We start from the raw sequence: 109580 nt of genomic DNA, 5'->3' as shown, positions 1-109580 counted from the left end.
GCGTCGGCGCGAGCGAGCCCAGCCACGCCAGCGACGGCTTCGGCAGCCGGGCGAAGGTGGCGCGGTCCACGGCGACCAGGCCGAACGTCGGCCCCCAGTGCCCCCACTCCCAGTTGTCCAGCAGGCTCCAGTGGAAGTAGCCGCGGACGTCGGCGCCATCGTCCATCGCGGCGCGCAGCGACTCCAGCGCGCCCGTCGTGTACACGATCCTGCGGGTGTCGTCGGCGGTCGCGACCCCGTTCTCCGTGACGACGATCGGCACGTCGGGCAGCACGCGGGCCACCCGGCGCACCGCACCGCCCAGCGCGGCCGGGGTGAACTCCCAGCCGGTCTGCGTGCGCTCGGTCGCCCTGTTCCCGGCCACCGAGCCGTCCGCGAGCACCCGTGCGCCGGTGTACGTCTGCACGCCGACGAAGTCGTCCCCGGCGCTCGCGCGCAGGAACATCTGGTCGCGCGGCTCGGCGTACGCCTCCAGCGCCGCCTCGGCGCCCGGCTCGGCCTGGTAGTCCTGGACGGAGACGCCCCAGCCGACCCGCAGGCCGGGATGGTTCGCGCGCAGCCGGGCGACCGTGGCCCGGTGGACCGCGATCATGGCCTCGGCGGTGGCCTCGTCCGGTACGGGCAGGCCGCGGGCCAGCCCGCCGGAGGCGGCCAGCTTCGGGAAGACGGCGACGATGTTGGGCTCGTTGATCGTCTCCACGTACGCGACGCCGGCGTCGAGGACGGGGGCGAGCGCGTCGACGTACCGCAGGAACCGGTCGGAGGCGTCGGGGCGCAGCCAGCCGCCGCCGGCGGCGAACCACAACGGCAGCGTGAAGTGGTGCAGCGTCGCCATCGGCCGCAGCCCGCGCGCCACCGCGCCCTCCACCACGCGCCGATAGTGCGCGACGGCCGCCGGCGACACGTGGCCGTCGGCGGGCTCGATCCGGGACCACTCGACGCCGAACCGGTAGTCGGTGAACCCGGCCCCGGCGGCGAGGTCGAGGTCCTCCGGCCAGCGGTGGTAACTGTCCACGGCGTCGCCGCAGCGCTCGGCGACGTCCGTGCCGGGCCGGTTCTCGCGGTGCCACCAGTCGCTGGCGACGTTGCCGCCCTCGGTCTGGTGCGCGCCGGTCGCGACACCCCACAGGAAGCCGGACGGGAAACGGGTCATCGAACACTCCTGATTCCGAGGACGACGGCGGACGCTGCCACCGCCAGGACGAGGGCGGCCACGAAGACCGCCAGATAGCCGACCGCCCCGGCGAGCGCGCCGCCCACGACGGGCGCGACGACGCCGGGCAGGGTCGAGCCGATGCTCAGCACCCCGAGGTCGCGGGCGGCGGTCTCGCGATCGGGCAGCACCGCGACCATCAGCGCCTGATCGACCGACAGGTACGCTCCCAGCGTCACCCCCACGATCGCGAAGAGGACCAGGCCGGTGGCCAGGCTGGGCGCGGCGAGAAGCGGGACGAGACCGGCCGCCAGCAGCACCGGCGCGCCCCCGACCACGGGCTTCAGCCGCCCCAGCCGGTCGCTCAGCACGCCCGCGACGACCACCGAGACGGCCGACAGCGCGCCCACGAGCAACGTCGCGAGGCCGACGACCCTGCCCGCCTCCTCGATGGGCAGCCGCAGGTAGTCGGTGAGCAGGTAGAGCTGGAACACAGTGATCATCAGGATCGCCAGGATGAACAGGAACCGCCCGGCGAAGGCGAGCCAGAAGTCGCGGGACGCGGGCGGCAGCAGGTCACGCACGATCCGGCCGCCCGGGGGCCGCGGCTCGTCCCGGTTGTCCCGGCCGGGCACGGCGAGCGCGACCACGACCGCGGCCACCACCATGATCCACGGTACGACGATCAGCCCGCGTACGGGCGAGGTCACCAGCGCGCCGGCCACGATCCCGCCCGCGGTCTGCCCGAGCAGGAAGCCGAACCCGGCGAACGACGACGCCCGGCCCACCGCCCCGGCCGGCACGTGGTCGGGGATCAGCGCCGACAGCGCGGCCGTCCAGGCGCCGACGCCGAGCTGGAACACCGCGTTGCAGACCCCGATCAGCACGAGGTCGGTGGTGAGCCCGGCCGCGGCCAGGGCCGCCGCCGAGAGCAGGGCGGACCCGAGCAGCCAGGGCGAGCGCCGGCCCAGGCGGCTGCGCGTGCGGTCGGACAGCAACCCGCCGAGCACGGTGCCGATCGCGCTGGTCACCGCCCCCGCCACCGAGTACGCGGTGAAGACCGCCACCTTGTGCTCCGGCGCGGCGGTGGCCAGCAACGCGGCGAGCAGGGTGCCGCTCGCCGCGCCCGGCAGCGCCCAGGCGAACTGGCCGAGCAGCAGGAACGGCCCGAGTCTGCCGAGCGGCACCTCGGCACGGGCAACGGTACGGGTCTCGGCCATCGGCGATCTCCTAGCGCGGGGGGCGTGCCGACACGCTAGCACCAAAACCCAGTGATACTGTGTTTTTGATGGCTAGTACTGTCGGGTCCATGGCCCAGACCACTCGCCGCGGCCCGTACGCCAAGGGGATCGCCAAGCGGCAGCAGATCCTGAAGGAGGCGCTCGCCGCCTACGCCGACAGCGACAGCGCCGGGCCTTCCCTGCGGGCGATCGCGCAACGTGCCGGGCTGAGCGAGCGTGGCCTGCTGCACTACTTCCCGGCCCGCGACGAGCTGTTCGTGGCGATCCTCGCCGAGCGCGACGCCGCCGACCGGGCCACCTTCGACCCCGACGGGCCCGTCGACGACCTCGCCGCGGTGACCGCCCACACCGCCAAGACGCCGGGCCTGGTCCGGCTGTTCCTGGAGATGACCGCGGCCGCCCCCGACCCCGGCCACGCGGCCCACCGGTTCTTCACCCGCCGTTACCGCGAGCTGCGCGACCTCCTCACCCGCAAGTTCCGGCGCTCGGCCGAGACGCGGCCCGGCGCGCCCGCGCCGCGGGTCGATCCCGCGTTCGCGGCGCGCATCCTGATCGCCGCCTCCGACGGCCTCCAGGCCCAGTGGCTGCTCGACCCCGACGTCGACCTGGAGGGTGACCTCGACCGCCTGGCCCAGCTCCTCCAGGCGGCGACGGCCGCCGCCGCCCGGTAGGTCCCGCCATGCGACGTGGAGCACCGCGTCGCAGCGCCGCGGCAGGTCGCCGTCGAGCGGGAAGTACCCCTGCTCGGGGATCGTGTCGGTGCGGGTCCGCGGCCATGATCGCGCCGACGCTGAGGAACTCGACGTCCATGTCGCCATGCCCATCGAGACGGGACGCCGCTGGAGGGTGCAGGTTGTGCGCGAACACCAGGGTCGGGCCGCGGTGCCGCCCGACGCCGCGGATCGCCGGCAGGTTCTCGGCCATCAGCGTGTCGCGCACGCCGCCCAGCAGTGACCAGCGCGCGGCGGGCGTACGCCGCTCGGCGGCCTGCGCGTGGTAACGCAGCAGGCCGATCGAGGCCCTGCCGTGCGTCTCGGCGTGCCGCCAGGCGACCGGCGAGGAGGCCGCCGCCAGGCCCGGCGCCTGGGCGTGCAGGACCGTCACCAGGTCGTCGGCGATCGTCCGCAACGTGCTCGCCTTCAGCGAGCCGCCGACGGGCTTCCCCGGGCCCATGACCGCGGCCATGGCACTCCAGCGCTCGTACGCGGTGATCTTCCGCGACGCCCTGGACATCGCCGAGATCGTGCGCCAGCTCCAGGAGGAGGGCCACGTCGTCGGCCCCGAGGACCTGGCCCACATCTCGCCCTACCTGACCGAGCACATCCGGCGCTTCGGCGAGTACTCCACCCGCAAACTCGGCCTTGAGCCCGAGGCGTACAACCCGCACCTGGACGTCGACTTCAGCCCGCTGCGCGGCGACGGCCCCGGCGTCATGCACACGCACGCGCACGTGGATCGGCGAGTGTGAGGCCGGTGCCGGCGGCCGCCGCGGGTATCGGCGGGCAGATTCGCGACCAGCTCCGCCAGCGCGTCCGCCGTGAGATGGGCCGATTCCTCGGTGCGAGGCCGACGGCCCCGGGAAGGGTGGCCACGGGTCGCCGTCCGGCGCTGAATCGCCGGCCCTGGCTGCGCCGTCGTATCCGTTCTGGATGTGGGCCCGCCGGGGGCGGTGCCCTGTGTGCGGATCAGCGGGCGATCGAGATCGCGAAGGGCGCGAATCCGCTGGACCGAATCACGTGTGGTACGAACAGTATCGCGGCCTCCGTGGCGCGGGCGGTCTGGATCCCGCCGAGATCAGTGATCCACTCCTTGCGCCAGCCGAGGTCGATGAGCAGTTCACGGACGGTCTGCTTGGCCTGCGGGTCCTCGCCGGAGATGAAGGCGTCGGGCGCCTGGGTGAGCGTGGCTGGCGCGGTCATCACCGGGAAGAGCATGGTGTTGAGTGTCTTGACGACGCGCGTTTCGGGGAGCGCTTCCTGGAGTTGCTCGGCGAGGCTTGAGCCGGGGTAGATCAGGTCGGCGGGCAGTCCGTCCGGTCCGTCGACGGTGGCGTTGGAGACGTCGACGAGGATCTTGTCGTGCAGTTCCTCGCGCAGGGCGACGAGCCGGTCCAGCGAGCCGGCGCCCGGGGTGGCGTTGATGACGATCTGGGCTGTCCGGGCAGCGTCGGCGGCGGCGCCCGGCGCGCGGTCCGCCACGGTCACCTCATGCCCTGCCCGGGTGAGGGCTGTGGCCAGGATGCCGCCGACGCGGCCGTTTCCGAGAACTGCGATCGTGGTCATGATGATCTGGTCCTTCCGTGCGTGCAGATTGTGGTGCGCGGTCAGCGTGAGAGCGTGGCGACGGCCTCGGCGTGGACGCCGGGCGCGGCCACCAGGAAGCTCTCGCTCTGCGGGGTCCAGGGGCGGCCCTCGGCGTCGGAGATCTGTCCGCCGGCCTCGGTGACGAGCAGCGCGCCGGGCAGCAGGTCCGCGCGGGCGCCGGCGAACTGCCAGAAGGCGTCGATCCGGCCGGCGGCCACGTTCAGCAGGTGCAGGGTCGCGGGCACGGCGGTGCGGACGACGAGCGCGTCGAAGAGCATCGCGGTGATCGAGGAGCCGACGCGCCGCACGACCTTCTCGTCCTCGTCCGGCCGGGCCTGGCTGGTGGCCACGATGCTCAGGCCGAGGTCCGCGGTCTGGGAGACGCGCAGCGGCCGGCCGTCGAGGTAGGCGCCCGCGCCGGTGAGCGCGGTGTAGGTCTCGCCGGTCAACGGCAGGTGGACCGCGGTGAGCACCGGCTGGTTCTCACGCACGAGGGTGGCGGTCACCGCCCACTCCGGCAGGGCGTGCAGGTGGTTGACGTTGCCTTCGGCCGGATCCACGACCCACCATTCGCCGGGCGGCAGCGCCCCGCCGTCCAGCTCGTCCTCCACCCAGCCGGCGTCAGGGCGCAGGCTCGTGAGGCGGGGGCGCAGGATCTCGAGGGCCGTGTCGTCGTTGGCGGCGAGCGCGCGCATCAGCTCTTCGCGGGTCTGGTAGCGGACTACCTCGCCGAAGCGCTCGCGCAGCGCCGAACCGGCCGCGCGCACGGCGATCGCGGTCTGGCCGAGCAGGTCGGCGTCGGAGGCGGCGATGTCAGTGGTCTGAAGCGTTTCGGACATGGTGGTACTCCCGTGTGAGGAGGGGTGATGAGGCTGTTCGGGCCAAGCTGTGCGTTCCGTCTTGCGCTCTCGTCTCGAAGGTATAGAGCCCCTTAATTAACTTCAAATGCATGTCAAGCACGACTAGGATTACTCACATGCAATTGGATTTGAATCTGCTCGCCGCGCTCGACGCGCTGCTGGAGGAGGGAAGTGTGGCCGGGGCGGCCGCGCGCCTGCACGTCACCGCCCCCGCGATGAGCCGGAGCCTGGGCCGAATCCGGCGCACGACCGGGGATCAGATCCTGGTGCGCACCGGCCGCACGATGACCCCGACGCCGTATGCGATCGCCGTCCGGGAACAGGTGCACGAGCTGTTGCACCAGGTCCAGGGGGTGCTGGCACCGAGCCGCGAACTCGATCTGGCAACGTTGGAGCGCACTTTCACACTCCGCTGGCACGATTCCCTGGTCGCCTTGAGCGGCCCCGCACTGCTCGCGGCCGTGCGCGGACAGGCGCCGGGCGTGCGATTGCGCTTCGTCGCGGAATCGAGCATCGACACCCCCGAGTTGCGGCGCGGCGAGGTCGACCTGGAGGCGAACGCCAACCGCCCGAGCGCACCGGACATCCGTGCCGAGAACGTGGGCGAGACCCGCCTCGTCATCGTCGTGAGGCAGGGGCACCCCCTCACCCGCGTCAGGACCGTCACCGCAGAGCAGTACGCCGCCGCTGAGCACGTCACCGTCTCGCGACGTGGAAACCTCAGCAATGCCCTCGACGACGCCCTCGCGCGGCTCGGCCTCACCCGCCGCGTGGTGGCGACCGCGCCCACGGAAACGGCCGCGCTGGAGTTCGCGCGCGGCTCCGATCTCCTGATCAGCGTTCCCGAAGCCACCACGCGGTCAGCGGTCGCCGACCTCGGCCTGGTCGTGCTCCCCCTCCCGCTCGAACTACCGTCGGCACCGATATACCTGTCGTGGCATCAGCGCTACGACACCGACCACGCCCACGCCTGGCTGCGCGGGCTGGCGCGAACCGCGCTGGCCATGTGTGGAGCGTCGTAGTCGGCGCCGTCCGGCCGCTACACCCATTCGCCCACGCGACCACCTTGATGCCGCACGGCCGGCCGCTGTGCGGACCCTGTCCGGTGCCAGAACTGGCAACGAGGTTCTGACCTGGACTTCCAGGCTCGACTCTCGTGCTGTTTCGACTTCTGTATCTGCTGGTGGTCAGGATGTTCGGCTGGCCGGTGCTGCTCGCTCGGGGCTCCGCTTTCAAAGAAGTGGAGATCTTGGTGTTGCGGCATGAGGTCGCGGTGCTCGTCGCCAGGTCGCCCGGCCCAGGCCGGACTGGGCCGATCGGGCGCTCCTGACCGCGCTGGCCAGGCTGCTACCCGCTCGCCTCCGGCTGCATCGCATCGTGACGCCCGGCACACTGCTCGCCTGGCACCGCCGGCTGGTCAAGAAGAAGTGGACCTACCCCGCCAAGCAGGGCCGGCCGTCAACCGCCGAGGAGATCCGCGATCTGATCGTGCGCTATGGCCCAACTCTCGGGTCATGCCAGGTCGCGGACTGATCGTCGTGCAATCAGACAGGGCGACGAGTCAATCATGGGCACCCAGGACCGGTCTTCCGCGCAGTTCAGCGCCCCCGCCGTGATCGGTGCAGTTCCCAAGCTGACGGCGCAATGAACCACGAGGGAAGTTGTCGGCCCTCCCTGCCATGATCACTGCGATATGGACCGTACGGAAGGCACATGGATGAGCAGCGCGACGGCGGCGACCTACGCATGGCTCTACCGGGAGTTCACCGACGATGCCGATGACACGTGGCTCTACGCCAGCTTCATACGGGACCTGTCCCCTGAAGACGCCCTGCAACGGATCGACATCGCGCCGGGTCCTCTGGGCGAGTCCGGATTCGGCGTCTCAGCCATCGGAGCCGACGGCGGAACCGTGCTGATCGAATGCGGCTGGGCAGGCATCGTTTACGACAAGGCCAACCTGCTGTCCGTGGGCACAGTCGCGGCTTCGGTGTTCGCGACCACGACGGATGATGGTTTCACCTACTGCGTCGACGGCCAAGTGGTGACCACGTTCGACCTGTACTCCTATCTCTACCGGAGGGGTTCCGACCCCGACCGGCTTGAGTCGGGGGTCAAGGCCCTCGGCATGGACGTCGACGGCGAGCTGCCCGAGTTCCCCGACGATGCCGTCTCCCGGGCTCTCGCCCTTGCCGAACGGGCCACGGGTGTCCACCTGTCCCCCGCCCGCTACGCCGGCCCCGCCCTGCTCGGCCCCACCGAACACCTTGATCCTTACCGGTGACGACCCGCGCTCTTTTGGCGCCCCAAGCTGTACCCATGCGGGGAGGCGCGGCGCAATGCCGGAGATCATTCCAGCGAGCGGCACCCACTGGTAGCGCGTCAGCGAACTCGGGAAGTCGCTTCAGGTACTCGACCGGACTGATGACACCGTCGATAGCATCTCCACCGGGCAGGGTCATCGACGCGTTGAGATCGACGTACTTCATGCGTCGGTCGCATCCAGAGGCGTACGAGTGCGACCCCTGCGGAACACATGCGGAATGATCTTCACCGCGTCACCATGCCATAGCTCATAGCCGCAGGCCGCCGCATTACGAAGCCATCAACGACCGATCCATAATCCGTGAGTCGTGGGTTCAAGTCCCACCCGCCCTGCTCTTCCACGCCGTGCTTGACCTGTGGTTTCACGATTCTCCAGACTCTCTACGCGAGTTGTTGATCATGTTTGGTCGCTCGCTGGTTGCTCGCGTGTGCGGATCGTGTACGTCGGTAGATCGTTAGACAGGCACTGTCAACTACTCGGACCCCCGCGACGATCATCCGAAGGCCACGCCAGAGCGCTGCTCAAGGCCACGACATCAGTGGCACCCATGCGATCACTCAAGCGTTCTCCAAGCTGCACGGGAGCGCCGTAGACATGGGCGGTCTCGAACGGTACCCGGTCGCGCAGCTGGTTCAGCGGCAGCTCCTTGCGCGGCCGCCGGGTGCAGATCATCGCCAGGGCCCTGGCGACGTCGGTGGCCGCGGCTGGGCGGGGCGGCGTCTTGGGCGCCTTGACGGTGTCGATTCGGCCCATCGGGTCAGCCTGCGGGCGAGCGTGGCCGACGACGTGTCCTCAAGACGACGCTGGGGTCCGCCCCCGGCTTGGCCACCAGGGTTGTAGCGACGCCGGCCCGGCAGGCCGCTGATCACTCCGGTTGAAGGTCGGCCAGGTCGACGAACTCTCTGGCCGCGAGCACCGTCTCGTGCATCTTCCTCGCGTAGGTACGGAGGTCAGTGGGTGAGCGGTAGGTCCCGATCATGGTGGAGACCGTCACCTTTTCGCCGGGGCGCCACTGTGGGCCGAGCACATCGGTCTGAACTTCCGCGCTCCACTGATGTTCTACTCCGTCACACTTGATGGCAGGGGCAGGTTGTGCCGTCTGGGACGTGATCCTGTCTATCCCCACCGTGCCTTGAAAGACCTGCACCTTCAGCTCCATCGTGGCGGGCCCGAAGGTGCAGGTGACGGTGCCGCGAACAACGACTTCATCGGCGGCCCTTCCGACTTGCGCGCTGGTGACAGTGATCGTGGCGGGCGGCGCTGTAGCGGCCGAGGCCGTCCCGGGTACCGCGGTCAGGCCCGTGACGGCGGTCAGGACCAGCAGGGGACGAGTGAGCATGGGTTACTCCTGGTGTGAAGGGAGAAGGCGGCGGACGCGTTTACGCCCACCGTTCTGCCCCCGACACCAAGGACCCAAATCACTAAATGTAAGACTTACTTTACCTTGCGTAACTATTGATCGGCGGCTTCTCGATCAATCGTTCATCCACCTGTCTGTTCTGCTGTCGAGGAGGAAGGGCGCGAGAGTTCGATGCGCCGCCGCATCGCATCGACGTGCACGATCTGCACGGTCACCGAATCGCCCACTGCCACCCGGCCGACGGCCCGCTCGGTATTGAGGGGCAGCTCCTCGAACCGTGGTCGGTGCCTTCGACTCCCACGACGCTTTGTTGCAGCTCGAGCAGTGGGTCGGCGGCCGTCGACCAACTCGGTGTACGGGTGGCGAGCCGGCGATCGGGCCGCCCCCAGCGCCCGGGGGCCGGGGGGCGGGTCAGGTCAACAGGCGCAGGGGCCGGCCGGTGTGCACCGGGATGCCGTGGGCGGGTGCAACGGCGGCTACGAGGCGGCTTCCAGCGGTAGGTCGTTGCCGCGCCAGGTGGCTGCCAACTCCTGCACCGGCAGGTTGAGTGCCTCGCAGAGGCAGACGATCGTGCCGAATCCGGGGGACGGCAGTCGTCCGGTCTCAATCTTGCGCAGGGTTTCCGGTGAGATGCCGGCCGCGTGTGCGACTTCCGCGAGGTCGCGTCCCGCTCGCGCGTGGCGCAGCAGGGCGCCGAGACGCTTGCCGGCTTCGATCTGCTCAGGTGTGAGCGGTTGGCGGACCATGCCCCCAGGATAGGGCTGGTATTACTATACCGGCAAGTGTTAGGGTCCCGGTATAACTATACCAACCCTGTGACGCGAGGTATTCATGATTGAACTGAAGACGCCTGCGGAGATCCAACGCATGCACGTGGCCGGGCGTTTCGTCGCCGAGGTGCTCTCCGAGGTCGGCCGACTCGCCGACGTGGGCGTCAACCTCCTGAACCTGGAGCGCCACGTGCGCGGCATGATCAAACGGCGCGGGGCAGAGTCGTGCTACTGGGACTACGCGCCGTCCTTCGGACGTGGCCCGTTCCGCAACGTCATCTGCCTGTCGGTCAACGACGCCGTCCTGCACGGCCTACCGCACGACTACACGCTGCGTGACGGCGACGTACTCAGCGCGGACCTCGCGGTCAGCGTCGACGGCTGGGTGGCCGACTCGGCACGCACGGTCGTCGTCGGCACTGCTGCCGAGGAGGACCTGCGGATCATCCGCGCCACCGAGGAAGCGTTGGAGGCGGCGATCGAGGTGGCACGTCCTGGCAACCGCCTGGGTGACATCTCGGCGGCCATCTGGGCGGTAGCCCACGACTACGGTTACCCGGTCAACACCGAGTTCGGCGGCCACGGCATTGGCCGTACCATGCACGAGGGCCCCCACGTTTCGAACAAGGGCCGGGCGGGGCGCGGCCTTACGCTCCGGCCGGGCCTGACCCTCGCGCTCGAACCCTGGTTCGCCCGCACGACCGACCGGATCGTCTACGACGCCGACGGCTGGACCATCCGGTCGGCGGACGGCTCGCGCACAGCCCACTCCGAACACACGGTAGCCATCACCGAGGACGCCCCCTTGGTGCTCACCCGGCGTGAACCGGAGAACCCGGCAACGCGGGCTGATTCCGCCAGTCGGCCATCCACAAAGGACGCCTAGATCGCCCTGTTCAACCGATGCCGGCCCGATCGAACGGTGCTCGCAGTCAGCGCCGAGATGCCGGTGTCTTCGGGTGTGCGTCGGCGGTCCAGGCCGGACCGCCGACGCAGCGGCCGTGACGTGGCGCTTTACGCTCCTGCCAGCCTGTACCGCCAACCGCTGTTCCTGGGTTCCTCGGTGGGATCTCGCGGTCATGGCGAGGCCGGCGCTGCCGCGCCGGACTTCAGAGCCGCCTGCACGATGCGGAGTGCTTCGGCCGCGTCGATGCCGACGCTGGCGATCACGGCGGCGTAGTCGGCGGCGGCCTGGCGGGCCCGCTCCCGGCCCTCCTCGCCGGCGGCCGACACGAACGAGCCCGCCCGCCCGCGCGTCTCGATCAGCCCCGCCTCCTCCAGCTCCCGGTAGGCCCGGCCGACCGTGTTGACGGCCAGGCCGAGGTCGGCCGCGAGGTGGCGGATGGTCGGCAGCCGGGCGCCCACGGCCAGCGTGCGGTCCTGGATCTGCCGGGCGAGCTGGGCCCGCAGCTGCTCGAACGGCGGCACCGGCGAGGCCGCGTCGATGACGATCATCGGGCGCTCATGGCCCGCCGAGCCACCGTCGCGCACGACGGCGTCTTGGCATGGAGTGCGACGCACGCGGCCAGGCTCAGGATCAGGTAGGCGACCGCGGCGGCATTCCACCAGCCGGGCGCGGTGCCGAACAGCACCACCGGCAGCGACCACTGCACGTTCGGCGTGGTGAGCTCGCGGGCGTCTTCGACGCGCATGATGACGTCGGCGGTCAGCGACTCCGCGTCCTCCGCCACGACCGGGAAGCTGAGCAGGTGGCGCAGCTGCATGGCGGTGATGGCCGTCGCGCCGAGCAGGCCGATCAGCACGACGACGGCCAACTGCCGCACGGTGGGCTCGGGAACGGCCAGGGCGCTTGCGGCCAGCACCATCGCGCTGGCGAACGTGGCGACGGCGAAAATGGCGTACGGCCGGCCGAGCACGGTCCGCCAGCCGGGCTGGATCGGATGGGCGGCCCGGCGCGACAGCGTCGCGCCCGCCCGCTGGTCGACGCGTCGCACCCACCGGTCGAGCAGGGACTGTGCCAGCAGTAGCCCGGCCACCGACGCGGCCAGGGCCAGCAGCGGCAGCGGGCGATGCGGCTGGAGGCCGCCGAAAGCGGAAGTGGCGGCGAGGGCGCTCACGATGATCAGCGCGGCCAGGATGACGTAAGTGGCCAGGCGGGCGCGTCTCCGGACCGCCAGTCGGCTGGCCAGCAGCGGGGTCGAGCGGGCACCGGCCAGGTCGTGCAGAGCCAGCCACTCGTCCGCCAGTCGCAGATCGGCCTCACGCGCCGGCGGGCCGGCTAACGGTTCACGGGTCATAGCCCCTCCTTTGTCGCAAGCTTTGTAGCAACATGGTGCGTCATACCTTGCGACAAAGTCAACGCCCCGTGGGCTCTCGCCGTCCCGGTGACGCGGGCCTCGGCTCAGCGGCGGCCGTCGCCGTGGACCATCAAGTGGACGGCGGCCGGCGCCGGCCCCTTCCTGGGGTGCGCGCCCGGACGGCCGAGGCCGAGCTCCGCGAGGGAACACTGACCCTGACCTTGGGGAAGGGCCTCGAACCCTCATAGGATTCACAGCCATGACCGCCGGGACCCCTCTCCCGGAGGCTGATCCTGGCTGATGTCCACGCCCATCCTGGGTCTGCCGGATCATCACGATCAGACACACCCGCCTTCGCTCCCTTTCTCGCTCGTCGGCCGCTGTCCAGGCCCGGCGGGTGTCCGGTCGTTGTCCGCATGCGCTGTCCACGGGTGGTGGACACGGCACCGGCCTTCCGAAAGTGATCTCACGCCATCACGGCGCACCACCTCGACCCGACAGGAGTCATGCAGTGAGATCTCTTCAGCGCATCGCCGCCCTGACCATCGCGGCAGCGGCCCTCGCCCTGCCCGCCCGGGCCGCGCTCGCCGACACCGCCCAGGAGGCGCCCGAGCCCGTCAAGCTCACCTGCATCGCCTGGGGCGGCGGGCTGCAGAACGAGAACTGGGACATCCTCGTCCAGCTCAACCCCGACGGGACCGCCAAGTCGGCCGAGCAGCAGGGCGATGCCTACATGACCGGTATCGGCATCTTCAAGGTGGAGCGCACCGACCCGGCGAAGATCACCATCTCCCCCGACGGGCGGGAACTGAAGTTCTACGGCACCAGCCTGGTCAGCGCCGGCTTCTCGAACTTCGCCTACACCAACGCGGGGACGTGCCGGGCCACCTTCACCTTCCCCAACCCCGCCAAGGCGGTCGTCAACCTCACTCCCGCCTCCTAGCGGCCGCCCTGACGACCGGCTGCGGCGATCGCCACAGCACGACCGCCCTTCCCGCACGAACCCTCGCCGAAAGGAAGTGAAACACCGCTACAAGCTCCTCGCCGGCCTCCGGCGGCCCGTTTGCGTTCGTCACGACTGACGGAGATCAGGGATATGACGCGGGTTCGGAGGCAGTTGAAATCCGATCACGTGGCCGGCAAGTCGTCGGCGAGGAGCATCCGATCACGAGGGCGCCTCCACCTGAGCGCCTCACAGCAGGTCGCGAACGACCTGGGTGCCGGCGAGACGGTCGCGCAGAGTGCGAGCGGCCGGGTCGACCACCGCCCACAGCCCGTCCACCAAGAGCACGACCAGCCCGAACTGTGACACGCAGACGAGGACCGGGAAGACGAGCGCGCGGACCGCGGCCCTGCGCCAGCCCGGCCAGTGGCCGGTGTCGGCGGAGACGACGCGGAGGCGCATGAGCCGCTTGCCGAACGTCCGTCCCGTCAGGACGTAAAGGAACGCGGCCGCGGCGGCAAGCAGCGATGCCGCTTCGTTGACCCTGAACCAGTTCAGGAGACCGTAGTCCCATCTGCTGAGCCGCCCCTCGAACAGGCCCAGGAAGGCGACGAAAATCACGTAGTCGATGGCCAACGCCGCTCCCCGGCGGCCGGGGAACCCACTGGGCCAGGTTTCCCTCGCCGTCCTGGTGGCCAGCAGCACCAGCGACGCGGAGACCAGGAGGGCCGAGTGCGCAGGCCCATAGGCTCTCAGCACGGTCGCGAACCACTCGCCGCTGAGAACGGGGATCGTCGAGCACCCGTCCTCATGCATATAGGAAGGGCTGGCCGGTCCGACGATCGCAAGGAGGGCGAGCAGGCCGGCCACGCGGCGGCCGACGATGGCCCCGTTCCCGGTGGCAGCCGACATGAGGTACCCCGTGAGGACGAGGACCGAGGGCACGCCGCACAGGACGGCCGCATTCGCGATGTCGTAGGCGTCCCCCAGAGGGGCCGACGCAAGTCTGGCGAGGCCGAAGCCGCCTCCGTCAAAGAACCCCACGCAGCCGAGGACGGCATAGGAGGACCCGTACTCGATCTGCCAGGCGTCCCAGGTCGGGTACGCGGCGGCGGCCAGGGCGGCCGCCCAAGCGAGCTGGGCTGATCGCGACAAGATGATCTCCGTTTTTCGCGACACCCTAGCGGCATGGGACGCCTGCCCTGTTGCCTGTCTCTAACGGTGGCGGGTCCCACTGCAGGACGATGGCCTCGGTCTCGTCGACGGGTGAGACGCAGGCGCAGCCCCGTCAGGTGCGACGGTTGCCCGCGTGCCAGCCGGGGAGGCGACCCGCATCCACGTCAGGATCAGCGTGACGGCAACCGGCATGGAGACGGCATCTCATCCTGATCCTGCGGAGGCTGTACAGGCCGACACGACAGCGGGGAGAACCCCGGCCACAGCTATCCACAATGACACTGGGCGGCACCGATCCAGCCGACTCATAATCCCTGGGTCGTGGGTTCAAGTCCTCTAAGACGCGCCCTCATTCCCTCCTTTTCGGGGGTACCGAGATCCATGAAGATCTTCAGAGCCTGCTGCCATACTTCGGTGGCGGCGGCGATGTGCTCGGTGATGTACAGGGCGTCGCCGATGGCGCGATGAGCGCAGGCCTGGCCGTATGGATGGCTGATCGAGATGGCCAGCGTCAAGGCTTGATGGTGATGTTCGAGGGCTTCAGCCGGGTCGTCCATGGAGCATGCCGCTTGCTCCAGGCCGTTCAACGCGGTGATCTTCGTGACGGGGTCGCCGGCCTCGGCGACCAGGGCCAGGGCCTGGTGGTGGCAGTCGCGGGCTTGGCGGTGGCGGTTCAACCGCACATGGAGGTTGCCGAGTTCGACCAGCGTGCCCGCCTGGTTCGCAAGGCTGCCCGCCTCGCGGCCGAGGGCCAGGGACCGGTCGTGATGGTCGAGGGCCTTCTGGTGGCGTCCCTGCATCCCGTGGGCGACGCCGAGATTGTTCAGCGCGATGATCTCCATCGTCCGGTAACCGAACCGGCGGGCGATGGTGAGGGCCGACCGGCAGTGACTCGCGCCCAGCTCGTAGCGTCCCAGCCGGCAGTAGGTGAAGCCGAGGTTGTTCAGGGCGCGGCCCTCGTCCATCGGATCACCGACCTCGCGCGCGCAGGAGAGGGCTTGTATCAGGTGGTGGACGGCACGTGGGTAGTGCCCCAGCCGCTCGTGGTTGATGCTCGCCGCAGATATCGCCGCCGCCCATTTCGGCAGGACCCTGAGCTGAGCCTGCCCTGACGAGGGCGGGGCGACCGCCATACGCGAGTCGCGTTTTCTATGGAGATGATTGATGGCCGAGCGGGCCAAGGTAATGCCGGGTAATGAAGTGCTCTCCCGAGAGTCTCTTGCTCAATACTTGACGCAGTGGTCCAGGGATGCTGGAGTCAACGTAGAGATATGGGCGCTTCCAGATGAAATCGTACCGGCCCACGTGATGGCGGCGGTCTCCGTCTGCATCACCGAGGCCTTATCCAATATCGAAAAATGCGGCCAGGTTCGCACTGTCTCTGTCGTCATCACGGTCAGCACATCCGGCTTGAGGCTGACGATCAGTGACGACGGACAAAGGTTCGAGACGCTTCGTCCTGGTTTTGGGATCGCTGTGATGCGGGCTGCGATTGGCGGTTCCTTCAGCATCAATGGCACGCCGGGCGGCGATATCACGATCAGCGGCGCAGTGCCACGTACGCGCTGGTAGATATATTAGATGTACTACGTGTACGAGCGCTTTTAGGCTCGTCTTGTTCACGACCAAGGCGTTGGCTTTAGATGTGTTCCTCTTCGAGATGCTGACCTCGATGTGCGCGCCGGCAATTCGCCGCGCGTGGGCCTCTGGCAACCCCGCTGACGAAAGGTCCATTCGTGAACCCCCTCTTCCCGGACAACTACTCCGAGCCCGTTATCGGACTCGTCATGTTCCTCGTCACTCTGTTCGTCATCGGCAAACTGCTCGTACCGCGCATACAGAAGACGCTGGCCGAGCGGGCCGACGCGATTGACGGCGGAATGATGAGGGCAGAGGAGGCCCGCGCCGAGGCCCGGAATCTGGAGCGGCAATACCGCGAGCGGCTGGAAGCGGCCCGGCGCGACGCGGCGCTGCTGCGGGAGGAGGCCCGCGAGCAGGGCGCGCAGATCGGGGCTGAGCTCCGCGCGCAGGCGCAGGCGCAGGCTCGCCACCTCATCGGGACGGCGCACGCCCAGATCGAGGCTGACAGGCAGGCGGCGTTCGCCCAACTCCGCCCGGAGATCGGCCGTCTGTCGACCGACCTGGCGGGCCGCGTCATTGGGGAGTCATTGGAGGTGGACGTGCGGGATACCGGCATCGTGGAGCGATTCCTGGACGAGCTGGACAACCGAACGGTCTCGTGAGGTAACGCGGCCACCGATACCCCTGGGCCGCGCTTCATCGATGCGAGCCCGAGCCCAGGCATACCAGCGCGGGCACGTGGCGCCCTGCCCGGCGCGGTAGCGGTTCCGGTGCCGGTCGGCCACCCCGCGCCGCGGCCTCGGCCGGCCATGTGTGCTCGGGCAGGTGGAGCCGTCGATCCAGCAGCGTCCGCCCCGCTGGGGTGGTGTAGGCCAGGATCACCCCGATCTGGCGGTTCTCGATCCGGCCCGCCGTGCCGCTGCCTGTACGTGAAGTGCCGGCCGTGGCGCGGGTGGGCGAGCGGCTGTTCTGGGGTGACGGGCGGGCGGTCGGCGGCGTCACCGTGCTCAGCGCCTGCCTGGGCGCAGGCATGCCACTGCTGATTGCCGCCTCACTCAGGAGCCGCGACCCCAAGCCGATGGACGGTTTCTCAGGAGTTCCGGCTCACGATCGCCCGCGAGTGGTGGCAAGGCGCGGTCGACGATCCGGTTTCTCGTTCCTCACCATCGGCTCACCGGGTATCGGAGCGGAGGCCGCAGCTGCTTCATCCTGTCGCCTCCCTCAGCGCGAGATCCGGAACACGCATGGAACACCGTCTCCGGGTGAGAGAAGAGCGCGGGGATGCCCGGTCGGCGTGCGGCTAAGAGAATGATGGGCGGGACAACCCTGATCGAGAGGCGTCGATGACTGAAGAGAGCGCGGAGGTGTTCGTCTCGGTCGCGGAGCGGGTGAGACGGAGCCTCGCGGACGCGTCACCGGGAGAGCGGCAGGTCGCCCGGGTCCTTCTGGCCAACTATCCGGCGGCCGGGCTGGAGACGGCCGCGCGGCTGGCCAAGCGCGCGGGGGTGAGCGCGCCGACGGTCGTGCGGTTCGTGGCCGGACTGGGCTTCGCCGGCTACCGGGCGTTCCAGCAGGCGCTGCGGGAGGAGATCGAGGCCCGGCGGGCGTCGCCGCTCACGCTCGGTCAGCAGGTGGGGGAGGGGGTTCTGAGGCTGTCAGCGGCGGCGGCCTTCCGTCAGCGGCTGGAGGAGTCGTTCGCCGCGCTGTCCGACGCCGAACTCGACGAGGTCCTCGCGCTGCTGGCGGACACGACGCGGCGGATCACACTGATCGGCGGCCGCTACTCGCACATCCTCGCCGAGTATCTGGACATGCACCTGAGGCTGCTCCGCCCGGCGACAAGGGTGCTCGACGCGCGGCCGGAGAACATGGCGGCGTTCTGTGCGGACGCGGGACGCCGGGACGTGGTCGTGGTGTTCGACTATCGCCGCTACCAGCGAGACATCGTGGAGTTCGCGCGGCGCGTGCACGATCGGGGCGCCAAGATCGTGCTCTTCACCGATCCCTGGCTGTCACCCGCTTCGGACGTCGCCGACCTCGTCATCCCGGCCCGCGTCGAGGCGCCGAGCCCGTTCGACAGCCTCGTCCCTGCGATGGCACAGGTCGAGACGGTGGTCGCGGGCGTGACCCAGCGGCTGGGCGAGGCCGGCGAGACCCGCCTGCGGCAGGTCGAGGAGATCGCGGGGCACGTCACGATGGACTAGTGAAACAAAAATTTCAAACCTGACTCTTGACGGGCGTCATGAATGTTCTATTTCATGCTGGGAAGTGGGCCGCGCGACCGCCGGCCCGTCTCCGCCCCCTCTCGGGAGGTGCCATGCCGGAACAACTGCGCCCGCCTCGCAAACTACGACTGTGGGAAGCGCTCGCTCTGTCCGTCGGGCTCATGGGTCCCACACTCGCCATGGCGCTCAACGGCGCGGGTGTGGCGGGCACGGTGGGCAAGGCGGTGCCGCTCGTCTTCGTCCTGGGCCTGATCGGCGTGGCGTTGGTCGCCTATGGATTCGTCCGGCTGACGCGCCATTTCAACCACGCGGGCTCGGTCTACGCGCTGGCCGGAGTGACCCTCGGCCCCCGTGCCGGATTCTTCGGCGGATTCGCCCTGCTCGGCACCTACCTGTTCTTCGCCGTGTGCACGCTGGCCGCCACGGCGGTGTTCACCGAAGCCTTCGTGTCCGCTCTCGGCCTGTCCTGGAGCGTGCCCTGGTTCGCCGTGGCGGTCGTGACGGCCGCGGGTGTCTGGGTGGTCAACTCCCGCGAATCCCGCGTGACGGCTCGCACGCTGCTGCTCGTCGAAGGTGTCGGTATCCTCGGCATGCTCGTGCTCAGCGCGATCATCGTGGCCCGCGCGGGGGCGGGCACCGCGCCCGGCGGTCAGACGCTCGACCTGTCGGTCTTCGGTATGGAGGGCACCACCGTGGGCGCGGTGATGACCGCCACCGTGTTCGCGTTCCTGTCCTGGGCCGGATTCGAGGCGTGCGCGTCGCTCGGCGAGGAGACCGCCGACCCGCGCCGCAACATCCCGCGTGCCCTGGCCGGCAGCGTGCTGCTGACCGGTGTGCTGTACGTCTTCGTGATGTTCGCCCAAACCATCGGCTTCGGCACCGGCGAGAGCGGGGTGTCCGCCTTCGCCGGGGCGGAGTCGTCGCTGTCCGCCCTCGCCGAGGCCTACGTCGGCACCTGGTTCTCCCTCGTGATCGCCTTCACCGCGATGGCGTCGGCGTTCGCGGCCTCCATCAGCTCGTCGGCGGCGGCGAGCCGGCTGCTGTTCGCGCTCTCCCGTGACGGCTTCGGCCCACGCGTCCTGGCCCGCACCGATCCCCGAACGGGGGTGCCCTCCGTCTCGCTGGTCGTCGCTCTCGCCGTGGCCGCGCTCGCCGACGTGTTCCTCGACCTGGGCGGAGTGAGCGCCTTCGACGCCTACTACTGGTTCGCCACCCTCGGCGTGCTCTGCCTGCTGGTGGCCTATGCCGTCGCGGGGGCGGGTGTCGTCGCGTTCATCGTGAACGGGCGCGGCGGGATCCCGAAGCGCGAGATCGCGATCCCGGTGCTGGCCATCGCCTACCTGTGCTTCGTCTTCTACAACCAGTCGGCGGGGCAGGACAGCCCACTCAGCTACTTCCCGTGGATCGCCGCGGCCTGGTGCCTGGTCGGCCTGGCCGTCGTACTGGCCGCTCCCGGCCTGGCCGGTCGGATCGGGGAGGGCCTCAGCGCCGAGCTGGCCCGTCCCGAGGAGCAGGCGGTCGCCGGGGCGGGAAGGACGGCATGAACGTCTTCATCGCGACCTGCGACCTGGCCGGGCACACGCGCGGCCGTGCCGTACCCGCCTCCAGAGAGGCCGCGGTGCTACGCGGCGGCACCGGCTGGGTGCCCGCCGACCTGGCTCTGACCTGCTTCGGGACCATCGCCGAGAATCCGTTCGGCTCGACGGGCGACCTGCGGCTGCTGCCCGCCCCTGCCACGCGCGCCGACATCCCGGCCGACGGCGACGTGCCGGGGACGCGGCTGTACCTGGCCGGGCAGACGCTGCCGGACGGCACGCCGTGGGAGTGCTGCCCCCGCGCCTTCCTCGCCGACGCCGTCGAGGAACTGCGGGCGGAGCTGGGACTCGTCCCGGTGGCCTCGTTCGAGCACGAATTCACTCTGACCGGGCCGCGATCGCCGGACTCCACAGGGCCGTTCTCCTTCGAGAGATACAGGGCCGCGGAGCCGTTCGGCTCCGATCTGGTGGCGCTCCTCGAACGGAACGGGTTCGCGCCCGAGACCTGGCTGCCCGAGTACGGCGAGGCACAGCACGAGATCACGCTCGCCCCCACCGACGCCCTCGCCGCCGCCGACCGGGCCGTGCTGCTGCGAGAGCTCGTCCGCGACCTCGCCAGGCGGCGCGGGCTGCGCGCCTGCTTCGCGCCCATCCTGCACCCAGAGGGCAGCGGCAACGGCGTGCACATCCACCTGTCGTTCAAGGGCGGGGCCATGCACGACCCCGGCAGGCCGGGAGGCCTGTCGGAGCCGGCCGCCAGGTTCTGTGCGGGAATCCTGCGGCACGCCGCCGCGCTCACCGCGGTGACCGCGGCGAGCCCGGTGTCGTTCCTGCGCCTCACCCCACACCGGTGGAGCGCGGGCGGGGTGTTCCTCGCCGAGCGGAACAGGGAGGCGATGCTGCGCATCTGCCCTGGTTCGGGAGACGAGTTCAACGTCGAGTTCCGCGCGGCCGACGCGACCGCCAACCCATGGCTCGCGCTCGGCGTCCTGCTCAGGGCCGGCCTGGAGGGGATCCGCCGCGGCTACCCTGAGCCGGTCGTCTGGCCGGAGTCGGTGACCGAGGCGGAGCTCGCGGCCGTGCCGCCGCTGCCGAAGTCGCAGGACGAGGCGCTCGACGCCCTCGAGGCCGACCAGGTCGTGCGCGGCCTGTTCGCGCCCGACCTCATCGACACGTACCTGTCGGTCAAGCGGACGGAATCGCGAGCGCTCGACGGCCTGGACGACGTGGAAAGCTGCCGGAGGATCGCTGATGTCTTCTGAGTCTCTCGATCAGTCGATCGAGGCCATCGCGCTGGTGGACCACCATGTCCACGGCGCCTCGGGCAACGACCTGTCCAGGGCGGAGTTCGAGGAGCTCATCACCGAGTCGGACCGGCCGGTACCCGGCTGGATGAGTCAGTTCGACTCCCAGATCGGCTTCGCGATCCTGCGGCACTGCGCGCCCGTGCTGGGTCTCGACCCGCACGCGCCGCCCGACGCGTATATGGCGCGACGTGCCGAGCTCGGAGCCGCGGAGGTGAACAGGCGGCTGCTCACCGCGAGCGGGATCGGCCACTTCCTTGTGGAGACCGGCTATCGCGGCGACGAGATCCTCGGCACCGCCGGCATGGCCGAGGTCACCGGGCGGCCCGCCGAGGAGGTCGTGCGCTTGGAGGCGGTGGCCGAGCAGGTGGTGTCCGAGGGTGTCAGCGCGGCCGGGTTCGCCGCGCGCTTCGCCGAACTGCTGTGGAAGCGCAGCCGTACGGCCCGCGGTCTCAAGACGATCGTCGCCTACCGCCACGGGCTCGATCTCGACCCGAGCCCGCCCACCCCCGCCGAGGTCACGGCGGCGGCGGGGCGATGGCTGCGGGCGATCGAGGAGACCGCGACGGTCCGGGTCGACGATCCGGTGCTGCTGCGTCACCTGATCTGGACCGGGATCGAGCGCGGGCTTCCGCTGCAGTTCCACATCGGCTACGGAGATCCTGACGTCGACCTGCACCGCTCAGACCCACTGCTGTTGCGGGGGCTCATCGAGCGGGCCGAGCCCAGCGGCGTACCTCTGCTCCTGCTGCACTGCTATCCGTTCCACCGCAACGCGGGCTACCTCGCCCAGGTCTACCCCAACGTCTACTTCGACGTGGGCCTCGGAGTGAACTACACCGGAGCGCGCAGCGTGGCCGTCGTGGCGGAGAGCCTGGAGCTGGCGCCGTTCGCCAAGATTCTCTTCTCCTCCGACGCCTGGGGCCCGGCCGAGCTGCACCACCTGGGAGCGTTGCTGTGGCGCCGGGCGATGACCCGTGTCCTTGGCGGTTTCGTGGCCGGCGGGGAGTGGTCGCCGGCCCAGGCGGTCCGGGTGGCCACCATGATCGGCGAGGACAACGCGCGTCGCGTCTACCGCCTGGGAGACGACGCGTGACGGATCGGATCGAGCGCACCCCGAGCGAGACGCGCGAACGCCTGCTCGCCGCGCTGCGCGCCGAGCTCCCCGCGGCCTGCGAGCTGCGGCGCAGGCTGCACGCCGAGCCGTGCGTGTCCGGGCAGGAAGGGCCGACCCTCAAGCAGGTGCTCGACGCCCTGCCCGCCGCGGCGGCACCGGATCCGGTGGCCGGCACCGGCGCCCTGGTCCGCATCGGCGGCGACGGCCCCGCGGTCGGCGTGCGCGGCGAGCTCGACGCCCTGCCGATCACGGAACAGACGGGGGTGCCCTGGGCGGCCACCAACGGTGCCATGCACGCCTGCGGTCACGACGTCCACCTCGCCGCGTTGGTCGCGCTGGCCAGGGCGGTCGACAGGACCGGCGGTCCCGCGCCGCTGATCGCGGTGCTGCAGCCGCGCGAGGAGACCTACCCGTCGGGCGCGCTCGACATCGTCGAGTCGGGCGCGCTCGCCGCGCACCAGGTGCGGGCCATGGTCGCCGCGCACGTCCAGCCCGTGCTCGGCGGCGGAACGGTGGCCTGCACCCCCGGCCCGGTCAACGCCTGCGCCGACGAGTTCACACTCATCGTCAGGGGCAGCGGCGGGCACGCCGCCTACCCGCATCTAACCAGGGACCCGATACCGGCGCTTGCCCAGATCATCGTGGCCGCGCAGCAGCTCGTCAGCCGCGACGCCGACCCGATGGTGGGCACCGTGGTCACCTTCGGGACGCTTGAGGCGGGCACCGCGCCCAACGCCATCCCGGGTGAGGCCGTTACCCGGGGCACGCTCAGGACGATGTCGGAGTCCTGGCGGGCCCAGCTTCACGAACGTTTTCGCGCGGTCGCGGAGGGTGTCGCCAAGGCGCACGGGTGCGAGGCCGAGGTGCGGATCCTCCGTGGCGAGCCGGTGCTCGTGAACGACGCCCGCCTCGCCGCCGAGGCCGCCGCGCTGCTCGGCGGCTTCGGCCACACGGTGTCGGCGCCGCTCCGGTCGTGCGGCGCCGACGACTTCGCCTACTTCGCCGCCGAGGTGCCGTCGCTGATGCTCTTCGTCGGCACCGACACGACGGCGGGGCTGCATGCTCCCACGTTTCTGCCCGCGGACGAGAGCGTGGCGGCGGTCGCGGAAAGCCTGCTGGCCGCCTATCTCGCCGCGGCGCGGATCCTCGTCGAGCCTGGGGGTGCCGAGAACGGTGCCACCTCCCTGGCCTGCGGCGCATCCCTCGGACAGCAGTGGTAGACGCTTCGCCACGTGACCGTCACACGGGTGCCGGGACCCGTCGGCCGTACCGGATGGCCAGGCAGATCGCCCAGGCGCTCCAGGCGAGGTAGCCGACGAAGTTGGCCAGGTCGGCGCCGCGCAGCCCGAGCGGGACCAGGACACCGGCCGCGACCGCCAGGGCCGAGGCGGCGCCCAGCGCGGCGAACCAGCGCGGCGGCCGAGGGAGGGCGGCCAGGACCAGGAGCGTCCAGGCCGCGGTGAGCAGGTAGCCCAGGGTCTCGCCGATTCCGGTGCCCAGATATCCGTGGAGCGCGGCGAAGACGGTCTGCGCGCTGCGCGGGTCCGCCGCGTCGACCAGAGCGGGCACCGCGAACGGCCAGCGCAGCAGCCCCAGCGCCTGGACGAGGCCGGCCAGCACACCCGCGTGCACCGACAAGGTGGCGGCGGGGCCGGGCGGGAGGCGCCGCCCGAGCAGGACCGCGGACGGGACGAGGGCCGCGGCGCCCAGGGCGAGCAGCAGGAACCAGGCGCTGATCGCGGCCTGGTCGGCGGCGAACGCGGCCAGGATGCGGGCGGGAGGCTCGGCGAGCACGCCGGGGTAGCCGAAGACCGCGCCCAGCCCGACGAAGGCGAGGTTGGCGGCGAGCACGCCGGCGATCAAGGTCCATCTCATGGAAGCTCCTAACTCTGAACGGTGTTTAACATTAAACACCGTATAGGGTTTCCTTGTGAAGAGAGGACCGCAGCGCTCGGTGAACACCGAGACCGTGCTGGACGCCGCCCTGGAGCTCCTTGACGCGGGCGCGCTCACCATGAGGGCCCTGGCCGCCCGGCTGGGCCTGACGCCCGGGGCGCTCTACACCTACTTCCCTGACCGGGCCGCGATCGTGACCGCGCTGGCCGACCGGCTGCTCGGCCAGGCCAACCTCGACCTGCTGGAGCACGGCGGGGGCAGCCCCGCGGAACGGATCGTCGCGTTCGCACTGAACCTGCGCGAGGTGCTGATGCGTCATCCGGCGGCCGTGCCCGCCATCCTGGGTGCGGCGTTCAACGGGCCGGTCGCGCTGCGCGTCGGCGAGAGCCTGCTGGGCGCCCTGCCCGACCCGCGCGCCGCCTACACCGTCATGGTCTACGTCCTGGGCTCGATCGCGCTGGAGGCGGCGGAAACCGGGAGCCCGGTCGCGCCGGAAGCCGAGCGGATCGCCGCCCGCAGGGCCGCCTTCGCCGTCGACCCCGCGGCCTTCCCGCGCACGCACGCCGCGGCCGACGCCATCGCCGCCTACGTCTCCACCGAGCAGTTCCGCTGGGGCCTGGAACGCGTGCTCTCCGCGCTGTAGTACCCCAGCCGTTGATCGGTGGCCGTGATCCGCCTGCGACACGCAGGTGCCTCAGCCGTCGAGCGGCTCAGTCGCGTCCGCGATCACTCGGCCCTGATGGGGATCTCCTCGATCGAGGAGACCTGGGTCGCGGTCACCTGGATGTCTGGCGCCCTGGCGATCGAGTTCGGGCTCGAGGCCCGGCGGGAGAGACTCGCCGGGGCGGCCTACCAGGTGCTGTGCGAGGGCAGACGTCTACCCCCAGCGAACCGTCAGTCGACCAACAGCGGCCCCCGGCAGGGTGAAGGCACGAACCGGACCTGAGGAGCAGATCATGTCGACGAGGATGACCACGGCTGAGCGGGAGAGCTTCCTGGCCGAGACGCACATCGGGGTGCTGAGCGTGGCGGGTTCGGACGGGCGGCCGCCCATGGCGGTGCCCATCTGGTACGGCTACGAGCCCGGCGGTGAGATCACGTTCGCCACGAGCCCTGACAGCGTGAAGATGGCCCTGATCCGCGAAGCGGGCCAGATCGGATTCACGGCGCAACAGGAGGCGATGCCGTACAAGTACGTCTCCATTGAAGGTCCCGTCGTGGGTTATGAGCCAACCGATGTGGATGAGTACCGCAAGTGGTCGATTCGCTACCTCGGCTCCGAGGCGGGCGAGCGGTTCTTCGACAACATCAAGGATTTCGTGCGGACGATGGTCACCGTCCGCGTGCGGCCCGAGCGCTGGCGTACCTACGACTTCGGTAAGGAGTTCAGCGGCTAGCTCGTCCCGTTCGTGTTCGAGCCGCGAACGTGATCACGCATGGCTCTGTCCTCTGAGCGCGGCCCGTTCACGACGGTTTCGTCACCGACCCGAGCAGCGCCGTGGACGGCTTCGACGCTGACCGATGCACAGGTGTTCCACATGTCAAAGGTATGCACCTGGCCAGATGGTTGAAAGCTTCATCATCGCACGACCGGATTCATCGCAGTTCCGGGAAATCGGCCCGGGTCTCGCCCGGGGGCACAATTGATTCGACGTGGAGTGATCTCAATGACCAAGCTGAAGAACCTTCTCGCAGTCGGCACAGTAGCGGCCTTCGCTCTCATCGCACCCGTGGCAGTGGCGGCCCAGTCCGCCGGCGCCGACACCGTGGCCAGGTCCACCGCCAGCACATCCGCTCTCGTTGTCCAACTCGATGGCGGTGGCAGCGCCAACGGCGCAGCCAATGGCAGCAGCCGCCGCTGATACAGGACTAACAAACGAGATGCTTGGAAACTGTTGGAAGGAAATGAAGAGGCGCCCGGAAGTCATCCTTTCCGGCGCCTTTTCGTCGTTACCTCGTCGACCTGAACATGCGCCGACGAGACGGCTCGGCGGCATCCTTCACGCATACTCTCATGCGGCTTTAACGGCATGGATGTAATTTCTGCGGCCGCAGCCGCGATCGGCCTCCTGTCCCCAGCGCGCTGTGCAATGCCTTCAACCGGATGCTGTACCACGGTCGGCAAAGGGCGTGTCTTACGGCGAACTCCTGGCATTCCCGCTGTGATGGAAGTCCGGAACCGGACCAACCCGCTGATCGGCGGCCCCGGACAAGGAAAGGTTGAGCATTGGCCGTAAGACCGGAACTTCGCCAGGATGGGGCGATGAATGTCCCCGCAGCCGCTTCTGAACCACCGGAATCCGCACCTCAGATCCGTCCTGTAGGCGGCGGAACCGACATGGGTCTGCACGTCTACCAAGTCACCAAGTATGACCCGGTGGATCGCGACGAGCACGGCCACTACGTCGGTCCTGAGGATGTGCACGACGACCACGGTCCGGTCGAAGCGGCCTACCTGGCAGCCGTAGCCGCTTTCGCCCAAGAGACCGGGGTCACCCACCTCGCGATCCGGGACCCGGAGGTGACCGGCTTGGTCAGCTTCGGTGTGGAACCGCCGATCGACGGTCATGGCCTGGTCGGATTGTTCCCGCCCGACCTGACCGGCTACCACGACGGCGCGCAGGTGCCGATGGCCGTCGCCTTGGAACTGGTTCGGGCGATGCTGCGCGACAACGGTGCCTGGTGCCGCCTGGAGGCTGAGGACCGCTTCTTCGTCCACGTCGGTTACGACCAGTACGTGTATGTCGGCAGCGCCCTGCCATGCCCGCGCGCGGTGGAGTTCACTCACCAGCGAGGGCTCTTCGCCGAGCCGATCAGCCAGTCACCGTATGACCCGCACCTTGATGAGGACGATCGCGCGGGGCGGCGCCCCGCCGACGCGGCATTCTGGGCCGAACTGGAGGCGTTGGTCAGCAAGCGCGGCGCGGCAGTGCTGGAGGAGGGCTATGTCCAGAACGCCTCACGCTGGCACCGGATCACCCTCGATGAGATTGCCGGGATACAGGCGCGGCTCGCCCCCCGGGCTAGGTTGGCGGTCTGGCCCGATCTGTCAGCGGATGTGGACGCAGCCCTTGCCGGCCTTCACGAAGGCCTCAGCGAGATCGTCTGGCAGAACGCTCAAGGGCGTGTCACCAGCCTGACACTCGACGAAGCCGACTATCCGGCACTGCCCGCCATGCTGCCAGGAGTCCGCGCGGTGATGATCCTTTCCTGTCTCGAGGACGAGCGTGATCCGCTGATGGCTGCGGTACTGCCCGACCCCGATGGCGTGCTCCGCGCGCGATGGACCCCCTGACGCCCCCGCCGCGGATCGGATGTCCTAACACAGCCGATCAAGGTCAGTTCCTGTGGGTCCCCTCGCCAGGCCGGGGCCGCCGCCGCGCCAGGATCTTGTCTGCGCGAATGGGCGATGTTCACATCGCGCTGGCTCATGCCGCCGCCCTCGTCCCGGACAAAGACGAACGGTTGCGCCGGCGACATGGGGGCGGTGGACCGCTTGATCGTGGCCCACGCCTCTGACCTATTCGATCGCGGCCAGATCCACGACATACATCTTGTCCCCGACCGGGTAGGCCATCAGCCGGTCGAGGCCGCCGTCGGGCTCTGCCATCTGCCCCCGGGCATCCGACCGTACGCCGAGGTCGGCGGATTTGCCGGTGTCCACGTCGTAGAGGCCCACGGCCTGCATCATGTCCGGGCCGTTGAGAATGACCTTGAAGAACCGTTCGAGGCCGGCGTCATCGCCTGGACGGGAGCCGACTGGCAGCTCGCGGTCCCGTGAACCGTCGCGGTCGCGGACGAACGTGCGCAGGATCTCCTCCCACGTGAATGCGCGGCCCTTCTTGCGTACGACGTGCTTGCGGATGACCGCGCCTGAGCACCGGTCGATGCCGCACCTGACCCGTTCGTCGGCATTGACCACGGCGACGCGCCGTTCACCGGTCTCGACGTTGAGCAGTTCGCGGAAAACGGCGTCCCGCCGGTGGGTGCCCACCCACGGCCACTCCAGAATGTGGTGCCGCTCGGCGCCCTTCACCGGCTGCTGTCGGCCCCCGCTCAGCGGCACCCGGTAGACACCACCCTTCTCGTACGCGAAGACCACGTCGGAGCCCACGACGCTCAGTCCGTCGATGTGACCCTTTTTCATGACGTTGTCCAGGGGAACCTCGGTCACCAGCCGTGGCGTGCCACCGCTGGCCGGCACCGTCCAGATGCGGGCGACCCGCTGCTTGCCTGCCTCCTTGTACGACGCCCACCAGACGATGTTCCCACCCCCTGCGGCGACGCCGTCGGCGACGATCATCGAGTTCTTCGTCGGGGGGATTTCGGCGATCTGCCGGGGCTTGCCGCTGTTCAGGTCGAAGCTCCACAGGAACTGGCGGTCCCCCTCGTAGCGCCCCGTCCTACTGAAAGCCCCCGTCATGACCAGCAACGTGTGCTCGTCGAGGAGCAGTTGCGGATGGTACGTACGACCGTCGGGCAGCTTGGCCGGGATCTTGTGTACGGCCTGCGGCCACACCTCCTCGATGGGCGGCGGGATCTTGTCCACCGGCGGCTCCGCCCTGTCGCTCCTGCGCTCGGCGGGTTCGGTCGCGCTCACGGCGGGCGGCGGGGCGGCGGACGTGCGCAAGGCGTTCACCATCGTGCCCGCTCCGCCGATCACCACGATGATGGCCGCGGCGGCGAGTGCAGCGGTGGTGCGCGCCCGCCGCCGGCGATGGCCCGCCTCGACCGCCGCACTCAGCCCGGTCGACGCCTGCGGCGCCTGGTCCGCCGCCCCGGCGAGAACGCGGCTCAGCTTGTCTTCGAGATCGTTCATCGCGCGCTCCCGTGAGTCACCGGTGAGGAGGGAAGGAGGGAGGAGCGCAGCTTGTCCAGGCCCCGGGAGGCCTGACTGCGCACGGTCCCCGCAGATATGCCGAGCACCTTGGCGATCTCGGCGTCGGTGAGCTGCTCGTAGTAGCGCAGCACCAGTACGGCGCGCTGCCTGCGGGGCAGCGCGGTCAGCTCCTGCCACAGGCCTTGGTCCTCGTCGGAGGGAAAGAGCGCGTGGCTGGCCCGCTCCGGCACCTCACCGGCGAGATGCTCACGCCTGCGCCGTCGCCAGACGCTGATGTGCAGCCGCGCCATCGTGGTCCGCGCATAGCTGTGCGGATTGTCCTTTCGCCGCACCCTCGGCCAGGCGCCACGCAGCCGTACGAGGGCTTCTTGGACCAGATCGGCGGCGTCGTGAGGGTTGCCGGTCAGGACGTATCCGTAGCGGAGCAGCGCATCCGTCTGCTCGGCCACGAAGTCGTCGAAGCCGGGTGCGTCATCCAATGGTCGTCGTCCTTCCTCGCTTGTCGCGACCCAGACGACTCAAGGGGCGAAAGCGTTGCATCACGCCGCAGACATTTTCAGCGGGCCCGCGGCCAGTGAAGCGACGATGGCCCTGGAATAGATGCTTTCGTGCGGCTGTTACATTTCGGTCTGGGCCGCTAATCGGTGCGGGGTTCGATCGTGGGCAGGGGCGGCGGCTGCCCTCGAAGGCGTGGCGGCCGGCGAAACCGGCGCGGGAGCGGCCGGCACGAGAAGGCTCGACCCAGCCTGGGGCCGGCGAGGCTGGGTCATCGCGGAGCCGACCGCGTCGACCACCTCGGTGGCTGGACGATGACCGAGCAGCCGACATGAACGCGCATCCACATCCACGAGTTAGGCGATATCACTGACAGAAAGGGACACGACCGCTATGAGCGTTCCTCGACACCGCCCGTCTTCCGACCTCGCCCCCGCCCGTTCCCGTCTCTCCGGTCGAGGTCGTCGAGGAGGAACGGCACATCGGACAGGGCGAACGAGACATTGTCATCCAGGCCGAGCGTCCCGCGCCGGCCGCCTCCGCGGAGCGACTCAGTGCCCACAGCGGCACCACGGAGGCAAGGACGTAAAAGCTCAGGAAACCGGTTCGACCGACATCGACCCGCAACCACACCAGCCCGCTGACGCCGTCGCGGCCGATATCTCGCAGGTGGAGAGGTTCCAGTTCATGGCCTGGCAGTGGGATGTCAGCGCAGCCAAGAAGCTCGCAGTCGGGCGCGTCCCGGACACCCGGGTGGAGGTAGCCGCATGGGCGGCCATGGCACGACTGATCGGTATCAACTCGGATCACGTACCGAACGTGGAGCTCGATGAGCCGTTGATCGCGGTACCCGTGCCCAACGGCGAGGGGCCGATGATCATCGACGGATGGCACCGTATCTGCAAAGCCCTCAGGCGAGGAGTGCCGGAACTCGATGCTGTCGCGCTGACGTCCGATGAGGAACTGGCCTGCCGGATCCACGGCGGCGAGAAAGGCTACGGCTGGAGTAGGGCCCCCCAACCCCCGCCCGTGCGGTAGCCCTTCGGGGTGTCGTGCGGCGCATCAGATCGTCGACGCGGAACCGGAAGGTCGAACCATGATGGTGACGTTCTTCATGAGCGGTTGATCGCTCTGGGTGCTGTAGTCGCCGATGGCGCAGAGCACGTTCATCTCCGGCATGTAGCCGGCGGCGCATCCGCGCGGAATGCCGTACGGAACCGCTTTGTAGCCGTACACGCTGCGGGTGGTCCCGTCCTTGGCCGTGCTGGTGATGTCGACCTCGTCGAACAGCTTCAGACCGCGTTCGCGCATGTCGTCGGCGTTCATGAAGATCAGCGTTCGCAGGTTCTTGATGCCGCGGTAGCGGTCATTGTCCGAGTAGATGCTGGTGTTCCATTGGTCGTGGGACCGCATCGTGCCCAGCTTGAGCGTGCCGTTCACCGGGACCACGTCGGTGAGCTCCGCCGTGGAGAATTCCGCGCGCTGTGAAGGTGTGAGAAACACCAGCTCGCGGGCCGGCTGGCGGATACGGAATCCCAGAGGCAGGCGCACACGGCGATTGAAGTCCTCGAATCCGTCCAGGACCTTGGCCATGGTGTCACGGATGCGGTCGTAGTCCTCGACGTACCACTCCCAGGGCGTGGTGCTGTCCGGCAGGGCGGCGCGGGCCATGCCGGCGATGATCGCCGGTTCGGAGAGCAGGTGAGGCGAGGCGGGTCGTTTCATGCCGACGGACAGGTGCACCATGCTCATGGAGTCCTCAACCGAGGTCGACTGAAGGCCGGCTCGCTGGACGTCCTTTTCTGTGCGGCCCAGGCACGGCAGGATGAGCGCCTGGCGGCCGTGCACGAGATGGCTGCGGTTGAGTTTGGTGCTCACGTGCACGGTCAGGTCGCACTGGCGCAGAGCCTCGGCGGTATAGGGCGTGTCAGGGGCGGCGAGGGCGAAGTTCCCGCCCATGCCGACGAACACCTTGACCTGGCCGCGATGCATCGCCTCGATGGCCCGCACGGTGTCCAGACCGTGCTCCTGGGGCGGGTCGATGCCGCAGACGGCGGCCAACCGGGCAAGGAAGTCCGGGGACGGGCGATGATCGATGCCACACGTACGGTTTCCCTGGACGTTGCTGTGGCCTCGCACCGGCGAGGGGCCGGCTCCCTCCCGGCCCAGGTTGCCACGCAGCAGCAGCAGGTTGACGATTTCACGGACGGTGTCGACGCCGTGCTCGTGCTGGGTGATTCCCAGGCACCAGCTGAAGATGCTCCGGTCGGCCTCACAGTAGACGCGTGCGGCCTTCTGGATCTTTGCGCGGCTGATGCCGCTCTGCCGTTCGATCTCCTCCCATGGGGTGGATTCGCACAGGGCTTGGTAGGCCTCGAACCCCGCGGTGTGACGTTCGATGAACTCCCTGTCGAGTGCCTTGGGGTCGGTTTCGGCCTCCGCGAAGACGGCCTTCGCCATACCGCGCAGCAGGGCCATGTCGCCGCCGATCCGCGGCTGCAGGTTCAGGGTGCTGGTGCGAGTGGCCCGGAACAGCGCCATGTCCACGAAGTCGTGCGGGATGATCGCACGTCTTGCTCCGGCTTCGACGATCGGGTTGATGTGCACGATCTGGGCGCCGCGCTTGTGCGCCTCGGTCAGCGCGGTCAGCATCCTGGGGGCGTTGGAGGCGGCGTTGACCCCGAGGATGAACAACGCGTCGGTGACCTCCCAGTCCTTGAGATCGGCTGTGCCCTTGCCCGTGCCCAGCGCTGCCTGCAGCGCACGGCCGCTGGCTTCGTGACACATGTTGGAGCAGTCAGGGAGATTGTTGGTCCCCAGCTCGCGCGCCATGAGCTGGTAGAGGAAGGTCGCTTCGTTTCCGAGGCGCCCGGAGGTGTAGTACGCGGCCTGGTTCGGATCGTCGAGCTCACGCAGCCTCTGCCCGACCAGCGCGAACGCGTCCTGCCACGAGATCGGCACGTATGTGTCCGAGGTCGCCTCATACGTCATCGGGTGCGTCAGGCGGCCCTGGTCCTCCAGCTCCGCGTCACTCCAGGTGGACAGCTCGCTGACCGTGTGGGCGGCGAAGAACGCGGGGCCGACCCGCTTGTGGGTCATCTCCCAGGTGACGTGCTTGATCCCGTTCTCGCAGATGTCCAGGCGAAGCCCCTTGAGGTCGTCGGGCCAGGCGCAGCCGGGACAGTCGAAGCCCTCGCCCTCGTGGTTCATCTTCTGGATGGCGCGGGGGCCCTCCACGAATTCACGCTCCCGCAGGAGGAACTGTGAGACGCTCCTGGCCGCTCCCCAGCCCGCCGCAGGGTGGTGGTACGGGTGGTACTCCGGGGACGGATGCGCTTCGGCATCGCCTGTGGACTGTTTCGACGTGTCCTGGTCGGTCATGGCTCGCACCTCCTGCATTCCTGGGTGTCCTGTGGTCGCATGCGGCGCGTGAGCCCAGCCTGGGGCGTCATCGACGAGTTCTCCTAGGCCGCGCGGTTGCGTCCCGCATGCGCACGACGACCTCGGTGCGGTCGGGGCCCGGGGACCCGGAAGGTCAGCTCACCCCGGTGGGAGGTCGCCGGTCCAGGCGCCGCCATGCCGGCGGCAATCCGCTGTTCGTGGGCGCCTGCGGCCCGATTTCAACTGTTTCCTGCCAGGTATTCATGGCCCGCCGAGCAATGCCTGAAACCCGTGGATCTGCCCGGAATAGGTGGACCTTTCTCTGATCTGACCTGCCGTTTCCCGGCGACTCGACGTGTCGACGCCGGCTGATGGGGCACGCCCAGATCGTTCGCGAATGCGGGCCTGGCGATTCCGCCGCGCTGGTCGATCGGCGCGCGACGGGGTCTGCCCCAGAAGGTCCCGTCTGATGGCGGAATGTTACAGTTCGACCACGAACAGTGTTCGAGGCCAGATGGACCAGGTAGGGGGAGGTCGACCGGATGATCGCGGGCGAGGGGCGGAACCAGGACGAGGATGATCTGCGCGGCGGGTTGGTCGATGCGCGTAACGAGCTCGGCGCCGTCGCCGACCAGGTCGAACGGCGCGTCAACGAGCTCGGGTCCGCCATCGCGCCACCCGACAAGGAGCATGCGGGGCAGCTGGTCGTCGACGCCAGGCAGTCAATTCTGGAGGAGGTCCCCCTCGATCGGCTGCGGTCGCTCACCTCTGAGCTGCGGCAGGTCCTGCAGGGCTTGTCCACCACGGCCGCCACCGGGCAGCAGCCGTCCGGTGGGGGCGAGGAACGCACCGACGACGACATCGACACCGGGTTCACCACGCCTGAGTGACATGTCCGCGCTGAGGTCACGACATCAGCCGGTGACGATTCCGGCGACGAGGTTGAGGGTGGTGGCCAGGACGCAGGTGCCGAAGACGTACGACAGGAGGCAGTGCCGCAGCACGATCCTGCGGATCGTCGAACTGGAGACATCGGTGTCAGAGACCTGGTAGGTCATGCCCAGGTTGTAGCTGAAGTAGAGGAAGTCGCTGTACGCCGGAGGCTGCTCGGAGTTGAAGTCGATCCCGCCTGCCGATGTCTCGTAGTACAGGTACGCGTAGCGGGTGGCGTACATCAGATGAAGTGCTGCCCAGGCCATGAAGACGCCGCCGAGCGCGGTCGCGGCAGCGGCGTGACTGGCGTCCGAGTTGCCGAGAAGGAGCAGCACCACGACGGCGACCAACCCGGACAGAGCGGCCGCAACGACGACGAGTTCCTCGGTGACGGGCTGAAAGTCCTCGCGTCGCGCGTTGCTGTGAGTGGTGGATGCGTCCATGGGCCACAGCACGATCCAGCCTGTCGTGACGAAGACGGTCGCCGTCGTTGCGATACCGGAGAGAATGCCCAGCGATGCATCGGCTCGTACGCCGACGACCATGCCCGTCACCGCTCCGATGACCGCCGCGCCGGCGAGCCGCGTGACCGCGGACAGCGGCAGCAGGACGCTCATGGGACCGCAGGGGACGTGGAGTCGCTACGAGTCATCCCCATCTCATACCCCGGATCCGCAGACGAGTTCCGGACCGATCACTACCGGTGCACGCGTGCGAGGGGGAGCCCGGCCGCGAAAACAGCCGAGGCTATTCTCTTCGCATGCTGATCGTGAACGCGGGAACCGACGCGGAGCTGGCCGTGGCGGCGGCGCAGGCGGGAGCCGCCGTGGTGCGCGACATGTACGGCGCCTCGCTGACGCGGTTCGAGAAGTCCGCCGGTGACTTCGCCACGGTCGCTGACCTCGAAGCGGAGAAGGTCATCCTCGACGTCATCCGGACCGCTCGACCTGACGACGCCGCGACAGGCGAGGAGAGCGGACGGACGGGTGCGGACGGCACAGAGCGCATGTGGCTGGTCGATCCCTTGTGCGGCACGCTGAACTACGCCGTACGGAACATGCTGGTCGCGGTGAACGTCGCCCTGCGGGTGGGGACCGACATCACCGCGGCGGCCTCGGCCGATCCGTTCGCCGGAGAGGTGTTCTGGACGGACGGCGAACGCGCCTGTGTCCGCAGGGACAGCGTGGACGAGGAGCTCAGACCGTCACGCGAGTCCCGACTGGTGGATGTCAACCTCGATCCTCCCTTCCCGAACGAACCGGGCTTCCGGGCTGCCCGCCTTCTCACCGACACGGCGTTCGCCCAGCGGTTCCGGCCGCGTGTCGTCTCCACCACCCTGGCGGTGGCCTGGGTCGCCGCCGGCCGGCGAGCCGCCTACGTCACCGACGGCCATCTGCGCGACAGCGTGCACTTCGCCAGTGGGATCGCCTTGTGCCAGGCGGCCGGATGCGTGGTGACCGGCATCCACGGTCAACCGCTGCACACCGGCGCAGGCGGGCTTGTCGTGGCGGCTGACCAGGAGACGCACGCCGCATTGATCCAGATGGCCGGCAATCAGGTCCCCCTCTGACCGGGAGCCGACCTGTCTTCCCTCGCATGTCACAGACGGCTGGACTGTCTCGTCTCAGGTTTCGGAGACAGCCAGTCCAACCAGGAGGTGATGGTTGTGCGGGTGTTCGTGGCAGGCGGGACCGGGGTCGTGGGGCGGCGGCTGGTGCCGCAGCTCGTGGCTCGTGGTCACCAGGTGACGGCTACGACCACGAGCGCGGCCAAGTCGGGCATGCTGGAGCAGCTCGGCGCCGAGGCGGTCGTGATGGACGGGCTGGACGCGGTGTCGGTCGGCGAGGCGGTGGCCACTGCCCGGCCGGACGCGATCGTGCACCAGATGACCGCCATTTCCCCGGCCAACGCCGGCATGGAGCCCGACTTCAGGCACATGGATCGCTGGTTCGCCATGACCAACCGGCTGCGCACCGAGGGGACGGACCACCTGCTGGCCGCGGCCGAGGCGACCGGCGTATCCACCTTTGTCGCGCAGAGCTACGGCAACTGGAACGGAATCCGCGAGGGCGGATGGGTGAAGACCGAGGAAGACCCGCTGGACACGTACGCGGGAACGTCGCAGCACGCGGTGGCGTCGGCGATCGGCCACCTCGAGGACGCGGTCGTCAAGGCCGGCGGCGCGGTCCTGCGCTACGGCGGGCTCTACGGGCCGGGCGCCACCGACGATCAGGTCGAGCTCGTGCGCAGGCGCAAGTTCCCGCTCGTCGGGGACGGCACCGGCTATGCCTCGTGGGTGCACCTCGACGACGCGGCGAGCGCCACCGTCCTGGCCGTGGAGCAGCGGGCGAAGGGCGTGTTCAACATCGTCGACGACGAACCCGCCCCGGCCGGCGAGTGGCTGCCGTACCTGGCCATGATCGTGGGCGGTAGGCCACCGATGCGGGTCCCCAAGTGGCTGGCCCGGCTGCTGGCAGGGGAAGTGGCGGTGACGATGATGACCGAGGGGCGCGGTTTCTCCAACGCCAAGGCCAAGCGGGAACTCGGCTGGGAGCCGTGCTATCCGTCGTGGCGCCAGGGCTTCAAGGAAGGGTTGGCTTGACCCGGGTAGAGGAGTTCGAGGAGCTACGGCCGCTGCTGTTCTCGATCTCCTACCGGATCCTGGGCAGCGTGAGCGAGGCCGAGGACGCGGTCCAGGAGACCTGGCTGCGCTATGAGGCCTCCCCGACACAACCCGTATCGGCCAAGGCGTTCCTGTCGGCCGCGGTGACGCCGAGCGGTTCTTCGACGCCTTCAGGGAAGGCGACGTCGACGGGCTGCGGGAACTGCTCGCCGCCGACGTTCAGCTGGTCGGAGACGGCGGCGGCAAGGCCCCGCAGTGGAAGCACATCGTCGGTGCCGAGAACGTGGCCAGGGTGCTCGCCGCGATCGTCGCGCCGCTCGTCCGGATCGGCGTCGTGGTGGAGCCGCACGAGGTGAACGGCCAGCCGGGCGCGATCTTCCGCGACCGGGACGCCCAGGTTTTCAACGCCTGGGCGCTCGACATACTCGACGGGCGGATCCAGACGATCCGCTCGGTGATCAATCCCGACAAGCTCGGACACGTGGGTCCGGTGGCGAACCTCTGGGCGATCGTCCGCGAGGCGGGCCAGGCGCGCCGGCCCACGGCGACCTGACCCGGCCGCAGACCCTGCCGGCAGCGCTGTCCGGCGTCGACCGCCTACGGCAACGCCGCCTCGGCTCCGGTCGACCCGCGCGACATCGCCGCGGTCGCCGTCCGCGCCCTTCTCGATCAGCGCGTCGGCGAGGTGAAGCAGCCAGCAGTACGAAGACCGGCAGAGCATGGGCGAGGCCGGCGATCAGCAGCTCACGAGGGTCGGCCTCGGCCTCGTTGATCTGCGGCCGGAATGCCGCGACCGGCCGGTTGACGATGTTGTTGCTGGGGATTTGCTTTGTTGAGAGGGACGCGGCTCCGGCAGATGTGGTGAGCTGGCCGCACATTTCGGGCATTCCGTGGAGGTTCGTGGATGCAGCGGCTGAAGGTGATCTGCACAGACCAGCGCGATCGCGTGGTCGTCTCGCCGGACGGGGAGATCGACATGGCGACCGCCGAACATCTGCGGTCGCAGCTGGTGGGGGCCGTGGTCAACCGCATCGGGTCAGCGCCTGTGCTCGAGGTGGACATGAGCCAGGTGTCGTTCATGGACTGTTCGGGATTGGGCGTGCTGATCTCGTTCAAGAACAGCCTCGTGCGCGCGGGCGGTGATCTTGCCCTGACCAACGTGCCGGCCTGTGTGGATCGAGTGCTCGCCTGTCTGGGGCTCGATCACCTGCTGGAGGCTCGCGCCGAGCAGCCGCCTCAGCTTCGGCGAGCCCAGTCGGCGCCGAGTCGGTCAACGCAGTCGCGTGCACCTGATAGCGCCGGTCCTGCCGACACCCCGGCATTGGCGGCGGTCGTACCCCTGCAGGCTGACCGGCCTCCGGGGCGGATCCGACTGGACTCCGGCGGCAGGCAGGCGATCTGACGGGGTCGCGCCAAGCTCGCGGGCGCCGCTCAGTCCGGCTGAAGGCCACCGCGTCTTTCGAAGGACCGCTGGGCATCCGCCAGCAGGCCGCCGAGATCGCCGCCGATACCCGCGGGCCCGCTCCGCATCATCGTCTCCTGCGCCTCCGCCGCGGCCTGCTCGGCCGCGTGCACCGCGGTGACGACCGCGTCGCCGAGGGTCACCCCGTCGTGCCTCCGTTTGCTCCGCAGGCTGATCTGCAGGGACACCAGATTGCCCATGGCGTCCACGGTGGCGACGATCCCTTCCTCGTCGGCCGTGCCGGTGAACTGCCGCCGGCTCCACTCCTCGACGGAGGCCTCGTATGCGGCCGCCGCACCTGCCAGTTGCTCGGCCAGCCTGTCCAGTTCCTCGTACTCGTCCATGCTCACCCGCGCAACAGATCGTCGAGGTACCGCGCGAACGGATCGTGGTCAGGGTCGGGCTGGGGCAGCTCTCCCGTCACCGCGTTCATGGCCTCGGTCAGTTCGTCGGCCATCGCGACGCGCGCGGCGTCTATGGCCTCCCGTACGGCCTCGGCGAGCTCGACATGGTCGAGTTCTCGCATCGCCAGGGGAGTGACGAGGACCTCCAGCAGCTGACCGGTGCCCGAAACCGTGGCCGTGACGCCGCCGGTGCCGTCGGAGCCCGTCAGCTTGCGGTGCTCGAGCTCGAGCATCGTCGCGGCGATCGCCTCGGTATGGCCGGCGATCTCATGGACCAGCCTGCCTATGTCAGCCGTGACCGGATCGAACGCGTCGTCGCGCTTCACGGGGTCTCCTCGGTGATCGGCGTCCAGTACGCGGGGTTGCCGACATGCGGGCTCAGGTGCAGCTCGTCGCGCGGCCCCAGCGCGCGGCGGCCGGCCTCGTAGAAGACGCCCCTGAGATCGTTCATCTTCAGCTCGAGGTCGTTGAGGGTGCCGTCGTAGCTCAGGTAGATGTCGTAGAACTGCTTGACCAGGTTGCCGGCCGCGGTGAGGAACAGCCCGGACTGCGTGTAGAGGGCGACCTTGGTGAGAGGCAGATGCGCCAGTGCCGCCAAACCCGCGAAGATCTTCTTGTTGCGGATCAGGAGCCCGAAGGCCGCCAGATCGTATTCCATGACCTCCTTGTACTGACTGTGCATCGTCGAGCTCATGTCCTTGGAGATGTTGCCCAGCTGGTCGAACATCCCGATCAGGTTGAAGCGGAGATACTGCTGGAAGGTCTCGACCGCGTGGCCCTTCCAGTTCGGGCTGATCTGGTGGAAGTACGACAGCCACACGTCCCAGGCGGCGCCCTTGATGTGGCCGTGCTGTTCCTTCCACGCGTCCCTGCGGAGCAGGAAGAGTGCGGGGTTGCCGACGTTCGCCAGGATGACCAGGAGGACCATCGACGCCAGGAAGCCGAGCCCGCACATGGCCATGCAGTACCTGATCGGGTGGCTGCTGGCTCTCATCTGTGCGAGCAAGGCTCGGTGGAAGGCGGTGCTGGGCGTGCCGACCGCGGCCGGGGGCCGGTTGAGGGCGATGGGCCTGCTGGCGTTGTTGACGTGCTGCGGACTCGGAGGGGAGACGTTGAACTTGTTCGAGGGCCCGCCCGCGGGCGGCTGAGCTGGGGGGGTTGACATGCGGTGGGCCTTTCAATGTCTGAGCCGCTCGGCGGCGGCCTTGAGCTCTTCCTCCGTGGTCAAGTAGTTCTTCGCGACCTGGAAGAACTTCTCGCATTCCTTGCCGAGCACGCCTTCGAGCAGTCCTGCGCAATCCGCCCAGGTCTCGGCGATCTCGTTGAACCTGTGCACGAAGAAGAGCCCCACGACGGGGATGCCGGCGAAGGGAAACTTGTCGGAGCCCTCGAAGACGGGAGTGCTGGGCCCGAGCAGTGCGACGGACTTGCCTGCCATCTCCAGTGAGCGGCCGAACCCGGTGATGGCGCCCGTGTCGTACTCCGTTCCGCCGTGGTCACCGGGCGTGGGCGCGGGCAGGCCGGGTTCGGCGGGGCTGGTCGGGATGGTCTCGCCGTCCGGCACCAGTCTGTCGGGGAAGCACGGCTTGGCGCATTTGGGCAGATGCTGACACGGGTCGGGAAAGCCGGGCGGGGGACTCGGAGGAGCGCTGGGACCACCGGTCGATGGGTTGGACGAAGGGCTCGGCGCGCCCGTGTCGCTCGGTGTGGGGCTCGGTGAACCGGTGTCACTGGGCGACCCGGTGTCACTGGGCGTCGGGCTGGGCGACCCGGTACCGGACGGGGAAGGAGACGGCCCAGGGGAGGTGCCGGGTGAAGGGCTGCCCGAGGGGCTGGGGTCTGGGGCGCCGTCGGGCACGCGATACACCTTCCGTTGCTCGGCTGATCTGGCGGCAGCCGTCAGCGTGGGCGGTCCATCTGGTTCGGGGAGAGACGCGTGAGCAGGAGGGCGCCGGTGCCCATCACTGCTCAGGTGATCCGCGCGTGATCACGAACAATAGGGGACGAAAGCCTCCCTGCGCCACCGACGTACGCAGACAAGCATCCCGACCCCCGGTCCCGCCGGGGCCGGGATCGACACGGCTCCCTCGCTGACAGCGAGGAACGGCGCTGATCAGCCCGATCCATGATCGCCAGGCCGATTCACTCGAGGACCGCGATCGCGTCCACCTCGATCAGGTGGCCCTGCGCGGCCCAGCCTCTGATGCGATCATTCACAGGAACTGTAAGCCTGCCCTACAGGCTGTCCAGGTCGATGGCCTCGGCCATGGCGTTCAGGCCCGCGTCGTTGGGGTGGAGCCAGTCGCCCACCTGGCTGTCGCGGACGTTGAACTCCGGCCGTAGCTGGTCCGGGTCGGTCGGTGAGAGCAGGGCGCGTTCGAAGTCGGCCACCGCGTCGTACTCCCCGCTGGCCCGGATCCAGCTGTTCACCTGGTCCCGGATCTGCTCCAGGGCGAACGGCTCCGGGGTGCCGTCCGGGTAGGACCACTGGTTGCCCTCGAACGGCATGATCGTCCCGCCGACGATCCTGATCCCTCGGGCGTGGGCGAGCCGGATCAGCGCCTGGACGGGCAGCGGGATCGGGTCGCTGACCAGCTCTTGACCCGCAGGGACGATCGCGCCCGGCCGCAGCGAGAAGGTCGCCGGACGCAGGGTCGTCGGACGGATGGCGGCCCCGGTGGCGGCCTTGGCCACCGTCGCCCCGCTCATCGTGAGTGGCGCCGTGCCGTACAGGTTGGAGATCTTGATGTGGATGGCGACGCCGGCGCCGGTGACCCGGACCACCTGGCGTGGAGATCCTGGTGAGAAGTCAGAAGTCGGCGGCGTGGTCGGCCGCCCACTGCGCGTAGGTGCGGGGCTGGTGGCCGGTGATCCGCTCCACGGTGTCGTTGACGTCGGCCGGCTTGCCGACGGTGGCCGCCATGAGGCCGAACAGCGCACTCAGGAAGGCCGGGTCCATGAAGGCGCTCATCTGCTGGAGCACTGGCTCCGGGTCGAGGTCCTCGGTGGTGAGCGGGCGGCCGAGCGCCTGGCCGAGGATGCGGACCTGGTCGGCCTGCGTGAGCGACTCGGGCCCGGTCAGGCTGTAGGTCTGTCCGGCGTGGCCGCCGCCGGTCAGCGTCGCGACCGCCACGTCCGCGACGTCCAGCTCGTGGATCACACTGAAGGCGGCGTCGATGTACGGCGCGCGGATCACATCACCGCCGGCCAGCTGCATCGCGAACGTCAGCGAGTTGATCGCCGGGAACAGCAGCCGCAGCACCGTCCATTCCAGCCCAGACTCGCGCACGGCCCGCTCCACGTCGCCGTGGTACTGGGCGATCACATCCGGCTGCACGTCGGCACCGTCCACGACCGCGCCGGAGGACAGGAAGACGACCCGCGCGACACCGGCCTCCCGGGCGGCGTCCAGGAGCGGAGCCGGGTCCATGCCGTACTGCAGGACCAGCAGGATCGCCCGCACGCCTTCGAGGGCGGCGGGCAGGGTCTCCGGCTTGGTCAGGTCGGCCTGAGCCAGCTCGACACCCTGCGGCAGGCCGGCCTGCTCGGGGTTGCGGGTCAACGCCCGTACGGGGTGGCCCGCGGCGTGCAACGCTTCGACGGCCTGACGACCGAAGTGGGCGGTGGCACCGGTAACCAGGTACATGAAAACTCCTCTTCAAAAGCTGACCAACAGGGACAACCTTATCAGAACGGAATGATTTGTTCCAATCTTCGTGATGGAGGGTGACGGCCAAGGTGAGGGCGGCCTGCGCCTTGGCGTCGGAGGCGTGCCGTGGTGGGCGGCCTCGGCCTCCTGCTCGGTCAGTCGGCCTGTCGGTAAGGCTGGCCGACGGTCGCGACGATCACGTGGCTGTAGGTCTCCGGTCTGTCCAGGTCCTCGGGTTGGACGATGTCGAGAGCCATCGGTGCAGATCCCTCCGCGGGTCAACGGTGAACGAAGAACGGGTGGCCAGGCGCGCGGCCGGGCCACCCGCGGCCACACGGTCGCCCGGGGTCACAAGCGGCGCGGCACTACGTCTGGGGTTCCTTACTCATGCTCACCGTCCTTCGCCTCGGGGTGGCGACCCAGGTAGCGAAGGAGGGCGGCCACGTCATCATCGCCCGGTCGGGGCGGCAGCGCGGCGGCGTAGGCGCCGTAGGCCCGCAGGGGCTCGACGATCTGGCGGGCCACCGGAAGGAGTTCGCGGGCGAGCTCCCCGGTGAGCGGGGAGGGAGCGCCGCTCGACATGGCGATGTCCCAGGCGTGCACGGCGGCGTCCAGGGCGCAGGCGCCCACGCCGAGCCTGGCGGTCATCTTGTTGGGCGGAACGGGGACGGGGACCTCCTCGGCGTCGGGGGAGATCTCCGCCCAGGCGTCCGCGGAGAGCTTGAGCGCCTGCTCCAGCACGCTCTGGGGTGAGGTGTCGAGCCTTCCCGACGGGGCGAAGGGGTTCTCCGACGGTCCCGGTCCTCCGGTGAGGAACGCGGCGAAGGCGATCTGGTCGCCCGCGGCGTGCTGCAGTACCTGGGTGGCGTTCCAGTCCGAGCAAGGAGTCGGGGCGGTCCAGTCCGTGACTCCCTGTACGGCGGTGCGGAGCGCGTCGTGCGCCTGCTCCAGGATCAGGATCTGCCGGCTCATGCTCTGTCTCCCGTGGTCGAAGAGGTGGAAAAGAACGTGCGAATGTCCTCGGCGAGAAGGTCGGGCGCGTCGTGGGCGGCCCAGTGGCTTCCCCTGTCGTACTCGTTCCACGACGTGATGTTCTTGTGGTCCCGCTCGGCGAACGCGCGGATGGGCCGGAAGTCGTAGGCGAAACTGGCCAGCCCGATCGGGAACGTGGTGGGCTCGGTGGGCTGCGGCGCGTGGGCGTTCTCGTAGTAGAAGCGGGCCGAGGAGGCCGCGGTGTTGGTGAACCAGTAGATCGAGGCGATGGTGAGCACGTCGTCGGGGTCGAGTGCGTCGCCGAGCAGCTGCCCGATCCAGGCGAGCTGGCCGGCGGGCGAGTCGGCCAGCGCGTGCGCCAGAGTCTGCGGCTGTGCGCTCTGCGCCTTGTCGTGAATCGCGTGATCGACGAACGACTGCAGGAAGCCCAGATAGTCCGTCTCCGCCTGGGTGAGGCCGGCGAACTCGGCCGGATCGCCGGAGGGGAAGGAGAAGATCTGGTTCACGTGCACGCCGATCACCCGGTCCTGGTCGATCCTCCCGAGCGCAGGCGCGATGATCGCCCCCGCGTCGTTGCCGTGGACGCCGTAGCGTGCGTAGCCGAGCCGCCGCATCAGCTCGGCCCAGGTCCTGGCCACCCGGGTGGCGTCCCAGCCGCGCCTCGTGGTGCGCCCGGAGAAGCCGAATCCGGGGATGGAGGGGATGACCAGGTGGAAATCCCGTGACAGCGGCTCGACCAGGCCGAGGTACTCCACGAACGTGTTCGGCCAGCCGTGGGTGAGGATCAGCGGCGTGGCGTCCTGGTTGCCGGAACGCACGTGGACGAAATGGACGCTCTGCCCGTCGATCTCGGTGCTGAACTGCGGGTATTGGTTGAGCCTGGCCTCCTGCACGCGCCAGTCGAAGGTGTCGCGCCACCGCGTCACCAGGTCGCGCACGTAGGACAGCGGCACGCCGTACTGCCAGCCCGGCCGCACCGGCCCTGCCGCCGGAACGCCGTCCAGCTCTTCAGACGGCAGTTCATCGGCCCAGCGGGTACGGCGAAGCCGCTCCATCAGGTCGTCGAGATCGGCTTGAGGAATCTCGATCGTGAATGGCTTGATATCGGTCATGCGGTGATTCTTCGGGTCGACCGATGGCGGCGGGTAGTGTCATGCGCACCTCACGTCATGAAGATTGCCCTCCAAAGGGTGCAAAATGCATACTGCCGTTCCTGGTGCGGGGCGGGAGTGGACGATGCGACTGTTGGGGCGGCACTCCGGGTGGGTGTTGATCGCGAGCGTCCTGCTCTGTCACGTCATCGCCAGGATCGCCCGGCTTTTCGACGCGAACTCGCGGACCGGCCTTGCTCCGTGGGCCTTGCCGTTCGGGATCGCGGTCATCGTGGCGGCCGGCGCGGTACTGGCCTTGATCGTGAGCCGGCGGTCGCGGCCGGTCCTCCTGCTGGTCGCCCAGACGATCCTCGTCTTCGGGCCGTACCCGCTCCTGGGGGCCGCGTGGGGTCCGATCGCCGGCATGCTGGGCTCGGCCCTCCTGCTGACGCTGCCGGGACCCGCCTCCTGGATCCTGTTCGGCTCGGCCGTGCTGGCCGATGTGACCGTGAACGGTTCCCTGTCCGGCACCGGGCCGCCCGCGTACGGGGGCGCGCTGCTCATCGATGTCACCTCGAGCTTCACCATCTTCGCCGTCACCTACCTGGTCCGGCGGCTTGATCAGGCGGCCAGGGAGCGCGAGCGGCTGGCGGCGCTCGCGGTGGCCGCGGAACGCATGGAGTCGGCGGCACGGCTACGCGACACGCTCGGTGCGGAGATGTCGGCGATCGTCCGGCTGATCGGCGACAACCTGGACACTCCCACCCGGGGTGGCCTCGGCCTGATCGCGGAGGCGAGCAGGAGCGCGCTGGCCACCGCCCGCTCCGTCGCCGACGCCCAGCGCGCCGAGATCCCGCTGCAGCCGCCGGACCAGCCCGTCCGGCTCCGGCCTCGCTTCGCCTGGTGGTTCCTCGTCCTTCTGCTGGCGGGCTACACCGCCATCGCGATGGTCAACGTCGCCGAGCTCACCGACGTGAACACATCTGCCTGGCTGCTGCTGATCACGCTGGTGGCGGCCTCGGGCGGCCTGCAGCTCTATCACGGAGCCCCCCGACCCGACGCCTCCACGCCGCGCGCCTGGCCATGGACCCTGTCCCTGCACGCGCTGGTCGCGACCATCGCCGTCACGGTCCCGGGGTGGCCGGCCACCTATGTCGCGGCGCCGTTCCTCCTGTGGTTCGGAGCGCTCGTCGTGAGGGTCGGAACACCCTGGGCTTGGGCCGTCCCCGGCGTCGCCGCCGTGGCGAGCCCCTTCCTCCTCCACTCCGGCGGATGGTCCGTCGGCATGGGCGTCTACTGGCTCGTGGCCCCGATCCTCTCGACGATCGCGGTCTACGCGCTGTGCCGCATCCCCGAGGTGACCAGGCGGCTCGACGAGACCCGGAGAGAGGCCGCCAGGATGGCCGTCGTCGCCGAACGGCTGCGCGTGGCCAGGGACGTCCATGACCTGCTCGGACGCGGACTGTCCGGGATCACGCTCAAGGCCGAGCTCGCCGCCCGGCTGCTCGACGGTGACCCCGGCCGAGCAGACGCCGAACTGCGCGAACTGGCCTGGCTGGCCGACGCGACGCTCGCCGAGGTCCGTTCCGTCGCGGACGCCCCCGTCTGCCTGTCCTTCGCCGAGGAGGTCGCCACCGCCCGGTCCGTCCTGGAGGCCGCGGGCTCCCACGTCACCGTCGACCTCGCGGAGCCGCCGGCGGACAGCGACGACATCCTCGCCGTGGTCCTGCGCGAGGCGGTCACCAACATCGTCCGCCACTCGCACGCCGCCAAGACCACGATCTCCGTCACGACGGACGACGCCGGGATCCACCTCCGGATCTCCAACGACCGGCCGAGCACCGCCGTACCGCTGAAGCGTCAGGGAACCGGTCTGGCCAACCTGGCGGTACGGCTCGCCGAGGCGGACGGGCGGCTCACCACGGACCTTCGCGAGGACACCTACACCCTCACAGCCAGCCTGCCTCGGTAGCGATGCGGATGGCGTCCACCCGGTTGCGCGCGTCGAGCTTGGTCACCGCGGAGGCGAGATAGTTGCGGACCGTTCCGTACGACAGGTGCAGTCGCGCGGAAACCTCCCGCGGCGTCGCGCCCGAGGCGGTGAGACGCAGCACGTCGGCCTCACGCTCGGTCAACGGATTGTCGACCACGTCGAGCGCGGCGTAGGCGAGCTGCGGATCCAGGACCCGCCCGCCCCTGGCGACGGTGCGGATCGCCTCGGCCAGTTCCTCCGGCCGCGAGTCCTTGAGCATGAACCCGGCCGCCTGGGCGGCGATGCTCCGCCGCAGGTTTCCCGGCCGGCCGACGCCGGTGAGAATCAGCACCTTGCAGGACGGGAGCCGCTCACGTAGGTGCGCGGCCGCGTCCAGGCCGTCGAGATGGGGCAGCTCGATGTCGATCACCGCGACGTCCGGCCGGTGCTCCAGGGCCGACGCCACGATGGCGTCGCCGGTGTCCACACTCGCCACCACCTCGAGGTCGCCTTCGAGCTTCAGCAGCCCTACCAGCGCGTCCCGCAGGAGACGCATGTCCTCGGCCACCAGTACGCGGATCACGGGTCCCACGCTACACACGTAGTGCCATGAACACCCACAAACCTCGCGTCACCTCTCACGTCCCAAGAGATGCGGACACGAGCGGAGGGCCCTGCCGGACGAGTGCTCGCCGTCTACGGGTCGGCGGAGGCGGACTGGTGCTGCTCGGGCAGATGGCTTTCCGGGTGCGCCCACACCAGGACGTTGTCGTGCCGTACCCGCTGGAAGAAGGCGAGCACCTCCTGGTCGGAGTGGCGCAGGCTGAAGTGGGTCAGGACGAACAGCGTGTCCGGGTGCGCCTCGATCACGGGTTCGAGCCGGCTCCAGACCGTGTGCCCGACCCGGTCGGCGCGCGGCAGCTCGCTGTCGTGGAGAAAGGTGCACTCGGTGATGATGACCGGATAGGTGAACAGCCAGGGGTTCCGCTCGAACACCGACACATGCGTATCGCCCAGGAAGGCGAAAAGGGGACGGCGTACCTGCCGATCGACCTGCACGCCTTCTCGCCGTTTCCGAGCCATGATCCGGCCGAACTCCTCGCCGCGGCCGTCCCGGACGAGGGCGTGCCGCAGGTCCTGGAATTCGGGCAACAGCTCTTTGCCGTTCTCGGAGAACGCGTAGCCCACGCAGGGCACCTTGTGCTCGCATCGCACCACGCGGACGTGGTGGCCACCGGAGCCGAAAGTGAATTCGTCGTCCTGCCGCACGCCGTGCAGACGACAGGCCGGAGCCAGCGCCGGATCGTACGGCGCCGCGTGATTCAGCTCGGCGGACGCACGCAGAAAAGTCTCCACATAGGGCAGCGCCTCGGCAGGCAGGTAGATGTCGGTGCCGGACGCTCTGGACGCGAGGTAGTCGAGATCCTTGGCGTGGTCATGGTGCGTGTGCGTCAAGAAGACCGTCTCGGCCTGCCGCCCCTCGCACAACCCGGCGTCCAGGGCGCATCGCAGCTCCGGTATGTGGAAGAAGGTCTTGTCGTTCGCCCGGGAGTATCCGGTGAGGGTGAATGCGGTGCCGGGTATCCGCCATGTCTTCCACTGCCGGAACGGATGTCCCTTTTCCAGCCGGTGGGGGTGCTCGGCCTGCCGTTCAAAAGTCCGCGTCATCGGATACGCCTTCCAGATGTTCTTCCTGGCCTGATGGCTGATGATCAGGCTCGCGGTCCGGCGACAGAATTTCCAGCGGATATCACGCCCACACGGCGTGGGACAGGCGGTGTCGTCGACCGGCAGGGCAGTCACCGCTGTGATCTGGCCGACCACAGCGGTGACCGTCCTCGGGCGGGCAGGTGTCAGACGCCGAACGCCGCCGGGTAGCGGATGGTCCCGGTGGGAACCGGGCGGGTGGCGTCGAAGGCCAGCGCCATCATGTACTTGTCCTCGACCTCGAAGGGCGCGCGAATGCCGAAGCGCGAGGCGGGGGTGAAGCCGAAGCGCGGGTAGTACTCGGCGTGGCCGAGGACGAGCACGAGGTTCTCACCCTGCTCCTGGGCGGCGCGAAGGGCGGCCCTGATGGCCGCCGAGCCCGCCCCCTGCCCCTGGTGCTCAGGACGGACCGCGCACGGCCCCAGAGTGAGGGCGGGGGAGCCGTCGACATGGCAGCGGGTGAGCAGCGCGTGCCCGGCGATGGTGCCGCCGGGGGCCTCGGCGACCCAGGAGAGGCCGGGGAGCCACGCGGTGGCGTCGGCGCGCAGTTCCTCGATCAGGTCGGCCTCGTGCGAGGTCGGGAAGGCGGCGAGGTTGACCTCGCGGATCAGGTCGAGGTCGGCGCCGGTCTCGGAGCGGGTGATCCAGGCGGTGTTCATGGCGGTGGTCAGGTCCGTTTCTGTGCTCTCCCGCGATGGCGGGAGGAGGTGGTGGTCGGTGTCGCCGCGCGTGGCGGCGGATGCGGTGCGGTCAGGCGGCGCGACGTCGCCGGTCACGTCTGCCGGTCCCTGAACCTGTAGGTGGCGCGCAGGTGGCTGGTGATGGCCTTCTGCCTGTCGGTGCGCTCGCCGCGCAGCCTGGCGTCGGTGCGCGACGCCGCCCATGCGTTCTCGCGCTGCAGCTTGCGGTAACTGGCCAGCCGGCGTTCGGCCAGCTCACCGGCCTGGATCGCCGCCTGTACCGCACAGCCTGGTTCGCTGTTGTGGGCGCAGTCGCCGAAGCGGCAGTGCTCGGAGAGCTCTTCGATCTCGGCGAAGACCTGCTCCAGGCCGTCGGCGCCGCCGTACAGGCTGATCCCGCGCAGGCCGGGGGTGTCGATGAGGACGCCGCCTCCCGGCAGGGGCACCAGCTCTCGACGGACCGTGGTGTGACGGCCCTTGCCGTCGGCGGCCCGCACCGTGCCGGTGGCCAGGAGTTCGTCGCCGAGGAGTGCGTTGCCCAGCGTGGACTTGCCGGCTCCCGACGAGCCGAGCAGGACCGTGGTGCCGCTCAGCAGCGCGGTCAGCACGTCGATGTTCTGGCTGGTGGCCACGCTGGTGACCAGGATGTCCACGCCTGGCGCCAGCGCGCGTGCCTCGTCCTGCACGGCGTCGGCGTCAGTGGCCAGGTCGGCCTTGGTCAGCACGATCAGCGGCTGGGCGCCGCTCTCCCATGCCAGCGTCAGCAGCCGTTCCAGCCTGGCGGCGTCCAGCGCGCCGGCCAGGGAGACGGCGATGGCGACGGTGTCGACGTTGGCGGCCAGCACCTGCCCGTGGGAGGAGCGCGAGGCCGAGGAGCGCACGATCGCGGTACGGCGCGGCAGCAGCGCCACGAGCGCCGGATCCGCGCCGTGACGCAGCGCCGCCCAGTCGCCGGTGCAGGGCGCCTGCAGCGGATCGGGTGAGTACAGGGCCGAGATGTCGGCCCGTACGGAGCCGTCCGCGGTGATCGCGTCGCACAGACCGCGGTCCACGCGCGCGATGCGGGCGGGCGTCAGGCCCGCGGCGCGGTACGGCTCGAAGGACTGCTCGAGCTCGTCGGTCCATCCGTAGGCGGACAGGCCTGACTCGGTGGAGAAGAAAGGCGATGACAACGTGAGATTCCTTGCGGGAAGGGACCCCGACGTGACGCAGACGTCACCTCGTCGCACGAGCGGGACGGCTCATGACGAGGGAAGGCAGTGGGTCAGACCGGGGCCCGGGACGTGAGGATTGTCCGGGCGCTGCGCACAGCAGCGGTCTTCACCGCGGTCATCAACCTCACCTCCCTTTCATCCAGCGGTCCGATACAAGTCCGGATCACGATAGCACCCCCGAACCACCGGCACTGCCCGGCGGGCCGCACAGACTCGCCTCCACCCGTGATGGCCCTCGCCGGTCGGACGCGGACCCGTGACAGCCGCGCCCGACCGGCGAGGGCCGGTCCAGAGTCAGCTCGCCGGCCCGGCCCGCCGGCGGATGGGTGCGAAGTCGGGCCCTGATCGCGCGTGAACTGCGCGAACAGTCGGTACGTCGGCCCGCAGGACGACCGCTCCCGAGCCGCCGGGCGCCGGGCGAGCGCTCGCGGCAGGATCCCTGCGGGCCATCGAAGCCCGCGGCGTTTCAGCGGCCAGGCGCCTGCCAGGGTGGCCGGCCACGGCTGCGATGGCGGCCGCTTCCGTGACACGAGTCACCACGTGTGGATGGGCAGGCCGTACTCAGAGGAGGTGGAAGGGCGGGCCGCTTTCGCAGCCGGAGGGGGTGTTGTTGCCGCTGATGTCGAAATCAGCACAGGTGAGGAACAGGTGATTGAACTTGCCGAGCAGGAAGGCCAGGACCCCGACGGCGATCGTGACGGCGACCGCCCGCATCCGGTGCAGTTCCGGGAGGTCGGCGTAGTCGGGCAGCAGGATTCTCGACAGCAGCCACGCCAGGATCGGCGCGCCCACCAGGGTGAGCACCACCTCGAAGTAGTGGAGGTAGTGAAACCCATGAACTCGCGGCGCCACGACCGCCAGGACGATCCAGAACGAGGGCAGTGCCAGCGCGACCCAGCCTCCCCAGGGCAGCGCACCTCTGGTGCGCAGCATCAGGCCTGAGAGCAACACCGCCGTGGCCACGGCCCAGATCGTCAGCACGGCGTCGAAGAAGATGGCGCCGTACGCGCCCAGCGTGAACGCGGGCCACCAGATGACGAGCGTGCCACCCGCCGCCGCTGCCGCGGTGGCCCGGAGGGTGGGATCGATGTCGGGAAGGCCGCGCTTCCCTTTCGGACTGGGATCGACCATGTTCACTCCGACCGCTCGACACCAGCCGAGCCGCTGGACTCTCGCTTCCAGGCGCGACGCACGCCCGCTTCGCCAATGTAGAGAAACGCAGCGCGTTCCCAGCCTGGCGACTCACCATCCGCACCGAGAAATGACGATGTTTCCGTCCGCCCGCGGGACAGCTTCACGGCCGGGCTGATACGGGCTGTCACAGCTCCAGCGTCCGCCACCAGGCAGCGGCGATGGAGCAGGCGCCGACCACCGTCACCACCAAAAGCAGGATCGGCAGGCCCGCGAAGCGGACCGGCAGGACCTGAACCAGCCAGATCGCGACAGCTGTCACGGCGAGTACGCCGAGCAACAGTAAGGCGACGACCATGTCTCCTCCGGGGAATCGATCTTTCTGTAACGCTTGAGAAGATCAGCTTGAGGGGTCGAGTGGTGCCCAGCGCAAGAAGCGCACCAGTTCACAGAGCCGGTTGGCCGACCGCGGAACAGCCCGGGGAACGCGGCACGTCGCCGGATGCGGCTGCCGTGACCGCGGTTGCGACCATCAGGAGGCTGAGGCGTCCCTGACCGCGGCGGACAGCCAGACGATCAGCGCGGTGAGGACCGCGATGGTGATGATGATCAGTGCGGGAAAGTACCAATCGGGGAAAAGTAGCCCGAGGTCGAGATCGCCCGAGGGATAGAGAACGATCGCGTGAGTGCCCAATACGGCCAGGGCGAGACTCAACACGTAGACCACACTGGCGGCCGTGCACAACATGAGGCCACCGACGGTGGATCGACGATTCAGCCGGCCACCCAGCGCGGCGAGCAGGGCCGCCTCGACGGCGAGGATGAGGGTGATGCCGAGTGTCACCTTCCGCGCCGACGCGATCCCCCTGTCCAACCGGCTCGGCAGCAGGTCGCTCCAACCTTGGTGCCAGGGGTTGAGCCCACTCTGGGCGGCCAGCTGGATCGCGATCAGAGTCACCGCGGCATACAGCAATGGCGCTAACAGGGCGCACCGCAGAGCGGTCGAGCGTTTCAGGCGTCGTAGGTCCATGATCGATGAGACTACTGACTCAGCTCGACCACCCGCCGGCGGCACGGTCTGCGGCTCGTGGCAGTGACCACTCCCCGGTACCGCGCACCGCGCCGAACCCCGACAGCCGCCGTCGGCGGAATCGTCGACGGTGCCGCTCAGGCCGTCCGAGCACGGTGGGAGTTTCACTCCCAGGGAGTGGCGCACACTGCTTTAAACGTCAAATAAAGGTATGCGCACGTCTCTTCATTGGAAATCACCGAGATTCGCGGAATGCGGAACCCGCCCTGAAGGTTGCAGCGCGACATATCCGGATTTATCGCACAATTCCGGGAAGCCGGCCCAGGTCTCACCAGGGCACAACCCATTCGACATGGAGTGATCTCGATGTTCACGATGAAGAACGTTCTCGCAGCCGGAGCAGTGGCAGCCTTCGCCCTCGTCGCGCCCGCGACCGTGTCGGCCGATGTCCTCGCCGCCGACACCGCGGTCGCCACGCACTACAGCGCATCCGCGAGCGATCCCGGTCTCGGGAAGGGTATCGGCCTAGGCGGCACCAATGCGGGCGGCGGTGGCAGCAACAGGAATAATTAGTACAAATTCCTGGAAGGTCATGAAAGGCAAGGAAGAGGCGTCGGAGGTCATTCTTTCCGGCGCCTCTTCGGCGTTGCCGCCGGCCCAAGAAGCCGGGCCCAAGAGGCCGGGCCCAAGAAGGCCTGGAAGCCGGCCTCAGGGAGCCGGCCGCAAAACGTCAGGACCGGGAATGCCGGCCCACGGCTCAGTAGCGGATGGTCAACCGCCCGTCTCTGCCCGGAGCCGGATGAGCACGCGTCACCGGACGGGCACGTCAAGGTCGCGGAAGGAGGCGATCTTGACCGTGAGGTTTCTCGCGTTGTCCGGGAGGGCGAACAGGCTCCAGAACACGCGCGTCTGGCCCGGGGCGAACTTCTCGGTGCTGATGCGCACGCCGGAGACGTCGGTGCAGGCGCAGTAGAAATCGACACCGTCGTCCGTGGGCACCTCCAGGCGGCCAGGCAGGTACTGGCGGCGGGCGGCGGCGTCGGTCAGCCGGACGTTGCTGGCGGCCTGGTACTTGTAGCTCTCCCAGTCCTGCGCGTCGTGCAGGTCGTTGTACCAGGTCTCGGCCGAGCCCTGGTTGGTGATCGTGTACGTCAGGAGGCCGAGCCCGCCCGGCAGCCTGCTCAGCCCGGTGATCTCCAGGCCGATCGGCTGGCCCTTGGCCTCGCCGGTGGCCGTGAGCTCGCCCGCGTCAGGCGAGAGCGTGTGCACGACGTCCCCCGCCGGATCCGTCTGCTCCGACCTGGGCTTTTCGAAGGCGACGGTCACCCGGCGGTTGCGGCGCTTGCCCTCGTCGCTGTCGTTGCTGTACAAGGGGCGGCGCGAGCCGTACCCGCGAGCCTGGAAACGCGGGCCCTCGCGTGTCAGCAGGGCCGACAGGGCGCGCTGCACCGCCAGAGCGCGGCGCCGCGACAGCGGATCGTTGATGGCGTCGTTGCCGGAGGAGTCGGCATGGCCCTCCACCGTCACCACGGCGGCGGGCGACGCGTCGACGAGCTTGGCCGTACGGGCCAGCACGGTCTTGGCCTTCGGGGTGAGGTTGGCCTTGTTCACCGCGAACAGCACATCGGAGGAGAGGTGGACCTGCAGGTCCTTGCCGCTGTCTGTGGTCTCCTCCGACTTGTCCGAGCTCTCGGAAGGCAGGACGAGGCGGCGGGTCACCTTGGTGACGGGCTCGGCGTCGGGGTCGGGGAAGTCGCCGGCGGGCGGCGCGTCGCTGATGGGCACGTTCAGCATGGGCGGGCCCACAGGAGTGACGACCGTGGCGGTGGCGGGGTTCCCCGACGGAGCGGGCAGCACCGCGTACACGTTGATCGACTGACCAGGCTCGACGAAGTAGCCGAGCCCGTCACGGCTCTGGTCGCTGCACAGGCACGGGGAGCCCTCCGGCTGGTACGGCAGGAGCCAGACACGGGCCGTCGTGTCGAGGACGCCGATGCCCGACGCCCACCGGATCTCGCCGAGTTCACGGGTGTTGTCGCCCATCTCGCCGGTCCAGGGCACCTGCTCGGTGCCGGTGTTGGACAGGCGGAGCTGGGCGACGAGGTGCTTCCCCTTGACCCGGTTGAGCCCGACGACCTCGATCTTGAGGTTCTCGGTCATGGTGCTGCGGGTTTCGGCCAGGGCAGGACGGCTGTCCTGGCTGTCCTGGCTCTCCTGGGCCGACGCGGTCGGGGTGGCCGGGGCGCTGGTGGCCGGCTCGCTCGACGGAGAGGTCGCGGACGGGGACGGCGGTGCGGCTTCGCCGGTGGGCAGCACCCCGCAACCGGTCGCGGCGAGCGTGACTGCGGCGGCTAGAGCCAAGATCCGGTTGGACATGGCGAAGATTGTGCCATGCCCGAAATTTCGGCATGTACGGATGAGGAATCGGCGCGATGGATTCGACCTCGACGGGCGCCCTCCGGCACGGTCACAAACGGCGGCCGAGCGGTCAAGGGTGTGTCCCCGACCAGGCGAAAGGCCGGCACCGCGATGTCGCGTCGCCCTTGTCCGTCGAGCACGAAGACGCGGTGCCGGCCCGATGTCCCCTCGAGGTGTGGCGGGGTCACCGTGGTGCCTTCAGTCGCCTGCCGTGCTCAACCGGTGGTGCCGCTGAGCTCGTTCGGCGCCTGCGGCAAAGCCGTGCTCCGGGTCGTCTTCCCTGAGGCGAAGTCGACCGCGTGCACCTTCTTGCCCGCGGGGTCGCTCACATAGACGGTCCTGTCGCGGACGAAGATGTTCGGCCGCGGCTGCTGCCACTCCATCGGTTCCTTCCATTCGTCGAGCACCTTGATCGTCCTGGTGACCTTCGCGGCGGCCGGGTCGATCACGTGGACGGCGCCGTCGGTGCCGAGGACCAGGCCCTCACCCTGAGGGCCGCGGGCCAGGGAGCGGAAGGTGTAGCTGGTGCCGAGGTCCACCAGTTTCATCGTGCCGGTCCTGGTGTCGATGAGCGAGACCTGGGTGGGGCGCTCGAGTTCGGCGTCGGGGTCCTTCTTGTAGTCGCCCAGGACGACGGGCGACACCTCGGAGCCTGCCTGGTTGCCGATCCGGCCGTACTCGCCGGGGCTGTCGATCTTGCTGATCTCGCCGTCCTTGTACAGCAGGACGCCGTCCTCGCAGCCGATCACGACGGCCTCGCCCTGGGCCGTGGCCTCGCCGTGCACGCCTGGGCAGTCCTCGTTGCGGGCGATCTCCTTGCGGTCCTTGCCGAGGACGAGGATGCCGGTGCGTTTCTCCTCGGTGCCGAGGGTGACGACCAGCTCGCCGTTCTCCAGCTCGATCGCGACGCCGTGGTGCGGCGCCGCCGCCCTGTAGACCTCGCCCTTGGGCAGGCCGGCGCTCAGTTCCTCCGGATCGAACAGGGTCACCTCGCCGGTGCCGTCCGCGAACAGGACGGTGGTGCCCGCGTGCCGCACGACGTGGCCGGGTTTGGCTCTCTTGAACTCCTCCTCCTTCAAAGTGGCGGAGGCGGCGTCGAGCACGCGGAACCCGGTCGACGTGGAGACCAGGACGTGGTGCCGGTCCCCTGCGGGGTTGATCCGGTTGTACCCGCTGAGCGGGATGTCCTTGGCGAGTTCCAGGCTCTGCCCGTCGAGGACGTACAAGCCGCCGTCGTAGGTCATGACGACGGGAGCCGCCACAGGCTTCTGGGCGGCGGAAGGCGAGGCGGCGGAAGGCGAGGCGGGGGCGGGCGAGGCGGGGGCGGGCGCCGCCGTGGGCACCTGTGATCCACAGGCGGCGAGCAGGAGGCCCGCCGCGAGCAGTACCGCCGGAGCGGTGGTCCGTGGTCGGACGGTCATGTGTCGTGCACCTTTCATGGGGGTTCTTCAACGGTCATGGGGAGTTCTTCAACGGCCGTCGAGGCCGGCGGTGATGGCTCTGGTATTGCTGCGGATCATGTCGAGGTACGTGGCCGCGCCAGGGGAGCGCTGACTGAGGGACTCCGAGAAGAGGGTGACGACCTTGACGTCCACACCGGCTTCCGAGGCCAGCACCTGGGCGAGGCGGTCGGGCTGGGAGGAGTCGGCGAAGATCGCTTTGACCTTCGTCCGGTGGATCGCGTCCTTCAGCGCCTTCAGGTCCGAGGTGCTCGGGGAGGCCAGTGCCGTGCCGCTGGGGATCACGGCGCCGACGACCTGGAAGCCGTAACGCTGGGCGAAGTAGCCCAAGACGTGATGGTTGGTCACCAGACGGCGGGCCTCGGGCGGGATGGTGGCGACCTGCTCTTCGACCCAGGCGTCCAGCCGCTCGACCTGCGCGCGGTAGGCCGCGGCGCCGGCTCGTACGGCGCCGCCGTCGATGCCGGGCACGTTCGCGACGACCTGTTCGGCGATCAGGTCGACGGCCTTGGCCATGCGTCGCGGGTCGGTCCAGAAGTGGGGATCGAGGTGCCCCGCCGCCCTGTCGGCGGTGAAGCGGAGGGGCTGGACGCCCTCCCCGACGGCCAGCACGGGCACACCGCTGTACCCGGCGGCTTCGACGTTGCGCAGGACACCCTCCTCGAGCCCGAGCCCGTTGGAGACGATCAGGTCGGCGTCCTCCAGTAGCGCGGCCTCCTGGGCGGAGATGCCGAACGAGTGCGGGTCGGAGTCCGGCTTCATCAGCACGGTCACCTCGGCCTGGTCGCCGATGACGGCGCGGACGACGTCGCCGAGGATGTTCGTGGTGACGACCACCCGCGGACCGTGGCCACCGGTGCTCGCGCAACCGGCCGCCATCATGAGCACGATCGCCGTCACGAGCCGGCCGAGCGCGGTCATCGTCCGGTCTCCGTCATGTACGTGGGTGTGAAGCCGGTCTCGAACGTGCGGGCGCGCCTGAGGTCGTCGTTGTAGTCGATCTCGTGGACCGCTCTGGCGGCGGGGTCGTTGAGGTAGGCGCGGCCGGTGTCCACCTGGATGCTGGGGGAGCCGGTCAGGGGAGCGGTGAGCAACTCCGTCCTGGCGGTCTCGTCACCGGAGACGGGGTCGTAGGCGTGGAGCACGCCGTCCTCTGTCAGGGACAGGACCGGCGCGTCCTCGCCCACGGCGTTCACCGCCACCACGGGGCCGGTTTCCAGCAGTTTCCAGCGTTTGGCGGCGACGTCGAGCACCCATGTCCCCGAGTCGCCGGCCTTCGCCGCCAGCGTCGTGCTTCCGGGACGGTGCAGGAACTCTGTCGCGCGTTCGCCGTCCTTGCCCGTGCGTGGATAGCGGATCCTCTCGCCGGCGAACGCGCCCCCCTTCCTGGTGACCAGCAGGGCCCCGTCGGCACATCCGAAGATCACGCCACGTCGTGTCACCGCCGTACCCGCCGGGTCCTCGCAGGCGCCGACGGGGGTCCCCGCGCCGCCGGTCCGCGCGCGTGCCACGACGGCGCCGTCGGCGGCCATCAGCAGGTGCTCCTGGTACGGCACGGCGGCAGCGGCCCTGAGGCCGCCCGTCCCTGCGAGGTCGCCCTTCTCCATGCGCGCGCGGTCGAACAGCTCGACCGCGCCGTCCGCGGACCGCACGGCGGTGACCGCCGCGCCCTCGGCGGTCTCGTACGGCGGCCGCCCTGCGACCTCGCCGAGATCGCGCGCCGCGGTCCGGTAGTAGTGGAAATGGTCGCCGTGGTCGACGGCCCAGGAGCCGCCGTCGATGACGCGCAGGACGCCCGAGCCCGTCGTGAGGTAGGCGTAGCGGCCGTTGCCGGCGATGTCCCGCACACCTTCGACGTGAGCGACCGCGGAGGTCTCGCCGGTGAGCAGGTCGAGGACGTGAACCCTACCTGTTTCCCCATCGGCCAGGACGAGGCGGGGCTGCGGCTCGGGCATCTCCTCGGCGCCCTCGACGTACCCGTGCGGGATCTTCTCCTTGGTGTTCGCGGCCCTGCCGTCGCTGTGCTGGGCGGCGCATCCCATGAGCAGGGTTCCTCCGGCGAGGGTCGCCGCCACCACCCTGGACGTCGTTGTCGTCAACACGGCTGCCCCTCCGTGTCCTTTCCGAATGGGACCCGGCCAGGGGAGGGGAGCCGGTGCCGTAGGAGGTCGCCCAGGGCGGACAGGAAGAACAGGGCCACGGCGACCGCGGCGATCGTGGCGCCCGCGGCCGTCGCCGCGTGCCACGACACGACCAGGCCGATCACGGTCGAGGCGATCCCGAGCAGCGCCGCCCCGAGCATGATCGTCGGGATCCGGCGAGCCCACAGCGCGGCCGCCGCCGGAGGCCCGATGAGCAGGCCGAACACCAGCAGCGTGCCCACGATGTGGAACGAGGCGACGATGGCCAGCGTGACCAGGCCGAGCAGCAGGATGTGGGCCGGCCGGGGACGCATCCCCAGCGTGTGCGCCTTGCGCGGATCGAAGGCGAGCGCGACGAACATCCGGTGCCCGAGCACTGCGACCGCGGCGGTGACCGCGAGCGCGACGCCGAGCCCGGCCAGGTCCTGCCCTCTGACCGCCAGCACGTCGCCGAACAGAAAGGCGGTCAAGTCCACCGCGAAGGACTGGGAGTGCGACACGACGATCACGCCCAGGGACAGCATCCCGGCGAAGAGCAGCCCGATGCTCGTGTCCTGTGACAACCGGGGCGACCGGCTGAGCACGCTCACGCCCATCGCCATGCCGCCCGCGCTCAGCAGGGCGCCGATCAGGACGTTCACTCCGGCCATGGACGCGAGCGCCACTCCCAGGAGCATCCCGTGGGACATCGCGTCGCCCAGGAAGGCCATGCCGCGCAGCACCACCCAGGTTCCGGCGATCGCGCAGAGCAGGGACACCAGGATCCCGGCCCAGAGGGCTTGCCGGACAAATGACACGTGAAAGGGATCAAGCAACCAATCCATGACGCAGCACTCTACAATGAAAACCGTTGTCATTTTCAAGAGGAGGCTTCATGGTGGACGGTGAGGTGGTCGTGATCCGCGACATGACGGCGGGCTACGGCCGTAAGGCGGTCCTGCGCGGGCTCTCGGCCCGGCTGCCCCGCTCCGGCGTGACCGCCGTGGTCGGCCCGAACGGCTCGGGCAAGTCCACCCTGCTGGGAGTGCTCGCCGGGACCGTCCGGCCGTCACGCGGCGGGATCGAGCGAGCCCCCGCCGGCCGTCCCGGCTACGTGGTGCAGCGCGACGCCGTCTCGGACGCCCTGCCGATCACCGTGCGGGACACGGTCGCGATGGGTCGCTGGGCGTCGCGTGGCCTGTGGCGGCGGCTGTCGGCGCACGACTGGTCGACGGTGGACGACTGCATGGCCAGACTCGGCGTCTCCGAGTTGGCCGAACGCCAGTTGAGCGCGCTGTCGGGCGGTCAACGCCAGCGCGTCCTGCTCGCCCAGGCGCTCGCGCAGGAGCCTGGCCTGCTCGTGCTGGACGAGCCCGCGACCGGGCTGGATCCGGACGCGCGGCGGCACATCGCCGCCGTGCTCGACCGGGAGAAGGGGCGCGGTGTCACCGTGGTCCACGCCACTCACGACCTGGCCATGGCGATGGGCGCGGACCACTGCCTCCTGCTCCGGGCCGGGCGGCTGGCCGCGGAGGGCCCGCCCCGCGACGTGCTGGCGCCTCAGGCGTCGTAGCCGCCCCATCCAGTCTGTGCTCGGCCGAACCGAGCGCCTCCTCGAGCGGGGCCGTTGACGCAACCATTCGATTGCTATAGTGTGGCAACCGTTCGGTTGCTACTTATTGGAGGCTGTCATGGGCTTTCCCGATCGCATCGAGCGGACCGTGGAGGTCGCTCACCCGCCCGGCAAGGTGTGGGCGGCGCTCACCACGGCCGAGGGGCTGGGCTCCTGGTTCGGCAACGAGGCGACGATCGACCTGCGTCCTGGTGGGTCGGCCCAGATGAAGTGGACCGGTGGGTTCACGGTCGACATGCGGGTGGAACGGGTGGAGGAACCGACGGTGTTCGGGTTCACCTGGCACATCCACGGGCTGCCCGAGGACGATCCGCGCCGTACCTATGTCGAGTTCACGCTCGAACCGGTCGGCGCGGGCACGCGGCTGAGGGTGGTCGAGACCGGCTTCGCCCAACTGCCGGAGGACGCGTACCGCAAGGCGTACGACGCCAACATCCAGGGATGGGCGAGCGAACTGGGCGAACTGGTCGAATACCTCGATGCCGCCTGACATCGAGGCGATCGCCGAGCAGGTCTTCGTCGCCCTGGCCGACCCGAGCCGGCGCGCCATCCTGGCCGCGCTGGCCTCGGGGGGGCCGGCCACGGCCACGGATCTGGCCGATCGTCTGCCGATCACGCGGCAGGCGATCGCCAAGCACCTGGCCCTGCTGGCCGAGGCCGGCCTGGTGACGGCCGAGCCGGGGGAGCGGCGCCGGGTGCGCTACCGGCTTCGCTCCGCGCCCATGCAGGTGGCGCAGCAGTTCCTGGCCGCGCTGGCCCGCGACTGGGACGGTCCGCTCGGAGCGTTGAAGGACCACCTCGACCAGCGTGCGAGCGGCCCCGCCACGACCCCGCTCCACGAAACCGGAGGACAGCATGACTGATCACGGATTCACCACCACCTTCACCGTGGACCGGACCCCGATGGAAGCCTTCGACGCCGTCATCGACGCTCGAGGCTGGTGGTCGGAAGAGATCGACGGCCCCACCGACCAGCCCGGAGCCGAGTTCACCTACCACTACGAGGACGTGCACCGCTGCCGCATCCAGGTGACGGAGGCCGTCCCCGGCCGGAAGGTCTCCTGGCTCGTGGTGGACAACTACTTCGACTTCACCGAGGACAAGACCGAGTGGATCGGCACCACGATCAGCTTCGACATCTCGGACGAGGACGGCAAGACCGAGGTCCGTCTCACCCACCAGGGCCTGGTCCCCGCCTACGAGTGCTTCGAGGTCTGCTCCACCGCGTGGGATTTCTACGCCGGCAGCCTCCGGAGCCTGATCACCACGGGAGAAGGACAGCCCAACGGGCGCGGCCGCCCACGCCTGCCGCTTGAAGAAGCGGCAGCCGGGCAGGGGCGATAGCGACGGCTGTCCTCCTCAACGCGTCAGCGTGAACCTGAACCGAAAGGTGGACACCACCATGAGAACCCCATCGATCGTCACGCCGCAGGAGTGGGAGGCGGCGCACCGGCAACTGCTCGTGAAGGAGAAGGAGCTGACCCGCGCCCGCGACGCGCTGGCCGCCGAGCGTCGGCGGATGCCGTGGCTGGCGGTGGAGAAGGAGTACGCGTTCGAAGGCCCCGGGGGCAGGGCGAGCCTGCTCGACCTGTTCGAGGGCCGCCGTCAGCTGATCGTCTACCGCGCCTTCTTCGAGCCCGGCGTGTTCGGCTGGCCCGACCACGCGTGCCGCGGCTGTTCCCTGGTGGCCGACCAGGTCGCCCACGTCGCCCACCTGAACGCGCGCGACACCACTCTCGCCTTCGCCTCGCGCGCGCCGCAGCCCGACATCGAGCGCCTGAAGGCGCGGATGGGCTGGACGATGCCGTGGTACACCATGACCGACACGTTCGACGCCGACTTCGGCGTGGACGAATGGCACGGCACGAACGCGTTCATCCGTGACGGCGACCGCGTGTTCCGCACCTACTTCGTCAACAACCGTGGCGACGAGGCACTGGGGAGCACCTGGAGCTACCTCGACATGACAGCGCTCGGGCGGCAGGAGGAGTGGGAGAACTCGCCCGAGGGTTATCCCCAGACCCGGCCGTACGAGTGGTGGAACTGGCACGACGAGTACGGCGCCGCCGCCGAACCGGACCCTCGGTGGCTGGACAAGATCGCCGGGGCCTCCGGCGGCGACGACCTCGGCTCCACCCCCTCGAAGGGCGACGACACCATCTCGAAGGGCGACGACACCATGCGATCGTCCGGGTCCGCAGGGTGCTGCTGTCACGAATGAGCGGGCCGGGGCAGGCGTTGGCGGGCCCCGCGCCACGCCCGCGGCCCGCCGTACGGCGAAGGCGCGGGGAAGCCCCGCCGTGACGCCGCCGGCGCGGGACCACGAGGGTCCCGCGCCGGTCAGTGCCCAGCGGAAGACGGTCCTGTCAGCCCATTCCTCCCATTCCACCGAACCAGGTGTCGAACATGTCGACGACGTTGTCCACGATCTTCTGGCTTCGGGCGCCGAGTTCGGCGGTGGCGGCACCCCTCCGGTTCGTCTCGATCTCTATCTTCTCCGGTTTGAAGATCTGCTTCTCACTCTGGCCGGAGCCGCCGCTGCGCGGCAGGTTCGACGGTGGCCTGCCCTGCGGGTACATCCGGCCGTTGCCGTAGACGGTGTAGGACTGGGTCGGCTGTACGGAGCCGTCGTTCCTGTAGACCTGGCTGGGCCTCGGCTGTGCCGGCTGCCGGTTCGCCCTGGGCGGAGAGTGCCGCTGCTGCGCCCTGTGGCTGGTCGGCCGGCTCGCCGGGCGCGAGCGCGCGTGCTGGATGCCCCTGGGGATCCTGCCGGCCCGGTGGTTCCGCCGCTGAGACGCCAGCGCCATGCGCCGCTTGGCCGCCGCCTCGCGAGCCGCCTTCCGGGCCTCTCTGCGGGCCGCCATCGCTGCCCGTCGCTTCGCCGCGGCCTCCCGCGCCTTCCTGGCCGCCTCGGCCGCCTTCTTCCTGGCCGCCGCCAGCCGCCGCTTCTTCGCCTCGGCGAGGGCCCGCTTCCTGGCCGCCTCCTTGGCCCGCTTCTTGGCCTCTTCCGCGGCCCGTTTCCTGGCCTCCGCCAGGGCCCGCTTCCTGGCCGCCTCCCTGGCACGGCGGATCGCCTCACGCCTGATGGCGCGCTGGGCCGCCTTCTTGGCGAGGTAGCGGGCCCCGAGCCGGACACCGATCGCGACCACGACCCAGACCCACTGCCCGTCGGGGTCGCTCATGCTCACCGGGCTGTTGTTGGCGTAGGCGTAGGCGTTGAGCTGCTGCGGATCCACATCGTCGATGATCGGATCCACCGACAGGAAGCGGCCGTTCTTGGGGTCGTACTCGCGGGCGCCGAGGTGGATGAGCCCGGTCGTCGCATCCTGCGTGCCTCCGACGAATCCGCGCTGCCCGGGCCACCATGGCGGTGGCGCGCCCCGGTTCTCGCCGAACGGAGTCGTCCTCCGTACGGCCAGCTCGCCGTTGCCGGCGTTCACCGCGGCCTGCGCGGTGCCCAGGTGGTCGTTGGCCAGCAGGTAGACCTGGTTGTCGTTGGTGCGTACGGCGATGGGCTGGTCGTTGATGGTGTAGTAGCGGGTCTGCTCGACGACGTCCTTGGCGAAGTCGAAGCGCAGCTCCATGTCGTCGACGTAGAGCGTGGCGTCGGTCGGCGTCTTGCGGATCAGCCGGTCGCCCTCCGCGTCGTAGACGAAGGACGTCGTCTTGCCCGCCTCCGTCACCGACTCCAGGTTGCCTTCGGCGTCCCAGACCAGGGTCTGGTCCGAGGTGCCGACCTTGCGCCTGGTGGTGTTGCCCGCGGCGTCGTACTCGAAGAGGTCGGCGCCGACGGTCTGCAGCGCGTGCGGCTGCTTGCCGCCGGCCTGCGGGTAGGTGTAGGAGCGGACCGTCTCGCCCGCGCCGCCCCAGGCGTGCTTGGTCTCCTTGGTCCGGTTGCCGGTGGAGTCGTAGGCGTAGCTGAACGCGTACGGGGCCACGCCGCCGATCTTGTCCGACTGCGGGCTGCCGCTGGCGCAGTCGTCGGTGCCCGTCCAGGCGGAGGTCAGGCGGCGCAGGTGGTCATAGGCGAAGCACTGCGTGTCCTGACCGCTCGCCCCTCTGTCAGCGATCTTGGTGATGTTGCCGACCGCGTCGTAGGTGTAGTTGAGGTCCAGGTCGGTCGCCGGGGCGCTCTCCCTGTCGAGCCGCATGCTGGTCAGCCTGCGGCTGGTCTCGTCGTGGGTGTAGGTGAGCCAGGTCTTCTTGCCTCCGGTGCCCAGCTCGTACTGCAGGGTCTCGCCCAGCTTGGAGTAGCGGGTCGCGGTCACGTACGACGACAGGCCGGTGACCTTGGTCGGCTGGCCCAGCTCGTCGTAGCTGTAGACGACCGACTCCTGCTCCAGGCCTCCTGCGGCGGGGAAGCTGACGGACTGGACCTGGTCGTCGAGCGTGTAGCGGGTGTTGAGGACGTACGAGCCCGCCAGCCTGCCCTCCCGGGCGGGGACGGTGACGGTCTCGCGCAGCGGGCGGTAGTCGGCGTCGACGGCGTTGATCTCCGCCTTGTACGCCTGCCCGTCCACGTACCGGATACTGGCGTTCTTGTGGCCCTTGGCCAGGGCGTCGTACTTCCACTCGGCGAGCAGCGGGCCCGTCGCGGAGTTCTCGCGCAGCTCCTTCTCACGGCCCAGCTCGTCGTAGACGTACCACAGGGTCCTGCCGCGGGCATCGGTGGTGCTGACGAGCTCGTCGGCGTCGTTGTACGTCATCGTCGTGACGCCCTTGTCGGGGTCCTCGGTCTTGATCTCCCGGCCGCGCAGGTCATAGTGGTGGCGCCACACGTTGCCTGCCGAGTCGGTCACCGTGGACAGCCGTCCGGCGTGGTCGTAGGTGTACTTGGTGGAGTCGTACTCGCCGGTCGGGGTCGCGCCCTTGTACTGGCGCAGCTCGATCAGGCGGTCCTCGGCGTCCCCGATACGGGTGGTCGCGGTGCCGCCCGCGGGCGGCGTCACGTGGATCCTGTCACCCTCCTGCTTGGACGAGACCCGGTACTTCTCCACCCCCTTCGCCTTGAGGACCTGGGCGTTGACGTCACCCACGCCGTCGAAGAGGGACACGACCTGCGCGGGCACGTCGGTGTCGGCCACCGCCAGCAGGTCGGTGGAGGGCGTCCCGGTGGCGAAGTAGCCGGTGTTGGCCTTGGACTGCTCGCCCAGGGAGTTGTAGAAGGTGTCGGTGATCGTGCGGCCGTCGCGCAGCGCGGGGTCCTGCGTCTGGTCGTCCCTGGGCGCCGGTTCCTGGGTCTGGCGCTCGCGGGTCAGGCCGTCGTACAGCTCGTGGCTGGAGGTGTAGCCGCCGTCGGCGCGCAGCGTCTTCGTGGTGACGATGCTGGGGCCGTCGGCGCGCAGGACGTAGGCGTACTCGGTGCTGGGCGACTGCCCTGCCGCCTTGTTGCGGTCGGCCTGCCAGACCTTGGTCAGGCGGCCGACCGCGTCGTACTCCAGGTCGACGCGCCGGTTGTTCGCGTCGACCTCGGCGACGGGCTCGCCCCAGGCCGGTTCGAGGATCGTACGGTCGGTGTGGCCGAGCTGGTTGGTCTCGGTCATCTCGGAGGGGAGGGTGCCGGTGGCAGGGCTGTAGGCGGTCACGGACCTGGTGCCGATCGCGTCGGTCTCGCTGGTCTCGCGGCCGTACACGTCGTAGGTGTGGGCGCTGTCGACGATCGTCGCGCCGTCTCCGGAGACGATCTGCTGGACCGAGGTCACATCGCCCTTGCTCGGTGCCTGACCGTACGGCTTGCCGTCGTACTGGACCTTCTCGTCCGAGATGACGTCACCGGCGGCCAGCGCGGACACGGCGGTGCCGCAGCTCGCGGCGACCTTCTGGACCCGGCTGGGGTAGTCGAGCATCCAGCTCGCGTCGTTGCGGGCGTAGGTGTAGCTGGTGCACTGGTCGTCGTCGGGCGTGGTCAGGTCGCCCTTCTCCTCCACCTGGGTGAGCAGGCCCTTGGTGTCGTACGAGCGCTCCTCGCCGGTACGCCGCCAGGTACCGCCGGGCAGCGAGGTTCGGGTGACCATGGACTTGGCCTCGACCACGTGCGCGGTCTTGGTGACGCCGCCCTGCGTGGACTCCGCGGTCTTCACCGACCACGGCTGCTCGACCTCCGCCTTCAGGACGGCCCCGCCGTCGCCGTCGTACAGGATCTCCTCGTGCTCGAGGCCGGAGTACTGGTCGAGGTCGTCCAGTTTGGCTCCCTCGGAGTCCTGGACCTGCGCGCTGCGCTTGGAACCGTCGGACTGCTTGTCGCCGTGCATGCCGCGGAAGTACCGGAACTCGGTGAGCGTGCGCTTGGTGTCCTGCCCGTCGCCCTCACGTACCCGTACCCGGCCGAACCCGCGGAAGTCCGACCAGGTGCGGTGCTCGGGCTTGATGAGGATGTTCTCGGCGTAGTGCCAGGCGGCGCCGTCCAGGTACTCGTAGCTGGTGACCACGTTGGGCGAGGCCGCGACGCGGTCCACCTCGACCGTCTGCGACACCACGTACTTGTGGAACCAGTCGGTGACCTCGGTCTCGTCCTGCGGCGTCCAGCGTTGCGGGAAGCACCGCTTGGTGTTCTTGTCGGCCGCCGGCAGTTCGCCTGGCCTGCACTCGGCGGGGGCGTAGTTGATCCGCAGCTCGCCGCCGGTCCCGTTGTCGACCGACTGGACTCGCCACTTGACCAACGGGGCGCGGCCCTCGGTGGCGTCCACCCTGTTGGGGAGCTGGACGCCGACGAACGTGGTCTTCGGCAGCGTGATCGTGCCGCCCACATGACCGGTCTGCTGGACGGAGGCCAGCCACAGCGACGGGCTGAGGCCGTCACCCGTGGCGGGGAACTGGTGGGTCAGCGCCCAGGAGTCCACCGGGTAGTACTGGCCCGCGCTGTTGCGGACCTGGGTGGTGACCTTGGTCAGCCGCTTGCGGGTGAAGAACGTCGGCGTCAGGCGGTCGATGCACTTCACACCGGCGTCGCAGATCTGGTCGAACGGGACGTCAGGCCAGTGACTGGCGGTCTCCTTCTTGAGCTGGTCGGGGGCGCAGGTCACGGTGCCGCTGGGCAGGCAGCGCTCGGCCACCTCGAACAGCACGCGGGCCGCGGGGGCCGTGGTGAACAGCTCGTTCTGCAGGTAGCCGTAGTCGATGCGGCTGAGGTAGGCGCCACGCACGTACTGGGTGCCCAGTTCGGGCTTGGAGTTGCGGCCGTAGTAGTTGGTCTCGCGCTCGTACCAGTACGTGGTCGCGTTCCCGTGGGTGTCCACGGCGTAGTCGAGGTTCCACCGGTAGGCCTGCTGGCACCAGGCGTTGGCCGGGGTGCTGGAGTAGCAGGGCTCGCCGCTGTTGTTCCCGAACACCGGCGCCGTCTGGACCGATCTGGTCTCCGGCTTGCCGGTCGCCCAGCCGGGCAGACGGTTGATGCCGAAGGTGTACTGGGTGCCGTCGGCGGTGGTGACGCGCCAGTACTCACCGTTGTTGTCGCCGTTGGTGGCCCCGGTGAGGTACTCGATGCGGGTGCCGTCGTCGCGCTTGGGCCGCCACTGCTTGGTCGTGGCGTCCTTGACCAGTTCGACGGCGGAGCTGCCGAGCGCCAGGGTGGCGTTGTCCTGGTCCCAGCACAGGTCGCCGGTCTTCTTGCCGTCGATCATGCAGGACTTGTAGCGGCGCTCGATGTAGCCGCTGGGGTTGAGCTCGAAGCCGTCGCCTGCCCATGACGCCTGGTTGTTGGTGGAGGCGGTGCGGCCGTCCACGCTCTGCGAGGAGTAGGCCAGCGAGATCTCCGGCTCGTCGCCGCCCAGCGAGGGCGGCGTGCGCATGTCGTAGTCCCAGGTGAAGTCGCCGGTCTGGGTGCCGACGCTCCAGTCGGCGGAGGGCGACAGCGAGGTGGCCGAGTGGTCGCCCGACTGGCCTGAGGCGGCGGCCGTGAGCGCGTACACGGCGCCGGTCTCGACCTCGGCGGTCAGGGTGCCGGCCTTGGCGTCGTTCTCGCTCTTCACCGGCTCGGGCGGGGCGCAGTTCGTGGCGGCCGTGTCGAGCGCGCATTCGTCGAGCTTGACCATGCGCAGCCGGGCGCCGTAGTCGCCGCCGTAGGCGTAACGGAAGCCCGAGTAGTCGACCTGCAGGCGGGTCTTCCTCGCCGCCCTGGCCGCCGCGACACCCTGGCCGGGGGTGACGCGCATCGCCAGTCCCAGCCGGTCGGTGTCGAGCAGTTCCACGCTCACCGGCTCGGCGGCCTCGGCCGCTTTGGCCTCCCCTCGCCGTGGGGCCAGCTTCACCGGGAAGCCGGCCGCCAGCGTGGTGGCGCCGCCCAGCTCGGCTTTCTGGGGCCGGGGCCAGGTGATGCCAGGCGGCGCCTTCCACGCCTGTTTCTGCACGGGATCGGCCATCGGCGGCAGGACGGGGACCGCCTTTCCCTTGACCGGCGTCTCCTTCTGCACCGAAGGCGCCGGGCGAGGGTCGGCCGAGGCGGGCACGGCGTACACCAGTGGCACGACCAGGAGGACGGGGAGCATGGTCGCGAGCCTGCGTGGCCAGGGCGACTCGCGCTTGGGCTCCTGGAAACGGTTCCAGGAGGAGTCGGGAAGGTCGGGTTCCTGGGGCGGCGGAAAACGATTCCAGCGGGATTCGGGCAGCTCTAACTCATCCGGCAGATCCATTGGACCTCTCCCAGTCGGGGTGCGGTACGGGAGTTACTGGGCGGCTAGCTGTGCGATTTGCTCGGCGTTCAGCACGCCGTCATAGGTGCGGACGTCGTCCACCGCCCCGGGCCAGAAGCCGGTGAAGACGCCTGCGGACTTGGTCCGGCCCAGTTGCAGCGGGCCGGTGGCGTTCCATGCGCTCAGATGGGCGGTGACGGTGGTCGTGGACAGGCGGCCGTTGACGTAGATGCGGAGCTGACCGGCCAGCGGGTCGTACACACCGGCGACGTGGGTCCACTCCAGGGGGTTGGGGATGTCGTCGGAGCGGGTGCGGACGAGGGCGGCGGCGTCGGTGTCGGCGGCGGCCATGCCGAGGGTCCACCGCTGCTGTTCCTTGTCGAAGCCGAGCTGGAATCCGGCGGCCCTGCTGCCCGGCTGGGCCACGGCCGCCGTGTCACGGGTGGGCAGGTAGTCGAGCTGGGTCCAGGCGGCCACGGTGAACCCGGTCCTGGTGTTGACCGCGGGCGCGGTCGTCTGGGCGTAACCGGTGACGCCGTCGAGCGCGAGCGCGCCGTCCAGCCATCCCGCCGTCCACGAGGCGGCTCCGGACAGCGTCGCGGCCGTCGCCCGGCCCGAGGCGTCGGCCGCCGACGAGCCGGACTCCTCGTCCAGCTTCCAATGGCCGACCAGCGTGGCAGCGCTGTTGACCAGGTCGGCGATCTCGTCGGCGAACATGGCGCGGCCGTAGACCCGCACCTCGTCGACGTCCCCGGGCCAGTGCTCCGAAGCCGCCCCGTTGACCTTCCCTCGGCCGATCGTCAGGGGGCCTGTGGCGTTCCACGGCGGCGAGACGGCGACCGTGGCCTCCAGTTTGCCGTTCACGTAGAGCGAGACCTGGCCGGCCGCCGAGTCGTAGACGCCGGCCAGGTGGGTCCACTCGTTCAGCCGGGGCGCGGCCGCGGACAGGGCGCGCACCACAGGCGCGCCGTCCGCGTCCGAGCCCGCCATGGTCAGCGCCCAGCGGTCGTTGGCCTTGGCGTACTGCAGCGCGAACGCGCCGGTCCTGCCGCCCTCCTGGGTGACGGCGGTGGCGGAGGCGGCCGTGCCGGTCAGGCGGGCCCAGGCGCTGACGGTGAAGTTGCGGCTGGTGTCGATGACAGGGCCGGAGGTCTGGGCGTAGGCGCCGGCCAGTTTGAGCGCCGTGCCGGTCCTGCCGGAGGTCCAGGTCGCCCCGTACAGCGTCGCCGGGTGGGCCTGCGCGGCGTCGGCGGCCAGGGTGCCCTGGCCCTCGTCCATCGCCCAGTGGCCGCTGGGGCCCCTGCCCGCGTTGACGTTGAAGACGTAGGTGCGGATCGGGCCGAGCTGGCCCGCATGGTCCTTGCTGCGAACCGACAGCACGTTGGGGCCGTCGTGACGCGGCGTCAGCGCGATCGTGGCGGTGCCGTCCTGGCCGGGCGCGACCTCCGTCCTGGGCGTGGTGTCGAGGCCCCAGACGTAGGCGGCGACGTCGGCGACGCCGTTCGGGGCGAACGCGAACGTGCCGGGGAGGCCGACCCCGTCGCTCCAGCCGTTCTCCGCGTACTGGGGCGAGGAGATCTCCGGCTCCCTGCCGGGGGCCGTGGTGTCGACGGTGGCCTCGCACCAAGGACTCCAGGCGCTGGTGGCCTTGCCGTCCTCGGCACGGACCCGCCAGCGGATCAGCGCGCCGTCGGCGTAAAGGCTCAGCGGGATCGTCGCGTAGAAGGCGGTGCCCGTCGATCCCATGGGGGTGAGGTGCTCGCCCGTCTTCACCCCTGCGGCGTTGTACCACTCGAAACGGCCCTGGACCGAGTTGTCGGCGTCCGACAGTTTCGCCCACAGCTTCGGTGCGGCGGTGCTGATGATCGGCCGTTCTTCGCCGGAGACGCAGGGGCCGCCCGGGTCCGACCAGGCGTCGGCGGCCACCGGGTTGCCGGGCAGCGAGTTGTACTCGATGACCAGGCTCGGGTTGTTCTTGAACTTCTTCCAGGCGTACACGTCGGTCTCGCTGGTGGCGCGCAGGCCGATGGTGACGTTGGGCCACTTCTTGGCGGCGGCGTCCACGACCTGCGAGGTGACGTCGAACTCGACGCCGCCGGGCATACAGGACGGACCCCAGCCCTTGGCCACGTTCACCGTGGAGAGCAGCCTGGCCCAGGTGGGCTGGTTGTTCCAGGTGGTGCTCTTGCTGATGGGGTTGGTCGCCCAGGCCTCGACCTTGCGGGCGCTGCACGAGTACGACCACGTCTCGTACGTGCGCAGCGTCGCCTTGATGATCTGCTTGCCGTGGATGGTCGAGCCGGTGTTCATCTGGAAGAACGAGCGGTTCTTCTGCGACTCGACGTGACCCACCCTGGCGACGTCGCTGGAGTTGAGGTAGTTGGAGTTGGGCCAGTTGCTCCAGACCGCCGTCCAGGCGTTCCGCGCGGCCGAGAAGTACGGGTCCAGGTAGACGGGGAACCGCGTCTTCGGGTCCGTCATCATCTTCCTGTCAGGCCTGAGCCGCAGCTGCCTGCCCACCAGTTCCACGCCCATCGTGGCCTCGCGGGCCTCGGGAGAGCGGCCCTCCTTGAGCGCCTGCGGGCTGGTGATCCCTTCGGAGTCCCACATCTTCGGGGTGGGCGCGACGAAGATCGTGCCCTCGTTCCTGTCGACGGCCTCGAGGTTGCCCGCCTTGTCCGAGGCCACCGACAGGCCGGAGACCGACAGCGGGAACGTCAGCTCCGTCATGCTCGCCGCGGCCGCTCGCGACTTGACCACCAGGAGGTGGGAGAAGCCGTCCACGTCCGCGGTGACCTGGAGGTCCACGCCGGGCATCACCTCGGCGTAGGTGGCGGTGTCGCCCTTCAGCGTGGGCTTGGGCAGCGCGCCCTGCCAGCCGAGTTCGAGGGACTTGGCGCCGCGCGACAGCTTGGCCAGCGGGGCCTCGCCGCCGCCGGAGAACGTCAGCCCGACCGCCGCCGCGGCCGGGCCGACCGTGCCGTCGGGGTTGAGGCGGAGGGTGGTGTCGACGGGGACCCAGCCGCCGGACTGGCGTACGCGTACCGGCCGTACGTTCTGCTCCAGAGTCAGGGTGCCGTCAGGCTTGGCGAAGACCTGGCGGGTCTCGGTCCGCATCGACTCGATCTCGACCGGCCCGCCGCTGCGGCGGGCCGCCGCGACCGCGGACTCCTCCGTCGTCGATCGCTCCTGGACGCTCTCCGGTGGCTCCGGCGCGGTGTCCGCCCTGGCTGTCACCGCCGGGGGGATCGCTAATATCAACGTCGCCGTGATCAGCCCACGCAGTACCCGCATACGTCCTCGCCCATGGTGAGCAGGGGTTACGCGCGGGACGGGCCACCCGCCCGGCGTCTCCACGATCTTCGATTGACGATCGGATTTTCACCCGGCCTCTACTGTCTGTCCAGAGTTCTGGTCATTCTGCTCAAAGATTTCTTCAGGGGCCGGATCGGCATGAAGATATCCGCCAGAAGGGGTGACGGCGGCGGGCCGGCCTGCCCTCGGCGCCCCCATCACTGCTGAGGATGCGCACCGACCTGGCGCGCTCCGCCGGTGCGAGGTGATCGGGGGCGTCGCGCGGAGCGGCCTCGCCGGTCGGTGACCGGCGAGGCCTCCTTCTCACCGCGCTGGGCGTGCCACCGCCGGGGTCACGCTCCGGGGTCCGCGGTCCGCCGGGTGACCACGGCGAGGCCCCGGGGTCACGCTCCGGGGCCTGCGGTCCGCCGGGTGACCACGGCGCGGCCCATGCCGGGGTCGTCGCAGAACGCGCCGTCGATGCCGAGCTCCACGAGCCGGCCCAGCCAGCCCATCACGTCGCCCGTGGCCCGGGAGAAGACCGGGCTCGCCGGGTCGCCGAGCCGGTAGTCGAGGGGGAGCTGGGAGTTCTCGTTGCGCACGGTCCAGACGTGCACCTCCAGCCGCCTTCGATGAGCGTCGGCGATCAGCGTGGTCGGTTGCTGCAGCCTGCCGTCAGGGCCCACGGGCACCACCCGGCGGGTGTCCACGCCGATCCCGTCGGCGTACGCGGCCACCTCGCGCAGCCCCTCCGGCCTGACCATGTCGTCGTAGGTGCGCGGGTCGCCTGCCGCGACCCAGTCGTACGGCGCGCCGCCCCAGGTGATCAGCTGGATCAGCGGCAGTCTGGTCCTGGCGCGCAGGTCGCGCAGGTTGGCGGTCTCGAACGACTGGATGAAGGCCTTGCGCACCCGATGGGTGTTCAGCACTTCGAGCAGCGGCTCCTCCAGCGACAGGCCGATGGAGTCGAAGTAGGTCGGGTGCTTGGTCTCGGGGTAGACGCCCACGCCGTGGCGCTGGGCGAGGCGGACGACCTCGTCGAACGTGGGGATCTCCGCCAGCCCGTCGAAGGCGGCGTTGTCGGGCCGCAGGTCCGGCACGCGTTCCTTGGCGCGCAGCGTCTTGAGCTCGGCGAGCGTGAAGTCCTCGGTGAACCAGCCGGTGACCGCCCGGCCGTCGATCGTCTTGGTGGTGCGCCGCCCGGTGAACTCGGGACGGACGGCCACGTCGGTGGTGCCGGAGATCTCGTTCTCGTGCCGGGCCACCAGCACGTGGTCCTTGGTCGAGACGAGATCGGGCTCGATGTAGTCGGCGCCCATCGCGATGGCGGCCTCGTACGACAGCAGCGTGTGCTCGGGCCGGTGGGCGCTGGCGCCCCGGTGGCCGATCACGATGGGGGCATGGTGGCGGCCCTCGGCCGTGGCGGGGTCGGACTGGAACAGCACAACGGCGACCGTACCGCCCGTCAGGACGGCCAGCGCGCCCGCGAGTAGCCTGCGGATCATCATGGCGCGTACGGTAGATCGCCGGGGTGGCCCGGAGGTTACGTGCGGATGGTCGCGAGGTGCTCGTCGGTGAGGCGGCGTGCATGGTCGGGAAGGCCCGAGTAACAGCGGCACGACAATGGCCTGCCCGCCCGTCCAGTGAATCTTGAAACCGGCCCTTCGGTGAGGTACGACACTAACTATTCCGCGTCCTTCAAGATCGGTTGTGCCGGCGCCGGCCGCTCGGTCAGAGTCGGGAGGTGTTGTCGTCACGGGGCAGCCGTACGGCATTCTTTTGCACGGTCATCGGGGCGCGACCCGGTGGTCAACGGGCTGCGGTGGCCGCCCTCGCGGCCCTGGGGTGGATCGTCTTGACCACTAGTGGAAATGCATGTGCGATTTAGTAGAATCACGGCAATTAATTCGGCGAAGGTGTTCAGCGAGGGAGAAGCGTGGCGAAACTCGGCGATCACATGGCGGTCGCCAAAGTGCTTGCCTCGATACCTCAGCTGGAGCCCGCAGATCTCGTGGACGCGGTTATGGGCGAGATGGGTTCGGCCGGGCTTGACGTTCCTTACTCCGCCAGGCGAAAGGTTCATTTCCTCAACATTGCCCGGCACTGCCTGGAGAGCGAGCAGGCGCGCGGCGCGCTGGTGCGGGCGGTGGAGTTCTTCGCCGCGGGGCTCCCGCAGGTGGAGCAGATCAGGAGACTGGCGGGCCTGGCCGACAGCCTCCTCGAGCCGGAGGACGAGCGGCGGATCGAGGAGTTGCTCAGGGGCTACGAGGCGAACGACCTGCGCGCCCTCTACCAGGTGGTCACGGAAGGCAGGGGCGCCGCCTGCCCGGTGGGGCTGACCACCGCGTGGGAGATGTTCGAGTTCCTGCTCGACGTCAACGGCAGGCCCGGCTGGCTGGCGCCGCACCTGCGCTTCGTGGCGTTGCTGCGGGGACGACTGGTCCACCAGGAGCCGGCGAACGACGTCGAGTTGAAGGACGAGCTGAGCAGGTGGCTGTACCACCAGCGCGACCTGCTGCGGGAGTTCGACGATGCGGCCGCGACCGAGCTGGAGCTGTTGCTGCGCCAGCCGCCGCCCTATCAGACCCGTACCGACCTGCCGGTCTGTCTCATCATCGAGATCGACCGCTCGCCCGTGCCCGACGACGGCACCGACCCGCACCGCGTCACCCACTGGACCCAGGCCGACCAGTCGGGCTGGGGCCCGGTGCGCGGCGAGGACGTCGAGCTGCCGTTCGAGCGACTCGGCGACTACGTGGTGGAACTGGTCCTGCGGGCGGAGGAGGAATGGACCGCCGGCGGCCCGCTGCTGCTGGAGTTCATGCTCGCGCCCGACCTGGTCAATCTGGCCGTGGAACGCTGGCCCCGTCAGATCAGCGCGAACCTGCCGCCGCGCGCCCTCGGCCAGGACTACGAGGTGGTGCTGCGCAGCGACGCGCGCCTGCGCCCGCGTCACCGGCACCGGCGCTGGCATGACCGGTGGGGCAGGTTCCTGCGCGGCGAGGGCGGCACTCACCTGATCCCGCTCGACGCGGCCGAGCCCGGTGCGATGCATGACGACCTGGTGAGTGGCTGTCATCTGGTGGCCTGCGTCCTGTCGGCGCCGCCCGACCACCCGATGGGCCGTGCCCAATTGGAGGCCGCTATCGACGCGGGACTGCCGATTGTCCTTTGGTGTCGCGATATAGCATCAAATGTCGAATTTCGGGAGATAGTTCACGACGTCGTCCAGCCGGTCAAACTCAAAAAGCTGCCGGAGAGCATCCTTCAATTGCGCAGTTCAGCGGCCTGTGAGAGTGTGGCCCTGCTTTGGGACGATCCGGACAGGCCAATTCCCCGTGCGCCGCAGCTGAGGGTTGCGCGACAGGTGAAACAAGGGGATCCTTCCTAAGTAGTCAAATTTCATGCGCCGAACCGTGTATCCAAGTGAGGAACGTCCACAGATGAGAGTGGAAGAACCACATGGGGACGGTGAGCTCGCAGCCATTCCCCAGGGGTGGCTCCTCTACCGAGGCACGGGACGGCCGCTGCAGGACATCTCCCTGCGTAGCGCCCTGCCCTCGCCGCCCCCGTGGCGGACCTTCACCGGCGGGCCGCTGATCGACCCCCCGGCGGAGGACCACGAGGAGCTCGACCGCAGGCTCGGCAGGGTCGACACCCTGCCGGTGCGCAAACCCGACCCGCAGGAGGTCATCGCGGTCAACGCCGCTCTCTGCCTGCGCCGCCCGCTGCTGGTCACAGGACCGCCGGGCGTCGGCAAGTCCACTCTGGCCTACCAGGTGAGCCGTGAGCTGCATCTGGGCCCGGTCCTCCGCTGGCCCGTCAACAGCCGCAGCACCTTGCGCTCCGGGCTCTACGACTACGACGCGGTCGCCCGCGTCCAGGACGCCAGGGTCGCGGGAAACGAGCCGAGCGTCGGCAAGTACGTGCAGCTCGGGCCGCTGGGAACGGCGCTGCTGCCCTACGAGCTGCCGCGCGTGCTGCTGATCGACGAGTTCGACAAGGGCGACGCCGACCTCGCCAACGACCTGCTCGACGTGCTGGAGGAAGGCGGCTTCCAGATCAGGGAGCTGTTCCGCGCCCGCTCGGAGCAGCCCGAGACCGTGCACACCGCCGACCCGCGCGGGGCCGCCGCGATCAACCAGGGCGCCGTGACCTGCAGGGCCTTTCCCTTCATCGTCATCACCAGCAACGGCGAGCGCGAGTTCCCGCGCGCCTTCCTGCGGCGGTGCGTCCGGCTGGACATGCCCGAGCCCAGCGCCGAGCGGCTGGCCGAGCTGGTCGGAGCGCACTTCGGCCAGGACGCCGAGCCGTACAAGGACCGGATCATCCGGGAGTTCCTCGACTACCGCAAGCACAACCCCGTGGCCGCCGACCAGCTGCTCAACGCGCTCCACCTGGTCATCACCGGCCAGGACGGCTGGAGCGAGCAGTCCTACAAACAGGTGCTCGACGTGGTGCTACGACGGCTCGACGAGGCAGGCGTGGGGTGAAGGAGCCGGCAGGTCGATCGCCATCCGGCCGCGAGGACGCGCCGCAGTGGCAGGAGGCCGCCGACCTTCTCTGGCTCGCCGCCCACACCGTGGCGGGTCAGGCGGGGGCGCTACCGCAGGCCCCGAGTCGGCCGGCGGGGGAGCCGTCGGACCCTCCCGAACGGCCGCCTCCAGGCCCGGCTCCGCCTCCGCAGATCTCCGACGCCGAGGTGCCCAGCGGCCACGCCGCTGGTTCCGGCCTGCCGTTCGCCGTCGGGCTCCAGCCCGCCGTTCAGGAGGAGGCGGGCGAGCGTGAGGTCGTCGCCGGCTCCGAGTCCACCAGGCGGCGGGCGCTCGTCCAGGCGATGCGGGCGTTCCGGCGCCTGATCGGGTCACCGCACGGCTCGGCCGAACTCGACGAGGAGGCCACCGCCGAGCAGGCCGCGGGCGACGACCTGTGGCTGCCGGTGTTCACTCCCGCACGTGAGCGCCTGCTCGAACTCGACCTGGTGATCGACGACGGCCGCTTCGCGATCCTGCACAGGGCCGCGGCCAACGGTTTCGCGGCGGCACTCAACGACGTCGCCGCCTTCCGGGTGATCCGGACGCACCTGCTCGACGCCGACGTCGAGCGGGAGTCCGAGCTGCGGCTGCGCACCGGGCGAGCGGACGGTCCCGCGACGCCCGCCGCCGCGCTCGCGCTGCCCGGCGGTACCGGGCGCCGGCTCATCGTCGTCCTCACCGACGGCATCGGGGACGCCTGGCACACCAGAGCCGCTCACCGGATGCTGGCCCGCTGGGGCAGGAACAACGCGGTCGCCGTGGTGCACCTGCTGCCCACCCGGCTGTGGCGGCGCACGGGCATCGCGCCGGAGCGCGGCGAACTGCGCAACACGCAGCCCGCCGCCCCCGCCATCCAGTACGGCGCGGCCGTCCCGGAGGGAACGGTGCCCATCCCGGTCATCGGGCCGGTGGCCGGGCACGTGAAGAGCTGGGCCGAGTTCGTCATGGGCGGCCGTACCCGCTGGTCCGGCGGGGTGCTGGCCTGCGCGCCGGCCGAGGCCGAACCCGAGCCGCCGGAGCCGGAGGAGGACGACGCCTCGGCCAGACAGCGCGTCTGGCGTTTCCGCATGGGCGTCTCGCCGACCGCCTTCGAGCTGGCCGTGCACCTGGCCGCCGCGCCGTTGACCATGTCGGTGATGCGGCTCGTGCAGCGCAGGCTGGCGCCCAGGGCCACCGAGGCGCACCTGGCCGAGGTCCTGGGCAGCGATCTGGTACGGCGGGCGAGCTCGGCGCGGACGCGGCCCAGCGTGCCGTACGACTTCGTGCCGGGCGTGCGGGCCGAACTGCTGCAGGCGGGCAGGCGGTCGGAGACGGCCGAGGTGCTGGTCGCGGTCGTCGACCACCTCGGCCAGGAGGTGGGTGAGTTACGTGGGCTGCGCGACGTGATCATCTCGCCGGGCAGCGCGCCGGTGCCCGATCTGCCACCGGAGCTGTCGCCGCTGGTCGAGCCCACCGTGTCCGCCCTGGAGGCGATGGCAGGACGCTACACGGTGCCCGCGCGGCGGATCAGGGATTCCTTTCGTGGTCAGGAAGGCATGCATGAGTCCGCCATGGGGCAGGCCTTCAGTCGTGATCTTCCACGCCCGGAGGACACCGTCTACCCGCATGTCGTGAAGGATCCATCGCCGCCGGACCCGTTTGGAGTAACGATCAATATGAGCGCCGTCCCACTAGCCCCTAAGCGTGAGTCCCACGAGCCGACGCCGGTCTGGAACGTCCCGCAGAAGAACGCCAGCTTCACCGGCCGTGAGGAGATGCTGGCGCTGCTGCACGAGCGGTTGTCGGCGGGAACGACGGCGGTGCTTCCCGAGGCGCTACATGGTCTGGGCGGCGTGGGCAAGTCACAGATCGCCATTGAGTACTGCTATCGCCATCAGGACAAGTACGACCTGATCTGGTGGATCCCCTCAGAACGCTTGACCATGGTCCGGCAGGCGTTCGTGGATCTGGCCGTCCACCTCGACCTGAACGTCACCGAGCCGAACGTGGCCGTTCCCGCGGTGAAGGAGGCGCTGCGGCTGGGCCGGCCGTACGCCGACTGGCTGCTGATCTTCGACAACGCCGAGAACGTGGAGGAGATCAGGAAGTTCTTCCCCACCAACGGCCCCGGGAAGATCATGGTGACCTCCCGCTCGCGCGACTGGTTCTCCTACGCCGCCCCGCTCGAGGTCGATGTCTTCACGCGGGAGGAGAGTCGCGAGCTGCTGCGCCTGCGGGGTCCGGAGCTGAGCGACAGGGACGCCGACGAGATCTCCAGCCGTCTGGGCGACCTGCCGCTGGCGATCGAGCAGGCGGCCGTCTGGCTGTCGGAGACGGGCATGCCCACCTCGGAGTACCTGCAGCTCTTCGACGAGCACAGCACCGAGCTGCTGCAGGTGGAGGGCGCGGAGGTGCCGGTCGCGGCGGCGTGGAACGTCTCGTTCGACCGGTTGAGGGAGAGCCATCCCGCGGCCCTGCAACTCCTGCAGGTGTGCGCCTTCCTCGCGCCCGAGCCCATCCCGAGGTCGCTGCTGACCAGCAGCCGCGACATGGAGGGACCGCCCGAGCTGCTGCAGGCGCTGCGCGACCCGATCGCGCTCAGCCGCACCACCCGCGCCATCAACCAGTACGCGCTCGCCAAGCTGAACCACCGTGACAACACCGTCTCCCTGCACCGGCTGGTGCAGCGCGTGGTCACCAGCCAGCTGTCGGACGACGAACGGATGTTGTTCCGGCACTGCGGCCATCTGATGCTGGCCAACGCCGACCCCAAGGCACCCGGCAACCGCGCTCGCTGGCCGGAGTACCACGCGCTCTTCCCGCACGTGTTCGCCTCCAAGCTGGAGGAGTGCACCGACCCGTGGGCCAGGGAGCTGTTCCTCAATCTCATCGACTTCCTCTACCTGTGGGGCGACCACAACGGCTTCATCTCCATGGCGCAACGCGCGGTGGAGACCTGGAGCGCGAACCTCGGGCCCGAGCACGACGCGACCCTCGCCGCCGAGCTGCGCCTGGGCCGGGCACTGAGGCTGTTCGCCGACTTCCAGGCGGCCTACCGCCACCACCTGCACGCGCGTGACGCGCTGCGTGAGCGGCTCGGTCCCGACCATGAGCGCACGCTGGAGGCGCAGGGCTATCTGGGCGCGGACCTGCGTTACCTGGGCCGGTTCGACGAGGCGCTGGAGATCGACCGCCAGGCGTTCGAGACGCTGCGCCGCCGCTTCGGCCCCGACGACCCGCTCACCCTGGAGCAGGCCCACCTGCTGGCCATCGACTACCGCCTGACGGGCGACCCCGCCAAGGCCAGGGAACTGGACGAGGACACCTACCGGAGAAAGCAGGAGGTGCTCGGACCCGACAACCTCAGCACCATCAGCTCGCGCGTCGCCCTGACGATCGACATCATGGAGTGCGGCCACTACCTGGAGGCGCGCAACCTCCAGGAGATCCACACCAACGAGATGCGCCGCCGTTTCCAGAACTCCCACCCCGGCACCATGGACGCCATCGGCCTGCTGTCGGTGATGAGCCGCAAGGCGGGCAGGCAGGACGAGGCGCTCAAGCTCTCAGAGGAGGCGATGTCGCTGTTCAGGGCCCGCTACGGCGAGAAGGCCCAGACCACGGTGGCCATCACCCTCAACCACGCCATCAACCTGCGCCACATCGGAGACCTGACCCAATCGCTCGAGCTGGGCATGCGCGCCAAGCAGCTCTACGAGGAGATCTTCGGTCCCGAGCACGCCAACACGCCCACCGCGGCGGTCAACGTCGCGGTCGGCCTGCGGCTCATGGGGCGGCTCGACGAGGCCCGTGACCTGGACCGCAAGGCTCTGGAGGACCTCACCAGGATGTTGGGTGAACAGCATCCGCGCACGCTCATCTGCGCGGTCAACTACGCCAGCGACCTGTACGAGCTGGGCGAGTACGAGCAGGCGCTGGAGCTGGACCGGCGGACCCTCGAACGGCTGCGCGCCGGACAGGGGGACGAGCACCCGACCGCGCTCGCGTGCGCGTTCAACCTCAGCATGGATCTGCAGGCGGTGGGTCAGGAGACGGAGGCGGCAACCCTGCTGGCCGAATCACTGGCCGGCTACCGGCGAGTGCTGGGGGAAGACCATCCCGCGCTCAAATCCCGCGGCCAAGGAAAGCGGGCAAACTGCGACATCTACCCAATCTCCGTGTAGCGGGTGCTGTAAAAGCCAAAAGCGGACAGCGTGGTCCCGTTGCCGACAGGTTCCACAAAGAACCCGGGAGTATTGCGACGTGAGCGAAAGTGCTGAGTTCCCGTGGCGTAAAAGCACGTGGAGCGACGGGACGGGGGGTGGGTGCGTGACCGTCGCCCATCTCGGGGCCGACTGTGCGATCAGCGACAGCAGGAATCCCGGTCCCTACGTCCTGGTGTCGTTAGGTTCGTGGCGAGCTTTCATCGCCGGAGTCAAGAAGGGGGAATTCGGACGGGTAGCGAGCGGGGCGCCGGCGCAGCGCCCCAACCCCTCAGATGGCGCGTGATCTGATCGAACTCATGAAGGCGGCCCATGCCTCACGGGAGAAGCTGAGGTGCGGGCCGCCGGGATCCTTGGAGTCACGGACTCCCAGCCTGTCTCCGAGCTCCGCCACCTCGACGCAGGTGCCGAACTCCTGCTCGGTGCTGTGTGTGCTCTTGCGCCACGCGGGTGCGTCGTGCATGTCTACCCCTTTCGCAACTCCGGAACGTGATTACTCGACTACTCTACAGAGAGTGCGGGTGGCGGTCGGCAGCATGGCATTTCCGTATACGGCGGGATCTTTCCCATAAGATGCGACTATGTTGCCAATCAAGCCGAAAGCGGCAGATTTCGACCTTTCCTCCGTTGTATGGACGAGCAGCGAGACCGGCCGGACTATTGAGGATCCGATAGAAATCGCCTTCATTGGGGAAAATATCCTCATGCGCAACGGTGGCGACAAGGACGGCGTGATCCTGGTCTTCACCCAGGCCGAATGGGACGCCTTCGTCGCCGGCGCGCTCGACGGCGAGTTCGACTACGACGGTCAGGACCGGTAGCGCTCGATCGCGTCCGCCAGAGCGCGCACGGGCGAGGAGTCCGCGCCTTCCAGCAGCTCCAGGACGTTCAGGAGGTCGGTCAGCCCCGTGGGATAGCCACCGCAGACGCTTGCCAGGCTCAGCAGGGCCGCGCGGGTTCGCGTGTCGCGCTTCACCAGGCCCTCGACAGGCGGGCCGAGCAGGCGCAGGACGTCGTCGCGATCCTGCGGGGTCCGCAGTGAAGGAACCCGCTCCATCGTCGTCACGAGCTCCAGGAGCGAAAGCGGGCGGTGCTCCGTACCCTCCGTGCCGGATGAAGGAGGAAGCACATCCAGCAGCGCTCGTACATAGGCGGCGGCCGCCAGCGACGCGGCGGGCTGCCACAGGTCCGACTTCGCCGCGTCGCCGTAGTCGCTCACGCCCCTGACGACCAGGCACCCCCGTCCGTCGAGCGCCGAGCCGACGGCCACACCCGCCGCCTCCATCTCGATGGCGAGCAGATCCTCCCGCCGCGCGAGCTCGTCTCTGCGGCGCGCGCTGCGCAGCAGTTCGTCGCCGCTCCCGATCCGGCCGTGGAAGACCTGCACGTCCCGCTCGGCGGGCGGACGCTCGTAGAGCGGCGAGGGCGGCGGGCTCCCACGGTCGCGCCACGGGCGCTCGCCGCGCAGCGCCGCCGCGCGCAACTCGTTGACCCCGCGCAGGAGCCGCGGCGCGGCCACCAGCGTCGCGCCTCTGGTCGAGACGCCCTCGTCGGTCACCCTGACGTGGCTGTAATGGACCACGCCGGCGGTCCCCACGACGACATCGCCGAGCCGCACGTCCCGTTCGGGATCGTCGCTCCTCGGCACGCCCAGGGCGATCCCGCACATGATCACGGTCTCGATCCGCGGGAAGCTGCGCACCAGATGCGCGCAGGCGTGGGCCGCCGCGCTGTTGCCCGTGGTGGTCAGCACCGTGGTCACCACCGGGCCACACGGCAATTCGGCCACCACGTACTGGTTGGGATCACCGCCAGGCGCCCGAACCTCCCGCATATCGCCCAGCACGTGCCGGACCGCGACGGACTCCACGGGCAGAGCGGTGATGACGCCGATCATAAGCTCCCAGCCTAGACCTGGGACGGCACAGCAGATCACGATAATTCCTGGAATTCGCCGGCAGGTGAGGGAGCAGCATGCAGGAACTGGTCATCGGAGTCGTCAGCTCGTTGATCGCCACGGCACTCACGGTCGCGGCCGGCTGGTTCGGCCTGTCCTGGCCGCGACGGATGCTCCTGCGCCTGCTGTCGCGGATGTCAGGAGTGGGCGTCCTGCGCTCCTATCCCAAACAGTCGGCGGCCAACGCGGACCTGGCGGCCGACCTGCGCGCGGCACGCTGGGTCAAGGTGCTGACCGGGCGCGGCAACGAGCTGACCCGCGACAGCTTCCAGGAAGTCTGGCGGCCCGGCAACCCGCGCCTGGAGTCGACGCGAGTCCTGCTTCCCGACCCCGCGGACGCGGGAGGGTGGCTGCGGGCCCGTGAGGACGAGATACGGCGGACGGATCCGGGGATCGAGAGCGGGCTGCTGGCCAAGCAGGTCTCGACGAACATCGACTACGTGACCGCGGTGGCCGCGAGGAACGCCTCGGTGGAGTTACGGCTGTTCGACGCGCCCCACAGCTGCCGGGTGATCGTCACCGACCGCCTGGCGTACTTCACTCCGTACCTGCAGGAGACGCACGGACGCAACTCGCCGTGCCTGGTCTTCGGGAACGGCAGCCCGATGTACGACTATCTGCTGCGGCTGTTCGACGGGCTGTGGCAGGCGGGCGCCAGGTGATCGGCCCCGCTGGGGCCGAAAGTCCCTTGTCGACGGACCCTCAGGCGCCCGCATGTCCCTCCCTGGCCGTTTTCGGACCAAGGGCCTCCCGGCCCGGGCCGTACGGCACTGCCGGCAGGACGGCGGAAGCGCTGTGATGGGCATGGGACAAGGGAGGACAGCATGGCCACGACACACAACAGGCCCGTCATGGACGCCGATCCCAGCAGGACCGTGACGCGCCCCCTCGCCTACGTCTGGGCGATCGTTCGTCTCTCCATCGGCTGGGTGTTCCTGTGGGCGTTCCTCGACAAGACCTTCGGCTGGGGCTTCGCCACCCCCGCCGGCCGTGCGTGGACCAACGGCGGCAGCCCCACCACCGGCTTCCTCAAGGGCGGCAACTTCGCGGCTCTGGCCGGGCAGCCGTGGGTGGACTGGCTGTTCATGGCCGGGCTGCTCGGCGTCGGCCTCGCGCTCGTGCTCGGCATCGGGACCCGCGTCGCCGCCGCGGCCGGCGGGCTGATGCTGGCGCTCATGTGGGCGGCGGAGCTGCCCCTGGCCACCAACCCGTTCATGGACGAGCACGTGATCTACGCCATGGTGCTGATCGGCCTGGCGATGGCCGGCGCCGGTGACACCCTCGGTCTCGGGAAGCTCGTCCGGAACCCGTACCTCAAGTAGCCGGTGACAGGCGACGCCCACCCCGCTGGGGTGGGCGTCGTCGTCGGCCAGGCTGGGTCACAGAGGCAGAATCCTCACATCGCCGACGCCGGAAGAGATCGAGATCTTGCGTGGTGCGCCGGCGTCGTCGGTCACCTTCACCTCGGCGCTGCCCACGCCGGTGTCGGTCGTCACGTGGTAGGGGCCCTGGGGGACGCGGAGCGTGGCATCGCCCGCGCCCGTCTCCACCTCGACGCTGTCCGGCGGGCTGCTGAACTTCAGGTCGAGCGCGCCCGCGCCCGTCTCGGCGAAGAGCCGCTTGCCCGCCAGCCCGTTGGCGTCGATGTCGCCCGCGCCCGTCGTCGCCTCGACCTCGCCCGTCAGCGAGCGCAGCGTGATGTCGCCGGCGCCGTTGTCGATCTTGACCTTCACGGCCTTGGGAACTTCGATCGTGTAGTCGACCCAGCAGTTGTCGAACGTCCTCTTGCAGTCGTAGGACAGTTCGAGGACGTCGCCCTTCACCTCGTGCGAAGGCTCGGGCTTGTTGTTGCGCCAGTTCATGTTCTCGGTGACCTTGATCCCGGTCCTGTCGGTCTCGTTGACCACGACATCGCCGGCCTCGCCCTTCACGGTCAGCCGGATGACCTTGTCGGTCACCTCGTAGGACTCGGTCTTCTTCTCCGTGGCCCCGCCGAACCCGACGACCCCGCAGCCTGTCAATATCGTCGCGGAGGCCGCTAGCGCGGCCACGGCGATCATGCCCCTCGTCCTCATGTCCTCCATGCTCTCGTGAGCGGCGGGAGGCGGCATCGGGGATCACCCCTACGCGTCCCGGACCAACCCTGGATCCGCCCCCGGCCTGGGATTCGATGTGGGCGCCGATGCCGTGGACGGGGACAGCCGGGCGTCACCGAGGTGCTCCGGAGAGTCGCCGTTGGCGATGACCTTGACGAGGGTCGGCGGGCCATGGATAAACCGGACGAAACCGGAAAAGGTGGACTAGTGAGCTTCCCATAGGAAGAAAAGGAGACGCCATGTCTTCTTCGCCTATGCATCGTTCCATGCAGATCGCCGAGCCTGGCGGGGACATGTCCCTGGTTCAGGTGGAAACCCGGGAGCCGGGCCCTGGCCAGGTGCGGATCACCGTCGAGGCGTGTGGGGTGTGCCACTCCGACGCGCTGATCACCGGCGGATACATCCCCGGCACCACCTTTCCCGTCACCACAGGGCACGAGATCGCGGGACGCATCGACGCGATCGGCGGCGACGTCACCGGCTGGTCCGTCGGTGATCGGGTGGCGGTCGGCTGGTACGGAGGCAGCTGCGGCCACTGCGACGCCTGCAGGGAGGGCGACGGCGTCCTGTGCCCTGAGCTCCAGGTGCCCGGCGTCGCGTACGCAGGAGGGTTCGCCGACTCCGTCGTCGTGCCGGCCGTCGCCCTGGCCGCGATCCCGGACGAGCTCACGGCGGCGGAAGCCGCGCCCCTGGCCTGTGCCGGCGTGACCGTGTACAACGCGTTGCGCCGTAGCTCCGCCCGCTCGGGTGACACCGTGGCGATCCTCGGGCTGGGCGGACTGGGGCACCTGGGCGTTCAGTTCGCCTCGAAGATGGGCTTCGACACCATCGCGATGGCCCGCGGTCCCGAGAAGGCGTCGCTGGCACACAAGCTCGGCGCGTCCCACTACATCGACAGTGCCACCTCGAGCACGGCCGACGCGCTGCAGGCCCTCGGAGGGGCCAAGGTGGTGTTGGCGACGGTGACCGACGCCGCGGCGATGTCCGCGACGATCGACGGGCTGGGACGCCGCGGCGAGCTCGTCATCGTCGGCGTCGCCATGGAGCCGGTGAACGTCACGCCGCTGCAGCTCGTGAGCAGGGCACGACGGGTGTACGGGCACGCCTCCGGCATCGCGGTCGACACCCAGAACACCATGAGGTTCGCCGTCCAGAGCGGCGTCCGGGCGTGGATCGAGGAGGTTGCGCTGGAGGAGGCGGGTGCGGCGTTCCAGAAGATGCTCTCCGGCCAGGCCCGCTTCCGCATGGTCCTGACCACCGGCAACTGAGCACCCCGTGACAGGGGGTCGCTGACCGTTTCCTGCGGCGGCCGGTCAGGTACGCCACGCGCGACCGCCGCGCCGGGCGACTGCCACGAGACCCGAGCCTGCCCCGACCCGAGGGCCCGCCTGCCACGTGACGCTGGTCCGCGCCTTTCTCCCCGAGCCCGCCTGAGTCTCCCCCGAGCCCACCTGAGTCTTCCCGAGGCCGCCTGAGCTGGACGCCTCACCTGCGCCTCAGCGGGCGCCCATTAGTGCAAGATCTGAGCTTCTTCTGCTCGTCAGCGAAACCGGTCGCAGTCGGAAATGTCCATTCTCACCCGACGTGTGCCTCCGACCGGGAATGATCAAGATCAAGCCGCGCGCCGCGTGAGCGGGCCGGCCGATCGACGATTGGAGCAACGTGCGAAGAAGATCTTCTCTGCTCGCCGCCGCCTTCGCGGTGATGGCGGCGCTGTTACCCGCTTCGACTGCCGGCGCGGACGCCGGGCCTGTCGCCGGAGACGGAGCCGCGGCGGAGGCCGGGAAGGGCGGCATCACCTGGGCGCCCTGCGAGGAGGAGCCCGCCGCCGAGTGCGGCAAGCTGGCCGTACCGATCGACTGGTCCGATCCGGACGGACCCACCATCGACCTCGCCATCGCCCGCCGTAAGGCCACCGATCCCGCGGCCCGCATCGGATCCCTGCTGGTCAACCCGGGCGGTCCGGGCGGGTCGGGCGTGGAGGCCGCCTACGGCGCCCCCGGGTTCTTCACCGAGGAGATCCAGCGGCGATTCGACATCGTCGGCTTCGATCCCCGGGGCGTGGCTCGCAGCCACCCGGTGGTCTGCTCGGCGTCCGTGTACAACCAGATGCCCTACCCCGTCATCGCGAGCCAGGCCGACTTCGACACCTGGAACGCCTACAGCAGGAAGCTGCGTCAGGACTGCCGGGCCCGCACCGGTCCCCTCTACGACCACGTCGACTCGATCAACGTCGCGCGCGACCTGGACGCCATCCGCGCCGCCCTCGGCGAGGAGAAGCTCACCTACTACGGGCTCTCGTACGGCACGCTGATCGGGCAGATGTACGCCGAGCTGTTCCCGCACCGGATCCGGGCCCTGGCCCTCGACAGCAACATGGACCACAGCCTCGGCGTCAAGGCGTTCCTCGACACCGAGAGCGCCGCCGCCGAGGACGGGTTCGACCAGTACGTCGCCTGGTGCGAGGCCGACAGCAGTTGCGCCCTGCACGGGCGTGACATCCGCGCGCTCTGGGAGGGGCTGCTCGCGAAGGTACGGCGCGGCGAGCTGTACTACCCGGGCGTCAAGGACCGCCCGATGACCGAGCTGCAGCTCATCTACCAGGGCGTGCTGGGCAACCAGGGGCCCAACTGGCACCTGCTGACCGAGATGCTCATGGCCCTGGCCGGCGGGCCGCCGCCGTCGGACCTGCCTCCGCCGCCCGGCCGGGAGCCGGTACCGGGAGAGCTCGCGCAGCTGCCGACCGCGGTCCTCTGCCAGGACTACAACCTGCGGGTGCGCACCTACAGGGAGTACGCCGCGCTCATGCGCAGCTCCGCCCGCCTCGCCCCCGACATGCGCTACAACCCGATGCCGATCGAGGACGTGCCCATCTGCCTCAACCACCCCACCACCAATCCGCAGCACCCCCTGCGCTACCGGGGAAGCGCGCCGCTGCTGCTCGGGAACTCGATGCACGATCCCTCCACGCCGTACATCTGGGCCGCCAACGCGGCTCGCCAACTCGGTCCCAAGGCGGTGCTGCTCACATACGAGGGCTGGGGGCACCGTATCTACGGCAAGGACGAGTGCAGCACGCGGCACTTCGACGAGTACCTGATCTCGCTGGTCGTGCCCGCTCTCGGCACCCGCTGCTCCGTCGCCCTGGCCGCGACCATGGCGAAGCGGCAGTCCCCGACGTGGCCGTCGAGCCGGCTCCACTGGGGCGGCCCGGTCGCGACCCTGTCCCGCCCCGAGCCGGGCCCGGCGTCCGCGGGTACGTCCAGGACGTCCCGCTGAGGCCAGACCGGCGCTGACGGGCGCTCCGGCCGTCGACCCCTCGGTAAGTGGCACTGGCCCCCAGAGCTCCTTACAGCTAAGGTTCGGATGTCAGGAGTGAAAATCGGCTGAGCACCTTACGGAGGAGTGCATGGTCGAGCAGGTCGACCGGGCGGGGTCCCCGCTGCGTCAACTACTCGCGCTCGCCGTTCCAGCGCTCGGCGTCCTGGCCGCCGAGCCGCTGTACCTGCTCGTCGACACGGCCGTGGTCGGCCACCTCGGCGCGGTGCCGCTCGCGGCCCTCTCGGTCGGCGCGATCGTGCTGGCGCAGATCGCCACCCAGATGACGTTCCTGTCCTTCGGCACCACCGCGCGCGCCGCCCGGCTGGACGGCGCGGGCCGCAGGGCCGATGCCGTGGCCGAGGGCGTGCAGGCCACCTGGCTCGGCGCGATCGTGGGGCTGGTGCTGCTCGTGGCCGGGCAGCTGCTCGCCGCGCCCGTCGCCGGCCTTCTCGCCGGTGACGACCAGGTCGCCGCCGCCGCGGAGGGCTGGCTGCGGATCGCGCTGCTCGGCGCCCCGATGATCCTGATCACCATGGCAGGCAACGGGTGGATGCGCGGTGTGCGGGACATGCGGCGCCCGCTGCGCTACGTGCTCGTCGGCAACGGGATCTCCGCGGTGCTGTGCCCGGTGCTGGTGCACGGGCTCGGCTGGGGCCTCAACGGCTCGGCGGTCGCGAACGTGGTCGCGCAGTCGATCTCCGCGAGCCTGTTCGTGCGGGCGCTGGTGGCCGAGGGCGTACCGCTCGCGCCGGTCCCTGCCGCGATGCGTGCCCAGCTCGGCCTCGCGCGCGACCTGGTGCTGCTCGGCCTGGCCTTCCAGGCGTGCTGGGTGTCCGCGACCGCGGTGGCCGCCCACACCTCCGCCGCGGTGGTCGGCGCGCACCAGGTGGTGTTCCAGCTGTGGATGTTCCTGGCCTTCGTGCTCGACGCGCTGGCCGTCGCCGCCCAGGCTCTGGTCGGGGCCGCGCTCGGCGCGCGCGACGGGGTGCGGGCGCGCCGGCTGGCCTGGCAGGTGACCGGCTGCGGGCTGGTCTTCGGGGGACTGCTCGGCGTGCTGTTCGCGGCGCTGGCCGGGATCCTGCCCCACGCCTTCACCACCGACGCGGCGGTGCTGGCCGAGATGCCCCACGCGTGGTGGTTCTTCGTCGCGCTGCAACCGATCGGCGGCGTGGTGTTCACGCTGGACGGCGTGCTGCTCGGCGCAGGGGACGCGGCCTACCTGCGCAGCGCGACGATGTGCGCGGCGGTGCTGGGGTTCCTGCCGGTGGTGTGGGCGTCGCTGAGCTTCCACTGGGGCCTGGTCGGGATCTGGTCCGGGTTGTCGGTCTTCCTGCTGGTCCGGATGATCACGGTGCTGGCCAGGCTGCGGTCCGGCCGCTGGGTGGTCCTCGGCGCCGTCCGCTAACCCCCGACCGACAGCGCAGGGCTCGGGTTTCAAGGCGGGCGGGCCGTCTAACTCGTCCGGACCGGCTTCCAGCGGTAGGCGTCCGTCCAGAAGACGCATCTGAGCTTGCGACTGTGCGGAGCGTGGTTCATCGAGTAGCCGTAGGCCCCGCGCTGCTCCTTGGAGCAGGTGAGGTGCTCGCCGACGCAGTCCCAGTGGTTCTTGTGCTTGTAGTAGTAGCGATTCTTGGGCGGATGCTTCTCGTTGCAGTAAGGCCGCGCGGTGGAACTCGCGGAGGCGGCGGGGGGAAGCGTGGCCAGCAGCAGGGAAGCGGCGGCGACGGTCACTGCGAAGACGGTTCTCATGGTTCCTTGAACACAGGGACGAGGGAGAGAGCATGATCAGCTCGTCGCAGGATTCTAGGGTCGGAACGTTCCGATCCGGAAGCGTCGTGCCGACGGTCCGGTCCCCTCTCCGGGGCCGGACCGTTCGCGGTCAGTCGGCCGACTTCATCCAGCCGAACGTCCGCTCCACCGCCCGGTGCCAGTTGTCGTACTCCGTGGCGCGGCGTTCGGGCTCCATGCTGGGCAGCCACTGGGCGGCCCGGTACCAGTTCTGGCGCAGCCCCTCCAAGTCCGCCCAGTAGCCGACCGCCAGCCCTGCCGCGTACGCCGCTCCGAGCGAGACGGTCTCGGCCACCATGGGACGCACGACGGGCACGTCCAGGACGTCGGCGACGTACTGCATGAGGAGGTTGTCGGCGGTCATGCCGCCGTCGACCTTGAGCGTGCGCAGCGCGAGCCCGGAGTCGGCGTTCATGGCGTCGACGACCTCGCGCGTCTGCCACGCCGTGGCCTCCAGTACGGCCCTGGCGAGGTGGCCCTTGGTGATGTAGGAGGTCAGGCCGACGATGACGCCGCGCGCCTCGCTGCGCCAGTGCGGCGCGAACAGCCCGGCGAACGCGGGGACGATGTAGCACCCGCCGTTGTCGTCGACGCTCCGTGCGAGCGTCTCGATCTCGGGGGCGCTGTTGATCAGGCCGAGCCCGTCGCGGAACCACTGCACGAGGGCCCCGGTGATGGCGATCGGCCCTTCCAGCGCGTACACAGCGGGCTCGTCGCCCACCTGGTAGCCGACGGTGGTGAGCAGCCCGTGGCTGGAGCGGACGGGCTCGTGGCCGGTGTTGAGCAGCAGGAAGCTGCCGGTGCCGTAGGTGCACTTGGCGTCGCCGGGCGCGAAGCAGGTCTGGCCGAACAGCGCCGCCTGCTGGTCGCCGAGCGCGGCGCCGATGCGCACGCCGGGCAGCACGCGGCTGGCCAGGCCGTACGTCTCGGTCGAGGGTCTGATCTGCGGCAGCATCGCCCGCGGGACGCCGAAGAAGTCGAGCAGGTCGGGGTCCCAGGCCAGCGAGGCGAGGTCCATGAGCAGGGTACGGCTGGCGTTGGTGACGTCGGTGACGTGCAGGCCGCCCTCGGGGCCGCCGGTGAGGTTCCAGATGAGCCAGGTCTCCATCGTCCCGAACAGCACGTCGCCCCGCTCGGCGCGCTCGCGCAGTCCAGGGGTGCGGTCGAGCAGCCAGCGGATGCGGGGGGCGGAGAAGTAGGTGGCAAGCGGAAGGCCGCAGCGTTTCTGCACCATCGACGCGTCGGGCCGGGCGGCGAACTCGTCCACCAGGGCGTCGGTGCGGGTGTCCTGCCACACGATGGCCCGCCCGATCGGCTCGCCGGTGTGCCGGTCCCACAGGAGGGTGGTCTCGCGCTGGTTGGCGATGCCGATCGCCGCCACCTGGTCCAGGCCGATACCCGCCTGGGAGAGTGCTTCGGGCGCGATGCGCTCCAGGTTGCGCCAGATCTGGACGGCGTCGTGCTCGACCCAGCCAGGGCGAGGGAAGTACTGACGATGTTCACGCTGCGCCACCGACACCAGGCGTCCTCGTTGGTCGAAAACGATGCACCGCGTCGATGTCGTGCCCTGATCGATGGACAACACATAGCGCATGACCATGGCATCCTACCTCGGCATATATGAATGATCTTGCTTACCAGCGGGATGCGCCGAGGTCCCTGGAGACCGCGCGCGCGGCGTCGCGCACGAACGTCACGAGGGAGGCGTTCGGCTGACCCTTGGTGTCGCAGACGCGTTCGACGGGCCCGGAGATCCCGATGGCGCCGACGACGAGCCCTCCGTGACCGCGGATGGGCGCGGCGATGCCGGCCTCTCCGATCGTCATCTCCTCGACCTCGACCGCCCAGCCCACCTCGCGGACCGCCGCGACGGTGCGGGCCAGCGCCTTGGGCAGGACGATCGTCCGCCGGGTGAACGCCTCCAGCGGCCCGTCGCCGAGGCCTCCTGCGGCGCTGACGTCGTAGGCCAGCAGGACCTTGCCGAGCGCCGTGCAATGCAGCGGCAGCAGCGCGCCGACGTCGAGCGTCTGGAGCGTGTCGTCGGGCCGGAAGACGTGGTGCACGATGAGGATCTGGCCGTCGAGGAGCGTGCCGATGCGGACGGCCTCCCCGCTCCTGGCGGCCAGCGCGTCGGCCCAGTTGATGGCGCGCGATCGCAGCTCGTTCACGTCGAGGTAGCTGGTGCCCAGGTGCAGCAGGGCCGCTCCGAGCTGGTACTTGCCCGACGCCTCGTCCTGCTCCACGAACCCGACCCCGTGCAGGGTGCGCAGCAGGCCGTGCGTGGTGCCCCTGGCCAGACCCAGCGCGGTGGCGATCTCGCCGACGCCGAGCCGGCCCGAACTGCGCGCGATGAGACGCAGGATGGCCGCCGCCCGCTCGATGGACTGAACTGGACCTGGCATGTGCTCAATCGTAATGCTGTCGGCATGCGTTCGACAATGTCGGCGCACACGAGGGGACAATCTTCGCATTCGCCTACAAAGCCGGACTTCCGTGGGCTGGCTCATAGTTCCCGGACTCTAACTCGGAGTGTCATCGCTGGCCAGTGTTCGACAATGTCGGCACCCTGCCGTTGACCCGTCCATTTCTCTCACCTAGCGTCCTCGGCAACCGTGAGGCCGGTCACACCACCTGGGAGAACGTCCTCATGGCGACGGTCTGCTTCCGGCCAGGGACGGACGGGAGCACGGCACTGAAGGAGAAAGACATGGCGGAACGACTCAAGGCCCACGGGCTGCTCGGCGAGCTGGCGGCCGAGTTCGCGGGCACCCTGATCCTGATCCTCTTCGGGGTGGGCGTGGTGGCCCAGGTCGCCGCCGCGGGCATTGGAGACCACGACAGCATCGCGTGGGCGTGGGGCCTGGGCGTCACGCTCGGCGTCTACGTCGCGGCCCGCGTCAGCGGCGCGCATCTCAACCCGGCCGTCACGGTCGCCCTGGCGGTCTTCAAGGGCTTCTCGTGGCGCAAGGTCCTGCCCTACTCGCTGGCGCAGACCGCGGGCGCCTTCGTGGCCGCCCTGATCGTCCGGTTCAACTACGCCGAGGTGCTGGCGAAGGTCGACCCCGGCTTCACCATCAAGACCCAGGGCGTCTTCTCGACGCTGCCCGGCAACGGGACGCTGCCCATCCACACCTGGGGCGCCTTCCGCGACCAGATCATCGGCACGGCCATCCTGCTGTTCCTCATCCTCGCCATCACCGACCTGCGCAACTCCTCACCCGCCGCGAACCTCGCGCCCTTCGTCGTCGGCCTGCTCGTCGTCGCGATCGGCATGGCCTGGGGCACGAACGCTGGCTACGCCATCAACCCCGCCCGCGACTTCGGCCCCCGCCTGGCCTCGTTCCTCACCGGCTACGAAACGGCCTTCCACGACCAGTACGGCGCGCTCTACTTCTGGGTGCCGATCGTGGCCCCCGTCATCGGCGGGCTGATCGGCGCCGGGCTCTACCAGGTCGTCGTGAGCCGCTTCCTGCCGCCGCTGGAGGAGCCCGAGCCCGTCCAGGCACCGGCGAAGGCCGCCGCCTACGAAGCCGTCTGAAAATTCCCCCCAACCCGCTCAAGGAGGCACGATCGTCATGGCCGACTTCGTCGGAGCCGTCGACCAGGGTACGACGAGCACCCGCTTCATGATCTTCGATCACGACGGGAACGAGATCGCCCGGCACCAGCTGGAGCACCAGCAGATCCTTCCGCAGGCCGGATGGGTCGAGCACAACCCGACCGAGATCTGGGAGCGCACCAGGGCGGTGATCGAGACCGCCATGAACAAGGCGAACCTCGTCGCCTCCGACCTGGCCGCGCTGGGCATCACCAACCAGCGCGAGACCACCGTGGTGTGGAACAGGGTCACGGGCCGGCCGTACTACAACGCCATCGTCTGGCAGGACACCAGGACCGACCGGATCGCGTCCGCACTGGACCAGGACGGCAGGGGCGACGTCATCCGCCGCAAGGCGGGCCTGCCCCCCGCGACCTACTTCTCCGGCGGCAAGATCCAGTGGATCCTCGAGAACGTCGACGGGGTGCGCGCGGCGGCCGAGGCCGGAGACGCCCTCTTCGGCAACACCGACACGTGGCTGCTGTGGCAGCTCACCGGCGGTCCCGACGGGGGAGTGCACGTCACGGACCCGACCAACGCCAGCCGCACCATGCTCATGGATCTCGAGACGCTGGACTGGGACGACGAGCTGCTGTCGTTCTTCGGCATCCCCCGCCGGATGCTGCCCGCGATCCGGCCCTCGTCCCACCCCGAGCTGTACGGCGTGACCAGGGCCGGCGGGCCGCTCGGCGGCGAGGTCCCGCTCTCCGGCGACCTGGGCGACCAGCAGGCGGCCACCGTCGGCCAGGTCTGCTTCTCGCCCGGCGAGGCCAAGAACACCTACGGCACCGGCAACTTCCTGCTGCTCAACACCGGCCACGAGCTGGTCAGGTCGAAGCACGGCCTGCTGACCACCGTCTGCTACCAGTTCGGGAACGAGAAGCCGGTGTACGCGCTGGAAGGCTCGATCGCCGTCACAGGCTCGGCGGTGCAGTGGCTGCGCGACCAGCTCGGCATCATCTCCGGCGCCGAGCAGAGCGAGGCCCTCGCGGCGCAGGTCGACGACAACGGCGGCGTGTACTTCGTGCCCGCCTTCTCCGGCCTGTTCGCCCCGTACTGGCGCTCCGACGCCCGCGGAGCCATCGTCGGCCTGTCCCGCTACAACAACAACGGCCACGTGGCCCGCGCCACCCTCGAGTCGATCTGCTACCAGAGCCGCGACGTCGTCGAGGCGATGCGGCAGGACTCCGGCGTCGCCCTCGACGTCCTGAGAGTGGACGGCGGCGTCACCGCCAACAGCCTGTGCATGCAGATGCAGGCCGACATCCTCGGCGTCCCGGTGTCCAAGCCGGTCGTGTCCGAGACGACCGCACTCGGCGCCGCGTACGCCGCGGGTCTGGCAGTCGGCTTCTGGCAGTCGACCGACGAGCTCAAGCGCAACTGGAACGAGGCGCGGCGCTGGTACCCCGAGTGGTCGGACGCGCAGCGATCCCGCGGCTACTCCAGCTGGAAGAAGGCCGTCTCCCGCACCCTCGACTGGGTCGAGCTGGACTGACTCGCGGATCCGCGGGGCCGCGGGCCCCGCGGATCCTCACCTCTGATCGACGCAAGGAGTTCTGCAATGACGTCTGTACCGCTTGGCCCGGCCCACCGCGCCACCACGCTGCGAAGAATGCGCGAGACCGAGTTCGACGTGCTGGTCATCGGCGGCGGGGTGGTCGGGGCCGGAGCGGCGCTCGACGCGGTCTCCCGCGGCCTCACGGTCGCGCTGGTGGAGGCCGACGACTGGGCGGCCGGCACCTCCAGCCGGTCGAGCAGGCTGGTCCACGGCGGCCTGCGATACCTCCAGCAGCTGGACTTCCGGCTGGTAAGGGAGGCGCTCAAGGAGCGCGGCCTGCTGCTGACCCGGCTCGCCCCCCACCTGGTGCGACCGGTGCCGTTCATGTTCCCGTTGCGGCACAGGGTCGCCGAGCGGCTGTACGTCGGCGCGGGTCTGGCCCTGTACGACGTCCTCGGTGGCGCCCGCACCATGCCCCGCCACCGCCACATGAGCCGGAGGAAGGCGCTCGCCGTCGCCCCGGCCCTGCGCCCGGAGTCCCTGGTCGGCGCCGTGCAGTACTTCGACGCGAAGGTGGACGACGCGCGCTTCGCCATGATGCTCGCGCGCACCGCCGCGCAGTACGGCGCGGCCGTCACGACCAGGGCGCGCGTCACCGACCTGCTCCGCGACGGCGCCCGCGTGACCGGGGCGCGCGTGCGCGACCTGGAGAGCGGCGACGAGATCCTCGTCCGTGCCCGCCAGGTGGTCAACGCGACCGGCGTCTGGACGGACGAGACGCGCCAGATGGCCGGCGCGGGCGACCGGCCCACCGTGCAGGCGTCCAAGGGCGTCCACATCCTCGTCCGGCGCGAGCGCATCCGCCTCGACACCGGACTGATCATGCCCACCGAGAAGAGCGTGCTGTTCGTCATCCCCTGGGGACGCCACTGGATCATCGGCACCACCGACACCGCGTGGCGCCTGGACAAGGCGAACCCCGCCGCCAGCGGCGCCGACATCGACTACCTGCTCGACCAGGTCAACGCGGTACTGTCCACACCGCTGAGCCGCGACGACATCGAAGGCGTGTACGCGGGACTGCGCCCCCTGCCCGCCAAGGACGCCGCCAACACCGCCGCCCTGTCACGCGAGCACGCCGTCGCCCGCCCCGCGCCTGGACTGGTGACCGTCGCCGGCGGCAAGTACACCACGTACCGGGTCATGGCCAAGGACGCCATCGACATGGCGGTGCGGGAGCTCGACGGCGCCGTGCCGGCCTCCGTCACCGACCGGCTGCCGATCCTCGGCGCCGTGGGGTTCGAGACGATGTGGAACGGCCGGCGGCACCTGGCCCACCGCTACGGCGTCGGCCTGGCCGCGACCGAGCGGCTGCTGCGCAGGTACGGCTCGCTCACCGAGGAACTGCTCGAGATGGTCGCCGCCGACCCGGCGCTCGGCGAGCGCGTGCCGGGGACCAGGGACTGTCTCAAGGTCGAGGTGGTCTACGCCGTCTCGCACGAGGGCGCCAGGCACCTCGACGACGTCCTGGGCCGCCGTACCCGCATCGCGACCGAGGAGAAGGACAGGGGGCTGGCCGCCGCCCCCGAGGTGGCCGCGCTCATGGCGCCCCTGCTCGGCTGGGACGCCGAGGACGTGTGGCGCGAGACGGAGCACCACCGGCTCCACGTCGCGGCCCAGCACGCCGCCGAACGGCAGCTGGACGACCAGGCCGCCGACACCGCCAGGCTCGACGTCCCCGACCTTTCCGCGCTCTCCCCATGACGGTCGCGGCGTGCGCGTGGTGGCGAGGCGACTCCCGCCACCACGCGCCCGACGGCCGGGGACACGTTCCTCGGCACCTGCCCGGCGGCCGCGGTACCGGCCTCGGCCCTGCTGAAGTCGCGGACGGCCCGGGACCGCTCACCGCGGCGTCCGCGAAGGAGATGAAGATGCTCACGCTCATCCTGCTGATCGACGCGGTCCTGGCCCTGGCCGGACTGCTGCTGACATGGCTGTTCACCCGGCCCCATGACCGCGCTGTGGCCGCCGTACCGCCGCGCCGCGCCATCCGGGTGGCCCGCCAGGATCGGAACAGGAGCCTGTTCGTGGCCCGGCCTCCCGCCCAATCCGTCGCCGTCGGCCTGGTCCTCGCCCGGCACCGCTCGGAACCGGGCCCCTTCGTGGTCGCGTGACGACCGGGCCCTCCTTCGGACGTCCCGGTCCACGGCCCCGGCGGCCCAGACCTACGCCCCGGAACCGGGCGCGAACCGGTGCCGCCGGAGGACGCTCCGAAGGCCCGGCGGACCGCAAGGGCGGCATCGCACGGTCGGTCTAGGGGCCGGCGAAGGGAAGCAGGCGCAGGCGGACGGTGTCGTTGTTGGGAACGACGAGGGTGCCACCGCCCCGCCAGACACGCGGCCAGCCCGCGCCCCTCGGCCAGGCCGCCGGGATGAGGTAGAGGCGGCCGGCCGACTCGGTGAGCAGGCGTAGCCCTCGGTAACGGTAGGCGAACTTGTCGCCCTTCCTGGCCGGCAGGATGGTCTCTGTCACCCCGGGGAAGCCCTGGTCGAGGTAGAGGCGTTCGGTGGTGTCCAGGATGATCTCGGCCCTGTACGGCAGGTCGTTGACGGTGTCGGCGGCTCGGCTCCTGCCGTACGTCGCCGCGTAGCTGCCGCTCGCCCAGAACAGGGCGGCGACGGCGACCGACAGGACGGCCACCGCGGCCGCCCGTTCGGCGACGCGTGGCCTGTTCGTGCGGCGCCAGGTGATCAGCCACCTTCCGTACGCGGTCACCAGCACGCCCACGGCGAGCGCGAGCGGTGTCGTGCCCGGTGCCTCGTCGTAGGCGAGCTCGACGACGACCAGGCCCGCGACGCCGCGTCCCAGGACGAGCAGCCCGGCCACGAGGAGCACGGCCCCGCTCCAGGTCAGCGCGGTGCCCTTCGTGCCAGGGTCGGTACGGCTGCGCCGGATCAGCCGGCCAAGCTCGACATGGCCCCAGATGCCCAGCAGCGTCGCAAGGAACAGGGCCACCAGCGGAAGCCACAGCGCCTCGGACCCGTACAGCAGGACGGCCTGGGTGGACAGGTCCAGCATGTCCAGGTCGATGCCGAACTGGACGAAGCGGCGGCGGCTCGCGACGTAGCCGAAGTAGAAGAGCAGGCCGACCGCGATGCTGGGCGGGACCGCGCCCAGGCCGACGACCTGGGCGAACGTGGTGATCCTGCGCTCCAGCGGGCTCGGCTCCTGCTCGCCGGGCACGGCCGGAGGTTCGGCGCCGCGCCCGGTGCCGGGTTCGGTGTCGCTCCCGGTGTTGCGCCCGGTGTCGGGCTCGGGGTCGCTTCCGGTGTCGGGCTCGGGGTCGGTGAGGGCGTCGCTTCCGGTGCCGTGCCGGGCGCCGTTCCCGCTGTCAGGAGAGCGGGGGCCTGGATCGGAGGGCGCGGGCTTCACCGCCATCTCACTCCTCCACCGTCGGGTCGGCGGTCGGCTCGGCGGTCGGCTCCACGGTCGGCTCGTCCGTGGGGGATGGGGTGGCCTCGTCCGTGGGCGGCTGGGCCGTGGGCGACTCGTCGGGATTGCCGATCCGCGGTGGGCCCTCACACTCCTTCTCCGTGACGTGCCCAGGCCCGAAGGTCGGCGGGCAGTAGCGCACGCCGAACGTGGACGGCCAGGCGACGGTGACGGGGCGGTCGGCCGAGGGCGTCACGGATCCGGGAAGCCGGCTGCAGGCGGGGGAGTCCCTGCCAGTGCACCGCTGCTCCAGATGGAGTACCACGCGTGCGCGGACCATGACGCCGCCCTGGCCCGAGATCCTGAACGCGCACGCCTTCCCGCCCGCCAGCACCGACCCCTCGCAGGGGAAGGCCGCAGGGGCGGTCGCGCAGTCCCACTCGACGAAGTCGAAGACACCGGATGCCGCGGGCTGGAAGCTCACGCGCGTCACCTTGACCTCCCCCTGCCCGCCACCGGAGACGGACAGGCACAGCGCGCCGTCGTCGTTCTGGCCGTGAGGTGCGCTGAAGTCGCTGTCGAGCGTCGGGCCGGAGTTCAGCGTGTAACGCCGTCCACCTGACTCGGGCGTGACCACGTCATCGTCGCCGCTTCCCGACCCCGACCCCGGCCCCGACCCGGACGCCGTCGTCTCGACCACCTGCCCCGGGCCGTCACCCTGCGCTCCCGCCTGCGGCCCCGTCTGCGGCAACTCCGCGCTGGAACAGCCGCCGGCCAGCACCAGGGCGAAGGCCACCGCCCGCACCCGCCACCCACCACGCCCCGCTCGCATGCCGTGATCATGACCCAGTCTGTCCGTCCGGGCAATGAGTACCCCTCTACTCAAAAGCGTGACAGCGCCGCGTTAGTGGGCTGCGAGGCCGTGCGCCGAGGATCGGACTGCCACGGAGGGAGAGCGTGATGGACGACGACATGGCCGGCACCGCGGTGCTGGACCGGACGGTCCGCGTGCGGGACCGGGGCCGGCGCGGGTGGCCTTCCGTCGCGGCACTGGCGATCGGCGCGTTCGCGATCGGCACCGACATGTTCGTCGTGGCCGGGATACTCAACGGGATCGCGCACGACCTCGGCGTCACCGCCGGCACCGCGGGGCTGACGGTGACGGCGTTCGCGCTGACGTATGCGACGGGCGCGGTGCTGCTCAGCGCCCTCCTGGGGGCGCGGCCGCTGCGACACGTGCTGCTCGGCTCAGCGGTGCTGTTCGGGACGTTCAGCGTGCTGTCGGCGGTGGCGCCGACGCTTCCGGCGCTGCTGGCCGCCCGGGTGCTGGGAGCGCTCGCCGCGTCGGTCTACGTGCCGGCCGCCGGGGCCGCGGCCGTCGCCGCCGTGCCGGAGAGCCACCGCGGTCGCGCGCTGGGCGTGATCGTGGGCGGCGCGTCAGCGGCCCTGACGCTGGGTGCTCCGCTGGGCGTGCTGCTGGCGTCGAGGCTCTCGTGGCGCGCGGCGTTCGCGCTGGTCGCCGCGCTCGCGGCGGCCACCGTCATCGGCCTGCTGCTCACCCGCGCAGGCTCGGGCCCGCCGCTGCGCGCGACGGTGCGGGAACGGCTGCGCCCGATGCGTTGCCCTGCCGTCGCCGCGGCACTCGGCGTGACCGTCCTGGTGATGACCGCCTCGTACAGCATGTACACCTACCTTCCGTCGCTGCTGGCCGCCGCGGCCGGGCCGCTCGGGCTCGGGCTCTTCATCGGGGCGTTCGGAATCGGGGGCATGGTGGGGACCTGGTGGGGCGGGACCGTGGCCGACCGGAGCGGTCCTCGCCGTGTGGTGGTCCCTGCGGTGGCCGGGCTGGCCGCCGGCTTCGCGGCGCTGCCCCACATCGCGACGACGGTGGCCGGGTCGCTGGCGGTCATGGTCGGGTGGGGGATCGCGGCCTGGGGGTTCGTTCCCGCGCAGCAGCACCGCCTGATCGGCCTGAGGGCGGGGCCTGCGCCGTTGCTGCTCGCCCTGAACAGCTCCGCGATCCACCTCGGATCGGCGGCGGGCGCGTCGTTCGGTGGCCTCGTGGTCGACGCCGCAGGGGCCGGCCGGCTGTGGATGATCGCCGTCGCCTGCTGCGGCGCGGGGCTGGCCGTACACGGGACCCTTGTCAGGGAGGTACGCCAATGATCACATCCACGTCCGGTGTCGCCGGGCTGGGCTCCATCCTGGGGATCTGGGCCCATCCGGACGACGAGGCCTACCTGTCCGGCGGTTTGATGGCGCTGGCTCGCGACCGTGGATCGCGGGTGGTGTGCGTGACCGCCACCCGCGGCGAGTGCGGCACGGCCCACCCGGCGGAGTGTCCGCCGCAGCGGCTGGCCACGGCACGCACCGGCGAGCTGGCGCGCTGCCTGGAGATCCTCGGAGTCCACGAGCATCACTGGCTCGACTACCGGGACGGGCGCTGCGCGGAGGTCCGCGTGTCCGACGCGGTGGCGAGGCTGTGCGAGGCCATCGATCGGGTACGGCCTGACACCGTGCTCACCTTCGGCCCGGACGGCATCACCGGTCACCCGGACCATCAGGCGGTCTCGGCCTGGACCACCGCGGCGTTCGACCGCGCCGCGCCGCCAGGGGCGCGGCTGCTGTACGCCACATTCGAGGAACGGCGGGCGTCGCGCTGGAGCGCGCTCCACGAGAGCCTGGGCATCTTCCCTCCGGGACACCCGATCGTGACACCCGCTCACCGGCTGGCGGTCGACCTCGCCTTGGACGCGGAGACGGCGGCCCGCAAGGTCCTCGCCCTGGCGGCGCAGGAGACGCAGACGCGCGAGCTCATCGCCGGGATGGGCGTCGACCGTTTCACGGCATGGGTCGGCGACGAGTCGTTCGTCGAGCGGCCGCGGCGTCCGGGGGCCGCCGAGCGGCCCTCACCGCCTGTCACGGCCTGGTGAGGTTCCGCGTGATCGCCTGCCTGGCCACCTCGAGGACGGCGACGCGTCCCGGGACCGGCGCCGCCGGAGCCGCGGGAGTGCCGGAGCGGCGGCCGTCGACGGCGGGCGCGTCGGGAGCCTGGGCGGCCGCGGCGTCGATCAGCGCCGCCGGCTCGTCGTCGCCGAGCGCGCGCAGCAGATCGGCGAGGTTACGCAGGGTGACCCACAGGTGAGTCCAGTTGCCGCTGCGGGCGAAGTACTCGACGACGTCGCGATATCCGCCCAGCGCCTCATGGACGCGGCCGGCGCCGGCGCGCACCGACAGCAGCCCCACGGTCGCGACGCCGACGAGAAAGGTCGCGCCCGAGGTGCGGGCCAGGTCGATGGCACGCACGTAATGCCGTTCAGCCGGCTCGCCGTTGTCGGCGCGGCTCTCGATCTCCCCGGCGACGTAGGCACAGAACGAGATCATCGAAGGTGACACCGCCCCGGTCCTTCCCCGGTCGTTCAGCCTTCGCGCCGCGTCCAGATCGCCCGCGTAGGCCCTCGCCAGGGCGGCGATGCCGAGATTCTCCCGCTGCGGCCCGGCGAGAACGGCCGCGGCGAGGGAATGCTCGACCACGTCGTCGTAGGCGCCACGCGCCAGATCGGTCACCGACAGCGCCGACAGGCAGTGCCACGACCCGGCGTCACCGGTCGCCTTCTCCAGCCCGGTACGGGCCAGCCGGTCGGCCTTGTGGAAGTCGCCGCGGTGGTAGGCGGCTTCCGCCGCGGTTCCGAGCACGGCGCTCGCGTGCGGGCAGGCGTCGAGTGCCGGGTCGTCGGCCAGTTCCTCCGCCCAGTCGCGGATCTCGATGAGGTCCCGGTAGGCGACCGCGTTGTACAGCGCGACGACCATCGCCGCGGCGTCGTCCAGCGCCCCCTGGTTGCGGGCCAGCCGCCACGCGGCGCGCAGGTTCGGCAGCTCGCGGCGCAGGACGGCGTCGGCCTCGGGCTCCCGCTCGGTGGTCATGGCGTCGCCGATCCAGGTGCTGAGCTCGACGGCCCAGCGCAGCATGCGCTCGGCCGCGGTCCTGTCCTCGCCGGTCGCCGTGAGCCGGTCCAGCCCGAACGCTCTCAGCGTCTCCAGCATGCGGTACCGGGTGGCCCCCTCGAAGGAGGCCTCGATCATGGAGGCGTCGACGAGCCGGGCCAGGGCGCTTCCTGGATCACTCGCCAGGCCGAGGCCGTCGGCGAGCCGCTCGGCGGTGTCGAGGTCGACGCCGTCGGCGAACACCGACAGCTGCCGGAACAGGCGTCGCTCGTCCTCCGTGAGGAGCCGGTACGACCATTCGATGGTCGCGCGCAGCGTCCGGTGCCGGGCGTCCACGCTCGGCGTGCCGCCGCCGAGCAGGTCGAGCGAGCGGTCCAGGCGTCCGCGCAGATCGGCGAGGGAGAACGTGGACAGCCGGCCGGCGGCGAGCTCGATGGCCAGCGGCATCCCGTCGAGGCGCTTCACGATGTCGGCGACCGTACGCAGGGCCTCCGGCGTCGGTGGGGGACCGGGGCGCACCCGGCGGGCGCGGTCCAGGAAGAGCGCCACGGACGGTGCCAGGGAGGGGTCCTGATCGGGGTGCGGCAGCGGCAGCGGCGCCAGCCGTGAGACGTGTTCGGCCGCCAGGCCGAGAGGTTCGCGGCTGGTCGCCAGCATGGAGATGCCAGGACACGAGGAGAGGATCACGTCGACCGTGTCCCGGAAACCGTCGAGCAGGTGCTCGCAGTTGTCGATCACCAACAGGCCGGGGTGGTCGGCCAGCAGGGCGACGCAGGCGGACAGAACGTCGCCGTGGTCGACCTTCAGGTTCAGGGCCGCCGCCAGCGCGTGCGGGATGGCGGCGGGATCGGTGACCGGTGCGGCCAGCAGTACCGTCGCCGTGCCTTTCTGCCGCGCGACCTCCAGGGCGACCCTGGTCTTGCCGACGCCGCCGGGCCCGACGAGCGTGACCAGGCGCTCGGCCGCCAGCAGCCCGTGCAGGGCGGAGACCTGCGACTCGCGGCCGATCAGCCGCGTGGTCGGCCGGGCAGGCACCTCGGGCCGGCCGGCCGCCGGGCCTGCGGCGCCCCCGACGATGTCGCGTTCGAGCTCGCCCAGGGCGGCTGATGGGTCCAGGCCGGTCTCGTCGACCAGCCTGCGGCGGTACTCGCGCCCGATGCGCAGCGCCTCCGGCGCCTGCCCGGTCGCCGCCAGCGCCCGCATGAGCAGGAGCACCGCGGGCTCCCGCAGGGGGTCGGCGGCTGATGACGCGGCGGCCAGGCCCAGGATCTCCTCCGCCCGCCCTGCGGCGACGGCGCCGGCGATCAGCGCGTCGGTCATCTCGCGGCGCAGTTGCGCGTACTCCTCGACCGCGGTGGCGATGGGCACGATGTCGGTGAGGTCGGCGAGAACCGGCCCTCGCCACAGCCCGTGCGCCTCGCGCAGCAGAGAGAACGCGCCGGCCGGGTCCCGCGACGCCGTCGCACGCGCCTCCGCGAGCGACGCCCGCGCCTGTGCCACGTCCAGCTCGTCGCGCTCGAGCGCGAGCCGATAGCCGTCCTGCCGCGTCTCGAGCCTGGCCGCCGCGGGTCCGAGGTGCCCGCGCAGCCGGGACACGTGGTTGTGCAGGGCCTGACGCCCCGATTCGGGCACCTCCGACGGCCACAGCGCGTCCACGAGGTGATCGACCGTCACGGTCCGGCCCTCGGCGAGCGCGAGCAGCGCCAGCACCGCACGCCGCTTCGGACCTGCCACGTCCACGGCCACGCCGTCGACAAGCAGCCGCAGCGGTCCGAGCACCTCCACCCTGACCGACGGCGGCAGGCGCCCGACTGTCATGGCACCCCCCGTGTCCAGCATGCCCCTGACGAGGAAGAACTCAGCCTGTTAGGACGACGATAGCCCGTGAGAGGGCCGTGAAAGGCGGCGCGCCGACCCTTTCTGTTGTGACCGGCACGAGCCGGTCCCGCAGGAAGGAGACCAGTGATGGACCACGAGAAGGTGAACGAGTTCCTGGGCCGGTTCGTGAGCGACCTGGCGGCGACGGACGCCGCGGGCTCGGTCGTGATCGGCCACCGGCTCGGCCTCTACCGCGCGCTGGCGAAGGGTCCCGCGACGCCCGGGCAGTTCGCCGAGCGCACCGGGTGCCACCCGCGCTACCTCACCGAGTGGCTGCGCGGACAGGCCGCCGGCGGGTACGTCACCTACGATCCGGAGACCGGCCGGTTCGCGCTGACCGAGGAGCAGGCGTTCTGCCTGGCCGATCCCAACGGCCCCAACGTGCCGGCGGCGTTCCTCATCGCCCTGGGCATGCTGCGCGCCGAACCGCGCATCACCGAGGCGTTCCGTACCGGCGCCGGTGTCGGCTGGCACGAGCACGACGAGGACGTGTTCGTCGGGTGCGACGCGTTCTTCCGGCCCGGCTACGCGGCCGAGCTGATCCCGAGCTGGATCCCGGCGCTGGACGGGGTCGAGGCCAAGCTCACCAGAGGGGCTCGGGTCGCCGATGTGGGCTGTGGTCTCGGCTCCTCGTCGACGCTCCTGGCCGAGGCGTATCCGCGTACCACGGTCCTGGGCTCCGACTACCACGGCGACTCGATCACGCTGGCACGCAAGCGGGCCGCGGAGGCCGGGCTCACCGACCGGGTCAGCTTCGAGGTGTCCACCGCGCAGACCTTCACAGGCACGGACTATGACCTGGTGACGATGTTCGACTGCCTGCACGATCTGGGCGACCCGCTCGGGGCCGCCCGGCGGGTGCGGGAAGCGCTGGCCCCTGACGGCACGTGGCTGCTGGTGGAGCCGTTCGCCTCCGACAAGGTCGAGGAGAACTTCACCCCGTTGGGGCGGCTGTACTACAGCGCCTCCACGTTCCTCTGCGTTCCCAACGGCCTGTCCCAGCCGGGCGGCCACGCGCTGGGCGCGCAGGCCGGTGAGGCGGCGATCCGCGAGGTGATCACGGGCGCGGGCTTCACCCGGTTCCGGCGGGCCGCCCAGACTCCGTTCAACGTGGTCTACGAGATCCGGCCGTGAGACGGCGGGCGGCGGCCGTGGTCTCTCCACGACCGCCGCCTTGACCGCCTCCTCGCAGGCGAGCGGCACCCGCGCGACCCGGCCGTCGGCCGTACCGGTCCCGCATGGCCGAGCGGTGCAGACTAATCAGCAGGAATGTCCGCATGAGTTCTGCCACTGTGAGGTCCATGGATCTCAGCGACGCCAGGGGGCTGGCGCGGGCTCTCGAAGGGCTCTTGAAGGACGCGCATCGTGAGATTGACCAGGCGAGGGAGACACCCGAACTGGTGGCACGGGTCACCGGCCACCTCGGGTGCGAGCTCAAGAACATCGTCAACGTGGTCGCGGGTTTTCCCGCATGGGAACACGTCAACCTCCAGCGCGGCGTGGACGCCTACCTGGAGGCGCACGGCCCGGAGGCCGAGTGGTTCGGCATCGCAGGGCAGGGCCGCGAGCACGAGGACTTCGTCAACATGCTGGCCAGCGCGGCGCGCGGCTGGGAGCGCTTCGAGCCAGGCGCGGTCGACTACGCCACGGCGGCGGTGGGGCCCGACGAGAGCACCGAGGTCATCTCGCTCGGCCTGATCCTCGCCCGCTCGCCCGAAGGCGCGCCGGTGGTGATCGGGCTGCGGGGCCCGCAGGAGCACATGTCCCCGCAGTGCACCGTCGTGGTGCTGGCCACGGACCGGTCGACCGCCACGCGCACCCGCGACGAGATCGAGCGGCGCATGCGCGAGCACGACGTCTACCGGGGGCAGGTCCTGTCGTTCGAGTGGAGCGAGCACCGCGGCAACGACCTGGTGTCGTTCCTGCCCCGGCCTGACCTGTCCGCCGACCAGGTCATCCTGCCGGACGGCGTGCTGGCGACGATCGAGCGGCACATCGTCGACATCGGGGAGCACGCCGTACGGCTGCGCGAGCACGGCCAGCACCTCAAGCGCGGCCTGCTGCTGCACGGCCCGCCCGGCACAGGAAAGACCCACACCGTCCGCTACCTGATGGGCCGGATGCGCGACTGCACCGTGATCGTGATGACCGGCTCGGCGATCAGGTACGTCTCCCAGGCGGCGGGCCTGGCCAGGCGGCTGCAACCGGCGATCGTCATCCTGGAGGACGTCGACCTCGTCGCGCGCGACCGCTCCTACACCGACGACGGCAACCCCCTGCTGTTCGCGCTGCTCGACGCGATGGACGGGGTGGGAGCCGACGCCGACGTCACGTTCGTGCTCACGACCAACCGCGCCGACGTGCTGGAGCGGGCCCTGGCCGACCGCCCAGGACGGGTGGACCTGGCCGTGCGGATCCCCAAGCCCGACGCGGCCGGCCGGGCCGCGCTGCTCCGCCTGTACGCGCGCGACATGCGGCTGGAGGCCGACCTGGAGCCGATCGTGGCCAGGACCGAGGGCGCGACCGCGTCGTTCTTCAAGGAACTGCTGCGCCGGGCGGTGCTCACCGCCCTCCACGACACCGAGTCGGTCACCGCGCTCACCGGCGAGCACCTCGGCCGGGCTCTGGACGGGATGCTCGACGAGCGGGAGGCGCTGACCAGGGCGTTGCTCGGCTCCGGAGAGCGGGTCCACGAGACGGAGGACGACGACGACCTGGCGATGTTCCCCGGACCCGTCCCCGGCATCGCGCCCGGCGGCTACGCCGGTACCGTGTCCGTCAGATTCGACGAACACTGAAAGGTCGCCCGGCAGACCCCGTGGAGCGGCATCCTCTCCTTCCGCAAGGACCTGAGGGACGTGGCGTCCGCCAGGCCGAGCGCCGCCTGGCGGTCCTGACGGCGTCGCGGAGCGCGCCCTTGATCGGGGTCCCGGCATCGTGCCCGTGCCCTTGTCGTGAAAGTGGGCTATGGTCGGCCTCATGGTGACCTGGGGCAATCGAGGCTCCGCTGCCTTGACGGCCGCGGTGGGCCTGCTCCTGCTTGCCCTGGCCATGGTCGCCTGCACCCCCACATGGGCTGGAGACGTTCACGGCCGGCAGTCATCCGCCACCGACGTGGTGACCCCCGGCTCCGAGGTCTCGATGCTGTCCACCCTGCCGCCGCCGTCGGTCAGGATCCCCGAACACCTGCACCGCCTGTGGCCGGCCGGCCACAGGAGCGAGGCCGCTCCCGAGACGCCTGATCTCGCCTGGCCGCCGGCAGGCTCAGCCGCCATCATCGGGCCCCAGCAACCCGGGCATCGCACCGCGGGCTCGCGCAGCCCGCCCCTGGTCTAGACGATCTCTCCTTTCCCCTTGCCCTGAGAGGCGGTCCCGGCGCCGAGGCGCGCCCGGACACAGGGGACTTCTCGGCCTGCCCGCCTGCCGCGGGCGACCGCTGGATTCCTCATACCAGGAGCGATGCCGTCATGGCTTCAGTGCACACGTTCATGCAGGACTACAGCCGCCACCTCGCCCAGCTCGACGAGCTGCGCGAGGTGCTGGAGGAGCGTCTGGTCGCGGCCCGCGCCGAGCTCGGCCGCGCCGCGACCGCGGGTCCGGCCGCGCGGCGGGTCGCCGCCGTCGAGGCCGCCCTCGATCGGATGGACCGCGGCGCGTACGGCACCTGCCGCCGCTGCGGCGCCCTCATCCCGTTCGCCCGCCTGCTGCGGGACCCGCAGCAGCAGTGGTGCAGCGGCTGCGAGCGCACGGGGAAGGCGGCATGACCATCAACGGCCGGGCTTCATGGCTGGAGGGGCATGCCGCCGTCGACCTCGGCACGGCCCGGATCAGGGCCGTGGCCCTCGGCCACCCCGTGATCATCGACCAGCCCGCCAGTGTGACGTCGCAGGACGAGACCCGCTGGCCGGTCAGGCACGGCATGGTGGCGGACACCGCGACCTGCGCCCGCCTGGTGCGCAGGGCGCTGCGCCCCGTGATGGTGGACGCCGAGCGGCCCCTTCGCAGGGTGCTGCTCGGCGTCCCGGTGAGCGCCTCGCCCGCGGAACGAGCCGCGGCGGCAGAGGCGGTACACCGGGCGGCAGGCTGCCCGGTGGCGGTGGTCGAGGAGCCGCTGGCCGCCGCCGTCGGCTGTGGACTGGACGTCACCGACCCGCGCCCGCAGCTCCTCCTGGACATCGGCGCGGGCATCATCGAGGTCGTGGTCATCCGCGACGCCGCGGTGGCCGACGCGGTCGCCCTGCAGGTACCCGCACAGACGCAGCCCGTCCTGCCACTGCACGTCCAGGACCGGGTCACGGCGATGACAGCCGAACTGCTGGCCAGGCTGCCGTCGGAGCAGCGGGCGAGCGCGCGAGAGCGTGGCCTGCTGCTCACCGGCGGCGGAGCCTGCCGGCCGCGGCTGGCCGCGCGACTCTGCTCCCGGCTCGGCCTCACGGTGAGCTCCGCGCCCGAACCGGCGCACGCCACGGTCAGGGGCCTGGCCCGCCTCTGCCTCTCGCCGCTCGCGGCGCTGGTGGCCCTGCCGACGGCGTGAGCGCCGTCCCACTCGACTCGTAGAAGGAACACATATGACTCAGTACGACGACGTCCGGCTCAGCGACGTCCAGGTCCAGGCCATCCATGAGGACCTCCAGGGGCAGCTCATGTGGCGCGCGTCCAGGCTCGACGAGCTCAGGGCGCTGGCGGAGAGCGTCGAGAACGGTGACGGCTCCCTGCAAGGGGTGCTCGCCGACCTGGCCGCGACCGAGCGGAGCATCACCGAGATCCACCTGTGCCTGGAGCGGCTGTCCGACCGGTCCTACGGCCGGTGCGCCGGCTGCGGTGAGGCCATCCCGTTCGAGCGACTGAAGATCCGGCCGCTGACCCGGCACTGCATGCCCTGCCGCCGCCTGCACGAGGCCCGCTGAGGCGCGTGCCCTGCCGTCGCCCGCACGAGGTCCGTTGACCGGCCGCGCCTGTGCCCGTCCCGCCGAAGGCAGGGGCACAGGCGCCGCCCTCCGCTTCTTCCGAGCCGTCGTGAGACGGTCGTCAGTGATCAGCGCAGCAGGGGGTCGGGTCCGGCACCTCGAAGGGGGCCACACGCCCCCCTGCCACCGGCACCGTGACCAGCGTCAGCAGGCCGTCCTGCCAGAGCGGGCGAACGAAGTCGCGGGTCTCGAGCTCCGTGCCCGGCTCGGGTGGCGGGCCGCCGAGCAGGGTCACACGCTGGATGGCACTCACCGCGGTCACCTCGCCGACGGTCAGGGTGCCGGTCAGCCTCTCCACGCCCGGGAAGAACACCGCCCTGCCGGACCGGCGGGCGGCGTGCTCGGCGGCTGCGTGCCCGGCCGCGTCCCGCAGCTCCGGCGCCGGGGCAGGAAGGCCGGTCGGCGACCGTCCGGCGGCGGCCAGGCTGATCGCCACGTGCGGGTACGGCTCCTGCACCAGGTGCGTGCAGGCGATCAGGCCGGGGAGACCGAGCGGCCGCACGATCTCGCGCAGCCAGTGCTCGGCGTCCCGGTCGGTGGCGTGCCCGAGGCTGAGCCCGATCAACTCGGCAGGACCCAGATCGGGTTGGCGTAGAACCACAGGTCCTGCCATGGGTCGGCGGCGCCGGCGACATCCAGCGCCGGTCCTGCAGGGTCGACGCCGGCGCCCATCAGACCGGGCGCGCTGCGCTTGCCGTCCGTGCCGCGGATCCGGAAGTAGAACGGCTCGCCGACCGGCCCGAAGGAGTAGGTGAAGGAGACGCGCCCGGTGGCGCCGCCGACCTCGAACGACTTGGCCACGCGGGCGGTCGGGGCGGTGAAGGTGTCGGGGTCGGTGACCGGCCCTGTCACCATGCCGGTGATCACGTCGACCCTGGCCAGCGTCGGCACGAACTGTGACCAGTTCGGCGTCGTGGCCAGGTCGATGTCGATGGTCACCTCCACGCTCGTGCCGCGCTTCACCCGCATGACGCCGCCCAGCGGGGTGCCGGAGCGCCTGCGCCGGTCCCCGGCCTGCCTGGCGCGGACGTCGAGCCCGCTGATCAGGCCGCCGTGGTCGACCCAGACCCGGCCGGCCCGCAGCCCGTCCATCACCGCGCGGTAGCTGAACGCGTTCGCCCCGACGTGGGTGCGGCTGTACTGGCCAGGCCAGTAGTC

General features: G+C 70.1%; 105 protein-coding genes and 3 pseudogenes (2 of these 108 cut by a window edge). 55 read left to right on the top strand and 53 right to left on the bottom strand.

What is annotated here, in order from left to right:
• Positions 1-1153, bottom strand: partial view of a glycoside hydrolase family 1 protein gene (locus ACFSKW_RS43160; protein ID WP_379580214.1) — the 5' portion only. It extends 23 nt beyond the left edge of the window; the window shows 1153 of its 1176 coding nt (coding positions 1-1153); its start codon is at positions 1151-1153; its stop codon lies beyond the left edge, outside the window.
• Complete coding sequence (locus ACFSKW_RS43155; protein WP_379580212.1) at positions 1150-2373, bottom strand: MFS transporter; 1224 nt, start codon at positions 2371-2373, stop codon at positions 1150-1152. The genes ACFSKW_RS43160 and ACFSKW_RS43155 overlap by 4 nt, the downstream gene beginning before the upstream one ends.
• Positions 2374-2462: 89 nt before the next feature.
• Here ACFSKW_RS43155 and ACFSKW_RS43150 point away from each other — a divergent pair, with 89 nt between their 5' ends.
• A complete protein-coding gene (locus ACFSKW_RS43150; RefSeq protein WP_379580210.1) occupies positions 2463-3065 on the top strand; it encodes a TetR/AcrR family transcriptional regulator in 603 nt (200 codons plus the stop codon).
• A gap of 163 nt (positions 3066-3228) precedes the next feature.
• On the opposite strand, the pseudogene ACFSKW_RS43145 reads toward ACFSKW_RS43150, so the two are convergent.
• Positions 3229-3567, bottom strand: a pseudogene (locus tag ACFSKW_RS43145) (erythromycin esterase family protein); the annotation flags it as partial.
• On the opposite strand from ACFSKW_RS43145, the gene ACFSKW_RS43140 reads away from it, so the two are divergent.
• Complete coding sequence (locus tag ACFSKW_RS43140) at positions 3524-3862, top strand: Tn3 family transposase (RefSeq protein ID WP_379580208.1); 339 nt, start codon at positions 3524-3526, stop codon at positions 3860-3862. The pseudogene ACFSKW_RS43145 and the gene ACFSKW_RS43140 overlap by 44 nt on opposite strands.
• Positions 3863-4079: 217 nt before the next feature.
• Here the strand turns inward: ACFSKW_RS43140 and ACFSKW_RS43135 are convergent, their stop codons facing one another.
• Both ACFSKW_RS43135 and ACFSKW_RS43130 read right to left on the bottom strand, forming a co-directional pair.
• Positions 4080-4676, bottom strand: coding sequence for an NADPH-dependent F420 reductase (locus ACFSKW_RS43135; protein WP_379580206.1), 597 nt, complete (start codon positions 4674-4676; stop codon positions 4080-4082).
• 41 nt (positions 4677-4717) lie between these two features.
• On the bottom strand, positions 4718-5536 hold the full coding sequence (locus tag ACFSKW_RS43130) for a 3'(2'),5'-bisphosphate nucleotidase CysQ (protein WP_379580204.1): 819 nt from the start codon (positions 5534-5536) through the stop codon (positions 4718-4720).
• Positions 5537-5646: 110 nt separating this feature from the next.
• Between ACFSKW_RS43130 and ACFSKW_RS43125 the strand changes: the two genes are divergently transcribed.
• The 4 genes from ACFSKW_RS43125 (at position 5647) to ACFSKW_RS43110 (ending at position 7841) form a co-directional block, all read left to right on the top strand.
• A complete protein-coding gene (locus ACFSKW_RS43125; RefSeq protein ID WP_379580203.1) occupies positions 5647-6579 on the top strand; it encodes a LysR family transcriptional regulator in 933 nt (310 codons plus the stop codon).
• A gap of 134 nt (positions 6580-6713) precedes the next feature.
• Positions 6714-6887 (top strand): hypothetical protein, encoded by a 174-nt coding sequence (locus ACFSKW_RS43120; RefSeq protein WP_379580201.1) that lies wholly within the window; start codon positions 6714-6716, stop codon positions 6885-6887.
• A 47-nt stretch (positions 6888-6934) separates the two neighbouring features.
• Positions 6935-7090 carry a hypothetical protein gene (locus tag ACFSKW_RS43115; RefSeq protein ID WP_379580200.1) on the top strand — a complete coding sequence of 52 codons (156 nt, stop codon included), beginning with the start codon at positions 6935-6937 and terminating at the stop codon, positions 7088-7090.
• 184 nt (positions 7091-7274) lie between these two features.
• Positions 7275-7841, top strand: a complete 567-nt coding sequence (locus tag ACFSKW_RS43110) for a DUF6461 domain-containing protein (protein WP_379580198.1) — start codon at positions 7275-7277, stop codon at positions 7839-7841.
• A gap of 510 nt (positions 7842-8351) precedes the next feature.
• On the opposite strand, the gene ACFSKW_RS43105 is transcribed toward ACFSKW_RS43110, so the two are convergent.
• From ACFSKW_RS43105 to ACFSKW_RS43095, 3 genes are all read right to left on the bottom strand, one after another.
• Entirely contained in the window at positions 8352-8636 is a 285-nt protein-coding gene (locus tag ACFSKW_RS43105; RefSeq protein ID WP_379580196.1) for a hypothetical protein, read from the bottom strand.
• Between the two features lie 112 nt (positions 8637-8748).
• Positions 8749-9222: a hypothetical protein gene (locus tag ACFSKW_RS43100; RefSeq protein ID WP_379580194.1), complete on the bottom strand. Its 474-nt coding sequence runs from the start codon at positions 9220-9222 to the stop codon at positions 8749-8751.
• Between the two features lie 497 nt (positions 9223-9719).
• Entirely contained in the window at positions 9720-9989 is a 270-nt protein-coding gene (locus tag ACFSKW_RS43095) for a helix-turn-helix domain-containing protein (RefSeq protein WP_379580193.1), read from the bottom strand.
• Positions 9990-10074: 85 nt separating this feature from the next.
• On the opposite strand from ACFSKW_RS43095, the gene map reads away from it, so the two are divergent.
• Positions 10075-10899, top strand: a complete 825-nt coding sequence (gene map, locus ACFSKW_RS43090; RefSeq protein ID WP_379580191.1) for a type I methionyl aminopeptidase — start codon at positions 10075-10077, stop codon at positions 10897-10899.
• A 191-nt stretch (positions 10900-11090) separates the two neighbouring features.
• On the opposite strand, the gene ACFSKW_RS43085 is transcribed toward map, so the two are convergent.
• Together ACFSKW_RS43085 and ACFSKW_RS43080 are read right to left on the bottom strand one after the other, a co-directional pair.
• Positions 11091-11468, bottom strand: coding sequence for a GntR family transcriptional regulator (locus tag ACFSKW_RS43085; protein WP_379580189.1), 378 nt, complete (start codon positions 11466-11468; stop codon positions 11091-11093).
• On the bottom strand, positions 11465-12271 hold the full coding sequence (locus tag ACFSKW_RS43080; protein ID WP_379580187.1) for a hypothetical protein: 807 nt from the start codon (positions 12269-12271) through the stop codon (positions 11465-11467). The genes ACFSKW_RS43085 and ACFSKW_RS43080 overlap by 4 nt, the downstream gene beginning before the upstream one ends.
• A gap of 511 nt (positions 12272-12782) precedes the next feature.
• Here ACFSKW_RS43080 and ACFSKW_RS43075 point away from each other — a divergent pair.
• Positions 12783-13214: a hypothetical protein gene (locus ACFSKW_RS43075; protein WP_379580185.1), complete on the top strand. Its 432-nt coding sequence runs from the start codon at positions 12783-12785 to the stop codon at positions 13212-13214.
• Positions 13215-13463: 249 nt separating this feature from the next.
• Here ACFSKW_RS43075 and ACFSKW_RS43070 read toward each other — a convergent pair whose 3' ends face one another.
• Positions 13464-14369: an RDD family protein gene (locus ACFSKW_RS43070; protein WP_379580183.1), complete on the bottom strand. Its 906-nt coding sequence runs from the start codon at positions 14367-14369 to the stop codon at positions 13464-13466.
• Between the two features lie 326 nt (positions 14370-14695).
• Positions 14696-15523, bottom strand: a complete 828-nt coding sequence (locus ACFSKW_RS43065; protein ID WP_379580181.1) for a tetratricopeptide repeat protein — start codon at positions 15521-15523, stop codon at positions 14696-14698.
• 31 nt (positions 15524-15554) lie between these two features.
• Between ACFSKW_RS43065 and ACFSKW_RS43060 the strand changes: the two genes are divergently transcribed.
• The gene (locus tag ACFSKW_RS43060) at positions 15555-15962 is read left to right on the top strand and encodes a sensor histidine kinase (RefSeq protein WP_379580180.1); all 408 of its coding nucleotides are present in this window, start codon (positions 15555-15557) and stop codon (positions 15960-15962) included.
• A 164-nt stretch (positions 15963-16126) separates the two neighbouring features.
• Positions 16127-16633, top strand: coding sequence for a F0F1 ATP synthase subunit B (locus tag ACFSKW_RS43055; protein ID WP_379580178.1), 507 nt, complete (start codon positions 16127-16129; stop codon positions 16631-16633).
• A 10-nt stretch (positions 16634-16643) separates the two neighbouring features.
• Here ACFSKW_RS43055 and ACFSKW_RS43050 read toward each other — a convergent pair.
• Positions 16644-16916: pseudogene (locus tag ACFSKW_RS43050) on the bottom strand (IS701 family transposase); the annotation flags it as partial.
• Between the two features lie 398 nt (positions 16917-17314).
• On the opposite strand from ACFSKW_RS43050, the gene ACFSKW_RS43045 reads away from it, so the two are divergent.
• The 5 genes from ACFSKW_RS43045 (at position 17315) to ACFSKW_RS43025 (ending at position 23372) form a co-directional block, all read left to right on the top strand.
• On the top strand, positions 17315-18175 hold the full coding sequence (locus ACFSKW_RS43045; RefSeq protein WP_379580175.1) for a MurR/RpiR family transcriptional regulator: 861 nt from the start codon (positions 17315-17317) through the stop codon (positions 18173-18175).
• A gap of 113 nt (positions 18176-18288) precedes the next feature.
• Complete coding sequence (locus tag ACFSKW_RS43040) at positions 18289-19740, top strand: APC family permease (RefSeq protein WP_379580173.1); 1452 nt, start codon at positions 18289-18291, stop codon at positions 19738-19740.
• A complete protein-coding gene (locus ACFSKW_RS43035) occupies positions 19737-20993 on the top strand; it encodes a type I glutamate--ammonia ligase (RefSeq protein ID WP_379580171.1) in 1257 nt (418 codons plus the stop codon). Before ACFSKW_RS43040 ends, ACFSKW_RS43035 begins: the two co-directional genes overlap by 4 nt.
• A complete protein-coding gene (locus ACFSKW_RS43030) occupies positions 20983-22131 on the top strand; it encodes an amidohydrolase family protein (RefSeq protein WP_379580170.1) in 1149 nt (382 codons plus the stop codon). Before ACFSKW_RS43035 ends, ACFSKW_RS43030 begins: the two co-directional genes overlap by 11 nt.
• Positions 22128-23372 (top strand): M20 metallopeptidase family protein, encoded by a 1245-nt coding sequence (locus ACFSKW_RS43025; RefSeq protein ID WP_379580168.1) that lies wholly within the window; start codon positions 22128-22130, stop codon positions 23370-23372. Before ACFSKW_RS43030 ends, ACFSKW_RS43025 begins: the two co-directional genes overlap by 4 nt.
• A 19-nt stretch (positions 23373-23391) precedes the next feature.
• On the opposite strand, the gene ACFSKW_RS43020 is transcribed toward ACFSKW_RS43025, so the two are convergent.
• Positions 23392-24027 carry a DUF4386 family protein gene (locus ACFSKW_RS43020; protein WP_379580166.1) on the bottom strand — a complete coding sequence of 212 codons (636 nt, stop codon included), beginning with the start codon at positions 24025-24027 and terminating at the stop codon, positions 23392-23394.
• 55 nt (positions 24028-24082) lie between these two features.
• Here ACFSKW_RS43020 and ACFSKW_RS43015 point away from each other — a divergent pair, with 55 nt between their 5' ends.
• The 4 genes from ACFSKW_RS43015 (at position 24083) to ACFSKW_RS43000 (ending at position 27343) form a co-directional block, all read left to right on the top strand.
• Positions 24083-24691, top strand: coding sequence for a TetR/AcrR family transcriptional regulator (locus ACFSKW_RS43015; protein ID WP_379580164.1), 609 nt, complete (start codon positions 24083-24085; stop codon positions 24689-24691).
• Between the two features lie 313 nt (positions 24692-25004).
• Positions 25005-25445 (top strand): pyridoxamine 5'-phosphate oxidase family protein, encoded by a 441-nt coding sequence (locus ACFSKW_RS43010; protein ID WP_379580162.1) that lies wholly within the window; start codon positions 25005-25007, stop codon positions 25443-25445.
• A 270-nt stretch (positions 25446-25715) separates the two neighbouring features.
• Complete coding sequence (locus tag ACFSKW_RS43005) at positions 25716-25910, top strand: hypothetical protein (RefSeq protein ID WP_379580160.1); 195 nt, start codon at positions 25716-25718, stop codon at positions 25908-25910.
• A gap of 476 nt (positions 25911-26386) precedes the next feature.
• The gene (locus ACFSKW_RS43000; RefSeq protein ID WP_379580158.1) at positions 26387-27343 is read left to right on the top strand and encodes an RNA-binding protein; all 957 of its coding nucleotides are present in this window, start codon (positions 26387-26389) and stop codon (positions 27341-27343) included.
• Positions 27344-27568: 225 nt separating this feature from the next.
• Here the strand turns inward: ACFSKW_RS43000 and ACFSKW_RS42995 are convergent, their stop codons facing one another.
• Both ACFSKW_RS42995 and ACFSKW_RS42990 read right to left on the bottom strand, forming a co-directional pair.
• Positions 27569-28867 (bottom strand): TolB family protein, encoded by a 1299-nt coding sequence (locus ACFSKW_RS42995; protein WP_379580156.1) that lies wholly within the window; start codon positions 28865-28867, stop codon positions 27569-27571.
• Positions 28864-29367 carry a SigE family RNA polymerase sigma factor gene (locus ACFSKW_RS42990; RefSeq protein ID WP_379580154.1) on the bottom strand — a complete coding sequence of 168 codons (504 nt, stop codon included), beginning with the start codon at positions 29365-29367 and terminating at the stop codon, positions 28864-28866. Before ACFSKW_RS42990 ends, ACFSKW_RS42995 begins: the two co-directional genes overlap by 4 nt.
• 703 nt (positions 29368-30070) lie before the next feature.
• Between ACFSKW_RS42990 and ACFSKW_RS42985 the strand changes: the two genes are divergently transcribed.
• Positions 30071-30421: a hypothetical protein gene (locus ACFSKW_RS42985; RefSeq protein WP_379580152.1), complete on the top strand. Its 351-nt coding sequence runs from the start codon at positions 30071-30073 to the stop codon at positions 30419-30421.
• A gap of 24 nt (positions 30422-30445) precedes the next feature.
• On the opposite strand, the gene ACFSKW_RS42980 is transcribed toward ACFSKW_RS42985, so the two are convergent.
• Complete coding sequence (locus ACFSKW_RS42980; protein WP_379580150.1) at positions 30446-32764, bottom strand: FdhF/YdeP family oxidoreductase; 2319 nt, start codon at positions 32762-32764, stop codon at positions 30446-30448.
• 542 nt (positions 32765-33306) lie between these two features.
• Here ACFSKW_RS42980 and ACFSKW_RS42975 point away from each other — a divergent pair.
• Complete coding sequence (locus tag ACFSKW_RS42975) at positions 33307-33654, top strand: hypothetical protein (protein ID WP_379580148.1); 348 nt, start codon at positions 33307-33309, stop codon at positions 33652-33654.
• Between the two features lie 24 nt (positions 33655-33678).
• On the opposite strand, the gene ACFSKW_RS42970 is transcribed toward ACFSKW_RS42975, so the two are convergent.
• Positions 33679-34314, bottom strand: coding sequence for a DUF1345 domain-containing protein (locus ACFSKW_RS42970; RefSeq protein ID WP_379580147.1), 636 nt, complete (start codon positions 34312-34314; stop codon positions 33679-33681).
• Positions 34315-34457: 143 nt separating this feature from the next.
• Between ACFSKW_RS42970 and ACFSKW_RS42965 the strand changes: the two genes are divergently transcribed.
• The 3 genes and pseudogenes from ACFSKW_RS42965 to ACFSKW_RS42955 form a co-directional block, all read left to right on the top strand.
• The gene (locus ACFSKW_RS42965) at positions 34458-35267 is read left to right on the top strand and encodes an inositol monophosphatase family protein (protein WP_379580145.1); all 810 of its coding nucleotides are present in this window, start codon (positions 34458-34460) and stop codon (positions 35265-35267) included.
• A gap of 96 nt (positions 35268-35363) precedes the next feature.
• Positions 35364-36299 carry an NAD-dependent epimerase/dehydratase family protein gene (locus ACFSKW_RS42960; RefSeq protein WP_379580143.1) on the top strand — a complete coding sequence of 312 codons (936 nt, stop codon included), beginning with the start codon at positions 35364-35366 and terminating at the stop codon, positions 36297-36299.
• A pseudogene (locus ACFSKW_RS42955) lies at positions 36254-36394 on the top strand (hypothetical protein); the annotation flags it as partial. The gene ACFSKW_RS42960 and the pseudogene ACFSKW_RS42955, both read left to right, overlap by 46 nt.
• 14 nt (positions 36395-36408) lie before the next feature.
• Here ACFSKW_RS42955 and ACFSKW_RS42950 read toward each other — a convergent pair.
• Complete coding sequence (locus ACFSKW_RS42950) at positions 36409-36585, bottom strand: hypothetical protein (RefSeq protein ID WP_379580282.1); 177 nt, start codon at positions 36583-36585, stop codon at positions 36409-36411.
• Here ACFSKW_RS42950 and ACFSKW_RS42945 point away from each other — a divergent pair.
• A complete protein-coding gene (locus ACFSKW_RS42945) occupies positions 36514-36873 on the top strand; it encodes a sigma-70 family RNA polymerase sigma factor family protein (RefSeq protein ID WP_379580280.1) in 360 nt (119 codons plus the stop codon). The genes ACFSKW_RS42950 and ACFSKW_RS42945 overlap by 72 nt on opposite strands.
• 351 nt (positions 36874-37224) lie before the next feature.
• Positions 37225-37722 carry an STAS domain-containing protein gene (locus tag ACFSKW_RS42940; RefSeq protein ID WP_379580141.1) on the top strand — a complete coding sequence of 166 codons (498 nt, stop codon included), beginning with the start codon at positions 37225-37227 and terminating at the stop codon, positions 37720-37722.
• 29 nt (positions 37723-37751) lie between these two features.
• On the opposite strand, the gene ACFSKW_RS42935 is transcribed toward ACFSKW_RS42940, so the two are convergent.
• The 8 genes from ACFSKW_RS42935 to ACFSKW_RS42900 all read right to left on the bottom strand — a co-directional run bounded on the left by ACFSKW_RS42935 (position 37752) and on the right by ACFSKW_RS42900 (position 43940).
• Positions 37752-38126, bottom strand: coding sequence for a YbaB/EbfC family nucleoid-associated protein (locus ACFSKW_RS42935; RefSeq protein ID WP_379580278.1), 375 nt, complete (start codon positions 38124-38126; stop codon positions 37752-37754).
• A gap of 2 nt (positions 38127-38128) precedes the next feature.
• Positions 38129-38512: a YbaB/EbfC family nucleoid-associated protein gene (locus ACFSKW_RS42930; protein ID WP_379580139.1), complete on the bottom strand. Its 384-nt coding sequence runs from the start codon at positions 38510-38512 to the stop codon at positions 38129-38131.
• Positions 38509-39351, bottom strand: coding sequence for a hypothetical protein (locus ACFSKW_RS42925; RefSeq protein WP_379580137.1), 843 nt, complete (start codon positions 39349-39351; stop codon positions 38509-38511). The genes ACFSKW_RS42930 and ACFSKW_RS42925 overlap by 4 nt, the downstream gene beginning before the upstream one ends.
• Before the next feature lie 12 nt (positions 39352-39363).
• The gene (locus ACFSKW_RS42920; protein ID WP_379580136.1) at positions 39364-39750 is read right to left on the bottom strand and encodes a hypothetical protein; all 387 of its coding nucleotides are present in this window, start codon (positions 39748-39750) and stop codon (positions 39364-39366) included.
• 671 nt (positions 39751-40421) lie between these two features.
• Positions 40422-40970 (bottom strand): SGNH/GDSL hydrolase family protein, encoded by a 549-nt coding sequence (locus ACFSKW_RS42915; protein WP_379580134.1) that lies wholly within the window; start codon positions 40968-40970, stop codon positions 40422-40424.
• A 25-nt stretch (positions 40971-40995) separates the two neighbouring features.
• Complete coding sequence (locus ACFSKW_RS42910) at positions 40996-41832, bottom strand: NAD(P)H-binding protein (protein ID WP_379580132.1); 837 nt, start codon at positions 41830-41832, stop codon at positions 40996-40998.
• Between the two features lie 384 nt (positions 41833-42216).
• Entirely contained in the window at positions 42217-42807 is a 591-nt protein-coding gene (locus tag ACFSKW_RS42905) for a TIGR03086 family metal-binding protein (protein ID WP_379580130.1), read from the bottom strand.
• Entirely contained in the window at positions 42804-43940 is a 1137-nt protein-coding gene (locus ACFSKW_RS42900) for an epoxide hydrolase family protein (RefSeq protein ID WP_379580128.1), read from the bottom strand. Before ACFSKW_RS42900 ends, ACFSKW_RS42905 begins: the two co-directional genes overlap by 4 nt.
• 124 nt (positions 43941-44064) lie before the next feature.
• On the opposite strand from ACFSKW_RS42900, the gene ACFSKW_RS42895 reads away from it, so the two are divergent.
• Positions 44065-45891: a sensor histidine kinase gene (locus ACFSKW_RS42895; protein WP_379580126.1), complete on the top strand. Its 1827-nt coding sequence runs from the start codon at positions 44065-44067 to the stop codon at positions 45889-45891.
• Here the strand turns inward: ACFSKW_RS42895 and ACFSKW_RS42890 are convergent.
• From ACFSKW_RS42890 to ACFSKW_RS42860, 7 genes are all read right to left on the bottom strand, one after another.
• A complete protein-coding gene (locus tag ACFSKW_RS42890) occupies positions 45869-46474 on the bottom strand; it encodes a response regulator transcription factor (protein ID WP_379580124.1) in 606 nt (201 codons plus the stop codon). The genes ACFSKW_RS42895 and ACFSKW_RS42890 overlap by 23 nt on opposite strands.
• 113 nt (positions 46475-46587) lie before the next feature.
• Positions 46588-47715: an MBL fold metallo-hydrolase gene (locus ACFSKW_RS42885; RefSeq protein ID WP_379580122.1), complete on the bottom strand. Its 1128-nt coding sequence runs from the start codon at positions 47713-47715 to the stop codon at positions 46588-46590.
• A gap of 29 nt (positions 47716-47744) precedes the next feature.
• Positions 47745-48257: a GNAT family N-acetyltransferase gene (locus tag ACFSKW_RS42880; protein ID WP_379580276.1), complete on the bottom strand. Its 513-nt coding sequence runs from the start codon at positions 48255-48257 to the stop codon at positions 47745-47747.
• 113 nt (positions 48258-48370) lie between these two features.
• A complete protein-coding gene (rsgA, locus tag ACFSKW_RS42875; protein ID WP_379580121.1) occupies positions 48371-49450 on the bottom strand; it encodes a ribosome small subunit-dependent GTPase A in 1080 nt (359 codons plus the stop codon).
• 603 nt (positions 49451-50053) lie between these two features.
• Positions 50054-50623 carry a hypothetical protein gene (locus tag ACFSKW_RS42870; protein ID WP_379580119.1) on the bottom strand — a complete coding sequence of 190 codons (570 nt, stop codon included), beginning with the start codon at positions 50621-50623 and terminating at the stop codon, positions 50054-50056.
• Between the two features lie 187 nt (positions 50624-50810).
• Positions 50811-50981, bottom strand: coding sequence for a hypothetical protein (locus ACFSKW_RS42865; RefSeq protein ID WP_379580117.1), 171 nt, complete (start codon positions 50979-50981; stop codon positions 50811-50813).
• 174 nt (positions 50982-51155) lie between these two features.
• Positions 51156-51581, bottom strand: coding sequence for a hypothetical protein (locus tag ACFSKW_RS42860; protein WP_379580115.1), 426 nt, complete (start codon positions 51579-51581; stop codon positions 51156-51158).
• A 438-nt stretch (positions 51582-52019) separates the two neighbouring features.
• Between ACFSKW_RS42860 and ACFSKW_RS42855 the strand changes: the two genes are divergently transcribed.
• Positions 52020-52226, top strand: coding sequence for a hypothetical protein (locus ACFSKW_RS42855; protein ID WP_379580114.1), 207 nt, complete (start codon positions 52020-52022; stop codon positions 52224-52226).
• 237 nt (positions 52227-52463) lie between these two features.
• Here ACFSKW_RS42855 and ACFSKW_RS42850 read toward each other — a convergent pair whose 3' ends face one another.
• The 5 genes from ACFSKW_RS42850 to aztB form a co-directional block, all read right to left on the bottom strand.
• Positions 52464-54029: an OmpA family protein gene (locus tag ACFSKW_RS42850; protein ID WP_379580112.1), complete on the bottom strand. Its 1566-nt coding sequence runs from the start codon at positions 54027-54029 to the stop codon at positions 52464-52466.
• 257 nt (positions 54030-54286) lie between these two features.
• Positions 54287-55492: a zinc metallochaperone AztD gene (gene aztD, locus ACFSKW_RS42845; protein WP_379580110.1), complete on the bottom strand. Its 1206-nt coding sequence runs from the start codon at positions 55490-55492 to the stop codon at positions 54287-54289.
• Positions 55493-55540: 48 nt separating this feature from the next.
• On the bottom strand, positions 55541-56452 hold the full coding sequence (gene aztC, locus ACFSKW_RS42840; protein WP_379580109.1) for a zinc ABC transporter substrate-binding protein AztC: 912 nt from the start codon (positions 56450-56452) through the stop codon (positions 55541-55543).
• Entirely contained in the window at positions 56449-57633 is a 1185-nt protein-coding gene (locus ACFSKW_RS42835; RefSeq protein ID WP_379580108.1) for a PQQ-binding-like beta-propeller repeat protein, read from the bottom strand. The genes aztC and ACFSKW_RS42835 overlap by 4 nt, the downstream gene beginning before the upstream one ends.
• Positions 57627-58496, bottom strand: a complete 870-nt coding sequence (aztB, locus tag ACFSKW_RS42830) for a zinc ABC transporter permease AztB (protein WP_379580106.1) — start codon at positions 58494-58496, stop codon at positions 57627-57629. The genes ACFSKW_RS42835 and aztB overlap by 7 nt, the downstream gene beginning before the upstream one ends.
• Before the next feature lie 50 nt (positions 58497-58546).
• Here aztB and aztA point away from each other — a divergent pair, with 50 nt between their 5' ends.
• The 5 genes from aztA (at position 58547) to ACFSKW_RS42805 (ending at position 61505) form a co-directional block, all read left to right on the top strand.
• Positions 58547-59224 (top strand): zinc ABC transporter ATP-binding protein AztA, encoded by a 678-nt coding sequence (aztA, locus tag ACFSKW_RS42825; RefSeq protein ID WP_379580104.1) that lies wholly within the window; start codon positions 58547-58549, stop codon positions 59222-59224.
• 118 nt (positions 59225-59342) lie between these two features.
• Positions 59343-59774, top strand: coding sequence for an SRPBCC domain-containing protein (locus ACFSKW_RS42820; protein ID WP_379580103.1), 432 nt, complete (start codon positions 59343-59345; stop codon positions 59772-59774).
• Positions 59764-60147, top strand: coding sequence for an ArsR/SmtB family transcription factor (locus ACFSKW_RS42815; protein ID WP_379580101.1), 384 nt, complete (start codon positions 59764-59766; stop codon positions 60145-60147). Before ACFSKW_RS42820 ends, ACFSKW_RS42815 begins: the two co-directional genes overlap by 11 nt.
• On the top strand, positions 60140-60628 hold the full coding sequence (locus ACFSKW_RS42810; protein WP_379580099.1) for an SRPBCC family protein: 489 nt from the start codon (positions 60140-60142) through the stop codon (positions 60626-60628). Before ACFSKW_RS42815 ends, ACFSKW_RS42810 begins: the two co-directional genes overlap by 8 nt.
• A 58-nt stretch (positions 60629-60686) precedes the next feature.
• Positions 60687-61505 (top strand): DUF899 domain-containing protein, encoded by an 819-nt coding sequence (locus ACFSKW_RS42805; RefSeq protein WP_379580097.1) that lies wholly within the window; start codon positions 60687-60689, stop codon positions 61503-61505.
• A gap of 145 nt (positions 61506-61650) precedes the next feature.
• Here ACFSKW_RS42805 and ACFSKW_RS42800 read toward each other — a convergent pair whose 3' ends face one another.
• The 3 genes from ACFSKW_RS42800 to ACFSKW_RS42790 all read right to left on the bottom strand — a co-directional run bounded on the left by ACFSKW_RS42800 (position 61651) and on the right by ACFSKW_RS42790 (position 72713).
• On the bottom strand, positions 61651-67767 hold the full coding sequence (locus tag ACFSKW_RS42800; RefSeq protein ID WP_379580095.1) for an RHS repeat domain-containing protein: 6117 nt from the start codon (positions 67765-67767) through the stop codon (positions 61651-61653).
• A 177-nt stretch (positions 67768-67944) separates the two neighbouring features.
• Entirely contained in the window at positions 67945-71205 is a 3261-nt protein-coding gene (locus tag ACFSKW_RS42795) for a LamG-like jellyroll fold domain-containing protein (protein ID WP_379580093.1), read from the bottom strand.
• 404 nt (positions 71206-71609) lie between these two features.
• Positions 71610-72713, bottom strand: a complete 1104-nt coding sequence (locus ACFSKW_RS42790; protein ID WP_379580092.1) for a glycerophosphodiester phosphodiesterase — start codon at positions 72711-72713, stop codon at positions 71610-71612.
• 428 nt (positions 72714-73141) lie between these two features.
• Between ACFSKW_RS42790 and ACFSKW_RS42785 the strand changes: the two genes are divergently transcribed.
• The 4 genes from ACFSKW_RS42785 to ACFSKW_RS42770 all read left to right on the top strand — a co-directional run bounded on the left by ACFSKW_RS42785 (position 73142) and on the right by ACFSKW_RS42770 (position 80228).
• Positions 73142-74596 (top strand): VMAP-C domain-containing protein, encoded by a 1455-nt coding sequence (locus ACFSKW_RS42785; protein ID WP_379580091.1) that lies wholly within the window; start codon positions 73142-73144, stop codon positions 74594-74596.
• Positions 74597-74648: 52 nt separating this feature from the next.
• Positions 74649-75698 (top strand): AAA family ATPase, encoded by a 1050-nt coding sequence (locus ACFSKW_RS42780; RefSeq protein WP_379580089.1) that lies wholly within the window; start codon positions 74649-74651, stop codon positions 75696-75698.
• A complete protein-coding gene (fxsT, locus tag ACFSKW_RS42775) occupies positions 75695-79903 on the top strand; it encodes an FxSxx-COOH system tetratricopeptide repeat protein (RefSeq protein WP_379580087.1) in 4209 nt (1402 codons plus the stop codon). Before ACFSKW_RS42780 ends, fxsT begins: the two co-directional genes overlap by 4 nt.
• 79 nt (positions 79904-79982) lie before the next feature.
• Positions 79983-80228, top strand: a complete 246-nt coding sequence (locus tag ACFSKW_RS42770; protein WP_379580086.1) for a DUF397 domain-containing protein — start codon at positions 79983-79985, stop codon at positions 80226-80228.
• On the opposite strand, the gene ACFSKW_RS42765 is transcribed toward ACFSKW_RS42770, so the two are convergent.
• On the bottom strand, positions 80214-80405 hold the full coding sequence (locus tag ACFSKW_RS42765) for a DUF397 domain-containing protein (protein WP_379580085.1): 192 nt from the start codon (positions 80403-80405) through the stop codon (positions 80214-80216). The two genes, ACFSKW_RS42770 and ACFSKW_RS42765, sit on opposite strands and share 15 nt — an antisense overlap.
• Positions 80406-80523: 118 nt before the next feature.
• On the opposite strand from ACFSKW_RS42765, the gene ACFSKW_RS42760 reads away from it, so the two are divergent.
• Positions 80524-80763: a DUF397 domain-containing protein gene (locus ACFSKW_RS42760; protein ID WP_379580083.1), complete on the top strand. Its 240-nt coding sequence runs from the start codon at positions 80524-80526 to the stop codon at positions 80761-80763.
• Here the strand turns inward: ACFSKW_RS42760 and ACFSKW_RS42755 are convergent.
• Entirely contained in the window at positions 80751-81839 is a 1089-nt protein-coding gene (locus ACFSKW_RS42755; protein WP_379580081.1) for an effector-associated domain 2-containing protein, read from the bottom strand. The two genes, ACFSKW_RS42760 and ACFSKW_RS42755, sit on opposite strands and share 13 nt — an antisense overlap.
• Positions 81840-81916: 77 nt before the next feature.
• Here ACFSKW_RS42755 and ACFSKW_RS42750 point away from each other — a divergent pair, with 77 nt between their 5' ends.
• Positions 81917-82561: a DUF5919 domain-containing protein gene (locus tag ACFSKW_RS42750; protein ID WP_379580079.1), complete on the top strand. Its 645-nt coding sequence runs from the start codon at positions 81917-81919 to the stop codon at positions 82559-82561.
• Positions 82562-82723: 162 nt separating this feature from the next.
• Entirely contained in the window at positions 82724-83221 is a 498-nt protein-coding gene (locus ACFSKW_RS42745) for a DoxX family membrane protein (protein WP_379580077.1), read from the top strand.
• A gap of 57 nt (positions 83222-83278) precedes the next feature.
• On the opposite strand, the gene ACFSKW_RS42740 is transcribed toward ACFSKW_RS42745, so the two are convergent.
• Complete coding sequence (locus ACFSKW_RS42740) at positions 83279-83974, bottom strand: DUF4097 family beta strand repeat-containing protein (RefSeq protein WP_379580075.1); 696 nt, start codon at positions 83972-83974, stop codon at positions 83279-83281.
• 260 nt (positions 83975-84234) lie between these two features.
• On the opposite strand from ACFSKW_RS42740, the gene ACFSKW_RS42735 reads away from it, so the two are divergent.
• The 3 genes from ACFSKW_RS42735 (at position 84235) to ACFSKW_RS42725 (ending at position 88721) form a co-directional block, all read left to right on the top strand.
• On the top strand, positions 84235-85263 hold the full coding sequence (locus ACFSKW_RS42735) for an alcohol dehydrogenase catalytic domain-containing protein (protein ID WP_379580073.1): 1029 nt from the start codon (positions 84235-84237) through the stop codon (positions 85261-85263).
• Positions 85264-85657: 394 nt separating this feature from the next.
• Positions 85658-87274 carry an alpha/beta fold hydrolase gene (locus ACFSKW_RS42730; RefSeq protein ID WP_379580072.1) on the top strand — a complete coding sequence of 539 codons (1617 nt, stop codon included), beginning with the start codon at positions 85658-85660 and terminating at the stop codon, positions 87272-87274.
• A 130-nt stretch (positions 87275-87404) separates the two neighbouring features.
• On the top strand, positions 87405-88721 hold the full coding sequence (locus ACFSKW_RS42725; protein ID WP_379580070.1) for an MATE family efflux transporter: 1317 nt from the start codon (positions 87405-87407) through the stop codon (positions 88719-88721).
• Between the two features lie 47 nt (positions 88722-88768).
• Here the strand turns inward: ACFSKW_RS42725 and ACFSKW_RS42720 are convergent, their stop codons facing one another.
• From ACFSKW_RS42720 to ACFSKW_RS42710, 3 genes are all read right to left on the bottom strand, one after another.
• Positions 88769-89065: a hypothetical protein gene (locus ACFSKW_RS42720; RefSeq protein ID WP_379580068.1), complete on the bottom strand. Its 297-nt coding sequence runs from the start codon at positions 89063-89065 to the stop codon at positions 88769-88771.
• Between the two features lie 130 nt (positions 89066-89195).
• Positions 89196-90704: a glycerol kinase GlpK gene (glpK, locus tag ACFSKW_RS42715; protein WP_379580067.1), complete on the bottom strand. Its 1509-nt coding sequence runs from the start codon at positions 90702-90704 to the stop codon at positions 89196-89198.
• Between the two features lie 34 nt (positions 90705-90738).
• Positions 90739-91506 carry an IclR family transcriptional regulator gene (locus ACFSKW_RS42710; RefSeq protein ID WP_379580066.1) on the bottom strand — a complete coding sequence of 256 codons (768 nt, stop codon included), beginning with the start codon at positions 91504-91506 and terminating at the stop codon, positions 90739-90741.
• 305 nt (positions 91507-91811) lie between these two features.
• Here ACFSKW_RS42710 and ACFSKW_RS42705 point away from each other — a divergent pair, with 305 nt between their 5' ends.
• The 4 genes from ACFSKW_RS42705 (at position 91812) to ACFSKW_RS42690 (ending at position 96374) form a co-directional block, all read left to right on the top strand.
• Complete coding sequence (locus tag ACFSKW_RS42705; protein ID WP_379580064.1) at positions 91812-92642, top strand: MIP/aquaporin family protein; 831 nt, start codon at positions 91812-91814, stop codon at positions 92640-92642.
• Positions 92643-92679: 37 nt separating this feature from the next.
• Positions 92680-94197 (top strand): glycerol kinase GlpK, encoded by a 1518-nt coding sequence (gene glpK, locus ACFSKW_RS42700; RefSeq protein WP_379580062.1) that lies wholly within the window; start codon positions 92680-92682, stop codon positions 94195-94197.
• A 66-nt stretch (positions 94198-94263) separates the two neighbouring features.
• Positions 94264-95964, top strand: a complete 1701-nt coding sequence (locus tag ACFSKW_RS42695) for a glycerol-3-phosphate dehydrogenase/oxidase (protein ID WP_379580060.1) — start codon at positions 94264-94266, stop codon at positions 95962-95964.
• A 167-nt stretch (positions 95965-96131) separates the two neighbouring features.
• Positions 96132-96374, top strand: a complete 243-nt coding sequence (locus ACFSKW_RS42690) for a hypothetical protein (protein ID WP_379580058.1) — start codon at positions 96132-96134, stop codon at positions 96372-96374.
• A 139-nt stretch (positions 96375-96513) separates the two neighbouring features.
• On the opposite strand, the gene ACFSKW_RS42685 is transcribed toward ACFSKW_RS42690, so the two are convergent.
• Entirely contained in the window at positions 96514-97638 is a 1125-nt protein-coding gene (locus ACFSKW_RS42685) for a hypothetical protein (protein WP_379580057.1), read from the bottom strand.
• Between the two features lies 1 nt (position 97639).
• Positions 97640-98464: a hypothetical protein gene (locus ACFSKW_RS42680; RefSeq protein ID WP_379580055.1), complete on the bottom strand. Its 825-nt coding sequence runs from the start codon at positions 98462-98464 to the stop codon at positions 97640-97642.
• Between the two features lie 128 nt (positions 98465-98592).
• On the opposite strand from ACFSKW_RS42680, the gene ACFSKW_RS42675 reads away from it, so the two are divergent.
• Together ACFSKW_RS42675 and ACFSKW_RS42670 are read left to right on the top strand one after the other, a co-directional pair.
• Entirely contained in the window at positions 98593-99798 is a 1206-nt protein-coding gene (locus tag ACFSKW_RS42675) for an MFS transporter (protein ID WP_379580054.1), read from the top strand.
• A complete protein-coding gene (locus tag ACFSKW_RS42670) occupies positions 99795-100565 on the top strand; it encodes a PIG-L deacetylase family protein (protein WP_379580052.1) in 771 nt (256 codons plus the stop codon). Before ACFSKW_RS42675 ends, ACFSKW_RS42670 begins: the two co-directional genes overlap by 4 nt.
• Here the strand turns inward: ACFSKW_RS42670 and ACFSKW_RS42665 are convergent.
• Positions 100552-103395 carry an AfsR/SARP family transcriptional regulator gene (locus ACFSKW_RS42665; protein WP_379580050.1) on the bottom strand — a complete coding sequence of 948 codons (2844 nt, stop codon included), beginning with the start codon at positions 103393-103395 and terminating at the stop codon, positions 100552-100554. The genes ACFSKW_RS42670 and ACFSKW_RS42665 overlap by 14 nt on opposite strands.
• Before the next feature lie 147 nt (positions 103396-103542).
• Here ACFSKW_RS42665 and ACFSKW_RS42660 point away from each other — a divergent pair, with 147 nt between their 5' ends.
• The 6 genes from ACFSKW_RS42660 (at position 103543) to ACFSKW_RS42635 (ending at position 108362) form a co-directional block, all read left to right on the top strand.
• Complete coding sequence (locus tag ACFSKW_RS42660; RefSeq protein WP_379580048.1) at positions 103543-104589, top strand: class I SAM-dependent methyltransferase; 1047 nt, start codon at positions 103543-103545, stop codon at positions 104587-104589.
• 167 nt (positions 104590-104756) lie between these two features.
• On the top strand, positions 104757-106253 hold the full coding sequence (locus ACFSKW_RS42655) for an AAA family ATPase (RefSeq protein ID WP_379580047.1): 1497 nt from the start codon (positions 104757-104759) through the stop codon (positions 106251-106253).
• A 181-nt stretch (positions 106254-106434) separates the two neighbouring features.
• Positions 106435-106791, top strand: coding sequence for a hypothetical protein (locus ACFSKW_RS42650; protein ID WP_379580045.1), 357 nt, complete (start codon positions 106435-106437; stop codon positions 106789-106791).
• A gap of 131 nt (positions 106792-106922) precedes the next feature.
• Positions 106923-107219 (top strand): hypothetical protein, encoded by a 297-nt coding sequence (locus ACFSKW_RS42645; RefSeq protein WP_379580044.1) that lies wholly within the window; start codon positions 106923-106925, stop codon positions 107217-107219.
• Positions 107216-107989 (top strand): rod shape-determining protein, encoded by a 774-nt coding sequence (locus ACFSKW_RS42640; protein ID WP_379580043.1) that lies wholly within the window; start codon positions 107216-107218, stop codon positions 107987-107989. The genes ACFSKW_RS42645 and ACFSKW_RS42640 overlap by 4 nt, the downstream gene beginning before the upstream one ends.
• Before the next feature lie 34 nt (positions 107990-108023).
• The gene (locus tag ACFSKW_RS42635; protein ID WP_379580041.1) at positions 108024-108362 is read left to right on the top strand and encodes a TraR/DksA family transcriptional regulator; all 339 of its coding nucleotides are present in this window, start codon (positions 108024-108026) and stop codon (positions 108360-108362) included.
• Between the two features lie 121 nt (positions 108363-108483).
• Here the strand turns inward: ACFSKW_RS42635 and ACFSKW_RS42630 are convergent, their stop codons facing one another.
• The gene (locus ACFSKW_RS42630; RefSeq protein WP_379580039.1) at positions 108484-108987 is read right to left on the bottom strand and encodes a hypothetical protein; all 504 of its coding nucleotides are present in this window, start codon (positions 108985-108987) and stop codon (positions 108484-108486) included.
• Positions 108984-109580, bottom strand: partial view of a PHP domain-containing protein gene (locus tag ACFSKW_RS42625; protein WP_379580037.1) — the 3' portion only. 1107 nt of this gene lie beyond the right edge of the window; only the last 597 of its 1704 coding nucleotides appear in the window; the start codon falls outside the window, past its right edge; its stop codon occupies positions 108984-108986. The genes ACFSKW_RS42630 and ACFSKW_RS42625 overlap by 4 nt, the downstream gene beginning before the upstream one ends.

Source organism: Nonomuraea mangrovi (genome assembly GCF_042681425.1).
Lineage (GTDB): Bacteria > Actinomycetota > Actinomycetes > Streptosporangiales > Streptosporangiaceae > Nonomuraea > Nonomuraea mangrovi.
The sequence above is the reverse complement of the archived record's forward strand: the minus strand, read 5'-3'. Positions and strand labels throughout refer to the sequence as shown.

What these genes read in the sequence shown, in the direction of transcription:
- ACFSKW_RS43155 (WP_379580212.1), bottom strand. Translation starts at nt 2,373, where the DNA reads ATGGCCGAGACCCGTACCGTTGCCCGTGCCGAGGTGCCGCTCGGCAGA.
- ACFSKW_RS43150 (WP_379580210.1), top strand. Translation starts at nt 2,463, where the DNA reads ATGGCCCAGACCACTCGCCGCGGCCCGTACGCCAAGGGGATCGCCAAG.
- ACFSKW_RS43135 (WP_379580206.1), bottom strand. Translation starts at nt 4,676, where the DNA reads ATGACCACGATCGCAGTTCTCGGAAACGGCCGCGTCGGCGGCATCCTG.
- ACFSKW_RS43130 (WP_379580204.1), bottom strand. Translation starts at nt 5,536, where the DNA reads ATGTCCGAAACGCTTCAGACCACTGACATCGCCGCCTCCGACGCCGAC.
- ACFSKW_RS43125 (WP_379580203.1), top strand. Translation starts at nt 5,647, where the DNA reads ATGTCAAGCACGACTAGGATTACTCACATGCAATTGGATTTGAATCTG.
- ACFSKW_RS43110 (WP_379580198.1), top strand. Translation starts at nt 7,275, where the DNA reads ATGAGCAGCGCGACGGCGGCGACCTACGCATGGCTCTACCGGGAGTTC.
- ACFSKW_RS43105 (WP_379580196.1), bottom strand. Translation starts at nt 8,636, where the DNA reads ATGGGCCGAATCGACACCGTCAAGGCGCCCAAGACGCCGCCCCGCCCA.
- ACFSKW_RS43100 (WP_379580194.1), bottom strand. Translation starts at nt 9,222, where the DNA reads ATGCTCACTCGTCCCCTGCTGGTCCTGACCGCCGTCACGGGCCTGACC.
- ACFSKW_RS43095 (WP_379580193.1), bottom strand. Translation starts at nt 9,989, where the DNA reads ATGGTCCGCCAACCGCTCACACCTGAGCAGATCGAAGCCGGCAAGCGT.
- map (WP_379580191.1), top strand. Translation starts at nt 10,075, where the DNA reads ATGATTGAACTGAAGACGCCTGCGGAGATCCAACGCATGCACGTGGCC.
- ACFSKW_RS43085 (WP_379580189.1), bottom strand. Translation starts at nt 11,468, where the DNA reads ATGATCGTCATCGACGCGGCCTCGCCGGTGCCGCCGTTCGAGCAGCTG.
- ACFSKW_RS43080 (WP_379580187.1), bottom strand. Translation starts at nt 12,271, where the DNA reads ATGACCCGTGAACCGTTAGCCGGCCCGCCGGCGCGTGAGGCCGATCTG.
- ACFSKW_RS43065 (WP_379580181.1), bottom strand. Translation starts at nt 15,523, where the DNA reads ATGGCGGTCGCCCCGCCCTCGTCAGGGCAGGCTCAGCTCAGGGTCCTG.
- ACFSKW_RS43060 (WP_379580180.1), top strand. Translation starts at nt 15,555, where the DNA reads ATGGCCGAGCGGGCCAAGGTAATGCCGGGTAATGAAGTGCTCTCCCGA.
- ACFSKW_RS43045 (WP_379580175.1), top strand. Translation starts at nt 17,315, where the DNA reads ATGACTGAAGAGAGCGCGGAGGTGTTCGTCTCGGTCGCGGAGCGGGTG.
- ACFSKW_RS43040 (WP_379580173.1), top strand. Translation starts at nt 18,289, where the DNA reads ATGCCGGAACAACTGCGCCCGCCTCGCAAACTACGACTGTGGGAAGCG.
- ACFSKW_RS43035 (WP_379580171.1), top strand. Translation starts at nt 19,737, where the DNA reads ATGAACGTCTTCATCGCGACCTGCGACCTGGCCGGGCACACGCGCGGC.
- ACFSKW_RS43030 (WP_379580170.1), top strand. Translation starts at nt 20,983, where the DNA reads ATGTCTTCTGAGTCTCTCGATCAGTCGATCGAGGCCATCGCGCTGGTG.
- ACFSKW_RS43020 (WP_379580166.1), bottom strand. Translation starts at nt 24,027, where the DNA reads ATGAGATGGACCTTGATCGCCGGCGTGCTCGCCGCCAACCTCGCCTTC.
- ACFSKW_RS43010 (WP_379580162.1), top strand. Translation starts at nt 25,005, where the DNA reads ATGTCGACGAGGATGACCACGGCTGAGCGGGAGAGCTTCCTGGCCGAG.
- ACFSKW_RS43005 (WP_379580160.1), top strand. Translation starts at nt 25,716, where the DNA reads ATGACCAAGCTGAAGAACCTTCTCGCAGTCGGCACAGTAGCGGCCTTC.
- ACFSKW_RS43000 (WP_379580158.1), top strand. Translation starts at nt 26,387, where the DNA reads ATGGGTCTGCACGTCTACCAAGTCACCAAGTATGACCCGGTGGATCGC.
- ACFSKW_RS42995 (WP_379580156.1), bottom strand. Translation starts at nt 28,867, where the DNA reads ATGAACGATCTCGAAGACAAGCTGAGCCGCGTTCTCGCCGGGGCGGCG.
- ACFSKW_RS42985 (WP_379580152.1), top strand. Translation starts at nt 30,071, where the DNA reads ATGGCCTGGCAGTGGGATGTCAGCGCAGCCAAGAAGCTCGCAGTCGGG.
- ACFSKW_RS42980 (WP_379580150.1), bottom strand. Translation starts at nt 32,764, where the DNA reads ATGACCGACCAGGACACGTCGAAACAGTCCACAGGCGATGCCGAAGCG.
- ACFSKW_RS42975 (WP_379580148.1), top strand. Translation starts at nt 33,307, where the DNA reads ATGATCGCGGGCGAGGGGCGGAACCAGGACGAGGATGATCTGCGCGGC.
- ACFSKW_RS42970 (WP_379580147.1), bottom strand. Translation starts at nt 34,314, where the DNA reads ATGAGCGTCCTGCTGCCGCTGTCCGCGGTCACGCGGCTCGCCGGCGCG.
- ACFSKW_RS42965 (WP_379580145.1), top strand. Translation starts at nt 34,458, where the DNA reads ATGCTGATCGTGAACGCGGGAACCGACGCGGAGCTGGCCGTGGCGGCG.
- ACFSKW_RS42940 (WP_379580141.1), top strand. Translation starts at nt 37,225, where the DNA reads ATGCAGCGGCTGAAGGTGATCTGCACAGACCAGCGCGATCGCGTGGTC.
- ACFSKW_RS42935 (WP_379580278.1), bottom strand. Translation starts at nt 38,126, where the DNA reads ATGGACGAGTACGAGGAACTGGACAGGCTGGCCGAGCAACTGGCAGGT.
- ACFSKW_RS42925 (WP_379580137.1), bottom strand. Translation starts at nt 39,351, where the DNA reads ATGTCAACCCCCCCAGCTCAGCCGCCCGCGGGCGGGCCCTCGAACAAG.
- ACFSKW_RS42910 (WP_379580132.1), bottom strand. Translation starts at nt 41,832, where the DNA reads ATGTACCTGGTTACCGGTGCCACCGCCCACTTCGGTCGTCAGGCCGTC.
- ACFSKW_RS42905 (WP_379580130.1), bottom strand. Translation starts at nt 42,807, where the DNA reads ATGAGCCGGCAGATCCTGATCCTGGAGCAGGCGCACGACGCGCTCCGC.
- ACFSKW_RS42900 (WP_379580128.1), bottom strand. Translation starts at nt 43,940, where the DNA reads ATGACCGATATCAAGCCATTCACGATCGAGATTCCTCAAGCCGATCTC.
- ACFSKW_RS42895 (WP_379580126.1), top strand. Translation starts at nt 44,065, where the DNA reads ATGCGACTGTTGGGGCGGCACTCCGGGTGGGTGTTGATCGCGAGCGTC.
- ACFSKW_RS42880 (WP_379580276.1), bottom strand. Translation starts at nt 48,257, where the DNA reads ATGAACACCGCCTGGATCACCCGCTCCGAGACCGGCGCCGACCTCGAC.
- ACFSKW_RS42870 (WP_379580119.1), bottom strand. Translation starts at nt 50,623, where the DNA reads ATGGTCGATCCCAGTCCGAAAGGGAAGCGCGGCCTTCCCGACATCGAT.
- ACFSKW_RS42865 (WP_379580117.1), bottom strand. Translation starts at nt 50,981, where the DNA reads ATGGTCGTCGCCTTACTGTTGCTCGGCGTACTCGCCGTGACAGCTGTC.
- ACFSKW_RS42855 (WP_379580114.1), top strand. Translation starts at nt 52,020, where the DNA reads ATGTTCACGATGAAGAACGTTCTCGCAGCCGGAGCAGTGGCAGCCTTC.
- ACFSKW_RS42850 (WP_379580112.1), bottom strand. Translation starts at nt 54,029, where the DNA reads ATGTCCAACCGGATCTTGGCTCTAGCCGCCGCAGTCACGCTCGCCGCG.
- aztD (WP_379580110.1), bottom strand. Translation starts at nt 55,492, where the DNA reads ATGACCGTCCGACCACGGACCACCGCTCCGGCGGTACTGCTCGCGGCG.
- aztC (WP_379580109.1), bottom strand. Translation starts at nt 56,452, where the DNA reads ATGACCGCGCTCGGCCGGCTCGTGACGGCGATCGTGCTCATGATGGCG.
- aztB (WP_379580106.1), bottom strand. Translation starts at nt 58,496, where the DNA reads ATGGATTGGTTGCTTGATCCCTTTCACGTGTCATTTGTCCGGCAAGCC.
- aztA (WP_379580104.1), top strand. Translation starts at nt 58,547, where the DNA reads ATGGTGGACGGTGAGGTGGTCGTGATCCGCGACATGACGGCGGGCTAC.
- ACFSKW_RS42820 (WP_379580103.1), top strand. Translation starts at nt 59,343, where the DNA reads ATGGGCTTTCCCGATCGCATCGAGCGGACCGTGGAGGTCGCTCACCCG.
- ACFSKW_RS42815 (WP_379580101.1), top strand. Translation starts at nt 59,764, where the DNA reads ATGCCGCCTGACATCGAGGCGATCGCCGAGCAGGTCTTCGTCGCCCTG.
- ACFSKW_RS42810 (WP_379580099.1), top strand. Translation starts at nt 60,140, where the DNA reads ATGACTGATCACGGATTCACCACCACCTTCACCGTGGACCGGACCCCG.
- ACFSKW_RS42805 (WP_379580097.1), top strand. Translation starts at nt 60,687, where the DNA reads ATGAGAACCCCATCGATCGTCACGCCGCAGGAGTGGGAGGCGGCGCAC.
- ACFSKW_RS42800 (WP_379580095.1), bottom strand. Translation starts at nt 67,767, where the DNA reads ATGCTCCCCGTCCTCCTGGTCGTGCCACTGGTGTACGCCGTGCCCGCC.
- ACFSKW_RS42795 (WP_379580093.1), bottom strand. Translation starts at nt 71,205, where the DNA reads ATGCGGGTACTGCGTGGGCTGATCACGGCGACGTTGATATTAGCGATC.
- ACFSKW_RS42790 (WP_379580092.1), bottom strand. Translation starts at nt 72,713, where the DNA reads ATGATGATCCGCAGGCTACTCGCGGGCGCGCTGGCCGTCCTGACGGGC.
- ACFSKW_RS42780 (WP_379580089.1), top strand. Translation starts at nt 74,649, where the DNA reads ATGAGAGTGGAAGAACCACATGGGGACGGTGAGCTCGCAGCCATTCCC.
- ACFSKW_RS42765 (WP_379580085.1), bottom strand. Translation starts at nt 80,405, where the DNA reads ATGCACGACGCACCCGCGTGGCGCAAGAGCACACACAGCACCGAGCAG.
- ACFSKW_RS42760 (WP_379580083.1), top strand. Translation starts at nt 80,524, where the DNA reads ATGTTGCCAATCAAGCCGAAAGCGGCAGATTTCGACCTTTCCTCCGTT.
- ACFSKW_RS42755 (WP_379580081.1), bottom strand. Translation starts at nt 81,839, where the DNA reads ATGATCGGCGTCATCACCGCTCTGCCCGTGGAGTCCGTCGCGGTCCGG.
- ACFSKW_RS42750 (WP_379580079.1), top strand. Translation starts at nt 81,917, where the DNA reads ATGCAGGAACTGGTCATCGGAGTCGTCAGCTCGTTGATCGCCACGGCA.
- ACFSKW_RS42745 (WP_379580077.1), top strand. Translation starts at nt 82,724, where the DNA reads ATGGCCACGACACACAACAGGCCCGTCATGGACGCCGATCCCAGCAGG.
- ACFSKW_RS42740 (WP_379580075.1), bottom strand. Translation starts at nt 83,974, where the DNA reads ATGAGGACGAGGGGCATGATCGCCGTGGCCGCGCTAGCGGCCTCCGCG.
- ACFSKW_RS42735 (WP_379580073.1), top strand. Translation starts at nt 84,235, where the DNA reads ATGTCTTCTTCGCCTATGCATCGTTCCATGCAGATCGCCGAGCCTGGC.
- ACFSKW_RS42725 (WP_379580070.1), top strand. Translation starts at nt 87,405, where the DNA reads ATGGTCGAGCAGGTCGACCGGGCGGGGTCCCCGCTGCGTCAACTACTC.
- ACFSKW_RS42720 (WP_379580068.1), bottom strand. Translation starts at nt 89,065, where the DNA reads ATGAGAACCGTCTTCGCAGTGACCGTCGCCGCCGCTTCCCTGCTGCTG.
- glpK (WP_379580067.1), bottom strand. Translation starts at nt 90,704, where the DNA reads ATGGTCATGCGCTATGTGTTGTCCATCGATCAGGGCACGACATCGACG.
- ACFSKW_RS42710 (WP_379580066.1), bottom strand. Translation starts at nt 91,506, where the DNA reads ATGCCAGGTCCAGTTCAGTCCATCGAGCGGGCGGCGGCCATCCTGCGT.
- ACFSKW_RS42705 (WP_379580064.1), top strand. Translation starts at nt 91,812, where the DNA reads ATGGCGGAACGACTCAAGGCCCACGGGCTGCTCGGCGAGCTGGCGGCC.
- glpK (WP_379580062.1), top strand. Translation starts at nt 92,680, where the DNA reads ATGGCCGACTTCGTCGGAGCCGTCGACCAGGGTACGACGAGCACCCGC.
- ACFSKW_RS42695 (WP_379580060.1), top strand. Translation starts at nt 94,264, where the DNA reads ATGACGTCTGTACCGCTTGGCCCGGCCCACCGCGCCACCACGCTGCGA.
- ACFSKW_RS42690 (WP_379580058.1), top strand. Translation starts at nt 96,132, where the DNA reads ATGCTCACGCTCATCCTGCTGATCGACGCGGTCCTGGCCCTGGCCGGA.
- ACFSKW_RS42685 (WP_379580057.1), bottom strand. Translation starts at nt 97,638, where the DNA reads ATGGCGGTGAAGCCCGCGCCCTCCGATCCAGGCCCCCGCTCTCCTGAC.
- ACFSKW_RS42680 (WP_379580055.1), bottom strand. Translation starts at nt 98,464, where the DNA reads ATGCGAGCGGGGCGTGGTGGGTGGCGGGTGCGGGCGGTGGCCTTCGCC.
- ACFSKW_RS42675 (WP_379580054.1), top strand. Translation starts at nt 98,593, where the DNA reads ATGGACGACGACATGGCCGGCACCGCGGTGCTGGACCGGACGGTCCGC.
- ACFSKW_RS42670 (WP_379580052.1), top strand. Translation starts at nt 99,795, where the DNA reads ATGATCACATCCACGTCCGGTGTCGCCGGGCTGGGCTCCATCCTGGGG.
- ACFSKW_RS42665 (WP_379580050.1), bottom strand. Translation starts at nt 103,395, where the DNA reads ATGACAGTCGGGCGCCTGCCGCCGTCGGTCAGGGTGGAGGTGCTCGGA.
- ACFSKW_RS42660 (WP_379580048.1), top strand. Translation starts at nt 103,543, where the DNA reads ATGGACCACGAGAAGGTGAACGAGTTCCTGGGCCGGTTCGTGAGCGAC.
- ACFSKW_RS42655 (WP_379580047.1), top strand. Translation starts at nt 104,757, where the DNA reads ATGGATCTCAGCGACGCCAGGGGGCTGGCGCGGGCTCTCGAAGGGCTC.
- ACFSKW_RS42650 (WP_379580045.1), top strand. Translation starts at nt 106,435, where the DNA reads ATGGTGACCTGGGGCAATCGAGGCTCCGCTGCCTTGACGGCCGCGGTG.
- ACFSKW_RS42645 (WP_379580044.1), top strand. Translation starts at nt 106,923, where the DNA reads ATGGCTTCAGTGCACACGTTCATGCAGGACTACAGCCGCCACCTCGCC.
- ACFSKW_RS42640 (WP_379580043.1), top strand. Translation starts at nt 107,216, where the DNA reads ATGACCATCAACGGCCGGGCTTCATGGCTGGAGGGGCATGCCGCCGTC.
- ACFSKW_RS42635 (WP_379580041.1), top strand. Translation starts at nt 108,024, where the DNA reads ATGACTCAGTACGACGACGTCCGGCTCAGCGACGTCCAGGTCCAGGCC.